Genomic DNA, 110,970 nt, shown 5'->3' on the forward strand with positions numbered 1-110,970 from the left:
GTACGCGGCCTGCTCGGCGATCTCCGGAGAGCGGATCGAGCCGTGCCAGACGAACGGCGCGACACCGTCCAGCGGGCGGGGCGTGGACGTGAAGCCCTGCAGCGGAGTGCGGAACTTGCCCTCCCAGTTCACCACGTCCTCACGCCACAACCGGTGCAGCAGCGCGTAGTTCTCCACGGCCAGGTTGATGCCCTCACGGATGTCCTTGCCGAACCACGGGTAGACCGGACCGGTGTTGCCGCGCCCCATCATCAGGTCCATCCGCCCGTCCGCCAGGTGCTGGAGCATCGCGAAGTCCTCGGCGATCTTCACCGGGTCGTTCGTGGTGATCAGGGTCGTGGAGGTCGACAGGATCAGCCGCTCGGTACGCGCCGCGATGTAACCGAGCATGGTCGTCGGCGACGAGGGCACGAACGGCGGGTTGTGGTGCTCACCGGTCGCGAAGACGTCGAGCCCCACCTCCTCCGCCTTCAGCGCGATGGCGACCATGGCCTTGATGCGCTCACGCTCGGTCGGCGTACGCCCGGTGGTCGGGTCCGGAGTGACGTCACCGACGGAGAAGACGCCGAACTGCATGGTCGGCGCCGATATTGTCCGAGGCATTGAGATCTCCTTTTTCGGCAAGGGATTCGTCAGAGAAGTCAGAACTACGGCCTACTGCTTCTCCCCATGAACGCAGTTATGGCGCCGTCGAGGTCCAGGTGATCACTTTCGGCCCCGCAAGGCACCAAGGTGAAGGTCTCCCGAACGAAGGAAGCCACCCCTGCGGCCGGGAGATCGACGAGTGCCGTGCCAGCAAAATTACTCAGGACGATGCGGATGGAATGTGGATTTCGTCCGTGTCCGGGAAGCACCAGCACATCACCGGAGCCTGTAGGACGCCTAAACCCTTCGGCGAGCAGTTCACGGGCAAACACCCAGGTGACGGGTGGTCCGGTCGACGGCCCGAAGGAAAGGCGAACGGTATAGGGGTCAGTGATCCCGTAGCGCAACTCCGCCGGCAACGGCAATGGCGGCCCCTTCAGAGCACTGACGCGTGCCGTCATTGGGCACGTGACCGTGCTGAGATGCTGTTCCATGATGAACCTCGAAAGATTACAGAAGCGCAATTCTTCCCGTCACCCTAGGACCCGGCGGCCGGGCCGCTTGTCGAGGAACGCACAGACTATTGCCCAGAAGGGCACGCCCACCCTGGAGGCGTCCGCATCGCGGTGATGCCCGGATTCACTGTTCCACGGGGAAGGTCGGTCACCAGTGGCCGCCTGCCGGTGACGCCGGTGCGGGACATCGGGTGGGAAGGCCCGCCCCTACGGAACACACCGGCACCACACGGTTGTTCATGAGGCTCGGACGTCCCCCTGCAGGCCGCGTCCCGGTGCGGTCTTGATGCACACTCACAAAAGGACAAAGGAAATGTTTCAACGCATTCTCGTCGCAGTCGATCCCAGCCCCGCGCGCCACTCCGTCATACGCCTGGCCGGGGACATGGCCCGACTGACCGGGGCCAGGGTCAGTGTTCTGCACGTCGCTCCTTCCACGGCGACGCTCGCCGCCGTGGTCTCTCTGGAGGACGATGTGGAGGCCAAGGCCGTCCTCGATGAGGCGCTCACCTCGCTGCGGGACGCGGGCGTCGAGGCCGAGGGCACCGTCGTCAACGCCCTGACGACTCAGATAGCCACCACCATCTCCTCCGCCGCCGAGGAGTGGCAGGCCGACCTCCTGATCCTCAGCCCTCATCACCGCGGGTCGCTCGAAGCGCTCGTCAACCCCCGGGTCAGCGACGCCGTCGCTCACCGGAGCCGGGCGGCCGTCCTCCTGGCGCCGCCCGAGGACGGTTCCGCTCTCCAGCACTGACTCCGGCACGGCCGGGTGTGGTGGATGCCGCAACCAGGGTGCGGCCCGCATCTGCGGGTCGCACCCTTTGCGTACACGCGAACCGCGAGCTCCTGGGCTTCCTCACCGAGTGGAGCGGCTGAGTCCCGTGTGAGCACGGACAGGCCAATAGCAGGACACAGACGGACAACTCTGCTTCCCCGGCAGCCCTAGTGTTGGTTGCGCACCGACCGCCGGCTCCCCGTTGACGTGGACCGCGTACAGCAGCCAGGCAAGGAATGGCCCGACTGAGGCGCCCGCCTCCCGGTCGACACCGATGGGGACCAGACAAGCGTCCCGGTCATGGCCGCGGGGCAGCGACCGATCACGCTCGCCGCGCTCCAGGAGCCGGCCACCGCCGCCGCGTGGAAGACGATTCCCAGCTGGTACCTCGTCGCCACCGAGGACCGCAACGTCCCACCGGCCGCCGAGCGGTGGATGGCCAAGCGTGCCCGCGCTCACACCGTCACCGTCCGCGCACCGCATGCCGTGTCCGTGAGCGATCCCGGGCCCGTCACCGACCTGATCCTCCGCGCCGCTCGCTCCCTCCGTTCCGGTCACTGACCTACGCCGGCCACTCGTGGCCGCATCGACGAGACCTGACCGGCGGCCCCCGCGGCCTGGTTCGACACCAAGAGAAGGAAGACAAAGCTCACATGGCCAAGCTCCTGACGAAGACGCGCACGGGCCTCCTGGCCTCCGCGGCGGTGGCCGCCCTCGCCGTAACCACGGCCGGCCCGGCTACCACGGCGACCGCCGGCCCTACGACAGGTGTCCGCTTCGTCGCACACCTGGACATGGCCGGCGGACAGCGACCGGAGAACATCACCCTTGAACCCGACGGCAGCGCCGTCGTCACCTTCGCCTACAGCCGCCAGGTCGCCCGCATCAGTCCCGACGGCAAGGTGCGCATCCTCGCCACCCTGCCCGAACAACCGGCCGGCGCCACCACTCCCGCCCTCTCGTCCCCCTTCCTCGGCGGCGTCGTCCGCACCCACGACGGAACCCTCTACTTCCTGTACGCCACCGGCAGCAGCGATCTGACCGGCGTGTGGCGCCTGCGCCCCGGCGGCAGCCCTGAGCGCATCGCCGCGCTCCCGGCCGAGGGTCTGCCCAACGGCCTGGCCATCGACCAGCACGAACGCCAGCTGTACGTTGCGGACTCGGTCCTCGGCACCGTCTGGCGGGTGCCCGTCAGCGGGGGCTCGTCCACTCGTTGGGCCACCGCCCCCGAACTGGCAGCCGCCGGATTCCTCGGAGCCAATGGCATCAAGGTTCACAAGGGCGCGGTATGGGTGTCCAACCTGGACAAGGGAACAGTCCTCCGCATCCCGGTCAACCGGCACCAGAAGGCCGGGTCCATCGAGACCCGGGCAACCGGTCTGGTCAACATCGACGATTTCGCGTTCACCGGCCACGGTGACACGCTCCTGGCCGCGATCAACGCGGACAACGAGATTGCCCTGGTCAAGCCCGGTGGCCGGCACAGGGTCGTGCTCACCGGTGCCGACGGACTCGAGAACCCGACCTCACTCGCCGTACGGGACACCACCGCCTATATCGCCAGCGGCGCCTACTTCACCAACAACGACCCGAACCTGCTCGCCGCTCGCACAGCCCCGGGCGAGTGAGCCCGCAGTCGGTAACCAGGGAAAGCGGCATGACACACCGAATACTTCTGCCAAGCGCTCTCCTCTGCTGCAGCGTATTGGTCGGGTGTACCGACCAGAGCACGGACGGAGCCGTGGGAGCCGGCCCGACTCCGCCCGGTTCTTCGTCACCGGCAGAGACCACCCCCGTTCCGGGGCCTGCCGGCACCGGCACCTCCACGCCGTCCCGCGAACCGTCCCCGACCGCCACCCTCGACGCGGGAGCGTCGTCACCCGGCTCCGCCGTACCGGCCATGAGACGCCGCTGCCGTACCTCCGAGTTGCGGGCGTCCGTCGGGGGCAACCACCCCGGAGCCGGCCAGTCGAACTTCGCCGTGGTTCTCACCAACGGTTCCCGCCGTACGTGCTGGGTCCGCGGTTTTCCCGGAGTGGCGTTCGTCGACGGCCGAGGCGACGCGGTCACCCCGGACCCTGAGCGGGCCCGCGGCGAGGAGCAACCGACCGTGACGCTCACTCCCGGGGCCAGCGCCTGGTCGGCCATGACGTTCGCCAATCCGGCGATCACCGGTGTCACCACAGTGACACCGGCGGCTCTGCTCATCACTCCGCCCGACGAGACGACCTCGATCTCGGTGCGCTGGACCGGTGGCGAGGTCTCCAACACGGGCAAGGCATCGGTACCTCAGGTGAGCCCTTTCCGAGCAGGCGACGCCCCCTGATCCAGTGACCACAGCGGCACGCCACCATGACGAAACAGCCGCCACCACCGGCCGGGCACGACCGGTGCATCGCAGATTCGATGGGGATGACGATTCCCTCCAGGCCGGAACGAGGACAAACACAACAGATGACTGCAGACCTGATGGGCGACGAGGTGTACCAGCCGGACGGGGCCGAGGTGCAGGACGACGCCGGTGTGCTGGATGCGTCCGACACCCTGGATCACCGGAGCGGTGACGAGGTCTTGGACGAGGGCTACTCACCCCCGGACAAGCCGTGGGGCGTGGAGCACACCGGTGTCACGGCGTCGGACCGGTGGCGGGGGGGGAGAGCCTGGATGAGCGCCTCTCGGAGGAGTTGCCCGACATCGGTGTCCCGGAGGGCGACGGAATCGGCGACGTCTGGGACACCGATGCGGAACTGGTCGACGACGAGGTCGGTCACGAGCGAGCGGGACGGCTCGTCGCGCCGGACGATGGCAGTCACACGAACACCGAGTCCGACCTGTTCGCGTCCGACGGGGGGCTGGACGGGGCCGGCGCGTCGGCGGAGGAGGCGGCGATGCACATGATTCCCCCCGCTGAGCCCGACAGCGGACCGGCCAACTGAAGTCACCTCCTTGCCCGGGAAGTTGCTCAAGAGGACAGATCGCGCATATGCGCGAGGGGGCCGCGGGCCAGACCGGACTCATCGCGCGTGGGCTTCGCTGGTTCATCTCTGATCAAGATGACTGACTTCACGAACCATCGCGCCGGCTGCGGAAGAGCGGAGCTCGGCCCAGCGCTTACGCCTGCGTGACGGCACCGAAGAAGCTGCCGTCACCGCATGACGCTTCCGTTGCGAGCCGTAGGTCCGGCTCACCTGTCAAGAAGGTGTACATGTCCGCATCAACCGACGCCCAGAGCCCGCGCCGCCCCCGGACCTCCGAGGCACCCCACGGCGTGCCGGACTGGCTGATCGCGCTTCTGGCGGTCGCCTCCGGCATGACGGTCGCCAACCTCTACTACGCCCAGCCCCTGCTGTCCACGCTGAGCGGTGTGTTCCACACCAGCACCGCCACGGCCGGCACGCTGATCACTCTCACCCAGGTCGGCTACGTAGTCGGCATGCTCTTCCTGGTTCCGCTCGGCGACCGGCTGGAGAAGCGCAACCTGATCACCGTCCTGCTGACGGTCACCACCCTCTCCCTCCTCGCAGCGGGGCTGGCCACCAGCTTCCCCATGCTGCTGATCGCCTCACTGGTCAGCGGCGCCACCTCGGTCGTCGCCCAGATCCTCGTGCCGTTCGCCGCAAGTCTCGCTCCCGACCATGCCCGGGGCCGTATCGTCGGCCGAGTGATGAGCGGCCTGCTCACCGGCATCCTGCTCTCCCGCACGCTGAGCAGCCTGGTCTCGGACCTCGCGGGCTGGCGCGTCGTCTTCCTCGGATCGGCCGCCCTGATGGCAGTGCTCGCCGTGGCCCTGCGCACGGCCCTGCCGCAGCATGCGCCCACCACGGCCCTGCCGTACCACCACGTGCTGCGCTCCACCTTCCGGCTGGTGCGCACGCACCCGGCGCTGGTGCGCCGCGGCCTCTACCAGGCGGCCATGTTCGGCGCGTTCAGCGCGTTCTGGACCACGGTCTCCTTCGTCCTGACCGGCCCGCGCTTCCACTATTCATCGGTCGGAGTCGGTGTGTTCGCCCTCGTCGGCGCGGCCGGCGCGGCCGTCGCCCCGTTCGCCGGTCACTGGGCCGACCGAGGGCGCGTACGCCCCATGACAGGCATCGCCTTCGTGGTGGCCACCCTGGCCTTCGCACTCGCCGGGTTCGGCGGACACAGCGTCATCCTGCTCGCCGTGGCCGCGATCTTCATCGACGTGGCGGTCCAGGCGAGCCTCATCCTCGGCCAGCACACCGTCTACCAACTGGACCCGGCTGCCCGTGCCCGCCTCAACAGCGCCTTCATCGCCATGTTCTTCGCCGGAGGCGCAGCCGGATCCCAGCTCGGCTCCCTCGTCTACCACGCTGGAGGCTGGACCGCCCTGACCCTCCTCGGCGGTGCCCTCCCGATCGTCGCTCTCCTCTACTGGAGCACCGAGCGCCGAGCACGGACGGCAGCGGAACAGGGCACCACACGTGCGTGACTCAGTCGCCCTGTGCGTCCGAAAGAAGGTCCTGTTCTTCATTCACATGGCTGGTGCCTTCGCCTCCCTCGCGCTGCTGCCCGAACGGCCGCCTGCCTGGCCGTCACGTCCGACGAGCTCACTCGCTGAAGCTCGCCATGGCCCAATCCGCGCAGAGAGCCGTCGCGGCGAGGGCAGCGACGCTCAGGGCAGGGGGATCAGACGGGTCCGGAAAGTTCGTCCGTTGGCGATGACTTTGCTCGGGAGCAACGGTCTTCTTCCGGAATGGCCCTGTCGGAGGTTCTCTCCGCGGGCCGGGCAACGCAGATCACGATGCACAGGAGTACAGCCCATATGAGTAATGCGGCATCGACAGCGGACCGCGGTCGTGGGGCCGGGATCTGGCCCTTGATCCGCGCTGAGCGAGCGGCGCTGGCGGCAGACCTGGCGGGCCTGACGGACGAGCGGTGGGCGACGCCGTCGCTCTGCGCCGGCCTGACAGTGCGTGAGGTGCTGGCGCATCTGACCGCGGGCGCGAGCCTCAATACGATGAGCTGGCTGGCGGGTGTGATCCGCTGCCGGTTCGACTTCGACAAACAAGTGGCCATGCGGCTGGCCCAGCAGCTCGGCGCGACCCCGGGCGAGACCCTTGAACGTTTCCGGCGCATCGTCCCGAGCACGACCAAGCCTCCCCTGCCTGCCATCGCCATGCTGGGCGAGACGATCGTGCACGGAGAAGACATCCGGCGTCCGCTGGGCATCCGCCGTGACTATCCGGTCGATGTCGTGGCGAAGACGGCCGAGTACTACCAGGGATCAGACCTCGTGGTCGTCGCCAAGGGACGCATCAGCGGCCTGCGACTAGTGGCCGATGACAGCCCGTTCACCAGCGGTTCGGGGCCCCTCGTGTCCGGCCGCACCGTGTCCTTGATCATGGCCATGACGGGGCGTGCGGCGTACGTGGACGATCTCGAAGGCGATGGGGTGGAACTGCTTCGCAGTCGCTGCGGGACAGCATGACATGAGGTCGTCACGTGCGTGGTGAGCGTGGTAGCGGCGGGCCTTGTTCCCTGGCGAGCGAGTGGGGGGGCGGAGCAGGACGACCGGCCGACCGGCCGTCACCAGCCTGTCGGCCATTTCGCAGGTCAGCGACGCCTTCCCCGTGGCTTCAGCGGTGTCGCCGGCAGCTCGGGGGCGACCAGCGGGGCGCCGTCGTACCCCTTCACCTCGCCGAACCGCGTCCCTTCCATCCAGTCCCGGCGGGCCTGTTCGATCTCGTCCTGCGACCGGCCGATCCAGTTCCAGAACATAGCGAGGCCTGCGCGTCTTTGCGCAGGTCAGCGGCGTTCCGGACCGCCGACGGTGAGCAAATTGTCGTCATCGGTCCTGGAGGGGGCAGCAACCGCGAGCGCCACTGGCTTGGTTCGTGGGATGGGTTCGTTCCTCGCCCCGTTCGTGGCGTGGGCCTAGCGCGCCCGGGCTCGCGTGACGACGTTGCCCTCCTCCTCGCCTGTCCTACGCCCGTGGGCGCAAGTGCGGCCTCCGGCTCAGGAAGCAACTGAAGCGCGCTCGTCCTCAAGACCGAGTTCGGGAGTGGGGCGGCGGAATCCTCTGGTGAGCCAGAGCAGGTAACCGCAGCCCGCCGCGAGCCACAGCAGGCCGATGGTGAGCGCGTCCGCACTCAGCCGGGTGATCAGGTAGACGGTGACACAGGCGCCGAGCGCCGGCGCGACGACGTACCCGAGGACACCACCGCCGCTGGTGTCGCGGTTGCGGAGGTGGAAGAGCACGACGCACACGTTGACCGCGGTGAAGGCCGTGAACGCGCCGAAGTTGATGAACGACGTTGCGGTCTGCAGACCGATGTCCAGTCCGGTCAGGCACATGGCCCCCGTGAGGAGGAGACTGAGCACCGGTGTCTGCGTCCGGGGGTGCAGCGTGCCGAAGATCCGCCGGGGCAGGACGCCGTCCCGGCCCATGCTGTACAGCAGGCGGCTGGAGCTGAGCTGCACGGCGAGGCCCGAGGCGAACCCTCCGACGATGGCGGCCGTGTTCGTCCAGTCGGCGAAGGCCTGACCGCCGACCTGCACGGACATCGTGTACCCGGCGATGTCCGGATTCGCGAACCGGCCGCCCGGGTGCACGAGTTGCATGATGTAGGCGACCGCGGCGAACAGCAGGCCGCCGATCGCGACGACGAGGACGACGGCGCGGGGAATGGTGCGTCGCGCGTCACGCGTCTCCTCGGAGAGCGTGGTGACGGCGTCGAAGCCGAGGTAGGAGTAGGCGGCGACGGCGGCGGCGGCCGATATCCCGGTCAGTCCGCTGTCCGCGTTCCACAGCGGTGCCGTGTACGACTGCGGTCCGTGGTCCGTGAGGTGGACCAGGCAGCAGGCGACGAACAGCATTACCACGAACAACGCGAGCGCGGTCAGGAGCTTGTTGACCTGGTCGGCCAGCGAGATGCCGACGATGTTGACCAGAGTGGTCAGCCCGGCGTTCAGGAGCATCCACGCCCAGACCGGGACGGCCGGGAACTGTGCGTTGAGGTACACGGACTGGACGAGCCAGGCGACCATCGGCAGGAACAGGTAGTCCAGCAGGACCAGCCAGCCGACGAGGAACCCGGCCCGCCCGCCCAGCACTTTGCGGGCGTAGCCGTACGCCGACCCGGACACCGGGAAGTGCCGGGCCATCTTGGCGTAGCTGAGGGCGGTGAGGCACATCGCCGCGGTGGCCACGAGGAACGCGGTCGGGGCGGTGCCCGCGCTGGCCGCGGCGATCACACCGAACAGCACCATCACGAGACTGGGCGCCATGTAGGCGAGCCCGAAGGTCACCACGGAGGCCAGTGACAGCTTGGGGGCGAGCCCCGCGGAGGTCCTACTCACGGCCGGCACCGCCCTCCGGGGCACTCCCGGCGGCGGGACGCAACGGGGCGGGCGTCCGAGGAGGAACGGCCGGACGCCAGGTGGCCGGGACGATGTAGCCGTTGTACAGCGGCAGTTCGAGACGGCTGTCACCCTCCTGGAAGTGCTCCCACGGCCAGGAGTCACCGCTCGTCCCGTGGGAGCGGGCCGCCCCGACCCGGTCGAAGTCGACGACGCCGACGAAGGTGGCGTCCTCCATGCCGGCGGCCGGGATCCGGAAGTGCCCCTCGGGGTCGACCAGCAGGGTCCCGCCGTGGGCCGTCGGGGACGCGCCGTTGACGCTGGCCACCCATATCTGGTTGACAATGGCGTTCGCCTGGTTGAGGGGGATCTCCTGGATCCGGCCCGTCGTCGGGGTCTGGACCAGATTGATCACCAGATCGGCGCCCATCCACGCCAGGTGCCGGGTGACTTCCGGGTACCAGCTGTCGTAGCAGATCGACAGGCCCACCCTGCCGTGACCGGGTATGTCGAACACGACGAACTCGCGTCCGGGACGGAACGGTTCATAGGGGCGCCACGTGAAGATCTTCCGGTAGTGGGCGACCCGCTCTCCGTCCGGGTCGTAGACCACCGCGGTGTTGTGGACCGAACCGTCCTCCGCCCGCTCCAGGACCGTTCCGGGAACGAGCCAGATGCCCAGTTCGCGGGCCAGCTCGCCGAGCATCCGGTCGCGCGGGCCGTCGAGCGGTTCCGCGTACAGGTCGACGGCCTCCTGCTCGGGCATCGAGTCCACGCCCAGCGAGCAGAGGTGCAGTTCCGGATAGACGACGAGCTGGGCGGCGTTGGGGGATCTCATGCGCCTGCGCAATCCGTCGGCGAAGTCGTCGAGGGATTCCGCGGGCGTCTGGACCAGGGCGATGCGTAGGCACCGGCTCATGAGGGCTCCTGAGTTGACGGACGGGCCGTGTCGGAAACGCACAGGTACGGCCATCCACGGCCGAGCCCGTCGGGCGGGGTCGGCGGCGGTGTGGCCTGCGACACGGAACCTGATCCGCCATACTGTTGTCAACGGCGTTGGCAACAGTGATTCCGTCCCGTTGGTAAGGTCGTCACCCGGCCCCCGACCGAGAAGACCGAACCTCATGGCGAAGAACACGGCACCCAAGGCCCCGGCGGACGCCAGGACGGGCGCCGCCCGCAGGACCGGCCCGCGCCAGCGAAGGAGCGTGCGGCGGGAAGCCGCCGTGAACGCCGCGTTCCAGCTCGCCGAGCGGGAGGGCACGGCCGGCCTGACCATGCGCAGGCTGGCCCAGGAGCTCGACGTGGACGTCTCCATCCTCTACCGGCTCTTCCGCGACAAGGACGAACTCGTCCTCGCGCTGTGCGAGCGGACGATCGAGATCGAACTCGACGAGATCGGCGACATCCCCGAGGGGGAAGCCTGGCAGGACACCCTGCGCCGCATCGCCGACGTCACCTGGTCCTGCCAGAACCGTTTTCCGGCCATCACCCTGCTCAGCTTCGCCCGCACCACCGGCGGGCCCGCCGAGCACCGCATGGTGGAGCTTCTACTCTCCGCCTTCGAACGCGCCGGCCTGCCCCCGGCCCGGGCCGTCCTGTTCTACCGCGCCTTCATCGACACCGCCCTCGGCCTCTGCGCCCACTCCGCCTCGCTCAGCTCACTCGCTCCCGAGGACCGCGAGAAGGACGACTCGGCCTGGACCCGCGTCTACTCCCACCTGCCCGAGCGCCAGTACCCGGCGACCGCGAAGCACATCGACGACCTGACCGCCGTGACCCAGAAGGCGATCTACAACTGCGCCGTCGAAGCGATCCTCTCGGCCGCCGAACGCACCGCGGCCGAGCACGCGGCGGTCGTCCGCTGACCACGCGCCGACGGACCGGCGCCCCTCCCCCGGGTTGCCGGCGGCTGCGAACGGTGCCCTGATGGAACGAGGGGGAAACCGTTGGTGTCGAGTGTGCCGACGGGCGGCCCACCGGCCCGTCGTGCGCCCTTCTGCCGAAAGGGTTGCCGATGACCACCCTGCTGACCGGCGCCACCGTATGGGACGGGCTGAGCGACGCACCCGCCGGAGTCCGCGACGTCCTGGTCGAGAAGGGCCGGATCACCGAGATCGCCGAGGAGATCCCCCGGCCCTTCGCCGCCGTGGTGATCGACCTGGCCGGGCACACGGTGACCCCCGGGTTCATGGACTGCCACACCCACGTCACCGTCACCCCGGCGATCTTCCCGGTCCTGACCCGCTCGGCCGCGGCGACCGCGCTGGCGACGATCCCGGTGCTGCGGGCGATGCTGCTCAACGGCTTCACCACGATCCGGGACCTGATGACCGCCGATGCCGGGTACAACACCGTCGATCTGCGCGACGCGATCGCCGCGGGGCTGATCGAGGGCCCGCGCATGCTGGTGGCCCCGCACCTGATCTCCGCACGCGGCGGGCACGGCGACTTCTCAGGGGTGCTGGCCGGCGAGTACCAGGGCCGGCACCGGCTCCTGGAACTGGCCTCGGCCGACGGCCGCGACGAGATCCGCAGCCGGGTCCGCACCGAGATCCGCGCCGGCGCCGACTGGATCAAGTTCGGCGCCACCGGCGGGTTCTCCAGCCCCTCCGACGACCCTGGGCAGACCACGTACAGCCAGGAGGAGATGGACGTCCTGGTGGCGACCGCGCGGGACCTGGGCCGCCACGCGACCCCGCACTGCTACGGCGACGAGGGGGTGCGCCGCGCGGTGCACGCCGGGGTGCGCAGCATCGAGCACGGCAACCTCGCCACCGCCGACACACTGCAACTCATGACCGACAAGGGTGTCTACCTGGTGCCGACCCAGTTCACCACCCTCGACGACGCCCGCCACGTCGACGACGACGCCTTCTGGGCGAACCAGCCCGCCGTCAAACGCCACAAGTACAGGATCCATCAGAAGGCCCTGCTGGACGGCGCGGACCACGTCGCGGACTCCGACGTCAAGATCGCCTTCGGCACCGACGCCGGCATGTTCCCCCACGCGGAGAACTGGAAGGAGTTCCCCACCATGGTCTCCACCGGCATCACACCGGCCCGCGCCCTCAAATCCGCGACCAGTGTCGCCGCCGAGTTGCTCGAACTCGACGACCTCGGCGTGCTCGCGCCGGGCCGGACCGCCGACATCGTCGCCATGCCCGGCGACCCGTTCACCGACATCGGGATCACCGGCAAGGTCGACTTCGTGATGAAAGAAGGCGCCGTCCACAAGCACCCATGAGCGGGAGGGGATGGGTCAGCGGTGGCGGGCGAGGGCGTCGTAGTGCTGCTGGAGGGCCGGGGAGAGGGCGACCCGGTCGTCCTCCAGCAGGTTGCGGGCCATCTTCCGGGCGGCGGGCTCGCCTCGGTCGAACGCCTGGGCGATGTGCTGGGCGTGGGAGGGCTGGAGGCTCTCGCCGAAGGGTGCCTCGTAGGGGTCGGTGACGCATTCGATCAGGCAGTGACCCTCGGTCGCCATGGCTTCGGCGAACACCTCGGCGGCCTGCGCGGGGTCGTCGACGCGGAAAGCCTTCAGGCCGCAGGCGCGGGCGACGGCGGCGAAGTCGACGGGGTGCAGTGCGCAGCCCGACTGGGGGTTGCCGAGCAGAGCGGTCTGTTCCCACACCTCCAGGGCCAGGGAGTCGTTGCGCAGGACGACGACCTTGACGGGCAGGTCGTACTGGGCGAGGGTGGCCAGCTCGCCCAAGCCCATGCTCATCGAGCCGTCACCGGTGAACGCGACGACCGGCCGGTCGGGGTGGGCGCACTGGGCTCCGATGGCGTAGGGCAGGGCGGAGCCCATGCTGCACAGGGTGCCGGAGAAGGAGTAGTGCATGCCCTTGCGCAGCCGCAGGCGGCCGCCCACGCGGTGACCGTGCCGGCGTCTCCGGTGACGATCGCCCGGTCGGGGAGCGCCTTGGACAGTTCCCAGGTCACCACCTGCGGCCGCATGGGGGTGCCGGAGCTTGCGGCCTGTTCGCCGATCAGCTCCCACCACCGCCGGTAGGTTTCCTGCGCGGTGTCGAGGAACGACCGGTCGGTCTTGCGTTCCAGCAGCGGCAGGAGGCGCTCCAGCACGCCCTGGGCGTGGCCGACGAGGCCGACCTCGACGGGGTAGCGCATGCCGATACGGTCCGCGTTGAGGTCGATCTGCACCCCGCGGGCCTGGCCCGGCTCGGGCCAGAACTCGTAGTAGGGGGTGGAGGAGCCGACGATGAGGAACCCGTCGCAGGTCTCGAACGCCTCGTGGGAGGCGGGGGTGCCGATGAGCCCCATGCCACCGGTCGTGTAGGCGCCGCGGACAGGACGGTGGTCCACAACACCAGCATCCTTCGCGACGGGAGCTGCGGAAGCACACCGACGACAGCCGGGACCCGGTGCTCGGCGTCCGTGCCGGCAAGACCTTTCGCTTCTCCCGCGCCCTGCCTCCCCCACTTCCTCGCCCAGCCGATCCTCATCAGCCACCACCGGCGATCGGTCAACAGCCGGGCCCCTGGTCCTGTTGGAGTTCCACCAGCATGAGGGCGGCCGAAACGCTCGTCGGGTCGTGGTCGAGGGGGCGCGGCAGCATGGTGCGGGCCTTGGCGAGGCGCCGGTCGATGGTGTTGCGGTGGGCGAACAGCCGGTCCGCGGTTCTGGAGACACTGTAGCCCTCGGCAACGTACGTGCGTACCGTGCGCTGCAGGATCGGGTCCGCGGTCGCCAGGTCGCCGAGCGTGCGGGCTACGAACTCATCGGCCTGGTTCAGGTCGGCTGTGAGCAGGTCGACGAGGTGCACATCCTCGTAACGGACGACCTGTCGCGGTGATCCGACTCGGGCAAGAAGGCGTTGTGCCGCGGCAGCGTCCAGGTGGCTCTGCCGGAAACCCGAGAGGCCTGATCCGGGGCGTCCGAGCGTCGCGCGTACGCCAGGGGTCTTCTCCAGGATGTGCAGAACATCAGCCGTCGGCGGCACCTCGGCAACGGGCAGCCACAGCCAGAGCGCGGACGTGTTCGGCGGCAGGGTCAGGCGGCGGGTTGCACCGCACGTCCACATGACGCACTCTGCGGCTCGCTCTAGCTCATGCGCATCGACCGGCGAATCGACCCACAGGACAGCCGCGACGTGATGCCCCGCCAGCGGATAACCGAGCTGCTCCTCCGCACGGGCGCGGCTGATACGCGCGCCCTGGAGCAGCAACTGGACCGTCGTGTGACGCTGTGCTTGGGCGCCGAAGCCCATTTCCGCGCGGATTTCGTCGGCGTAGGTCCCGACCGCGGCGATGGAGTCGTCGATGTAGGTCGTCAGCGAGTTGGCGGACACCTCTATCAGTTCGCGCAGCTCATCGCGGTCGTCGGTCACGGCGAAGCACTGGTCGACCCACAGCCCCCACCCGACCCTCTGGGCGGCACGCCAGGACCCGAGTTCGTTCAGGTCCATGCCGCGCAGCACCAGGTCCCTGGCGATGATCAGCATCTCGCGGTCCCTGGCCGGGGCCACCCGGCGGCCGGGTTCCCGCATGTTGGACACGAGCCAATGCGTCATGTTGGCCTTGCAGAGGCGCCGGTCCGCCTCCGACAGCACAGGATCGTCGACGTACGCGCGCTGCCGCGCCTCGCGCTGCGATGCCCGCCACACCTGGTCGACGACCTCGTCCGGCACCGGCAGCCGGCTCTCGGCGACTTGCCGGATCAGCTCGCACACCCGCTCGGACGGGTCGGGCCACAGCATCTTCATGCACCGCGATCGTAGGCGTGGAAGGGAAGGGGGCACAGTGCCCGGCCCCAACCGGATGCCGCAAGGTGCGAAATACACCACGTCCTCCTCGAACCTGCGCTGACGTGCCCTGGCCGGACGGCGGTCCCAGCCATCAAGGTCAAAGCAGAAGGAGCCGTCCCGACCGGTCGGTCTGCGTTTCCCCGGTGGTGCCGTAACCCGTCGCCGTCGGTATGCGCCTCGCATCGCGCCGGGTGGTCGCGCCGGTGTGCGGGACGCCGACGACGTGGGCCAGAGGTGCGCGCGCCCCGCCGACCGGAAGTGACGAGCGACTTGGCAGCCATCGAGAGGAACAGGTTCATGGGCAGCACGAAGAAGTACGACGTTCTGGTCATCGGCTGCGGGCTGATGGGCTCCGCACTCGCGCGCACCCTCGCCGGACGGGGCTATTCCGTAGCCGCGTGGAACCGCTCGCCACACCGGGCGCTCGCGCTCGCCGAGTCCGGCGTCTCGCCCGTGGATTCCCCCGTCGAAGCGGTGCCAGCGGCGAGAATCTGCATCGCCTGCACCAACACCTACGAGAGCACGCGCTCGGCGCTCCAGCCGGTCACCGACTGGGACACCACCACCTTGGTCAACCTCGGCAGCGGGTCGGCCGACGAGGCCGAGGAAATGGCGCGCTGGGCCGGCGAGCGAGGCGCCGCCTACCTCGACGGGTTCATCGGCTCCTACCCCAAGGACATCGGCTCTCCCCACGGAATGGTCGCCGTGTCCGGCCCTGCCGCGCTCTGGGAGGAGCACCAGGACGTCTTCATGAGCCTCGGGGGCGCCTCGCAGCACCTCTCCGACGAGGTGCGCGGCGCCGGAGTGCTGGAGGGGAGCATGGTCGGCACGTTCTTCATCGCGGCCCTGAGCGCCTACGTCGAGGCGGCGACCTACGCGATCGATCAGGGCCTGACCCCCAAGGCGTTGGCCTCGACGACGGCGCAGGTGATCTCCCTGCTGGAGGCGGTGGCGCCGGAGACGGCGGAGGCGATCGCGCACGACTCCCACGAGACCGACCAAGCGACGCTGAAGACCTTCGCCGAGGGTGCCCGCGCCACGCTGACCGCCATGCGTGCCGCGGGTTACAGCGCCCGGGTGGTCGGGGCGGTCGTCGAGAACCTCGAACTCGCCGAGCGGTCCGGGTTCGCCGGACTCGCGTTCTCCGCGCAGAGCAAGGTCCTCACCGACACCGGGCGGGCAGCCGGGTGAGGGCACGCCCGACGCAGTTCCTCCCCTGGCTGCTGGTGACGCGCTTACGCCCAGCGGCGGTGCCGCGGCGCACTGTGTACCACAGCCGCCCGCACCGGCAACGGCCCTGGCGTTGCCACGGCAGAGCCGTGCCCCGCACGTCGAGACCCACCCTCACACGCCGCCGGCACCGGGCTCTGCCCGAGGCGACGGTCCTCATCTCGCACGGGAGTGAATCACGATGGCAAGAGCGAACGAGGCCGTGCTCAGTACCGGAACGGGTGCCGCAGCCCCGTCTTCGAGCAAGCGGGTCCCGCTGATCGGCGTCTCCGCGCTGCTGTGCACGGTGACCATCGCCGTCAACTTCATGCTGGGGCCCCTTCTGCCCCTGATGCAGAGGCACTACTCCATCGACGTCTCGGCCGTGACCTGGGTCCTCACCGCGATGCTCCTGGGCAGCGGCGCCGGCTTCGTGCTCATCCCGCGCCTGCAGGACATCGTCGACGACCGCACGATGCTCCTTCGGTCCGGCATCGTTCTGACCGCGGGCGCGTTGATCCCCGCCGTCGTCGACACGTACCCTGCGCTGCTCGTCGGTTCGGCCATGCTCGGCTTCGGCAGCGCGGCGCAGATGCTCCCGGTCGGCTTCCTCCGCCGCCACCTCTCCGGCTCTTCGGTGGCCACCGCGGTCAGCGTCCTCATCATGGCCACCGGAACCGGGGTCGTCGTCGGCATGGTGGGCGGCGGACTGACGGTGAAGTACCTGTCGTTGTCGACGTTCTTCTACCTCCTGGCAGCGGCGTTCGCGGCGACCACAGCGGCGCTGCTGGCGGTGGTTCCGCACTCGCGCCCCGCATCCTCCGCGCGGATCGGCGTGGGGGGCACGGTGTGGATGATCGCCTGGGTGACGCTGGTGCTGCTCGCGATGGCACAGACCAGCGACTGGGGCAATGTGTGCTACCTGCTGCTCGCCCTCGGAGTCGTCGCCGGGGCCGCCTGGGTCCTTGCCCAGCGTCGGTCGGCCGCCCCGGTCTTCGACCTCGCCATGCTGAAGCGGCCGTACACCACGACGGCGTGCGTGGCGTCCTTCCTGTTCGGAGCCGTCGACACGGCCTTCGTCCTGCTGGTCAGCTACTACACCCAGACTCCGTCCGAGGTCGGCTACGGCTCCGGCACCGACGCGCTCGGGACCAGCCTGCTCATGCTGCCGTTCGCGCTGACCATGTTCATCAGCGGCAAGGCGGCGGAACGCGTGGTGCAGCAGGGACGCCCCGGCGCCGTGCTGGCCGCGGGCGCGGCGCTGTGCGGCCTCGGACTCGTGTGGCTGGCGTTCGCCCACGACCACACATGGCAGTACCTCGTCGGCTCTGCCCTCGTCGGTCTCGGCAGTCGCGCCGGCTACAGCGGCTCGTTCGCGATTCCGCAACTGGTGGTGGACGAGGACCAGGCCGGAATGGCCGCCGGAATCCCGGCCACGGCGATGATGATGGGCGCCGCTTTCGGCTCCGCCGTCACCACGACCGTCCTGTCCCTCGCGTACATCCCCGAGATCCCCGGCGTGCCGAAGCCCTACCTCTACACCGTCGGATACCTGGTCGCCGCCGCCTTCCCGGCCGGCGTTCTCGTCGCGACGGCGCTGTCCTCCACCCGCCACCCCGGCGCGTTCAAAGCCCTGCTGAAGCAGGGCGCGTAGGTCCTCCCGACCACCGCACCGGCTCTGGCCGGCCCCAACCTCCGCCGCTGGACGGCGAGGCGAGCGCCCCCCGGGAAGGGGCGCTCTCACCCCGAGGATCGGAGAACACACGATGAGTAGACGAGGCAGGACGACGGGCCTCGTTCTCGGTCTGGCGGCACTCGGTGTGGCCGGCCCCTCCGTCACCGCCGCGACGGACGGAGAGAACCGCGCGGCCACCGCAGTCGAGGCGCGCCCGGCCTGCAGAGGTCCTCTCGACGTGCTCCTGACCAACGACGACGGCTGGTCGGCACCGGGCATCCAGGCGGTCTACAGAGCGCTCGAGGCCGACGGCCACCGAGTGACGATGGTCGCCCCGCTGAAGAACCAGTCCGGCATGGGCGCCCGGATCGCGTACGGCGGGGTGCTGGAGGTGTCCCGACCGGTGGCACAGGACGACCACATCCTCGCCGTCGACGGCACTCCCGCCGACGCGGTGGCGTTCGCACTCCACACGCTCCCCGTCGACCGGTACCCGGATGTCGTGGTGTCCGGCGCCAACTACGGGCAGAACACTTCCCGCGTGACCAACCATTCGGGCACGGTCGGCGCGGTCACCACCGCCATGGACCGCGGTGTCTCCTCGATCGCCGTCAGCTCCGAGTCTCCTTGGGACTACGACGAAGGCGCCACGCGCGAACCGGACTTCGAGGGCACATCGGCCTTCGTGGTCAAGCTCCTGCGCAGCCTGCAGGAGTCGTCCGAGGACTGTCGGCGGCTTCTGCCCGAAGGTCTGGGTCTCAACGTCAACTACCCCTTCGACGGCCTCAAGGGGGCCAGGGCGGCGAAGTTCGACACCATCGACCCCTTCCCGACCACGTACACGCTCCGGGGGGACGGCGACTACGACGTCTCCGCCGTCAACGCCGGATCGGACCGGAGGGACGTCGACCACCGACTCCTGAGGGACGGTTACGCGACCGTCACCCCGCTCGACGGCGACCTCTCGGCCTCGCACACCGGCCAGGGCCTCTCCTTCGTCTCGAAGCTGGTGAAGGACATGAACTGACCCGACAGGCATGTCCTCCCGCCCGATCACGGCGCGGGCGCTCGCCCCCTGAAGTCTTCGGGGGGCGAGCGCCCGCGGCCGCCCTGCTCCGCCCTGCCCGACCGTCCTCGGGTCCGAGCAGCGATCCGTTCACCCGACGCCGGCTCCGCACCTGCCGCCACGTCGGGGCGGTGCGGTGCGGTGCGGAGCACGGTGCCCGCCCCGGCCGTTCGGCCGCAGAGCCCGCCGGCACACCCCGGGCAGACCCCTGCCAAAAGTCGTACGGATGACTTAGTCTCACGACCACGCCTTATGGGCAAGGTCATGCCACGGTCCCCGCACAAGGAGCGCCCCTGTGACTTCTCCTCCCGGCAAGCTCTCGGCATCGTCTCCCGCCGCGGACGGCAGTCCGGCCGGGCGAGGGCCCGTGAAGACCGGAGCGGACTCCCCACCTGGTTGGCGCGGGCTCCTCGACGCCGAATCGCTCCAGGCGGCCGATTTTCTGGCCGAGGTACTCCCCCGGCCGCTGCACACCCTCGGGGTCGAGGGAGTGCGGAGGTTCACGGCCCCCCAGCCTCCACCCCGGCTCACCCGAGTCGCCTCCGTAGCCGACGAGCAGGCGACCTGGACCGACCCGGCCGGGGTGAACCACTCGGTGCCGGTTCGGACTTACCGCCCGCGCACGCCCGGCACAGACGATGCCGGCCTGCCCTGCCTGCTCTACCTCCACGGGGGAGGCTTCACCGTCGGCAGCCTGGACGGAGTCGACGAGGTGTGCCGTCTCTTCAGCCTGCACGCCGAGTGCGTCGTGGTCTCCGTCGACTACCGGCTGGCCCCCGAGCACCCGTTCCCCGCCGCCGTCGACGACACCAGGGCGGCTCACGCCTGGCTCGTCGAGAACGCGGCGGCGCTCGGCATCGACAGACACCGCATCGCGGTCGGCGGCGATTCGGCCGGCGGCGGTCTGGCCGCGGCGCTCTGCCTGGACCTGCGCAGCCGCGGACTGCCCCAGCCCGCACTCCAGATCCTCGTCTACCCGGCGGTGGACGACTCCTACGAACGCCCCTCCTGGACCGAGTTCGCGGACGCCCCCTTGGTGGGGACCGCCGACGCGCGCTGGTTCCGGCGTCAGTACGTGGGCGACGAGGACGTTGCCCCCAACCCACTCCTGACACCCCTCCGGGCAGCGACCCTGGCCGGTCTCGCCCCCGCCCATCTCGTCACCGCGGAAGTGGATCCGTTGCGCGACGACGCAGAGGCGTACGCACGGCGGCTGGAGGAGGCAGGCGTCCCCGTGCTGTGCCGCCGCTACCCAGGGGTGTTCCACGGGTTCTTCACCGAGATCGGCACCTTCACCAAGGCCACCGACGCGGTCGTGGACGCGGCTGCCGGCCTCCGCGACGTCTTCACCGGAGGAGTTCTCCCGAAGTGAGCGAGCCCTCCGCGGGCTCGCGACAGTCCTCTGCCACTGCGGATACTCCCGCCCACACGTCGACGATCACCCAACTCGACCGCATCAGCGCCGGCTCGGGTGATCGCGCCGTCCCGGCCGGAGACGTCGGGCCCCGGCAGGGCCGAAGCCGGGGCGGGGCTTCAGTGGCCGGACACGCCGCCGTCGACGGCGAGCGTGCTTCCGGTGATGTACAAGGAGGCCGGCGACGCCAGAAGGAGGACCGCCGCGTCCGGTTCGTGCTGCCGGCCCGGCCTGTCGAGGGGGCTGCGTTCCGTGACGAAGCCCTTCAGCAGGTCCTCGGGCACGGGCGCTGTCATCTCGCTGGCGAAGTAGCCGGGCGCCACGGCGTTGACCCGGATACCCAAGCGGCCCGCCCACTGTGCGGACAGGTCCCGGGTCAGGCCCATCGGTCCGGCTTTGCCGGCCGAGTACGCGGCTTGCGGGGCATAGGACGTGATGAGGCCCAGACTGCTGGCGACATTGACGATGCTGGAGCCTGGCTTCATGACCCTCGCACAGGCCTGGGCCGACCGGTAGGCGCCGTTGAGATTGAGGTCGATGACCTTGCGGAAGTCCTCCGGGCGCTCGCGCAACGCGGGGACGGCCGTACCGACGCCCGCATTGTTGATCAATACGTCGGCCCTGTCGAACTCGTCGAGGCCGGCACCGACCATCGCCGCGCACTGCTCGGGGTCGGTGACGTCGGTGGCGACGGTGACCGCACGCCCAGCCTCTCAAGGCCGTCACCCGCCGAGTGCGGAGCAGGCCCCGGGGCCGTGTGCGGCCGTTCAGCCGCGTGCGCCCCCTCCCAGCTGACCCAGGACCTTCTCGAGGGCTTCGGCGGTGGCGTCGATGTCCCTCTGACCATGGGCGGTGCTGAGGAAGATCTTGCCGGAGGGCATGAACATCACGCCGCCTGCGAGCATCCCCTCCAGAATCCGCGGCCAGAGACCGCCGGCCCCGTGCAGGCTGGTGGCATCGCTGGCCTGGTCGAACTGCAGCAGGGAACCGACTCGCTTGAGGCGGGCGGCTTGAGGGGCGGAAGCCAGCAGGTCACCGATCACGAGCTCGAACCGGGAGGAGACGCTGTCCAGCGTGTGATAGACGGCGGGATCCGCGAGCACGCCCATGGTCGCCTGGACGGCGGCCAACGCGATGGGATTTCCGTTGAACGTGCCGGCGTGCACCACACCGTCCGTGACCTGGTCGATCAGGTCCGCTCGACCGACAACGGCGCTCTGGGTGAAGCCACCGGCCATGGCCTTGCCGAAGACGGAGAGGTCGGGCCGCACCCCGAAGAACTCTGCCGCGCCGCCACGAGCGATCCGGAAGCCGGCGATCACCTCGTCGTAGATGAGCACCACGCCCTGCTGGTCACAGCGGGAGCGCAAGGTCTGCAGGAAGTCCTGCGCGGGTGATGCGACACCGGCGTTGCTCATGATCGGGTCGATGAGCACCGCGGCGATGTCCCGTTCGACGGACTCCGCGAGGATCCGGTCGATCATCCCCACGTCGTTGAACCGCGCCACCACCAGGTCGTCGAGCACACTCGGGCTCTGGCCCCTGCTGGCAGGCGCCGCGACCCCGCTCCCGCTCCCGTCGGCGTCGCTCAAGCCCGCGTACACCGTGTCGTGCCAGCCGTGGTAGCTGTTGGCGAACTTCACGATCCGCCGGCGCCCCGTGGCCGCCCGCGCCAGGCGCAGCGCGACCTGGACCGCCTCGGTCCCGGTGTTGCTCCAGAGCAGGCGTTCGCCGTGCGGCACCGCCTCCAGCACGGCCTCGGCCGCCGTGTACTCGAGGACGTGGCTGGTGCCGACGACCTGCATGCGCGTGGCCACGTCGCGTACGGCGTCCACCACGCGGGGATCACCGTGCCCCAGGACGAGGGGGCCCCACGCCATGACGTAGTCGATGTAGCGATCGCCGTCCAGGTCCCAGACATGGGCTCCCAGCGATCTGCTCACGAAGAGAGGGTGCGGTCGCATCGCCGCGCGCAGGCCCGAGCCCACGCCTCCTCCCACGCTGCGCCGGGTTCGCTCGAAGGCGATACGCGATGACTCCAGGCCCATCCGACGTTCTTCCCTTCTCGGTCACCGGAAACGGCCGCCGAGGAGGGCACCGCTGTTCCGGTGGTGGTTCGGCGCCCAGTGCCACCGGGCGCCGCATGACGGGTCTCAGGCCGCGGCGCGCGCTCCCTTGCTGGCCAGGGCGCCCACCGGCAGGTCCTCGACGGTGCGGAAACCGGGCATCGCATCGACGACCGCGGTCACGGCGTTCGAAGCCATGGCAACGGTGGACAGGAAACTCTCGAACCCGCCGGGCACTGCGACTTCGATCGTCTGCTCACGGCCGACGACGAGGAGTCCGTCGCCCCGTTCGACGGGGTCGTCCGGGCCGAAGATGCCGAATCGGGTGGCCAGTTCGATGACGGGCTTGCCCTGCATCAGTCCCCGTGCCCGGTGCAGGACGCTCGCCACGGTTCCCGCGGCGATGACGGTGTGCTGCCCCCTGCGTTCCGTTTCCGTGATCAGGTCTCGCTCGACGGAGTCGACCTCGATCGCGTCGAGCTCCCACTCCAGTCCTCGGGCCAAGGCGCCGATGCTCTGCGCGAAGCCCACGTGCCCCATGACGCGGTCCGCATCGCGCTCCGTGTCGAACTCGGCCGGGGTGAGGCCGAGACCGAACTTCTTCAGGATCGCGCCGTATCGGCTCATGTCCGCCGTACGCCGCACGGACACCCGTTCCACGCCGAGTGTGAGGCCGCTCAGGACCAGCGGCAGTGTGTCCATCAGCATTCCCGGGTTGCAGCCGGTGCCGAGCACGGAGACACCGTGTTCGCGCGCGAGCCGGTCCAGGCGGGCCACCGCCTGAGCGTGACTCCGGGTCGGGTCCCGCAACTCCTCGCAGATCGACAGGACGTTCGTCCCACGCGCGATCAGGGCGGTGAGGGTCGGTTCGATCGCGTCGATCCAGGACGATGTGGCCACGACAGCCACTTCCGCGGACGGCAACTGCGCGACGGAGGAGACCACGGGGACGCGCGGCGCGCCGGCGACGAGGTCGGCGAGGGGTACCCCGGCCTTGTCCACCCCGATGTCCAGTGCGCCCAGCAGTTCGCAGTCGCGTCGGCTCACCAGTGACTCGGCGATGGCGATGCCTGTGGCGCCGAGTCCGACGACGACAACACCGGTTGCCTCGGTCATGTTCGAGTGCCTCCTTCGGCACACACGGGACAACGGGCGCCGTCTCCGGTGCCTCGTCGATCAACGAGCAGGGACAAGGGGCAGACCTCGCCGGCGTCCCGCAGAAGGCCCGTGCAAGGCCTTCCGCGGGACGTCTCGCCCTCAGGCGTCGGCGGCGAGGCCGCGGGAAGCGACCGGCCGGCTCTCAGAGCTTGAGGTAGTCGCCCAGGTCGGCGTAGTCGACCTGCCACAGGCCGGGCGAGCCCGTCGGGTACTGGGAACGGAATCCGAGCACGCGCTGGACACGCGGCGAGAGCGTCCTGGCGGTCTCCATGTCGACCAGGAATGGGTAGGCCTCCTCGCCGGTGAGGTAGCCCGCGTTGAACGTGAAGGCCACAGCCCGCCGGTACTGGTCGTCGGTCCGGTTCGCCCCGCCGCCGTGCACGGTCTTGCCGCTGATGAACAGGGCGTCTCCGGCGTTCATGACGGCGGGGATCGTCTGTTCCGGAGCGCCCCGGTCCTCGAAGTCGCTCCAGTGGTTGCTTCCGGGGATGACGCGGGTGGCGCCGTTCTCCTCGGTGAAGTCGGTCAGCGCGACCAGGAAGTTGATGGTGACCTCCGGGCCCTTGGGCCCCATGCCGATGAACGGGAACCAGTTCTCCAGGTCCCGGTGCAGCATCTGCGCCTTGTTGCCGGGGCCGATCTCGATGACCTGCGCGGTGGTCATCCAGTACGTGCCCGACTCCTCGAGGAAGACCTGGTCGCTGATCTCGTGGACCAGGGGGTGGTCGATGATCTCGTTGCGGAACGTGGGGCTGTGCGTGACCAGGTTCGTGAGTCGCTTGGTGTTGCGGCCGTGGAACTCGGCCACGAGCTCGTTCTCGTGGGTCGAGCCCGGGCGGAGCGCCTGCAGGGGCGGATCGATCTCGGCGTTGAAGCGGTCGATCTGGTCCCGCGTCAGGAGGCCCTTGATGATGACGCCGCCGTCGCGGGCCACGATCTTCAGGATCTCCTCGGCCGGCGTGTCGGCCGCCACCGACGTCAGGGCCTGGTCCTTCTTCTGTGCTGTCATGTGAATCCTCTCCCTCAACTCGAACCCCGGTTGCCCGACCGTGCGGTCAACCGCGGGCGTTCCGGCTCTCCCGCCGGCTGCACATCGGCTGCGCATCGGCTGCGCACCGACTGCGCGACCGGTCAGGCCAGTTCGATCCAGGTCGTCTTCAAGGTCGTGAACTTCTCCAGGCCGTGGAGGCTCCGGTCCGCCCCGTGGCCGGAGAGTTTCCGGCCGCCGAACGGCACCGAGCTGTCGCCCTCCTCGTAGCAGTTGACCCAGACCAGGCCGGCCTGGATCTCCCGTGACAGCCGGTGGGCCCGGGCGAGGTCGCCGGTCCAGATCGCGGATCCGAGCCCGAAGTCGGAGTTGTTGGCGATCGCGACGGCCTCCGCGTCGTCGCGGAACGTCGTGACCGCCAGGACGGGGCCGAAGATCTCGTGCTGGGCGAGGCGGCTGTCCTGGTCCACGTCCACGAAGACCACCGGATCCACGTACAGGCCGTCGGTCCTCTTCCGGTCCGACCCGAGGACGGGCCGGGCCTCCTCGGCGATGCCCTTGCGCACCTCGTCCAGGACGTCGTCACGGTGCCGCTCGTACGCCAGCGGCCCCATCGTGGTCTCCGGGTCCAGCGGGTCGCCGATCCTGTGCCGGCCGAGATGGTCCACGACCCTGGCGACCAGGTCGTCGTGGATGTCCTCGTGGACGAGCAGCCGCGAACCGGCCGTGCACATCTGCCCGCTGTTGAAGGAGACCGCCCAGGCGGCCATCCGCGCCGCCTCGTCGAGGTCCGGTGCGTCGGGGAACACGAGGTTGGGGGACTTGCCTCCCAGTTCCAGCCAGACCGGTTTCGCGTTGGACTGCCCGGCGTAGGTCAGCAGTTGCTTTCCGACCTCGGTGGAGCCGGTGAAGGTGACCGTGGCGACGTCGTCGTGCAGGGTCAGCGCCGAGCCGACCGTCGCGCCGCTGCCGGTGAGCACCTGGAGCACGCCGGCGGGCAGGCCCGCCTCGGCGGAGAGTTCCGCCGCGCGCAGGAGGGAGAGGGGCGTCTGTGTGGCGGGCTTGACGACGACGCTGTTCCCCGAGACCAGGGCGGCGGGGATCTTGAACATCGACAGCGTCATCGGGAAGTTCCACGGCGTGATCGCGCCGACCACTCCCAGCGGCTCCCGCGTCACCAGGGCGACGGAGTTGTTGCGGCCCCGCGGGGACTCGTCCATCAGCTTGTCCGCGAGTTCGCCGTACCAGCGGACCGTGTTGATGGCGGTGCGCAGTTCGACGGACCAGGCCACCGTGACCGGCTTGCCCATCTCCAGGGCGACCAGCAGGGCCAGTTCGTCGCGGTGCTGGTCGAGCAGGTCGGCCCAGCGGATCAGCACGGCTCCGCGTTCGCGTGGCTCGAGGCCCGCCCAGACCCGGGACGAGAACGCCTCCTTGGCACCTTGGACGGCCCGGTCCACGTCGTCGCTGTCCGCGCTGGGGACCTCCGCGAAGGGCAGTCCGTCGCGTGGACTGATGACCTCGGCCGTCCGGCCCGTCCGCGATGCGGTCCATTCGCCGTCGACCCACATGCCGCGGGGCAGGCTCAGCCGGCTCTTGAGCGCGAGCCAGTCGTCCAGCGACCGCGCGGTGCCTGTCCGTTCCGTGTTCACCACGTCGCGCCTCCCTTCAGTGCGGGGCTGGGGGCGCTCGTCGCCGATACGGCGACGAGCCAGTCGAAGAGGGGGTCCGACGAGGCCATCCACTCGGGGTGCCACTGCACCCCCACCACCGGGCTGTCGTCGAGCTTGATGGCCTCGACGACGCCGTCCGCGGTGGTGCCCATGACGCTGAGTCCTCGGCCCAGGCGGTCGACGGCCTGGTGGTGCCAGGAGTTGACGACGCGCTGGGGCCCGTAGAGCGTGTGGGCGAGGGTTCCCGGCGTGAAGCTGACGGTGTGCTCGGCCTCGCCGTCGTCCGGTGCGTGGTTCTGGGAAGCGTGGACGATCCGGCCCTCTTCCAGGTGTTCGACGAGGGTGCCGCCGAGCACGACGTTGAGCAGCTGGTGGCCTCGGCAGACGCCGAGGATCGGCACGTTCGCCCGGAGCGCGGCCGTGATCAGGGCCGCCTCGTACTCGTCTCGTGCGAGGTCCGGCACATCGTGGTCCCACCGCGGGTCGGCCGTGGGGTCGACCCGGGCGCTGCCTCCCCATCGGGAGGGGTGGACGTCCTGCCCGCCGGTGACGACGAGTCCGTCGAGGCGTTCGACGACGGCTTCGGCCTCGGCCCGGAAGGGCAGGTTGACCGGGATCCCTCCCGCGGCGGCCACGTTGTCGCCGAACGCGCTGAAGTGCGAGTCGATGAACTGGTGCTGGAAGCGACGGGACGTCCGTTTCACCATGCCCAGGCTCAGGCGGCGGCCCGTTATTCCGATCAGCGGCTTCATGGTCACATCTCTCCGACCCGGGCGACGACGCGAATCTCCTGTCCGGACGCCAAGGCCTTGAATCCGTCGTTGATGGTGGCCAGGTCGCACCGGGCGGTGACGAGGTCGTCGAGCTGGAGCAGACCCACGCGGTTGAAGTGCGCGTACAGCGGGATGTCGACCTTGAAGTGGTTGGAGCCCATGAACGAGCCCTGGATGCGCTTCTCCTCCAGGAACAGCTCCGCCCCTCGGATCTGTACCGGCTGCGAGTCGGGGATCATGCCCATCACGGTGGCGGTGCCGCCCGGCCGGAGCATGGCGAACGCCTGCCCGGCCGTGGCGCCCGAGCCGACCGCCTCGAACGCGTGGTGCACGCCGATGCCGGTGAGCTCCCGTACCGCCGCGACCGGGTCGCCTTCCTTCGCGTCGACGACGTGGGTCGCGCCGAACCGGACGGCCCGGTCCAGCTTGCCGGGAACGACGTCGATCCCGATGATCTGCGCCGCGCCGGCCAGTCGCGCGGCCTGGACGGCGGCGAAGCCGATCCCGCCGAGGCCGATCACGGCGACGGTCTGCCCGGTGTGCACCGAGGCGCTGTGCAGGACGGCGCCCATGCCCGTGGTGACGGCGCAGCCGAGCACGCTCGCCGTCTCCGGGCGGATGTCGTCCGGGACGGCGACCAGGGCGTTCTTGTGGACGAGGGCCATCTCCGCGAAGGCTCCGATGCCGGCGGTCGGCCGCACCGGCCGGCCGCCGGGCTTGGTCAACCGCGGCCGGTGCCGCTCCTGTTGGAGCCGTGCGCGGTTCACGCACAGGGTCTGCCGCCCGGTCACGCAGTACGCGCAGGTGCCGCAGTGCACGGACAGACACGTCACCACCGTGTCCCCCGCGGCGAACTCCCTGACGCCCGGTCCGACGGCCACGACCCGGCCGACCGCCTCATGGCCGAGGATGATCGGTGGCTGCGACTCGAAGGTCCCGTCGATCTCGTGCAGGTCCGAGTGGCACAGACCGGCGTACGCCACCTTCACCAGGACCTCGTCCGGTCCGGGGTCGTCGATCACGAGCTCCTCGATCTCGAGGAGGCCCGGCGCCGTGTTCAGGACGGCGGCTGTGATCCGGGTGCTCATGCCAGCTCGAAGTATCGGTTGCGCTCCCACGGCGTGATCCCGCAGTCCGGATCGCCCCCGCCCATGGTGTGGAAGGACATCCACTCCCAACGGCGCGTGCCGAGCCAGTAGTCGATGAACTCCTGGCCGAGCGCCTCGGGGAGGATCTTGTCGGCCTCCAGTGCGGCGGTGGCCTGGCTGATGCTCGCCGGAATCGTCTCCCCGTCGGGGAGGAACCAGGCCATGCCGGTGAAGGGGGCGGGCGGTTCGAGTTCGTTGCGGACCCCGAAGAGGCCGGCGCCGAGGACGGCCGCGCTGACCAGGTACATGTTGGCGTCCGAACCGGGCACGCGGTACTCGACCCGGGACTGCTTCGGGTGGCCCACGACGGCGCGCACCGCGGTCGTCTTGTTGCCGACTCCCCACGTGACGGTCGTGGGCGGCCCCTCGGCGGGGACGAGCCGGCGATAGGAGGTGATGAAGGGAAGGGCGATCGACGTCGTGCCCGCCATCGCCGGCATCAGGCCGCCGATGAACCGGCGCATGACCGCGGAGGCGCCGTCGGGACTGTAGAAGGCGTTGCCGTCCTGTGTCCCCAGGGAGATGTTCAGGTGCGACGCCTGGCCCCAGGCGTCCGACCACTTGGCCATGAACGTCACGGTCCGCCCGAGCTCGTGGGCCACCTCGCGCATCACCTGGCGGCACCGGGCCCACCGGTCCGCGACCGCGACGACGTCGCCCAGCGCGACGTTGATCTCGACCTGGCCCGCGGCGGCCTCGTCGTTCCAGGCCTCCCAGCCGATGCCGATGTCCCGCAGCCGCTCCTCCACCCGCTCCAGGTACGCGCGCCATTCCGCGTCCTTGGCGAGCACATAGGCGCTGCCGCTGGTGCCGCCGAGCGGGGTGAGGTTCTCGTAGCCCTTGGCGCGGGCTTCGCGTATCGGCTCCTCGAAGACGGTCGCCTCGATCTCGACGGCGGTGTCGACCGTGAAACCGAGTTCCCGGGCGTCGGCCGCGACGCGGCGCAGCAGGTTGCGTGGACAGCAGGAGACCGGGGTGCCGTCCTGGGTCCAGAAGTCGCCGATGACGGCCGCCTTGCCCGGCTTCCACACGCAGATCGTGTCGAGATCGGGGCGAAGGAAGATGTCCTCCATTTCGCCGCGCCAGGAAGGAAAGGCCATTCCGGCCGCCGGGACACTGTCCAGATCGTTGCCGAACACGACGTCCGCAAAGGCGAATCCCTGCTCGACGCCGTTCAGGAATTTCTCCCGCGACAGGGTCTTTCCGACGAATACGCCGTCGAGGTTGGTCGCCTGGATCTCGACCGAAGTGATGTGGTGTTCACTCAGCCAGCGGTCGAGCTCGTCCCTGGTTGTTTCAGCCACCGAATCTCACCTTCCAGTGCGCGCCGCACATCGCCGACAGTTGCCCCACCCCGCCGACGACCGTGACTCCGGTCGCGAGGGCGAAAAGAAAGGAATCACCGCGGCCGCTGAACGCCGCGGCCAGCGCCTCCGCGGGACCGTGCACCTCGTACGCCTCCGCCGAGTCCTTGCCGAAACGGGCTTCCTGCCCCTCCGTCTGGCAGACGACGCGGAGCGCCTCGGGGAACCCCTCCGAGCCCTGGTTCGCCGCCCAGAAGGACGACACGGCGTCACGCCACGTGGGAAGCGGCGGGTTCAGGAGCTGCTCGACCGCCGAGGCGAGCGGGCCGGGCGTCGCGGCGAGCGCGTACTCGGAGAAGGGCACGAGGGGGATCGCTTCGAGCCCTTCGGCCACGCCGTGGTGCACGTGCACGCCGCCGTCCGCGAAGGCCAGGGTCGCGGCCTGGGAGTCAAGCCCCGATTTCAGGGCCACGGCACCGGTCAGACCCGAAAGCAGATCACGGAGTTCGGGAATCGCCGCACTCTCGCGCAGAACCCTCGCCAACGAGAGAACGAGCGGAGTCGGATCCGCCTCGGTCTCGATTCTCACAGCGCCACTCATGGGCACTCACCTCAATCATTCACGGCCGGACACGAGGGCCGGCGCCGTTCACGAAATTACGCCCACATGACTGGCTCAACTGACTTAGTCATCTGACCTGAAGGTAGTGCTGGTAAAGCGTGGGTGTCAACCACATGGCCGCATGGAAAACGGGCCTTCCGCGGCGCTATGAGAAGCGCAGAACACCGTCCTCGAAAGGGGCGCTCAGGAGGTCCTTCAATTGCTCGTGGACCTGGGGATTGACCCACGGCTCGCGGTCACCCTGGGCCGGCATATCGTCCATGTGACGCACGAGGTAGCCCGAGGAGACGTCCCTGAGCCAGGGCCCCCTCTCCATGTCCTGGTCCTCGTCGCGCAGAACGGGCGTCACGACCGTGGCACTCAGCTCGTCCATCCTGCTGAGCAACGAGCTCCAGAACTGGTTGACCAGCTCGAGGCGGAGCGTCCAGGAGGAGTTGAGGTAGCCGAAGGCCATCAGGAGGTTCGGGACCCCGCTGAACGCGACCCCCTTGTACGTGAAGGTCTTCGAGAAGTCGATCGGCTCGCCGTCGATGCTGAACCGGATCTTCCCCAGGGTGACGAGTTGCAGGCCGGTCGCGGTCACGATCACGTCGGCCGACACCTCCTCGCCGGAGGTCATGCGAAGGCCGTCCTCGGTGAAGGTCTCGATGTGCCCCGTCACCACGTCGGCCCTGCCGTCCCGGATGGCGTCGAAGAGGTCCCCGTTGGGCACCAGGCAGAGTCGCTGGTCCCAGGGCTCGTAGGACGGGGTGAAGTGCCTCTCCCGGCAGTCGCGGCCGACGATCTGCTCTATGTCGTCGAAGAGGGGCTTCTTGAAGGCCTCGGGGTCCATGCGGGCGAACTGGTACCTCGCCTGCTGGTCCTGGAGGTTGCGCAGCCGGATCCGCTGGAACGCCTCCTGGCTCCCCACCTCCGCGCGCAGCCGGTTGGCCTGCTCGTCGACATCGGAGTCGATGGCCACGTAGGAAGGCGACCGCTGCACCATCGTGACCTTCGACGCGGTCTGCGCGAGGGCCGGAACGAGGGTGATCGCGGTGGCGCCGGAACCGATGACGCTGACGCGCTTTCCGGTGCAGTCCAGTTCGGCCGGCCACTCCTGCGGATGGACGATCAGTCCGCGGAACGTCTCCTGCCCCGGGAACTGCGGCGCATGGCCACGGTCGTGGTCGTAGTAGCCCGCGGCCATGTAGAGGAAGGAGCAGGAAACGGACGTACGGCCGGTGGGGCCCGCGACCTCCAGGGTCCAGGAGCGGTCGTCATGCGACCAGTCGGCGCCGAGGGCCCGGTGTTCGAGGCGGATGTGCGGTCTCAGGCCGTATTCGTCGGCGGCCTCGTTCAGGTAGTCGAGGATGGCCTCGCCGGAGGCGATCGACTTCTCGGCGGTCCACGGCTTGAAGCCGTACCCCAACGTGAACATGTCGCTGTCGGACCGGATCCCGGGGTACCGGAACAGGTCCCACGTGCCCCCGATGTCGGCGCGCGCCTCGAGCATCACGAACGACCGTCCGGGATGCTTCGCCTTCAGCTCGACCGCCGCCGCGATACCTGAGAGGCCGGCTCCGACGATCACTACGTCGACGTGCTCGATGGTGCGGTCCATACGTCACTTCCAACCTTGATCACACGATGCGTTTCAGCACGTCGGGCCAGCTCCGCAGCACATGGCCGGGCACCCCGGCCGCCCTTCGACAGGGCATTGCGACGGCCTCGCAAAGTTGAGTAGAGTCACATGACTAGATCTGTTGTCCAAATCATTCGCTCACATTTGGGCCAGCGTCAACCCCAGCCGCGTCGATCTCTTCCTCTCCTCTTCATCCGTGGCCGGGCAGGCCCAGCCGCTGCGCACCTCTCTCGTCGACACGGTGACCTCCCAGCCAAGGAGCAAGGAATGCTGAGCACGATGCAGGACGGGCCACTGTCACTCGCCAAACTGCTGCGCCACGCGGCCTCCGTGCACGCCGACGCCACCGTCACGACCTGGACGGGTTCAGCGGCGCGCCGCCGCACGTTCGGTGAACTCGGCGCACGCGCGACGCGGTTGGCGAACGCTCTGCGCGACCTCGGGGTCAGCGCGTCCGACCGGGTGGCCACGTTCATGTGGAACAACACCGAGCACATGGAGGCCTACGCCACGGTCCGGTCCCCGCCATGGGTGCGGTCCTTCACGCCCTGAACATCCGCCTCTCCCCGGAACAGCTCGTGTTCGTCGCCAACCACGCCGACGACCGTGTGGTGTTCGTGGACGGGTCACTCACGTCCGCTTTCGAGGAAGTGCTCCCCCGACTCCGCACCGTGCGCCACGTGGTAGTCGTGAAGGGTGACGCGGCCGGCCTCCGTGCGCCCCGCGGGGTCGAGGTGCACGGCTACGAGGCGTTCCTCGCGGCTCAGCCCGATGTGTACGACTTCCCGGTGCTCGACGAGCACTCAGCCGCGGCGATGTGCTACACCTCGGGCACGACGGGCGGCCCCAAAGGCGTGGTGTACTCCCACCGTTCGCTCTTCCTGCACGCGATGCACCTGACCACTCCGCCGCGATGGGGCTGTCGACGCGCGACAGGTGCCTGGCGGTCGTGCCGATGTTCCATGTCAACGCGTGGAGTCTGCCGTTCGCCTCCATGCTCTCCGGGGCGTCGCTCCTCATGCCCGACCGTTTTCTGCAGCCCGAGCCGCTGCTCGCCATGATGAAGGCGGAGCGGCCGACCCACGCCGCCGCCGTACCGACCATCTGGACGGGACTTGCCGCCAGGCTCGCCGCCCACCCACAGGACATCACCCACCTTCGCGAGGTCTTCGTGGGCGGCTCGGCCATGCCGCCCACGCTGATGAAGACCTTCGAGGAGGAGCACCGCATCAAGGTCGTCCACGCCTGGGGGATGACCGAGACGTCGTCCGTGGGCACGGTCGCCCGCCCGCCCGCCGACGCGACGGGGGAAGACCTGTGGCGCTACAGGATGAGCCAAGGCAGATTCGCGCCGCTGGTGGAGTTCCGCCTCAAGGGCGACGACGACGCTCCCGTGCCCCACGACGGGGAGTCGCTCGGAGAGCTGGAGGTGAAAGGCCCCTGGATCACGGGGTCCTACTACAGCCCGAGCGATGAACCGGTCGAAGCCGAATCGTTCGACGACGGATGGCTGCGCACCGGTGACGTCGGCCGGATCAGCCCCGACGGGTTCCTCACCCTCGTCGACCGCGCGAAGGACGTGATCAAGTCCGGCGGCGAATGGATCTCCTCCATCGACATGGAGAACGACATCATGGCGCACCCCTCCGTCGCCGAGGCGGCCGTCTTCGGCATCCCCGACGAGCGCTGGGACGAACGCCCCTGCGCCGCCGTCGTGTTGAGGAAAGGCGAGTCGGCCGACACCGCGGCCCTGAGAGAACACCTGGCCGGGAACTGGGCCAAGTGGCAGCTCCCGGAACGCTGGGCTGTCGTCGCCGAGATCCCCAGGACCAGCGTGGGGAAGATCGACAAGAAGGTCCTCCGCCGGCAGTACGCCGACGGCCGGCTCTCCTTCGTACAGCTGGATCAGGGCGGCATTCACACAGCAGTCACGCTCTTGACGGCGGCGTTTCCGGAACCGCTTCAGTGTCCGGAAACGCCGCGCCGTCAGACGGTGTTGCGCTCGCTTTCGTCCAGGAAGGCCTTGAGCATCGCGCAGGCGGTCGCCGTGTCCCGCAGAGCGCGCTCCTTGTCCCCGTTCGTGAGCATCTGCAGCGAGAGGCCGTCGACGATGGACATCCCGACCCTCATCACAGAGTGCAGCTCCTCGTCCGGGAGCGACGTGTCGGCCCTGCGCAGGTCCGCCTCCGACGACTTGAAGAAGCCCTCGTAGAAGGTGACGGAAAGCTCAGGGTCGTAGCGCTCGGCCCACAGGGTGACCTCGATCATGGCCCGCGCGCGGAGGGGGTTCTCCACGATCCACTGCATGGCGCTCGTCATGCGCCGCTCCATGATCTGCCCCAGGCTCACGTTCTCGTCCTCGGGCGGATCAGCCTCGACGGGCATCTCTCCGGAGAGCTGGGTGAAGACGGCGAGCAGGAGGTTCTCCTTGTTCTGGAAGCAGTAGTGGAGGGAAGCGAGAGGTGCCTTGGCCTCCTCGGCGATCTTCCGGGTGGTGGCCCTGTCGGCACCCTCACGAGCGATCACCCGCACAGCCGCCTCGATCAGCTGTTCCCGCCGCGTATCAGCTGACACGTACGCCATCCAACCCTCCCGGAATTGACTCAGTCATCTGTACTACTTGAACGCTATCATGGCCCTCCTGCACCAGTTCTGGCGAAAGTACGAGGTCAGAGAGCCCCCTGCGGACCCGGTGCGCACTCGCTCCCGCCGACCGGTCCGCAGCGTTCGGTGAGCTGGGCGTCCAGGAGCAGTCCGCGGCCTCCCTCGTCGGGGGTACGGGCACGGCGCAGATGCGGGTGGTGCTGCCGGCGTCGAAGACCTCGCAGGTAAGGGTGGACTGGAGGATCAGCCGCAGTTGCACGGAGGGCTTGCCGTAGCGGTTCGCGTCGGTCACGAGTCCGCTGACGATGAGTTCCGTGGTGAAGGACAGGTCCTCCAGGCCCCCGCCGGTAAGCACGTCCGACGCGAAGATACGGGCTCCGGCTACGGCGGCCGTGGGCGACTGGAGGTCCGTCGTGGCAACGTGGTCGGGGTCGAGCACGGCAGCCGCGATGAAGATCGAGACCCCTGGTTCCGGCACCGTCCCGTACACGCACCGCTGGAGCATCCTGCCCTGGCTCTCTCGGACGGCTCAGGTGCGCAGGGGGACGCGGTCGAGACTGCGACCGTCCTGACCACGAGGCAGGGAACAGGTACGCGAGCATCACAAGGACGCACACGTCCGTAACTGTCGTCGAGCCCGAGGAATAGCGTGGTGGTGCCCATGGCGATGAACGCACTCCTCGCCGACCGGCGGCGTTCCGAGAGTCGCTTGTCCTGACGTCGCTGGGCAGTTGACCGGTTCACTGCGGGGCGGCCCGTTCCGCGCGGCCGAGCGCCAGGTCCATAATGCGCTGCCAGTCGACGGGCGGCGGGATGTCCGCGACCCCCGGGCGGTCACGGGGCACGAGGACGCGCAGCGCGCCCGGGCGCAGGGTGCAGATCACCGGGGTGGGCATCCGCAGTGCTTCTCCGTCCACCGCGACGGGGATCTCTTCGGCGTCGGCGACGGTCACCTCGACTCGCCCTGCGCTCATCACGGTCAGGGCGGGTGACTGCGAGCCCCGCACAGCGAGGTCGGCGGCCTCCGCCGCGGCCTCCACCCGGATCCCGAGCACTCCCAACTGGTCCTCGTCGAGCCGGGGTCGGCGGCCGGCGCCGCTGAGCTCGTCGGGTGAGCCGTACGGATTGTTGCTGACGAGCAGGGCCTGCTGCGATGAGAGCGGCGTGCCGTCGATGCGCGCATGGAGCCGTTGCACGCCTTCTCCGAGCAGCAGGTCCGGCATGAGGTTGAACGCGGTGCCCGTCTTGTCGTCTCGGTATTCGGGCCGCTGTACGACGTCGGCGTAGACCCCGAAGGACACGGTGTTGACGAAGGGGCGGCCGGACACGTCGCCGAGGTCGATCCGCAGTTCCTCGCCGTCGGTCAGCGCGTCGAGACAGCGCGAGGGGTCGGATCGGTCGAGCCCCAGGTCCATGGCGAAGTGGTTGCGGGTGCCTGCGGAGACCACGAGGAAGGGCAGACCGTACTCGGCGGCGACCCCTGCGACCAGAGCCTGGGTACCGTCGCCGCCCGCGACGCCCAGCAGGTCCGCCCCTTCGGCCACGGCCTGCCGGGCGAGTGCCGCGACGTCGGCCGGGGCGGACGGGTCGAGCAGGATCACCTGCGCGCCCAGCTCCTGGGCCCGCTCGACCAGGCCGAAACGGCCGACCTTCCCTCCTCCCGACTTCGGGTTCATGATCAGAACAGGCCGCCGGGAGCGTACCGCCGGCACCGCCCGCATCGAACGCTCCGGGTTCGATCTCCGCAAAGCCGCCCGCGCGCACGCCAGCGTCACGGCCCAGCAAAGGAGCACTACCAGCGCGGTCAGCCACAGTCCGTCGTACGCGAAGAGCACCAGGACGGCTACGGGCGCCCCGGCCGCCAGGAGCGCGCCGACCAGTCGCACGACACCACGGTGCGCGACGAACCACCACATGCCCACGGCACAGACGGCAACCCCCAGGAACCCGGCCGCAAGCACCACCAGACCGGCTTCCCCCACGGCCAGTACGAGCACAACCAGCGATCCGATCGCCGCGAGCACCGCCAGACGCGCAAACAGCCGCGCGACCCAACCGTCGGAGCCCGTCCCACGCGTCCCGCCCATGGCTTCCTCTCCCTGCCCGCCCGACCACGAGCCAGGCCCCAGCCACCAGCCTGTCCGTACCAGCTTGCACACCCACGCGTGGGAGGGCATCCGGGCAGTGCCACGAGGATGAAACGGCCGGGGCCACCTGCAACACGCAGCGACCCTACCTGCGGCGGCCTTTCCGCCGAACCCGGGTACTCCGCGAAGGCTGTCGGCGGGCCGTCGTCGAGCCTGGTCCGGAATGGCCGGACCGGGCTGCATGTGCATGGAGACAAGGGCAGCTGCGAACAGCCCGTTGTCACTCGCCTCGATGAAGCGGTGGTGCACTTGTGCGGCGAAGCTCGGGCACCGCGACCCCGTTGAGGTGAGTTCAACTCGGATTGGTCGCCAAGATGTCAGGCGCGATGTCCAGTACCAGGAGCGCCGCCGCCACATGGGCCGGGTTGTCCTCCACCTTGACGGCCGAGAGTTCGTTGGCCATCCCACAAGATGGCGGTGCGAACAGCACTGCCCCTCCCCAACGCCACGAGGCCAGCGAGCAGTTCAGGAGCTCTCCGGCAGGCGAGCCGGATGCAGTGAGAGGCGCTGACTGCCCATGCCCAGAGGTCAGCGAAACCGACGCACCACCGCAGGTCAGCGCGTCCTCCCCCGCGGCTTCAACGGCACCGCCGGCAGCACCGGCGCGACCAGCGGAGCCCCGTCGTACCCCTTCACCTCGCCGAACCGCGTCCCTTCCATCCAGTCCCGGCGGGCCTGTTCGATCTCGTCCTGCGACCGGCCGATCCAGTTCCAGAACATGATCAGTTCCTCCTCGAACGGTTCGCCGCCCAGGAGCATCAGGCCCGCGTCCGACTCCGCCCGCAGCGGCAGTTCGCTGCGGCCGCAGCCCAGGTAGAGCATCGAGCCCGGCACCAGGGGCACGCCGTCGACGTGGGCCTCTCCTGACATGGCCAGGACCGCGTACTCGAAGTCCGGCTCCAGCGGCAGGCGTACGTCCGCTCCCCCCGTGAGGCTCAGGTCGGCGCCGACGATGGGGGTGTACGTCGTTCCGGGCGAGGTCGCGCCGTCGAGTGCGCCGAGGAGCACGGTGGCCGTCAGGCCGGGGGCCGTGACGTGCGGCAGGTCGCCGTGGAACTCGAAGTGCGGGTCGGTGTGGCGGTCGGTGTCCGGGAGGGCCACCCACAGCTGGGCGCCGTGCAGGTAGCGGGCGTGCGAGCGAGGGCTCTCCTCGGAGTGGCTGATCGCGCGGCCGGACGTCATCAGGCCCAACTGGCGCGGGCGGATGGTCTGCAGGCTGCCGGTGGAGTCGCGGTGCAGCACCTCGCCCTCGTGGAGCCAGCTCACCGTCTGCAGGCCCATGTGCGGATGCGGCGGCACCTGCATGCCGGGCTCGTCGGCGATGTCGTCGGGGCCGTAGTGATCGACGAAGCACCAGGCGCCGACCATGCGCCGGCCCAGGTTCGGCAGCAGCCGGCGGACCTCGGTGGACTCGCCGAGCCTGACCTGGCGGGGGCTGAGGAGTTCACGCACGGGCTCCGCCACCACGAAGCCGCGGCCGCCGCACACGGAGGGAACCGCCTCGCGATCAAGATTGCTCATGCCGCCCAACCTAGACCCGGACGGCCCGTCGCGTCAGTCCGTCCCCGGCCCCTTCACCCGCCAGACGGGCGCACCCCGGGGAGCCCGGAGAGCATGGTGGAATTTTCCATCAATGGGGGTGGTTGCAGAGTCCGCAGAAGGAGGTCACGAGTGGACACGACGTACTACGACCACGGAACGCCGGCGGAGCGCTGGGAGCGCGCGCAGATGTTCTTCGACGCCAAGGACTACGCCGCCGCCGCGCGCGTTCTGGGCGGGCTGGTCGAGGAGGTGCCGGAGCAGACCGGACCGCGGCTGCTGCTGGCGCGCGCCTACTACCACTCGGCCCAGCTGCGCCGCGCGGAGGCCGAGCTGCGGGTCATCGTCGAGCGCGATCCCGTGGAGCACTACGCCCGGCTGATGCTGGGCCGCGCCCTCGAACGGCAGGGGCGTCAGGAGGAGGCGGACTCGCACCTGCGGATCGCCTCCGCCTTCGCGGGCGACTTCGCGGAGAGCGTCTGAGCGGCACTCCCCGCCGGTGAAGCCCGCGGTGCCCGGTTCCCCACGGGGGGGCCGGGCACCGTCGTTCGCCCGGGGACCGGCGGTGCGCGGGCGCCGGGCGTGTCATGCTGGCGCGATGGGAGCCCTGAGTGAGCACGCGTCTCTTGCCGAGCGGGTCGAGGAACTGCTCGCCGTCGGCGGCCCGTTGCCGATCGTCGCGGCCGGCGACCCGGTGCTGCGGCGGGTCGCCGAGCCCTTCGACGGACAGCTGGAGCCCGCGCTGCTGACGCGGTTCGTGGAGGCGCTGCGCGTCACCATGCACGCGGCGCCGGGGGTCGGCCTGGCCGCGCCGCAGGTCGGGGTGGGGCTGAGGATCGCGGTGATCGAGGATCCGGCGCCGGTGCCGGACGAGGTGCGCGTGGCGCGCGGGCGGGTGCCGCAGCCGTTCCGGGTGCTGGTCAATCCGCGCTACGAGCCCCTCGGCGCGGGCCGGGCCGCGTTCTACGAGGGCTGTCTGAGCGTGCCGGGCTGGCAGGCGGTGGTGGCCCGGCACGCCGAGGTGCGGCTGGTCGCGCGGGACGAGCACGGGCGTGCGGTGGACGAGGCGTTCGCGGGCTGGCCGGCCCGGATCGTGCAGCACGAGACGGACCACCTCGACGGCACGCTGTACCTGGACCGGGCCGAGCTGCGGTCCCTGGCGTCCGGCGAGGCGATGGCGGGGCTGTGGGCCCAGCCGACGCCGGAGCGGGCCGCGGCCGCCCTGGGATTCGACCTGCCCTGACGTCACGTCGGAGTCGGCTGCCGGTCGCGGGCACGTTCGGGGCGGGCGCCTCCCGCTCGCCCCGAACGCCGCTACCTGACGGGTCAGTTGTCCCGGTAGGCCTCCAGCAGTCGCAACCACACCTCGCTGATCGTCGGGTAGGACGGCACCGCGTGCCACAGCCGGCTGACCGGCACCTGCCCGGCGACGGCGATGGTCGCGGAGTGGATCAGCTCGCCGACGCCGGGGCCGACGAAGGTGACACCGCGGACGATCTCGTCCTCCAGGTCGACGACCATGCGGGCGCGGCCCTTGTAGCCGTCGCGGTACAGCCCCGCGCCGGCCACGCTCGACAGGTCGACGTCGACCGCCCGGACGCGGTGGCCGGCCTCCTCGGCCTCCGCCAGGGAGAGGCCGACGGCGGCGGCCTCCGGATCGGTGAAGACCACCTGGGGCACGGCGTCGTGGTCGGCGGTCGCGGCGTGCGCGCCCCACGGTCCGGACTCCAGGGCGGCCTCGCCGGAGGCGCGGGCGGCGATGGCGGCGCCCGCGATCCGGGCCTGGTACTTGCCCTGGTGGGTGAGCAGCGCGCGGTGGTTGACGTCGCCGACGGCGTACAGCCAGTCGTGGCCGTCGACGCGGAGGCTGTCGTCGACCGGGAGCCAGGAGCCGGGCTGGAGGCCGACGGTCTCCAGGCCGATGTCGTCGGTGCGCGGGGCGCGGCCGGTGGCGAAGAGGATCTCGTCGGCCTCGATGCGGTCGCCGGTGCCGGTGACGGCGACGACGGTGCCGTTCTCGCGGGTGACGGACTCGACGGAGGTGCCGGTGCGGATGTCGGCGCCGGCCTCGGTGAGCGCTTCGGCGACCAGTTCGCCGGCGAACGGCTCCATGCGGGCGAGCAGGCCCTTGCCGCGGACGAGGAGGGTGACCCGGGAGCCGAGGGCCTGCCAGGCCGTGGCCATCTCGACGGCGACGACTCCGCCGCCGACCACGATCAGCCGTCCCGGCACGCTCTGGGCACTGGTGGCCTCGCGGCTGGTCCAGGGGCGTACGTCGCCGAGGCCGGGCAGGTCCGGCAGGGCGGCCCGGGTGCCGGTGCAGACGGCGACGGCGTGCCGGGCGGTCAGGGTGCGGCGGGCGCCGTCGGGGCCGGTCACCTCCACCGTGCGGGGTCCGGCGAGGCGTCCCTGTCCGCGGTACAGGTCGGCGCCGATGCTCTCGACCCACTGGACCTGGCCGTCGTCCTTCCAGTGCGAGGTGAAGTAGTCGCGGTGGGCGAGGACCGCGGCGGCGTCGAGGGGGGCCTGCGCCGCCCGGCCCAGTCCCGGGGTGCGGCGGGCGTCCGCTTGGGCGATGACCGGGCGCAGCAGGGCCTTGCTGGGCATGCACGCCCAGTAGGAGCACTCGCCGCCGACCAGCTCGCTCTCCACGATCGCGGTGGACAGTCCCGCCGCCCGGGTGCGGTCGGCGACGTTCTCCCCCACGGGGCCCGCGCCGATCACCACGACGTCGTACGCGTTGGATTCCGATTCCGTCATGGGGCCAGTCTGGTGGGTGGTGTGCGGCGAGGCCACATGGGTACGTGCGCGGAATAGCCGCCCCATCGGCCGCGTTTGTGCCAACGGCTTGTCGCCGACACCAGGAAGAGGGATCGCGTCATGAGCAGCACCGTGGAGCTCACCAAGGAGAACTTCGACCAGATGGTCACGGACAACGAGTTCGTCCTGATCGACTTCTGGGCGTCCTGGTGCGGGCCGTGCCGTCAGTTCGCGCCGGTCTACGAGAAGGCGGCGCAGGAGAATCCCGACCTGGTGTTCGGCAAGGTGGACACCGAGGCGCAGCCGGAGCTCGCGCAGGCCTTCGACATCCAGTCGATCCCGACGCTGATGATCGTCCGGGACCAGGTGGCCGTGTTCGCGCAGCCGGGTGCGCTGCCGGAGGCCGCGCTGACGGACGTCATCGGGCAGGCCCGCAACCTGGACATGGACGAGGTCCGCAAGGCGGTCGCCCAGCAGCAGGCACAGCAGCAGGGCGGCCAGGCCGGGCAGGACGTCCAGTAGGGGCCGGGCGGCTCAGCTGGATTCGCGGTGCACCACCCTCGCGCCGAGCACCGTGTGCAGCTCGGGCGCGGCGCCGGGGTCGTGGACCGCGCGGTCGACCAGCGCGGCCAGGTCGCGGCCGGACGGCAGTTCGAGGTGGACGGTGCTGAGCCGGGGCCGGAGCAGGCGGCCGAGCATGAGGTCGTCGGCGCCGATCACGGCCGCGTCCCGGGGGATGTCCAGGCCCGCGTCCTGCAGGGCCCGCATCAGCAGCATCGCGTACTCGTCGTTGTACGCGAACACCGCGTCGAGGCCGAGGGAGGGCCAGCGGGCGGCCAGTCGTGCGGCGTCCCGCTCGTCGTAGGCGAGCGGCAGTTCGGTGACGGTGGCGTCGGTGCCCGCGGCGGCGCGGCGCACTCCGTGCAGGCGGGGCGCCGAGAAGACCTCCAGGCCGCCTTCCGCGGGGACGACGACGCCGATCCGTCGGTGTCCGCGGTCGTAGAGGTGGCGTCCGGCGCAGTGGCCTACGGCCTCGTGGTCCATGAGCAGGGCGTGCGCGCCCTCGACGGCCTCGGGTGCGAGGGTGACGACGGCGCGGGCGCCGGAGCGTTTGAGCAGTTCCACGCCGCGCGGGCCGAGTCCCGAGCCGGGCACAAGGACGGCGACCGGGCGCAGTTCGGCCCAGGCGCGGGCCGCGTCGTCGTCGTGCGGGCCCGCGGTGCCGTACTGCACGACGGTGTAGTCGAGCCGGCCGAGCGCCCACTGGAGTTCGGTGAGGAAGCGGCTGTAGAGCGGGCCGACGGGGAAGGCCGGGGCGGGCATCAGGACCATGCGGCTGTGTCCGGCGCGCAGGGAGCGTGCCGCCGCGTGGGGGACGTAGCCGAGTTCCCGGGCGGCCTCGTGGACGCGGCGGCGGGTGGCTTCGCTGATGCGCACGGCGCCGGTGTTGTTCAGGACGTAGGAGACGGTCGCGCGCGAGACGCCGGCCAGGCGGGCCACATCGGCACTCGTGGGGACGGAGCGCGGTGCCAGGGACGCGGGGGCGGGCGTTTTCGGTATCTGCACCATGACGTACCGCATCTTGGCAGAGCCCCGGACACCGCCCACGGGCGGGGGACCGTCGTCCGGAACGGACGAAGAACGACGGCCGGTACAGGGCGCGGACACGGCCCGCAACGGGCAGGACGACGGTCGGTATCTGACCAGGCCACGGCCCGGGACGGGACCGGATCCGAGGCCCTGGACCGGAACGGCTCACAGGTCCGGAACGGAACCGCGGCCCACCAGGTCCGGAACGGAACCGGAGGCCGGACCCGGAACGGAACCGGCCCACCAGGTCCGGCACGGGATCGGCCCAGTGGGTCCGGCACGGGATCGGAGTACAGGCCCGGAACGGGACGGGACGACGGCTCGCGCCGACGGCACGACCGCACGGCCGGACGAACCCGCGCCCCGGACCGTACGAATCCACGCCTCGGCCCTGCCCGAAGCCCAGCCCGCGCCCGTGCCCGTGCCCGTGCCCGTGCCCGTGCTGGACGAGATCACGGCGCCGGCCGGACGGAACGCCGCCCGGACGGCGAGGCTCAGCGCGGCGGCTCGGTGCGGGTCACCCGTGCCACCAGGTCCAGCCAGCCCGCCTCCAGCCGTGCCACGGGCACCCCGCACTGCTCGGTGAGGTGGTGGATCAAAGCCGCGTCGAGGTAGGCCATCAGCGTGTGGGAGAGCAGCTCGCTGTCCGCGTCCGGCACGGCCTGGCGCAGCAGCAGCGCCACGTGGCCGCGCAGGAAGCGGCGCGGGGCGGCGGTGTAACGGCGTTCCGCGCTCGGCTCGGCGGCCAGTTGCAGGGCCAGTTCGTCGACGCTGCGGCCCAGCATCGCGCAGCCGAAGGCCCGCAGCCGCTCCACGGCCGGCGCACCGGGCCCCAGGGGCGGCGGTCCGCCGAGGAGGGCGGCCTGGAACTTCTTCTCGGAGTGGTCGAGCAGCGCCATCAGCAGGCCCGTGCGGTCGCCGAAACGCCGGAAGACCGTGCCCTTGCCCACTGAGGCCGCCGCGGCCACCGCCTCCATGGTGAGGCCGGCCGCGCCGTGCTCGGCCACCAGCCGCGCGGCGGCCTCCAGCAGCCGGGCCCGGTTACGGGCGGCGTCGGCTCGCAGGCAGGGTTCGTCCTCCTCGGCTCCCGTGCCGAGCTGGAGCAACTCGGGCGGACCGTCGGTCTCCTGGGGCTTGGGAAGGGGCGGCAGGGCGGCGGACATGAAAACAGCGTAAAGCATCGGGAACAGAACTGGACCGCGGTCCGCTTAGGATGTTAGAAATTAAACGGACCTCGGTCCGGATCGCTCCGGCGGTGTTTCGGCACCGGCCGTTTCACAGCAGCACCAGCAGTGGGAGTACTCATGTCTGTCCGCATCCTTGCCCTCGTCGGCAGCCTTCGCGCCGGTTCGCACAACCGTCAGCTCGCCGAGGCGGCCGTCAAGTTCGCCCCGGAGGGCGCCGAGGTGGAGCTCTTCGAGGGCCTGGCCGAGGTCCCGTTCTACAACGAGGACATCGACGTCGAGGGCAGCGTCCCGGCCGCCGCGGTCAAGCTGCGGGAGGCCGCGCAGGCCGCCGACGCCTTCCTGTTCTTCTCGCCGGAGTACAACGGCACCATGCCGGCCGTGCTGAAGAACGCCATCGACTGGCTGTCCCGCCCGTTCGGCGCCGGCGCCTTCAACGGCAAGCCCGTCGCCGTGATCGGCACCGCCTTCGGCCAGTACGGCGGCGTGTGGGCGCAGGACGACACCCGCAAGTCCGTGGGCATCGCCGGCGGCAAGGTGATCGAGGACATCAAGCTGTCCATCCCGGGCTCGGTCACCCGCTTCGCGGAGACCCACCCGGCCGACGACGCCGAGGTCGCCGCGCAGCTGACCGAGGTCGTCGCCCGCCTGCACGGCTACGCCGACGCCGCCGCCGCCTGACCGGCCCCGCACCGGCGCGCAGGACCGGAGCTCACCGAGCTCCGGTCCTGCCGTGCCTCGGGCCACCGCGCCCGACGCCAGAACACGCAGCTCCTCCAGCACGGCCGCGACCGCCGGGCGCCGCTGCCCGCCGCAGCGGTCGTCCAGCAGCGGCCGCTGGTCGAAGCGCGCGTCGGCCGACGGCGGGTCGTGCGGCGTCGACTCCACCCGGTTCCCTGAAGGCCCGGGTCGTCGACGACCACGGCACGCGCGTCGTCTCCCGCGGCGGGCCCTCGCCCGCGCCCTCGGGCCCGGCGGGCCGCTGAGGGGCCGCGGGCCGGCCGGCACCGGCACAGGTGAGGGCACCCGTGCCGGTGCCGGCCGCCGTTGACATCCGCCGGACGGGGGCCGTAGAAATCAGCGCACAAGGCCTGCCGGGCGTTCCGCCCGCGGGCGCCCGGTCCGGCGGCAGGAGACATCGGCGTGCAGCGGCTACCCCTGAGCGGGGTCACGGTGGTCAGCCTCGAGCAGGCCGTGGCGGCACCCTACGCCACCCGCCAGCTCGCCGACCTCGGCGCCCGGGTGATCAAGGTGGAGCGACCGGGCGACGGCGACTTCGCCCGCCGCTACGACACGACCGTGCACGGTCACTCCAGCTACTTCGTCTGGCTGAACCGGTCCAAGGAGTCGCTCACCCTCGACCTCAAGGACCCGAGGGGCCGCGAGATCCTGCACCGGCTCCTCGACGACGCCGACGTCTTCGTGCAGAACCTCGCGCCGGGCGCCGCCGGCCGCCTGGGCCTGGACGCCACGGACCTCGCGGAGCGCTGCCCTCGGCTGATCCCGTGCACCGTCTCCGGCTACGGAACCAGCGGCCCGTGGGCCGACCGCAAGGCCTACGACCTGCTGGTCCAGTGCCAGACCGGGCTGGTCTCGCTCACCGGAACCGCCGAGGAGACCGCGCGCGTCGGCATCTCCGTCGCGGACATCGCCGCCGGGATGTACGCGTACAGCGGCATCCTCACCGCCCTGTACACCCGCGCCACCACCGGCCGGGCCCACCCGGTGGAGGTCTCCCTCTTCGAGGCCCTGGCGGAGTGGATGGGCCAGCCCGCCTACTACACCGAGTACGGCGGCAGCCAGCCCCCGCGCCTGGGCACCCGGCACGCCACCATCGCGCCGTACGGCGCCTACCGGGCCGCCGACGGCAAGGAGGTGCTGTTCTCCGTCCAGAACGAGCGCGAGTGGGCCGCCCTGTGCGCCGACTTCCTCGGGCAGCCCGAGCTGGCGGAGGATCCCCGGTTCGCCACCGGCTCCGACCGGGTCGCCCACCGGGAGGAACTGGACGCCGTCGTCGCCGCCCGGATCGCCCGCTCGGACAGCGACGCCGTCCTGAAGGACCTGCGGGACATCGCCATCGCCTGCGCCGGGGTCAACGACATCGCCGCCTTCCTCGACCACCCGGTGCTGGACGCCCGCGACCGCTGGCGCCGGGTGCCGGTGCCGGGCGGCGCCACGGTACGGGCGCTGCTGCCGCCCGCCGACCTCGCGGGGCTGCCCGCGCGCATGGACCCCGTGCCGGCGGTGGGCGAGCACACCGACGCGATCCTCGCGGAGCTCGGCCGCTCCCCCGACGAGATCGCGGCGCTGCGCGCGGACGCCGTGATCTGAGGGACCGGACGCCCACCGGTGCAAGTCCAGACAGGACGGGACCAATGGGGTGTTTCCGGAGCGTGGGGCAGGCAACTCGGCACGGCATGCGGGCGACGACCGTCCGCGTGCCACGGCCGGCGGGCCGGCCGACTCCGACGTGACGGGAGCCCCCGGATGACCACTGCCCCCTCGCATCCGCACTCCGCCCGGCCGGGCCCGCGCATCGGCGTGCTCGGATCGTACGGAGGGTTCAACACCGGCGACGAGGCGATCCTGACCTGTGTACTGGCCTGTCTGCGCGCCCAGCGGCCCGACGCGCACCTCGTGGTGCTCAGCCGGAACGCCGAGCACACCCGCGGTCATCACCGGGACGCCGACGAGGTGGTGCCCTGGGAGGGCGTCAGCCGCAACCACGTCCTGGACGTGCTGCCCGGGCTGGACCTGCTGGTGCTCGGCGGCGGCGGCATCCTCTACAACGGCGAGGCCCGCCGCTATCTGCGACTGGTGCGCGCCGCGCAGACCCGGGGCGTGCCCACCTTCGCCTACGCCGTGGGCGCGGGCCCGCTGACGGACGCCGAGGACCGCGAGGCGGTGCGCACGGTCCTGTCGGACATGGACGACGTCGTGGTGCGGGACGAGGAGTCCCGGCTGGTCCTGGAGGAGGTCGGCCTGGAACGCGAGGTCACCGTCACCGCCGACCCGGCACTGCTGCTGCGTCCGGAGCCGTTCACCGAGGCGATGATGCGCGACGAGGGCATCCGCACGGATGCCCGGCTGGTGGGGATGTCGGTGCGGGAACCGGGCCGGGCCGCCGAGAAGCTCGACGAGGGCGACTACCACGCGCTGCTCGCCGACGTCGCGGACTTCCTGGTGCGCCGGCTGGACGCGCACGTGGTGTTCCTGCCGATGGAGCGGCACGACGTACGGCACGCGCACGCCGTGCTCTCCCACATGACCGCGCCGGACAAGGGGCGGATCCTGCACGGCGACTACAACCCCGGGGAGATCCTCGGCTTCATGCGCCATCTGGACCTGGCCGTCGGCATGCGGCTGCACTTCGTGATCTTCGCCGCGCTCACCGGGGTGCCGGTGCTGCCGCTGCCCTACTCCGGCAAGGTCTTCGACTTCGCGCGCCGGCTCGGCGCACCGGCCCTGGTGGGCGTGGCCCGGGAGCAGGCGGGGCTGCTGCTGGCGGAGGTCGACCGGCTGTGGGACGAGTACCCGCAGCGCCGTGAGGACCTGCTGGGCCGGATGCGGGAGCTGTCCTCGGCCGCCCGGGAGACCTGCGTGCGCTGCGGCTCGCTGCTCGACGAGATCGGCGCCGGCCCGGCGGCGGAGACGGCCCGGACCGGGCCGTACGTGTCCGAACCGCGACCGCTGCACGCCTGATCCCTGGGAGAGCGATGCCGATCCTGGAAGAACCCCGCGAGCCCCGCACGGTCACCCTGCCCCCGCGGCCCGCCCGGCACGGGGGCCGGTGCGACGTCCTGGTGGTGGGCGGTGGCCCCGCCGGGTTCGCCGCGGCGGTCGGCGCGGCCGACGCCGGGGCCGACGTGGTGCTGGTCGAGCGGTACGGGTTCCTCGGCGGCAACGCGACCGTGGCGCTGGTGATGCCGCTGATGTCCTTCCACAACGAGCACAAGCAGGCCGCGTTCACGGAGTCCGGGGACACCTCACGGCTGCTGCCCACCGACCACGGCGAGGGCGAGCCGGTGGTCGCGGGCGTGCTGTGGCAGCTGCTCGACCGGCTCATGGGCCGCGGCGGCTGTCTTCCGCCGTCCCCCAGGACCGGGTACACGGTCCCCTTCGACCCCGAGCTGTTCAAGCTGGCCCTGCTGGAGATGATGGACGAGTCGGGGGTGCGGATGCTGTTCCACTCCTTCGCCTCCGGCGCGCTGCCGCTGGACGACGGTTCCGGCTGGCGGGTGGTGTTCGAGACCAAGTCGGGGCCGGTGGTGATCGACGCCGGGGTGGTCGTGGACGCCACGGGGGACGGGGACGTCGCGACCGCCTGCGGGGCGCCGTACGAGATCGGCCGGCCCGAGGACGGGCTGGTGCAGCCGATGACGCTGATGTTCCGGGTCGCCGACTTCGCGCGGCCCGACTTCGCCGACTACGTGCGCGCGCATCCCGACCAGTGGCGCGGTGTGCACGGCCTGTGGGACCTGATCGAGGAGGCCAGGGCGGCCGGGGAGCTGCGGCTGCCGCGCGAGGACATCCTCTTCTTCGCGACCCCGCACCCGCGCGAGGTCGCCGTGAACAGCACCCGGGTGAACCGCGTCCTGGGCACCAGCGTGTGGGACCTCACCCGCGCCGAGTACACCGCGCGGCGCCAGCTCGCCTCGATCGACCGCTTCCTGCGCACCCGCGTGCCCGGGTTCGAGGAGTCGTACGTGGTGCAGAGCGGCACCCACATCGGCGTGCGGGAGACCCGCCGCGTCCTCGGCGACTACCAGCTGACCGGTCACGACATCCTCGCGGCACGCACCTTCCGGGACGTCGTCGCGCACGGCGCCTATCCGGTCGACATCCACAATCCGCGCGGCTCCGGAACCACTCTGAAGCGGGTGCCGCAGGGCAGCTTCTACGACATCCCGCTGCGCTGTCTGGTCCCCCGGGACACCGAGCGGCTGCTGGTGGCCGGGCGCTGCATCTCCGGTACGCACGTGGCGCACTCGTCGTACCGGGTCATGCCCATCGCCATGGCGACCGGCCACGCGGCCGGTGTGAGCGCGGCGCTGACCGTCCGGCACGGGCGCGGGCCGCGCGGGCTGCCGTACCGGCTGGTGCAGCGGGAGCTGCTGCGGCAGGGCGCCCGGCTGCGGGTGCCGGGGGACGGCGGCTGAGGCCGGACGGGCAGCCGGGGGCCTCAGCCCGCCCAGTCCAGCAGGCGGTCCCGGTTCTCGGGGGCGCGGAGGTGGGCGAGGGAGGCCTTCTCCAGCTGGCGGACGCGCTCGCGGGTCAGGCCCACGTGCTGGGCGACCTGCTGGAGGGTGCGGGGCCGGCCGTCGTGCAGGCCGTAGCGCAGGCTGAGGATGAGGGCGTCGCGGGGAGCCAGGGTGCCGACGGCCTCCCGCAGTTCCTCCGCCAGGGCCCGGAACTCGGCGACCTCCGGGGCCCGCAGCACCTCGGTGTCGGGGATGAGGTCGCCGACGACGGTCTCACCCGTCTCGTCCACCGGCGTGTCCAGGCTGACGGCGTCCCGTCCGACGCGGCGCAGCCAGACGACCTTCTCCGCGTCGATGCCGCTCTCGGCGGCCACCTCCTCGACGGTCGGCTCTCGGTCGAGGCTGCCGCGGAGTTTGCGCTCCACCTTGGCGAGCTTCTGCAGCTGCTCCACGACGTGCACGGGCAGCCGTACCGTTCGCGCGTGGGTCGCGAGGCCCCGCTCGATGGCCTGGCGAATCCACCAGGTGGCATAGGTGGAGAACTTGAAGCCCTTGGTGTGGTCGAACTTCTCCACGGCCCGGATCAGTCCGAGGTTGCCTTCCTGGATGACGTCCAGCAGGGGCAGGCCCCGGTGGGCGTGGCGCTTGGCCATCGACACGACGAGCCGCAGGTTGGCACGCACCATGTGGTCCTTGGCCGCCTGCCCGTCGTGGACGGTCTCCTCGAGCGCGCGGCGCCGCCCGGGCGCCGGGCCCGGTTCTCCGGCGTCGGCCGCGGCCAGTTCGTCGGCCGCCCGGACGCCGGCCTGCATGCGCTGGGCGAGCCGTACCTCGTCCTCGGCGGTCAGCAGGGGGGTGGCGCCGATCTGGGCCAGGTACTGGCCGAGGAGGTCGGGTTCCTCGTCGGGTTCGGGGATGCGGCTGCGCAGCCGTGCGGTGCGGCCGACGGCACGGCGGTCCTCCCGGGTGCCTGCCGCGGGGGTTCGTGCCAGGGGGGTCATGTCGCTTCCTCCGTCCGTCCCCTCCTCGGATTCTCGGTCGGCGCGGGGCGGGTACACCCCGGTCGCCCGTGCCGCCGCCCGGTCAGTGGCCGGGGGCGGCCGTGCTGATGTCCGCCAGGGCGGAGTGCGGGTCCTCGGTGCCGGCGAGGTCGCCGAGGCTGACCACCCCGACGGGGACACCGCCGTGCTCGACGACCGGGAGCCGCCGGACGGCGTGGCGCCGCATCAGGTCGACCGCGTGCTCGGTGGAGTCCTCCGGCGCGAGGGTCACGACGGGCGGCGGCGTGCACACCGAGCCGACCGTGGTGCGGTCCGGGTCGCGGCCGTCGGCGACGCTCCGGAGCACGATGTCGCGGTCGGTGAGCAGGCCGAACAGGTCGCAGTCGTAGGTCACCAGGACGTCGCCGACGTTCTCCTCGCGCATCAGCCGGGCCGCCCGCGTCACCGTGGTCATGGGCTCCACTGCCACCGTCGCGGGTGACATCACGTCTCGGACGCGCTGTGTCATGGTCGCGCCTCCCTGGGTGTCGGTGCGTGCTTGCGTGCGGGCCGCGTAGCCCGCACACGGGCCGGTAAACCGTCTCGGGGCGGCCGGGCTCACCCCGGGTCGATCAGGGCCAGGCCGATCTCCGGCCGGTGCGTCTTGGCCAGCTCCGCCGGGCTGTCGCGGACGACGACCTCCAGCGTCGGCCAGACCCTGCCCGAGAGCAGGTGGCCGCCGCGGGTCGAGCCGTCGGACAGGCCCAGTACGGCGTGCAGGTGCGGGGTGGGTCCGTCGTCGGCGACGGCGATGTCCCCGATCAGCGACAGCACCTCGCACTGCTCGCCGACGGGAATGCGCCGGTAGTCCTTGGCCGCCCGGTCGAACCAGCCGACGACCGCCTCCGCGAAGGCGCCCACGGCGGTCACCTGGGACGCCTTGAGGGAACGGTCGCGGGCGAAGGCGGTGAGCTCGGCGACCGCGTCGTCGCCGGGGTCGAGCACCACCACGTACACCGCCGACGGACCGTCCTGCACCTGTTGCCACTTCATGTGCTGCCGGGTACCCGGCGCGGCTCGGCACAACCAGCGCCGCGGGCGGGGCGCGGGCGGCCGGGAGACGCGCGGGGTCAGTCGTGAGGTGCCGAGGGAACGTCCGGCGGTGTGCCGGCCGGACCGAGCGCGCGGCGGATCGCGGCGAGCCAGTCGTCGACGGGCCCGAAGGTGAGCAACCCGCTGCCCGCGCCCGCGAGTTCACCGGAGGCGGGGAGTAGCCGGCGGTAGGTCCGGCGCAGTGCCGGCCGGTCGCCGAGGGTGAGGGCGAGCGCGGCCTCGGCGCAGCACAGGGCCTCGTGGAGGAGGTCGGGCGGCGGTTCGGAGAGGGCGCGCAGTGCCGACCGGGCCTCGGTGTCGCGGCCCTCGCGCAGGAGCGCGAACGGTTCGGCCCACGGGCGGTACGGGCCCCAGTCGGCCCGTGGGTCCACCTCCGCGGGCCGTCCGTGGGCCAGGCGCAGGCCGAGCAGTGCCAGGGGCAGCAGGCCGCGTTCCAGGCCGGGCATCCCCGCGCCGTCGAGCCGTGCGGCGGCGGCCCGGTAGCCGGCCTCGGCTCGGTCGTACGGGCTGCCGGTAGCGGCCTGCCGCAGGGCGCGGTACCAGGTGGTGAACACCGCCACCAGGGGCCGATCGTAGCGTTCGGCGAGGCGGTCCACGGCGTCGGCGTGCTCGTCGGCGGCGGTGAAGTCGGCGAGGGCGGACCGCGCCTGGACGCGGATCAGGTGGCCGAGCACTTCGTGGCTGTGCAGGCCGTGCCGGCGGGCGAGGGCGACGAGTTTGGCGCCGATCGCGTCCCGGCGCGGGGCGAGCCCGGCGGTGGTGCAGGACTGCATGAAGGCGCCGTTGAGGGCGAACGCCAGCAGCGCGGGGTCGTCCAGGCGGCGGGCGATCCGCTCGGCCTCGGCGGCGGCCTCGGGTCCGCGCGGGGAGCGGACGCCCCGGGACTCCAGGGCGACGGTGGCGAGCAGCCGGCAGCGGGCCGCATCGGCCGCGGCGTGGTCCGGCAGGGCCGCGAGGGTGTGTTCGGCGGCCGTGACGATCCGCCGTGCCGCTTCGGGGTCGTCGCTGCGGGTCCAGACGGCGGGGACGTCGTAGGCGCCGATCACCCGGGCCGCGAGTTCCTCGTCGCCGGTCTCCTCGGCCGCGACGACCGCCGCCGCGCGGTGCTCCCGGGCCGCCTCGAGACCGCCGCCGCCGGTGACCGCGAGGTCGCGCAGCAGGCCGACGGTCGACTCCAGGCGGGCGCGGGCCCCGGCGGCGACCGTGCGGTCGTACGCCTCGGTCGCGCGGGACCACAGGCGGGCCGCCGCGTCCGCGGGTTCGGCGGGCGGGTCGAGGGACGGGTCCTGCGAGAGGATGCCTGCCTCCAGCCGGCGCAGCCGGGGTCCGGGGTCGATGCCCAGTTCCCCGGCGAGCAGGACGCGGGCCCGGCGCAGTACCGCGAGGGCGTCGGCCTGGCGGCCGGTCCGGTACAGGGCCAGGGCGAGCAGTCGCCAGGCCTCCTCGCGCCAGGGGTGCTCGGCCAGGTGTGCGTCCAGGTCGGGGACCGCCTCGGCCGCCCGGCCGAGGCCGACGAGCAGGTCCGCCCGCCGCTCGACCGCGTGGAGTCTGAGTTCGGTCAGCCGGGCGCGCTCGCCCCGGGCCCAGCCCTCGCCGCCGAAGTCGGCGTAGGCGGGTCCCCGCCACTCCCCCAGGGCCGCGCCGAGCCGGGCCGGCGCCCGGTCGGGCGGCAGCCGTTCGGCGAGGGCCACGGCCTCCTCGAAACGCCAGGCGTCCACCGCGTCCGGTGCCGCGCGCAGCGCGTAGCCGGGGCCCTCGGTGACCAGCAGCCGGGCCGGTGCGCGGCGCGGGCGTTCGGGTTCCAGGGCCCGGCGCAGATCGCCGACGAAGGTGCGCACCGTGCCGACGGCCCGGGCGGGCGGCACGTCCCACAGGTCCTCGACCAGGCGCGCGACGGGGACCACGCGCCGCCGGGCCAGGAGCAGCCGGGCCAGCAGGGCCCGGTGCCGGGGTCCGCGCAGGTCGAGCGGGTCGCCGTCCCGTTCGGCCGTGACGGGCCCGAGCACCCCGAAGGTGACCGCTTCCATGTTCCGTCCGCCCTGCTCCGCGCCGTCGCGCCCGTGGTCCGTGATCACCACGGTACGCGTGCTGATCGGTTGCTGATTCGCGCCGGGCAGCCTGAGGAACGTCCTGGACCGGACGCGTCGAAGAACACCGAAAGGCACCGATCAGTCATGGCACCGACCATTCCCGGCTTCACCTACGACCGTGTCCCCGTCGCCGACGGCGTCGCGCTGAACGTGGCCGTCGGCGGCTCCGGCAGCCCGCTCGTGCTGCTGCACGGTTTCCCGCAGACCCACCTGATGTGGCGGCACGTCGCCGCCGACCTCACCGCCGAGCACACGGTGATCTGCCCGGACCTGCGCGGCTACGGCGACAGCGACAAGCCCGCCGACCCCGACGGCACCGCGTACGCCAAGCGGACCATGGCCGCCGACGTCGTCGCCCTGGCCCGGGCGCTGGGGCACGACAGGTTCGCGCTGGCCGGGCACGACCGGGGCGCCCTGGTCGGGGTCCGGGCCGGACTCGACCACCCGGACACGGTGACGCACCTGGCCGCGCTGGACGTGCTGCCGACCCTGGACATGTGGGACGTGCTGCACGGAACGACGGCGGCCGTGGGTTTCCATCTGTATCTGATGGCGCAGCCGCCCGGTCTGCCGGAGCAGCTGATCGGCGCCGCGCCGGACGCCTTCTTCGGCCACTTCCTCGACGTCTGGACCCGGGACGCGGGGGCCCTGCCCGCCGACGTCCGCGCCGCCTACCTGAAGGCGTCGCGCGAGGCGGTGCCGTCCATCGTGGCCGACTACCGGGCCTCGGCGGGCATCGACGTCGACCACGACCGGGCCGACCGCGAGCGCGGCAACCGGCTGCGGATGCCGGTGACCGTGCTCCAGCAGGACTGGGGCACGGTCCTCGGTTACGACGCCGTCGCGCTGTGGCGGGCCTGGGCCCCCGAGCTGCGGCACGTCACGGTCGGCTGCGGCCACTTCATGGCGGAGGAGGCGCCCGGGGAGGTCGCCGGGGCCCTGCGGGACCTGCTGGCCCGGTAGCCGTTCCGCCGGGGGTCCGGCCGCCGCCGGTCAGTGTGCTCCGGGCACGTCCTCCGTGACACCGTTCAGCGGTGAGGACGGGTCACTGCCGTAGGGGCGGGTGAAGGCCTCCATGCCGTGCCCGGACGGGTCGGTGAAGTACACGCCGCGTCCGCCGTCGTTGCGGTTGATCCGGCGCGGGTGCCGCCCGTGCGGGTCGGCCTGGATGGGGACCCGGCCCTCGACGAGCCGGGCGAGGATCGTGTCGAACTCGTCCTCGGAGACGAGGAACGCGTAGTGCTGGGCCGGGATGTCGATGCCGACGGTGGCGAAATCCAGGGTGACGCCGTTGGCGGTCGTCACGGGCAGGAACATTCCGGCGGGTTCCCCGACCTCGAGGCCGAGGATTCCGGCGAGGAAACGGGCGGACTTCTCCCGGTCGCGGGAGAGAACGATGGTGTGGTTGAACTCGACTGACACGGGTCAATGCCTCCACGGGCATCTTTGCGGCGCCTCCATGCCTCACCCGGCCGGTGACCGGCACGCGATGCCGCGCGCAAGATCCTAGGCGAGCGGACCGGCCGTGTCGATCGTGCCGGCCCGCTCGGCGGGGAAATGCCGTGGAAGGCCGGGTCCGCCCCGTGCTTGCATGGCGCCATGGTGTCCCCCGACCGTCTCCTCGCCTTCGCCGCCCTGTCGCTGCTGCTCATCGTGGTGCCGGGCCCCAGTGTGCTGTTCGTGATCGGCCGGGCGCTCGCGCAGGGGCGCCGGGCCGCGCTCACCACGGTCGTGGGGAACACCCTCGGCGCGTACGTGCTGGTCGTCGCCGTCGCCCTGGGGGTCGGGTCGGTCGTGGAACGCTCGCTCCTGGTCTTCACGGTGCTCAAACTGGCGGGCGCCGCCTACCTCGTGCACCTCGGGGTGAAGGCGTGGCGCGAACGCCGTTCCCTGCGGGCGGCGTTCACCGGCGACGGCGGGACGCCCGGAGCCCGGCGCACCTTCTGGGAGGGGTTCGCGGTCGGTGTGACCAACCCCAAGACCATCGTCTTCTTCGCCGCGGTGCTGCCGCAGTTCGTCGACCGTGAACAGGGCGGTGTCGCGGTGCAGATGCTGCTGCTCGGCCTGGTGTTCAACGTCATCGCGGTGGCCTGCGACAGCGCCTGGGGGCTGCTCGCGGCCACGGCGCGCGACTGGTTCGCCAACTCCCCGCGGCGGCTGTCCGCGGTCGGCGGGGCGGGCGGCCTGGCCATGATCGGCCTCGGCGTCACGGTGGCCGTGACCGGACGCAAGGACTAGCACGGCGGCCGGGGCACCGGCGCCCGGCAAGTTACCTGTGCGTTCCGCACGTCCGAGAGGTGACAGCGGTGACTGTCCCGGACGCGGTGGCGCGTGACAGCGTCTTCCTCGGCACCGACCGGTGGAGGGAGAAGGCGTGAACAAGGGCTACGCCGTGTACTGCGACGCAGACCCGCACTTCTACGACGCGCCGCACCGCACGGCCCCCGGCACCGCGGCGGCCGGCACCCGGTACGCGGCGGCCACCGAGCCGGTCCCGGCCGGATGGCAGCGCGGCGAGAGCGGCGACTGGCTGGCCCTGCGGCCGCTGGACGCCGAACTGCCCGCGCAGGGCTGGAAGATCCACGTCTCCGCCTGCCTGGACAACGCCGAATCCGTCCTGGAGCGCGTACGGCGACACTGCCTCGAGCACGGTGTCGCGTTCAAGTTCGTCCCGAGCCGCTACCTGCTCCACCAGCGCAACGCCAAGTACGCCGACCGGGCGGGCAGCGGCAAGTTCATCACCGTGTACCCGGCGGACGAGGAGCGGTTCGAGCAACTCGCGGGCGAGCTGAGCGCCCTGCTGGCCGGCGAGCCGGGACCGCACATCCTGAGCGATCTCAGACTCGGCGACGGCCCGGTGCACGTGCGCTACGGCAGCTTCACCCGCCGCAACTGCTACGACGAGGACGGCGAGCTGCGGCCGGCGGTCGCGGACCCCGACGGAGTGCTCGTTCCGGACCTGCGCGGCCCGGTGTTCCGGGTGCCCGACTGGGTGAGCGTGCCGGCGTTCCTGCGGCCCCACCTCGAGGCGCGGGCCACGGTGACCCTGGCGGACATCCCCTACACCGTCGAGTCGGCGCTCCACTTCTCCAACGGCGGCGGCGTCTACCGGGCGCGGGACACGCGCACCGGTGAGCTCGTGGTCCTCAAGGAGGGCCGCCCGCACGCGGGGCTGGCGGCCGACGGGGCGGACGCGGTGGCCCGGCTGGAGCGCGAACGCCGGGCCCTGGAGCGGCTGTCCGGTCTGGACTGCACGCCCGAGGTGCGGGACGCGTTCACCGTCGGGGAGCACCACTTCCTGGTCCTCGAACACCTCGACGGCAAGCCGCTCAACACCTTCTTCGCCCGGCGCCATCCGCTCATCGAGGCCGACCCGGACGAGGGGCGGCTCGCCGAGTACACCGAGTGGGCGCTGGACATCCACGCCCAGGTCGAGCGGGCCGTCACGCAGGTGCACGAGCGGGGCGTGGTCTTCAACGACCTGCACCTCTTCAACATCATGGTCCGCGACGACGGACGGGTGGCCCTGCTGGACTTCGAGGCCGCCCATCACGTCGACGAGCCGGGCCGGCAGACCGTCGCGCACCCCGGCTTCGTGGCGCCGCCCGGCCGGCGGGGACCGGCCGTGGACCGGTACGCCCTGGCCTGTCTGCGGCTGGCCCTGTTCCTGCCCCTGACCAGTCTGCTGGCGCTGGACCGGCGCAAGGCGGAGCACCTCGCCGACGTGGTGGCGCGGCAGTTCCCGGTCCCGAGGGCCTTCCTGGACGCGGCGGTCGCCGAGATCACCGGCACGCCGGTCCGTCCGCCGTCGGCGCGCCGGGACCGGAGCGGCTTCGTCCCGGTCGAGCCGGGCGACTGGCCCCGCAGCCGGGACTCGATGGCGGCGGCCGTCCGCGCGTCGGCGACCCCGTCCCGCGACGACCGTCTGTTCCCCGGCGACGTCGCCCAGTTCGCCACGGCGGGCGGCGGCCTCTCGTTCGGATACGGCGCGGCCGGCGTGCTGTACGCCCTCGCCGAGAGCGGTGCGGGACGCGACGAGGACGGGGAGCAGTGGCTGCTGGAGCGGACGAAGGAGCCGCCGTCGGGCATGCCGCTGGGCTTCCACGACGGGATCGCGGGGACCGCCTGGACGCTGGACCGCCTCGGGCACCGGGCCCGGGCGCTCGACCTGACCGCGACCCTCCTCGAGCATCCCCTCGACGGACTCTCCCCCGACCTGCACGGCGGCACGGCCGGCATCGGCCTGATGCTGGACTCCCTGGCCGCCTCCACCGGGGACACGGCCCTGCGCACGGCTGCCCTGCGGTGCGCCGAGCTGAGCGCCCGGAGCGCACCGGCCGGTCCGCCGGGCGGGGGGTCCGGCCGCCGGGCCCGCGCCGGTCTGCTGCACGGCGCGACGGGCAGCGCGCTGCTGTTCCTGCGCCTGTACGAACGCACCGGGGACACCGCCCTGCTGGACCTCGCCGGCGACGCGCTGCGCCAGGATCTCGCGCGCTGCGTCCGCGGCGCGGGCGGCGCCCTCCAGGTGGACGAGGGCTGGCGCACCATGCCGTACCTGGGGGCCGGCAGCGTGGGCATCGGCATGGTGCTCGACGACTACCTGGCGCACCGCGCCGACGAGGAGTTCGAGCGGGCGCGGAGCGAGATCGTGCGCGCGGCGCAGGCCATGTTCTACGCCCAGCCCGGGCTCTACCGGGGCGTCGCCGGCATGGTGCTGTACCTCGGCCGGACGACGGCGCCCGGCCCGGGCACCGGGCCGGCGGCCGTCCGGCGCCAGATCGACGCGCTGGCCTGGCACGCCATGTCCTACCGCGGCCGGCTCGCCTTTCCGGGCGAGCAGATGATGCGCCTGTCGATGGACCTGTCCACCGGGACGGCCGGCTGTCTGCTGGCCCTCGCGTCCGTACACGGCGACCGGTCCGCCGGTCTGCCGTTCCTCCCACCGCCGCGGCCCGAGCCGCGGCCCATGAGCCGGTCCCACGAGGGGCCGTGAACAAGCACCCGTTGTCCGTACGAAGGGATGAGCACATGAACCTGTTCGACCTGCAGTCGATGGAGACCCCGAAGGAAGAGGCCATGGGGGACGTCGAGACCGGCAGCCGCGCCAGCCTGCTGCTCTGCGGCGACAGCAGCCTCAGCATCACGACCTGTAACTGACGTCCGAGACGGCCCGCCGCGGTCACCGCGGCGGGCCGTGCGGTCCGGTACCGGCGTCCCGGCCTCACCGCCGGGGCGCCGGTGCCGTGTCTCGTCGCCGCCGTGTGCGGCGCCGACCACGAGGAGGGGCTGCCGGTGGACACGACCCCGGTCCGGCGACGACAACAGCGTGTGCCCGGCGCGGACCCCGGCCGTGGGCCCGAACTGCTGGTGCTGGTGTGCTCGGTGGCGGCGGCCGCCGCCGCGGTCGCGCAGCCCCTGGTCCTCGGCCGGGCGCTGGACCTGCTGCTGGACGACGGCGGCGCCGGGCCCTGGCTCGCGGCGAGCGTGGCGCTGCTCGCCGGCGAGGTGCTCCTCGACAGCCTGACCGCGCTGCTCACCGGCCGGTGCACCGCCGGCTGGACGGCGGCGGTCCGCTCCCGCGCCCTCACCGGCCTGCTGCACGCCGTACCGGAAGGGGCGCGTCCGTACTCCGCGGGAGACGTCGGGACACGGCTGACGCTCAACGCCTCCGACGCGGGCGGCGCCCCGGCTGCCCGGGCCGCGCTGGCCGCCTCGCTGATCACCCCGGCCGGCGCGCTCGTCGCGCTGGCCTTCGTCGACGTGTGGGTGGCCGGGTGCGTGCTGGCCGGACTGCCCGCCCTGGTACTGGTGCTGCGGGTCTTCGCGCGCGACACGGGGGCGTCGGTGCGTGCCTACCAGCAGGTGCAGTCGGACATCGCGGGCCGCCTGCTGGAGGCCATGGAGGGCGCGGAGACCATCGCCGCCGCCGGGACGGCGGGCCGTGAACGCGAGCGCGTGCTGCGGCCGTTGACCGAGCTCAGCGCGCTGGGCGAGCGCATGTGGGCACTGCACGGGCGGGCACTGGCAACCGGCGGTGTGCTCGTCCCGCTGCTGACGGTGGCGGCCACGGCCGTCGGCGGGCTCCGGCTCGGCGCGGGCGCCCTGAGCGTGGGCGAGCTGCTGGCGGTGTGCCGCTACGCGCAGCTGGCCGCCGGGTTCGGCAGCGCGGCCACGCTGCTCGGCGCGCTGGTCCGGGGCCGGACGGCGCGGGAGCGCACCGCCGCTCTGGAACGGCTGCCCGCCCTGCGCCACGGCAGCCGGACCCTGCCCCCGGGTGGCCCCGGCGTCCTCGAGATGCGCGGCGTACGTGTCCTGCGCGAGGGGGCGGAGGTCCTGCGGGCGGACGACGTGGTGGTGCCCGGCGGGGCGACGGCCGCGGTCGTGGGCCGCAGCGGCGCCGGCAAGTCCGTACTGGCCGCCGTGGCGGGCCGGCTGATCGACCCCGACGAGGGCGAGGTCCTCCTGGACGGCGCCCCTCTGGCCTCCCTGAGCCGTGCGAGCCTGCGCGCCGAGGTCGGTTTCGCCTTCGCGCGTCCGGTGCTGGGTGACGGCACGGTGGCCGAGGCGGTCGCGGCCGGGGCACCCCCCGCGACACCGCACCGGGTGCGGGAGGCGGTCCGTCTCGCGGGTGCCGACGCCTTCGTACGCCGCCTGCCGCGGACGTACGACACCCGGCTCGCCGACGTCCCGCTTTCCGGCGGCGAGTACCAGCGCCTGGGGCTGGCCCGGGCGTTCGCCCACGCGGGCCGGCTGCTCGTGATGGACGACGCGACCTCCAGTCTGGACACCGCCACCGAGCACGCCGTGGACCGGGCGGTGCGCCACTCCCTCGAAGGCACCACGCGCCTGGTCGTGGCGCACCGTCCATCGGTCGCGGCCCGGGCGGACCTGGTGATCTGGCTGGAGGACGGGCGGGTACGGGCGGTCGGCCCCCATCGGCGGCTGTGGGAACGGGCCGCCTACCGGGCGGTGTTCGCCACCGGCGTGGAATCCGGCGCCGAGGAGGCGGACGCCGGACCCGCGGGCGACCGGATCGCCTCCGTGCACGGCGAGGCGCGGCCGTGACCGCCGCCGACGGCAGCCGGACGGCGTGGTCCGGCCGGGAGCCCGGTCCGCTGCGCCGGGCCGTACCGCCCGCCCGGCGGTTCCTGGCCGGGCGCAAGGGCGTCCTCGCGCGGCTCGGGGCGTGGTCGGTGGCCGAGTCGGCGCAGACCTTCCTGGTCGGGTACGGCGTCGCCCAGTCCCTCGACCGTGGGTTCCTGGCCGGTGACACGGCCGCGGGGCTCGGCTGGCTCGCGCTCGCCGCCGTCGCCGTGGTGCTCGGGGCGCCCGTGATCAGGGGTGTCTTCGCCCAACTGGCCGGACTCACCGAGCCGTTGCGGGACGGTCTGGTGCGGCGGGCGGTCGAGCGGTCGATGGCGCGGGCGCAGGCCCGTCCGGGTGGTGGGGACCGTGCCGCCGTGTCGCGGCTCACCAACCAGGTGGAGATCGTGCGGGACAGCTTCGCCGGGCTCGTGCTGACCTTGCGCTCGTTCGTCTTCACCGCCGCGGGCGCGCTGCTCGGCCTGTTCTCGCTGGCCCCGGCGCTGCTGCTGGTCGTCGTGCCGCCCCTCGCCGGGGGCCTGGCCCTGTTCCTGGTGACGCTGCGGCCCATGGCGGCGGCGCAGCGCCGGGCCCTGGCAGCCGACGAGGCGCTGGGCGATCACGCGGCGCGGACCCGGGGGGCACTGCGCGACATCACCGCCTGCGGTACGCAGGAGGAGGTGGCACGCAGCGGCGAACGGCTCGTCGCGGACGCCGCGGCCACCGCCCGTGTCCTCGCCCGCTGGGCCGCGGTGCGCACGCTGGCCCTCGGTGTCGCGGGCCAGCTGCCGGTCCTGCTCCTGCTGGTGGCCGTACCGTGGCTGCGCGGCAAGGGGGTCGGCACCGGGGCGTTGCTGGGCGCCTTCACCTACCTCGCCCAGGCCCTGCTGCCCGCTCTGCACACCCTGATGACGGCGATCGGCGCCGCGGGCACGCGGCTGCTCGTGGTCCTGGACCGGATCACGGGACCGGAGCAGCATCCGCCCCTCACCGGCACGCCGCCGGCGGCGCCCACAGCGCCCGCCGGCCGGCGGGCGGGGTCTCCCGCACCCGTCGTGGAACTGCGGTCGGTGACGCTGACGTACGGCGCGCGGGCGGAGCCGGTCCTCGACGCGCTCGACCTGCGTGTGGAGGACGGCGAACACCTGGCCGTCGTCGGCCCCAGCGGCATCGGCAAGTCGACCCTCACCCGCCTGGTCGCCGGGACGCTGGCGCCGAGCGGCGGGGTGGTCGAGGTGGCCGGCCGTACGGTCACCGGCCGGGACCCGGCCGAACTCTCCGCCCTGCGCGTCCTGTTGCCCCAGCAGGCGTACGTCTTCTCCGCGACGGTGCGGGACAACCTCACGTATCTGCGGCCGGACGCCTCCGTGGCCGGCATCCGGGCCGCCGTGCGCGAGCTCGGTGCCGACGGTCTCGTCGAGCGCCTGGGCGGGCTGGACGCGCCGCTCAGCCCGGGCGATCTCTCGCAGGGCGAGCGCCAGCTGCTCGTGCTGGTGCGGGCGCACCTGTCCACGGCGCGCCTGCTCCTGCTCGACGAGGCGACCTGCCACCTCGACCCGGCCGCCGAGGCGCGGGCCGAGGAGGCCCTCGCCCGGCGTCCGGGTGCGCTGGTCGTGGTGGCCCACCGCATGTCGTCGGCGCTGCGGGCCGACCGGATCCTCGTACTGGACGGTGTCGGTGCGACCTGCGGGACGCACCGTGAACTCCTCGGTCGTTCACCGCTCTACCGCGATCTGGTGGGGCACTGGGGCGAGACCGGGAAGTGACCCGGGGCGCCCCGTGCCCCGCCTTCTCACACCCAGCCGGCGCTCTGGACTATGCGTATCGCGTCCACCCGGTTGCGCGCGCCGACCTTGCGTATCGCACTGGCCATGTAGTTGCGCACCGTCCCCCGCGACAGGTGGAGGGCGCCGGCGATCTCGGCGATGGAGGAGCCCTGCGCGGCCTGCGCCACCACGTTCAGCTCACGGGCCGTCAGCGGTGTCCTGGACGCCTCGAGGAGGGCGACGGTGAGTCTCTCGTCGAGGAACCGTTCCCCCTTGGCGACGGTGTGCACGGCGTCGATCAGACGGTGGGACGGGGCGTCCTTGGCGACGAAGCCGAGCGCTCCCGCGTCGAACGCCCTGCGCAGCACACCCGGCCGTTCCGGAGCCGCGAGGACGACCAGCCGGGACCCGCACCGGTCCCAGAAGGGTGCGCGGCAGAGTTCTGTGCCCTCCAGACAGTCCCCGTCCACGACACACACGTCCGCGGGTAAGTCGTCCTCGTCGGCGTCCTCGCCCTGGGAGGACATGGACGAGACCTCGAGTCCGTCGGCGGACAGGAGCAGTTGTGCCAGCGCCGAACGCAGCAGCAGCGCGTCGTGCACCACGAGAACACGGACCATGTACGACCCCCAAGGTCTCCCGGCCGTCCTCGCGGACCACCGGGCTCGTCCCCCAATGTCCCCAGCCGTCTGCCCCGGGGTCCCGCCGCAGAAGCACGGAAGGTGGCCGCGCCGGGCCGACAGCGACATCAATACGCCGTTCTCGACGGCGTCGCGGAGCGCGGCCGGGACGGGCGGTCAGGCCGGATCACGCCCTTGGCGCGGGGTGTTCCGCGTCGGTAGCGGGCAGGGTGTGAAGCAGGGGCACGGAAGTGGCGTCTCCGTGCGGACCTCACGGGCCGAAAACCGTCGAAGTGAATGTGGCCCGAAAGACCGCGTCCAACCTCCTCCGACTTGCCCCGCGCGGCTCCATCCGTATGGTCGGCGCCGGCGCCACGCCGCGCTACTCGGTGGCGTGTCCCCGTCGGCGCTCCCGGGCCCGCTCGCCCGCCCGCCGGGCCGTGCCCATCAGCCGTTCCCGCCCCGCGGACAGCAGCAGGGCCAGCGGCGTCACGATCAGGGCGATCAGCAGCGCCGGACCCCAGTCCATGCCGTCGCGCCGGTACCGCAGGATCAGCGCGGCACAGGCGTAGGTCAGCACGACGATCAACGCGTTCTTGAGCGGCTCGGGCAGCGTCATGCAGGCTCAAGTACCCCGGGCGCGGGCCCACATGGCGTGCCGGGCGGGACTGTCTTCACAGCGTCGGCGCCGTTGTCACACCCGTGTGAAATCCCACGGGCGGGAGCCGGGAACGGCCGGCTGTTCCTTGACGGCCGCGCGGGCCGACTGCGACGATCGCCGTCATGAAGCAGACGCGACCGGATCTCACGCGGCGACGCCACGTCGACCTCGCGCGTGTCTCCAGCGCCTGCTGTCGCCGCCCGGTCTGACGCTCCAGCCGGCAGGCCCGCTCTTTCCCGCAGCGGCGCGAAACCCCTCGGCCACCGCCGCCCTCCCGCGCGAGCCGTCCCCTCACCCGCGCACACGCACGGCGCGTTTGCGACGAGCCGGCTCCCCCGCTCGGGTCCGCGCCCGCCGGCCCTCCTGTCCCCTTCCCGCACCCCCGCGTGCTCCGGCACGCGCGGGCGTCCGGGCGTTTCTCGAAAGAGGTCCCCCATGGCCACCGTCCTGTCCGTCTCCGGCAGCCCTTCCGCCTCCTCCCGTACCAACCGTCTGCTGCGCCACCTCGACGAGCGGCTGGTCGCGCAGGGCCACCGGGTGATCCCGCTCGACGTCCGCACCATCCCCGCCGAGGCGCTGCTGGGCGCCGACTTCGCGCACCCGGCCATCGTCGAGGCCACCGAACTGTTCGCCGCCGCGGACGGCGTGGTCGTCGGCACCCCGGTCTACAAGGCCGCGTACTCCGGTGTGCTGAAGGCGCTGCTGGATCTGCTCCCGCAGTACGCGCTCACCGGCAAGACCGTGCTGCCGCTCGCGACGGGTGGCAGCGTCGCCCATGTGCTGGCCATCGACTACGCGCTGCGTCCGGTCCTCACCTCGATGGGCGCGCGGCACATCGTCCAGGGCTGGTTCACCCTCGACCGGGACATCACCCGCCACGACGACGGGACCCTGTCGGTCGCCCCGGCCGCCGCCGAGGCGCTCACCCAGGTGGTCGACCAGTTCTCGGCCGCGCTCGGGCACGCCCCGCTGCTCGCCGCGGCCAGCTGACCCCGGCGCCCCGACGACCTCCCCCCTGATCGGAGACGGCATGTCCCTGACCTTCCACTGGTTCCTGCCCACCAACGGCGACAGTCGCGACGTCGTCGGCGGAGGCCACGGCACCCCGGCCACCACGTCCGGCCGGGACCGGCCGCCGACGGTGGCCTACCTGAGCCAGATCGCCCGCGCCGCCGAGACCCTCGGTTTCGCCGGCGCGCTCACTCCCACCGGTGCCTGGTGCGAGGACGCCTGGCTGACCACCGCGATGGTCAGCCAGCACACCGAGCGGCTGAAGTTCCTGGTGGCCTTCCGGCCCGGGCTCCTGTCGCCGACGCTCGCCGCGCAGATGGCCTCCACCTTCCAGCGGCAGACCGGCGGGCGGCTGCTGCTGAACGTGGTCACCGGCGGGGAGAGCCGGGAGCAGCGGGCCTTCGGCGACTTCCTCGACAAGGACGCCCGCTACCGCCGTACCGGCGAATTCCTGAGCGTGGTCCGGCAGTTGTGGGACGGCGGGAGCGTCGATCTGCTCGGCGAGCACCTCCGGGTGGAGGACGCGAAGCTGGCCCGCGTGCCCGACCCGGTGCCCGAGGTCTACTTCGGCGGCTCGTCGCCCGCCGCGATCGAGGTCGCCGCGCGGCACGTCGACGTCTACCTCACCTGGGGCGAGCCGCCCGCGCAGGTCGCCGAGAAGATCGCCCGGGTCCGGGAGCTCGCCGCGCGGCAGGGCCGCACCCTTCGCTTCGGCATCCGGCTGCACGTCATCAGCCGCGACACCTCGGCGCAGGCCTGGGCCGAGGCGGAACGGCTGCTGTCCGGCTTCGACCCGGCCACGGTGAGGGCCGTGCAGGACGGCCTGGCCCGCAGCGAGTCGGAGGGGCAGCGGCGCATGCTCGCCCTGCACGGCGGCGCCCGCGACGGCCTGGAGATCCACCCCAACCTGTGGGCCGGCATCGGCCTGGTGCGCGGCGGCGCGGGCACCGCCCTGGTCGGCAGCCACGAGGAGGTCGCCGGGCGGATCGAGGAGTACGCGTCCCTGGGCATCGAGGAGTTCGTGCTCTCCGGCTACCCGCATCTGGAGGAGGCGTACTGGTTCGGCGAGGGCGTCCTGCCGCGGCTGGCCGCGCGGGGCCTGTGGCGGCACCCCTCCGACGGGCCGGCCCCGGCCCCTCCGGCGCGGACGGCACAGGCGGCACAGGCGGTCTTCGCGAGCTGAGCCCGGCCGGCGCGGAACCGGCCGGGCCGGCGCTCAGGTCGACGCCTGGTCGCTGTCCTTCATCGAGCCCCAGCCGTGCCAGCGCTCGACCTCGATCCACGCGCTGACCCGGGCGCGGACCCGGTCCGGGTACGCCTTGCCCGTGTAGTGCGTGGAGATCCGGTCGATGTCGGCCAGGCCCTCGTCGTCACGGGTCTCGGTGACGCGGCCGATGAGGGTGACGTGCGTGTACCAGTCGTCGCCGTCCAGCACGGTGAGGGTCACGCGCGGGTCGCGACGCAGGTGCTTGAGGCGTACGCGGCCCTCGTCGAGGCTGATCAGGACGCGGCCGTCGTCCTCCCACACGTACCAGGTGGGGGTGGAGACGGGGGCGCCGTCCGAGCGGAGCGTGGCCATCACGCACGGGTTGGGGCGGCGCAGCAGGTCGACGGCCTCGGGCGGCAGCGGGGGCTTGGACATCGGAACTCCTTCGTGTCTTGATCGTTTCGAGGCTGCTCGGCATTTCCGTTTCTTGCGCTCGTCCGGTACCCCGGACGCGCTCAGTCGGACGGCTTCTCGACGAAGCTGGCGAAGTAGGCCGCCGCCATGTCCTCGTCGCCGTGTCCCTGGGCCGCGGCACGCTCCAGGCGCTCCGCGCTCGCGGCGGCGACGTCCAGGCGTACGCCGTTGCGCTCGCCCGCCTCGACGATCAGGCGGGCGTCCTTCGCGGCGGTGGTGACGGCGAACTGGGGCGGGGTGAGGGCACCGTCGCGGATCAGGCCGGCCTTTGCGCGCAGATAGCCCATGTCGAGGGGTCCACCGGCGATGGCGTCGAAGAAGCCGTCGGGGTCCACGCCGAGCGCCTGTGCCAGGGCCAGGACCTCGCCGACCGCGTTGGTGGTGGCGAGGACCCAGCTGTTGGCCACGAGCTTGAGGCGGGTCGCGCTGCCGACGGCACCGTCCTCGCCGGTCCACACCGTACGGGAGCCCACCGCGTCGAAGACGGGCGTCACCGTGTCGCGCGCGTCGGCCGGGCCGGCGGCCAGGACGAGCAACTGGCCGGTCTCGGCGGGCTGCCGGGTGCCGAGCACCGGGGCGTCGAAGAAGACCAGGCCGTGTTCGCGGGCGAAGGCGGCGAGGTCCGCGACCGCGTCGAGACCGGCGGTGGTCGACTGCACCCACGCGGCGCCGGCGCGCAGGCCGGGGGCGGCGCGGCGCATGACGTCCAGGGCGGCCGGGCCGTCGTACAGCACGGTGAGGACGACGTCGGCGTCCCGCACCGCCTCCTCGGGGCCGTCGGCGATGTGCACGCCGTCGGCGGCCAGCGGCTCGGCCTTGTCCCGGCTGCGGTTCCAGGCGTGGACGGTGAGTCCGGCGCGGGCGAGGTTGCGGGCCATCGCGGCGCCCATGATGCCGGTTCCCAGGACGCTCACGGTGAGCTTGTCGGTCATGACGTCGGCTTCCTGTTCTCGTGCTCGTACGGAGGGTGGCCGAAGATCAGCCTGCCATCCGGCCGGGGGCCGCGCCGACCGGGTCGGGGAGCTGCTGTCCGGGAACTGCGGGACGCGTCGCGTACGGTACGGCCGTGAACGCCTTCACCCGCATGACCGATGACAGCGACGCGTACGTGCCCGGCCGGCACGGCCCCTTTGCGACCACCGAGGCGGACCCGCGGGAGGTGGGCCGGGTGCGTACCGAGTACGCACCCGCGCACGACGGGGACCCGGATCCGGGCGAGATCGTCTGGACGTGGGTGCCGTACGAGGAGAACGACGGGCGCGGCAAGGACCGTCCCGTGCTCGTCGTCGCCCGGGAGGCGGCGGGCACGCTCCTGGCCGTGCAGCTTTCCAGCAAGCGGCACGACGGGGACCGGGAGTGGGTGCCGATCGGCAGCGGGCCGTGGGACCGGTCGGGGCGGGACTCCTGGGTGGACGTGGACCGGGTGCTGCGGCTGCACGAGGCCGGTATGCGCCGCGAGGCGGCCGCGCTGGACCGGATGCGGTTCGACCTCGTGCGGCAGCGGCTGCGGGAGCGCTACGGCTGGAGCTGACGCCCGTCGGCGGCGGCCTCCGGGAAGGTCCGCGCGAACGCGGCGCGGACCGTGCCGCCGGGTGTGCGGTCCAGGATGCCGAACGTCACCCGTTCGAACGCCGAGGCGAACCGTCCGCCGGGTCCGAGCAGCGTCCGGAAGGCGCCCGCGACCTGGGCCGGGTCGTTGCGGAACACGCCGCAGCCCCAGGCGCCGAGCACCAGCCGCCGGTAGCCGTGGGCCGCGGCCGTCTCCAGCACCCGTTCGGCACGCACGGCCAGCGCCGTGCCCAGCTCGCCGGTGCGCTCCGGTGCGGTGCGCAGCACGACGCCCGCGTTCGGTGCGGCGGCGGTGAGGAATCCGGCCGTGTACGGCGCCTCCAGCAGCCGTCCGCGGTCGTCGCGGAAGACGGGCACGGCGGGCGAGTGGATGACGCGGTCCGTGTAGAACGGGTCGCGGTGGGCCCGGTGGTGGTCGTAGAACGCGCGGGCCCGCAGCAGACACGTGTACAGGGCGGAAGCCCGGCACAGGGCCTCCTCCTGGGCCTGGGCACCGTTGAGGTAGCCGCCGCCTGGGTTGCGGGCGGAGGCGAAGTTCAGTACCGCCACCTCGCCGCCGAGCCGGCGGGCGGCCTCCAGGCTGCTCTCGCCCGTGACCTCGAGGACCGTGGCCACCGGGGCGGACGGTGGCACCCCGACCGGCTCCGGACCGTGGATCCGGGTGCCCTCGCGGGCCGCCTCGACCGCCGCCGCGATCCGCACCTCGCGCCCGCCCGGCGTGCGATAGGCCCCCGCCATGACGATCTGCTCGGTCTGCTGCGCGATGCCACGCAGGCGCGCGCTCATGGCGCCACCCCCGTGGACGCCATGACCGCGCGCCGCGCGGCCTCCCCCGTCGTGCTCATGCGGGAATCCTGGGTGATGCTGGTGGTGCGGCGCAACGGCATTTCCCGGCCCGGGAAACGACGGGGGAAGTCCTCGGAAACGGTCGGGTCGTGGAGATTGCCGAACTGGAACGTCCCGATATGCACCCTTGTGCGGAGCGGCGTGAGGGTCTTGGGTGGGACGAGTGTGCCGACCCGGCCCACCACGAACAGGGTCGGCGACATGGTGGAATCTCAGGAGGATCCCGACATGTCCGAAGCGGTAGGTGGCTGTACGCGGCCACGCACCACCGTCACGGAAGCCGAGGTCGAGGCGCTGGTCCACGGCATCTGCTTCAAGACCGGTCCGCCCGCGCGCCTCGGCGTCGAGGTGGAGTGGCTGGTCCACGAGCTGGGCGCGCCGTGGCTCCCCGTGACAGACGAAAGACTCGAAGCGGTGTACACCGCACTGCGAACCGTGCCACTGAACTCGGCGCTGACCGTCGAGCCGGGCGGCCAGCTGGAACTGAGCTCCCTGCCCGCCGCCTCCCTGATGGGGTGCGTCGACGCCGTCCGGGCCGACCTGGACGCCGTCCGGGCGGTCCTGCGGGAGGACGGTCTCGCCCTCGTCGGCCTCGGCCACGAGCCCTGGCGCTCACCCCGCCGGTACCTGCGCCAGGCGCGGTACGACGCCATGGAGGCCTGCCTCGACCGCACCGGTCCCGCGGGCCGCTTCATGATGTGCACCACCGCCTCCGTGCAGGTGTGCCTGGACGCCGGGCACGAGGAGCCCGGTCAGCTCGGTCACGTACGCCGCTGGTGGCTCGCCCACCAGCTGGGCGCGGTCCTGGTGGCCGCGTTCGCCAATTCCCCGCTGTCCGGCGGCCGCCCCACCGGCTGGCGGTCCACGCGGCAGCTGCGGTGGGCCCAGATCGGCACCGGCCGGGCGGGCGGACCGCCGCTGGACGCCGACCCGCGCCGCGCCTGGGCCCGCCATGTGCTGGACGCCCCGGTGATGTGCGTACGCCGGGACCGCGGCCCCTGGGACGTGCCGGACGGCATGACCTTCCGGGAGTGGACCAGGTCCCGGTCGCCGAGACCGCCGACCAGGGAGGACCTCGACTACCACCTCACCACGCTGTTCCCGCCGGTCAGACCGCGCGGGCATCTGGAGCTGCGCATGATCGACGCGCAGCCCGGGGACGACGGCTGGATCGTGCCGCTCGCCGTCACGGCGGCGCTGTTCGACGACCAGGAGGCCTCCGAGACCGCCTACCGGGCCGTGAAGCCCCTCGCGGAGCGCACCCTCGGCCGGCCCGCCCCGCACAACCCGCTCTACCGGGACGCCGCCCGCGACGCCCTGACCGATCCGGAGCTGCGTGAAGCGGCCGGCGTCTGCTTCGCGGCGGCGCTCGACGCGCTGCCCCGGCTCGGTGCCACCACCGGGGTGACGGACGCGGTCGCGGCCTACCGGGACCGCTACGTCGCCCGGGGCCGCTGCCCCGCCGACGACCTGCTGGACACGCACGACGGCGCGGGCCCCGGCCCGCACGGGAGGGAGACCCGCCCATGACCGACTCCGTCACGGACACCGCCGGCGGCCCGGCCACGGGCCCCACCGCCGAACCGGCAGCCGACCCCCGTGTGGACCCCGAGACGCTCCGCGAACGGGCCCTGTCCACGCTCGTCACGGCGCGTGAGCGCACCACGCTGCTGACCAGCTGCGTGGAGGGGCCCGACCTGACCGCCCAGGTGTCGCCGCTGATGTCCCCGCTGGTGTGGGACCTCGCGCACATCGGCAACCAGGAGGAGCAGTGGCTGCTGCGTGCCGTGGGCGGGCACGAGGCGATACGGCCCGAGATCGACAGCCTGTACGACGCCTTCGAGCATCCGCGCGCCGCACGCCCCTCGCTGCCGCTGCTGCCGCCGGACGAGGCCCGCCGGTACGCGGCGGACGTGCGCGGCCGGGCCCTGGACGTGCTGGAGGGCGCCGCGTTCCACGGGACGCGGCTGACGGAGGCGGGCTTCGCCTTCGGGATGATCGCCCAGCACGAGCAGCAGCACGACGAGACCATGCTGATCACCCACCAGCTCCGCAAGGGGCCGCAGGCCCTGACGGCCCCGGACCCGGACCCCGTCCCGCTGTTCACCGGCCCGGCGGAGGTCCTGGTGCCCGGCGGCCCGTTCACGATGGGCACCTCGGCCGAGCCGTGGGCCCTGGACAACGAACGGCCCGCGCACCGGCGTGAGGTGGCCCCGTTCTTCCTCGACACCACGCCGGTGACGAACGCCGCGTACCAGGCGTTCATCGAGGACGGAGGCTACGACGACCCCCGCTGGTGGGCCCCGGAGGGCTGGGAGCACATCCGCCGCCACTCGGTCACGGCCCCGCTGTTCTGGCGCCGGGACGGCGGGCAGTGGCTGCGGCGCCGCTTCGGCGTCACCGAGGTGGTGCCGCCCGACGAGCCGGTGGTGCACGTGTGCTGGTACGAGGCCGACGCGTGGGCCCGCTGGGCCGGGCGGCGGCTGCCCACCGAGGCCGAGTGGGAGAAGGCCGCCCGGCACGATCCGGCCGGCGACCGCTCCATGCGCTATCCGTGGGGCGACGCCGACCCGGGCCCGGAGCACGCCAACCTCGGGCAGCGGCATCTGCGCCCGGCGCCCGCGGGCAGCTATCCGGCCGGTGAGTCCCCGCTCGGTGTACGGCAGTTGATCGGCGATGTCTGGGAGTGGACGTCGAGCGACTTCGCCCCGTACCCCGGTTTCCGGGCGTTCCCGTACCGGGAGTACTCGGAGGTGTTCTTCGGGCCGGACTACAAGGTGCTGCGCGGCGGTTCGTTCGCCGTGGACGCGGTGGCCTGCCGGGGCACGTTCCGCAACTGGGACTATCCGATCCGGCGGCAGATCTTCTCCGGGTTCCGCACCGCCCGTTCCGCGGAGGGCTCCTGATGTGCCGTCACCTGGCCTATGTGGGCCCCGCGGAGCCGCTGGGCCGGCTCCTGGTGGAACCGGCGCACGCCCTGTACCGCCAGTCCTGGGCGCCCCGGCGCCAGCGGTACGGCACGGTCAACGCCGACGGGTTCGGCGTCGGCTGGTACGCCGAGGGCGACCCGCTGCCGGCGCGCTACCGCCGGGCCGGGCCGATCTGGGCCGACCAGTCCTTCGCCGACCTGGCCCGGGTGGTGCGCACCGGCGCGCTGCTGGCCGCCGTGCGGGACGCGACGCTGGCGGGTGCCGACGCGGAGGCCGCGGCGGCGCCGTTCGCCGCGGGGCCCTGGCTGTTCAGCCACAACGGCGCCGTGGCGGGCTGGCCCGGCTCGCTGGAGCGGGTGGCCGGGACCCTGCCGGCCGGGGAGTTGCTGTCGCTGGAGGCCCGCAACGACTCGGCGCTCGTGTGGGCCCTGGTCCTGCACCGGCTGCGCGCCGTGGGCGCGGGTGAGCCGCGGCCGCGCGCCGACGCGCGGGCGCTGGCCGACACGGTGCTGGAGGTCGCCGCGGCCGCCCCCGCCTCCCGGCTCAACCTGCTGCTCACGGACGGCGAGACCATCGCGGCCACCGCCTGGGGCGACACCCTCTGGTACCTGGCCAGGCCCGGCGGCGGCACGGTCGTCGCCTCCGAGCCGTACGACGACGACCCGCACTGGCAGGAGGTCCCCGACCGCACCCTGCTCGCGGCGAGCGGCACGGACGTGCTGCTGACTCCGCTCGAGGACCCGCGCGAGAACGCCCTGGTGCCCGCGGCCACGACCGCTTCCGTATCTGTGAAGGAGCCCCGCACGTGAGCCCGTTCCGCCTCACCCGCACGCTGCCCGAGGACGCCACGGACGCCGCCCTGCGCGCCGACGTCCTGGCGGGCCTGTCGAGTACGCCCAAGTCGCTGCCGCCCAAGTGGTTCTACGACGCGCGGGGCAGCGAGCTGTTCGAGGAGATCACCGGGCTGCCCGAGTACTACCCCACCCGGGCGGAGCGGGAGATCCTCGTCGACCGGGCCGGGGAGATCGCCGCCGCGACGGGCGCCCGCACGCTGGTGGAGCTGGGCTCGGGTTCCTCGGAGAAGACACGGCATCTGCTCGACGCGCTGACCGGGCTGGACGCGTACGTGCCGGTCGACGTCAGCGAGAGCGCCCTCACCCGGGCGGGGCAGGCGATCGTCGCCGAGCGGCCGGGGCTGCGGGTGCACGCGCTGATCGCCGACTTCACCGCCGGGCTCACGCTCCCGGACACGCCGGGTCCCCGGCTGGTGGCGTTCCTCGGCGGCACGATCGGCAATCTGCTGCCCGCCGAACGGGCCGCGTTCCTGGCGTCCGTCCGTGCCCTGCTCGCCCCCGGCGACGGGCTGCTGCTGGGCACGGACCTGGTCAAGGACGAGCGGGTACTGGTGCGGGCGTACGACGACGCGGCCGGAGTGACGGCCGCGTTCGACAAGAACGTCCTGGCCGTGATCAACCGCGAACTGGGCGCCGACTTCGTGCCCGCCGCCTTCGACCACGTCGCGGTGTGGGACCCGCAGCGGGAGTGGATCGAGATGCGGCTGCGCTCGCGCACGGCGCAGACGGTGAAGGTCCAGGCGCTCGACCTGGCCGTGGACTTCGCCGCCGGGGAGGAACTGCGCACCGAGGTGTCCGCGAAGTTCCGCCGGGAGGGCGTGCGAGAGGAGTTGTCCGCGGCAGGCCTGGACCTCGCCCACTGGTGGACCGACGGCGAGGAACGCTTCGCGCTGTCGCTGAGCCGGGTGCGCTGAGCCGGCGCGCCGAGACGGGACCCGCGCCCGGTCAGCCGGCGTCGGGGTCCAGGAGTTCGGCGATGCGGTCGGAGGCCCGCTCGGCCTCCGGCCGCGCCTCGGCGCCCGTGAGGACCTTGGTCATGTACTCCTTGATCGGGTTGTCCGCCTCGACGGCACCCCACAGGGGCGTGCTGGGGGTCGCCCGGCCCTGCGCGGCGCCGGCGGCCATCGCCTCGACGCCTTCCTCGCCCGCGACGTCCGCGGCAAGGGACTTCTTGTTGGGGACGTAGTTCATGGTGCGGGCCAGGTCGGTGTTCCACTTGGCCCCGGTGAGGGCCTCGAGCACGGCGACGGCACCGTCCCGGTCGTCGGTGTTCTCGGGGACGACGAGGTCGGAACCGCCGGTGAAGACGGCCCCGGGCTTGCCCGCACTCTTGCCGGGCACGGGGAAGAAGCCCAGCTTGCCCTTGAGCCCGGGGTTCTCGCGCAGGATGGACTGGGCGAGCCCCGGCACGGCGATGATCTGCGCGACCCGGCCCTTCGCGAACACCCCGGCCTGCGGCGGGTGCTCCTCGTCGGCGTCGACGGGTCCCTTGCCCAGGGCCTGCAGTTCACGGTAGAAGTCCATGCCGCGCAGGGCGGCCGGACTGTCCAGCGCTCCCGTCCAGACGCCGCCGTTCTCCTTGGCGAGGTCGCCGCCCTCGTCCCAGATGAAGCCGGACAGCGTGTACCAGTCCTGCCCGGCCAGGTAGATGCCCTGGTCGTCGCCCCGGTCGAGTTTCTCGGTGGCGGCGAGCCACTCCTCGCGGGTCCGCGGCGGCCCGGTGATGCCGGCCTGCTCGAACAGGTCCTTGCGGTAGATGACGACGCGGTTGGCGGCGTACCAGGGGATGCCGAACTGCTGGGACAGGTACTCCCCCGGTTCGGCCAGGCCGGGCAGCCAGTCGCGGATCCCCCAGTCGCGCATCGACTCGAGGGTCAGGTCCTCCAGCCGGCCGCCCTCGGCGTACTGCGGGACCTGGGTGTTGCCGACCTCGATGACGTCCGGCTGCCCGTCACCGCCGTCGGACTTCAGCGCGGTCTGCACCTTCTCGCCGATGCCGGTCCACTCCTGGATGCGGACGTCAAGGTCCAGGTCGGGGTGCTCGCGTTCGAAGTCCTCGGTGAAGCGCTTCAGGAAGTCCTCCGAGGCGCTGCCCTTCATCAGCCACAGGGTGACGGCGCGCCGCCCGCTCCCGCCGTCCGAGGAGATCAGACCGCAGCCGCTGAGCAGGGAGGCGGACACGCAGACAAGGGCGAGGAGGCGACGTCTCACGAGGGGTCCTTCTGGTCGAACAGTGTCGGTGACGGACCGGTGGGTCCCGCGCACGCGAAGGGAGACCCGACGTGGGGGGACGAGCATGAGGCTCGTACGGGTGTCTGGGATTTTGGTATGGACCAATGCGTAGGTCAAGGGGGAGACCCAGCCGGGAGGCCGGCGAGGACGGCCGACGGGGACACCGACGCCTCGCGCTCCGCCGCCGCGTGGGGCACGGTGGAGTGACGCGTGCCACACGCGACACCGCCGCCCGCCCCGCAGGAGGGAGCACCCGCATGTCGAACCACACCTACCGGGTCACCGAGATCGTCGGCACCTCGCCCGACGGCGTCGACCAGGCCATCCGCAACGGCATCACCCGCGCCTCGCAGACCCTGCGCAACCTGGACTGGTTCGAGGTCACCCAGGTGCGCGGCCAGATCGAGGAGGGCGAGGTCGCCCACTGGCAGGTGGGCCTGAAGCTCGGTTTCCGCCTGGAGGGCTCGGACTGACGCCCCGCCGGGGGCGGACCGGGACCTGCGGAGGAACGGGGGCCGCCCGGGCGGTCAGGTACGCCCCTGCCGCTCCTGGGCGTCCTTCAGCTCGGCCGATCCGGCGGCCCAGTCCGCGCGGACGACGGTGAATCCGGCCCGTTCGGCGTCGGCGCACACCAACTCGTCGTCGTCCACCAGGACGCGGATCTCGCGGGCGCGGGCGAGCCGGCCCAGGATCTCCAGCTTGGTGCGCCGGGCGGGCCGGCGGTCGGTGTTGCCCCGCATGTACACCCGCCCCTCGGGGAGCCCCTGCGCGGCGAGCCAGTCGAGCGTGTCACGCCGGCAGCGCTCGGGCCGGCCGGTCAGGTAGACGATCTCGCACTCCCCTGCGCTCGCGTGCACCAGCGCGATGCCCTCCGGCAGCGGCGGATCCTGGGGCGCGGCGGCGAAGAAGGCGTCCCAGTCGCGCGGCCGGCGCTCCAGGAAGCACTGCCGGTGTGCGGTGCCGGCGAGGGTGTTGTCCAGGTCGAACACGGCCAGCGGAGGCCTGCTGCTGTCGGTCACGCCCCCCACCCTAGGGCGAGGGCCACGGCGACCGGCAACCCCTTGTTTGTTAATGGGATTCATTTTCAGGTAGCGTCCCGACGGTCACCGACCGAAGGGAAGTCCCATGGCCGTTCCGAAGCGGAAGATGTCCCGCAGCAACACCCGCCACCGCCGCGCCCGGTGGAAGGCAGCCGCGCCGGTCCTCGTGCCCGTCACCGTCAACGGCGTCCGCCACCTCGTCCCGCAGCACCTGGTGCGGGCCTACGAGCGCGGACTGCTGCGCCCCCAGGGCTGACCGGGGCCGGCCGGCCGCCCCGTCCCGGGAGTCGTCCCGGGAATCCTCGCGGCGCGCACGCGTTGAACCCCGTGTGAGCTCAGTGATCGCGACGACCCGCTTCTCCGTCCTCGACCGCTCCCGCATCCGCGAGGGCCGCACCGGCGCCGAGGCGCTGCGCGACACCGTGGCCCTGGCCCGGGAGGCGGAGCGGCTCGGCTACCACCGGTTCTGGGTGGCGGAGCACCACGGCGTGCCCGGGGTGGCCGGCTCCGCGCCGACCGTGCTGGCCGCCGCCGTCGCCGGCGCCACGCACCGCATCCGGGTCGGCACCGGCGGCGTGATGCTGCCCAACCACCGGCCCCTGGTCGTCGCCGAGCAGTTCGGCGTGCTGGAGTCGCTCTTCCCGGGCCGGATCGACATGGGTCTCGGCCGGTCGGTGGGCTTCACCGACGGCGTGCGCAAGGCGCTGGGCCGGGACAAGGACGACGCCGAGGACTTCGACGCGCAACTGGCCGAGCTGCTCGGCTGGTTCCGGGGCACCTCCCCCACGGGTGTGCACGCCCGCCCCGCCGAAGGGCTGACCGTGCCGCCGTTCGTGCTGGCCATGGGCGAGGGCGCGGCCGTCGCCGCCCGCGCGGGCCTGCCGATGGTCATCGGCGACCTGCGCGACCGCGACCGGATGCTGCGCGGCATCGACCGCTACCGCGCCGCCTTCCGCCCCTCCGCGTGGAGCCGGGAGCCGTACGTCGTCGTCTCGGGCACCGTCGCCGTGGCCGCCACCCCGCAGGCCGCCCGGCGCCTCCTGCTGCCGGAGGCCTGGTCCATGGCCCACGCGCGCACCCGCGGCGCCTTCCCGCCGCTGCCGCCGGCGGAGGACGTCGAGGCCCGCTCGATGACCGCCAAGGAGCGCGATCTGTACGAGTCCGGCCTGAGCGGCCACATCGCGGGCACCGAGGAGCAGGTCGCCGGCGAACTGGAGACGCTCCTGAAGGAGACCGGCGCCCAGGAGGTGCTCGTCACCACCAGCACGTACGACCGCGAGGCCCTGCTGGACTCCTACCGGCGGCTCGCCCGCGTCACCGGCGCGGGGACGGGGACCGCCCCAGCGTAGAATCGCGGGGTTTGTCCCGCCGGCCGTGACCCGAAGAGCGTACGGAGTTCCCCCCGATGCACAGCCCCCACGACCCGTACGTCCGCGTCCGCGGCGCGCGTGAGCACAACCTCAAGGGCGTGGACGTCGACGTCCCGCGGGACGTGGTGGCCGTGTTCACCGGCGTGTCCGGCTCCGGCAAGTCGTCGCTCGCCTTCGGCACCGTCTACGCGGAGGCGCAGCGGCGCTACTTCGAGTCGGTCGCGCCCTACGCCCGCCGGCTGATCCAGCAGGTCGGCGCGCCGAAGGTCGGCGAGATCACCGGGCTGCCGCCCGCCGTGTCGCTCCAGCAGCGCCGGGCGGCGCCGACGTCCCGTTCGTCGGTCGGCACCGTGACCAACCTGTCCAACTCCCTGCGGATGCTGTTCTCGCGCGCCGGCGACTACCCGCCGGGCGCCGCGCGGCTCGACTCCGACGCCTTCTCGCCCAACACGGCGGCCGGGGCGTGCCCCGAGTGCCACGGGCTCGGCCGGGTGCACCGTACGACCGAGGACCTGCTCGTCCCCGACCCGTCGCTGTCGATCCGGGACGGTGCGATCGCCGCGTGGCCCGGCGCCTGGCAGGGCAAGAACCTGCGGGACGTCCTCGACGCGCTCGGGTACGACGTGGACCGGCCGTGGCGCGAGCTGCCCGCCGAGCAGCGGGAGTGGATCCTGTTCACGGACGAACAGCCGGTGGTCACCGTGCACCCCGTGCGGGAGGCCGGCCGTATCCAGCGGCCGTACCAGGGCACGTACATGAGCGCACACCGGTATGTGATGAAGACGTTCTCGGACTCGAAGAGCGCGACGCTGCGGGCGAAGGCCGAGCGGTTCCTCACCAGCGCGCCCTGCCCGGTCTGCGGCGGCGGGCGGCTGCGGCCCGAGGCCCTCGCGGTGACCGTCGGCGGCCGGAGCATCGCCGAGCTGGCCGCTCTTCCGCTCACGGAGCTCGCCGGGCTGCTGCCGACGGGCGACGAGACGGCCCGGGTGCTCACCGCCGACCTGACCTCCCGCATCACGCCCGTCGTCGAGCTGGGCCTCGGCTATCTGAGCCTCGACCGCCCCGCGCCCACGCTCTCGGCGGGCGAGCTGCAACGGCTACGGCTGGCCACGCAGCTGCGCTCCGGGCTGTTCGGCGTCGTGTACGTCCTCGACGAGCCGTCCGCGGGGCTGCACCCGGCGGACACCGAGGCCCTGTTGGCGGTGCTGGAGCGGCTGAAGTCGGCGGGGAACTCGGTGTTCGTGGTGGAGCACCACCTCGGGGTGATGCGCGGCGCCGACTGGATCGTGGACGTCGGTCCGCGGGCGGGCGAGCACGGCGGGCGGGTGCTGTACAGCGGCCCGGTGGCCGGGCTGGCCGAGGTCGGGGAGTCGGCGACGGCGCGTCACCTCTTCGACCGCTCTCCCGCGCCGGCCCGCGAGGTGCGCACGCCGCGCGGCACCCTGACCGTCGGCCCGGTCACCCGGCACAACCTGCACGGGGTGAGCGCCGATTTCCCGCTGGGCGTCCTCACGGCGGTGACCGGCGTGTCCGGGTCCGGGAAGTCGACGCTCATCGGCGCGATCACCCAGGAATCGCCGGGCGTGGAGCGGCTGGTCTCCGTGGACCAGAAGCCCATCGGCCGCACCCCGCGGTCCAACCTGGCGACGTACACGGGCCTGTTCGACGTCGTACGGAAGGTCTTCGCGGCCACCGACGCGGCACGCGAGCGGGGCTACGGCGTCGGCCGCTTCTCGTTCAACGTGGCCGGAGGGCGCTGCGAGACCTGCCAGGGCGAGGGGTTCGTCAGCGTCGAGCTGCTGTTCCTGCCGAGCACCTACGCGCCGTGCCCGGACTGCGGCGGGGCGCGCTACAACCCCGAGACGCTCGAAGTGGCCTACCGGGGGCGGAACATCGCCGAGGTGCTGGACCTGACCGTGGAGGGCGCGGCGGAGTTCTTCGCGGACACGCCCGCGGTCGCGCGCAGCCTGGCGGCGCTGCTCGACGTCGGTCTGGGCTATCTGCGGCTCGGCCAGCCCGCGACGGAGCTGTCCGGCGGGGAGGCCCAGCGCATCAAGCTGGCGAGCGAGCTGCAGCGGGGCCGGCGCGGCCACACCCTGTACCTCCTGGACGAGCCGACGACCGGTCTGCACCCCGCCGATGTCGAGGTGCTGATGCGGCAGTTGCACGGCCTCGTCGACGCCGGGCACACGGTGATCGTGGTGGAGCACGACATGACCGTGGTGGCGGGCGCCGACTGGGTCATCGACCTGGGGCCGGGCGGCGGCGACGCGGGCGGGCGGATCGTCGCGGCGGGTCCTCCGGCCGAGGTGGCACGGACGGAGGGCAGCGCCACCGCGCCGTACCTGGCCGCCGTCGTGCACGGCGGGACGCGCCGGTGAAGCCGCTTCACCGGCGCGCGCCTGCCGGACGGTGACGGACCGCTACTCGCGGCCCCGCCGGATGTCGTCCTCGGTCATGCCTTCCGTCTCGGCCTCGATGCGCTCCTTGCGGATCTGACCGCGCACGGTCTCGTTCTCTATGTGCTCCTCCGTGGTCAGCCGGACGCGTTCGACCGGCACCGTCTCGGTCTCCACGACGGCGCGTTCCTCGTGCAGGGTGACCTCGTGCTCGGCCTCGCCGAGTTCGGGACCGGAGAGCGCCTCGTCACGGTTGGCGTCCGTGATCGGCTCGCGCTCCACGCGCACCTCCTCGTGGCGCACCGGAACGGTCTGCTCGACCTCCTCGGTGACCACGTACTTGCGCAGCCTGGCCCGGCCGACCTCGTGCTGCTCGACGCCGACGTGCATCCGCTCCTCCGAGCGGGTCATGGCGTCGTCGCCGCGCATGCCCCGCCGGCCCGACGCGTCCTCGCGTCCGGTGGTGCCTGCCGTGCCCGCCATGCCGGCGGTGCCCGCCATACCGGCCGCGCCCGCCTCGCCGGGGCCGGCGGCCCAGCGGCCGTCGTCGGTGCGCTCGGCCTCGGACAGCACGCTGTCCCAGTTGATGCCGTAGTAGTCGTAGAGCCGGTGCTCCTCGGCCTCCGACAGATGGCCGCCCGCGTCGACGTCCACATTGGGTGCGTCCTTGACCTTGTCCTTGCGGTACGGGACCTCGAGGTGATCCTGCACCAGCGAGGCGTCGCGGATCGGCACGAACGACTCGTTGGAACCGAACATGCCGGTCTTGACGCTCACCCACTCGGGGCGCCCCGTCATGTCGTCGAAGAAGACGTGCTTGGCGTCGCCGATCTTGTTGCCGTCCCCGTCGTAGACCGGATGGTCCAGGACGTTGGCGATCTCTTCACGGGTGATCATCTGGCATCACCCTCCTTCCGGAGTGCCTGTACTCCGACTGTCCGCATCAGCAGCCCGAAAACGGCACATCCATCACAAAGGGCACATACTTTTCGAAGGTGCTTTCCCCTGGTGACCGTGGCCGCCGGTCCCCGCCGCCGCGTACGCCGACTGGGCCGCGCCCGCGAGGGAGCGGCGGTCGCGATGAGAGCCGGGCGGGACGGCCGGGCACACCTCCACCTCGGCCGTCAGCCCGCGCGCCGAGACCACCCGCCACAGCGAGGCGAGCAGGATGTCCTCGCCGACGAACGCGGGCACCGTGCTCGGTGTCCGTGCCCCGGTCCGGTAGCGGATGCGGACCGGCTGGACCGGCACCCCGGCGTCGAGCGCGGCCTGGAACACGGCCCGGCGGAAGCGGCCGTGCGCGCGTCCGCACCAGGTGCTGCCCTCGGGGAAGGCGGCGACCGCGGCGCCCTCGCGCAGTGCCCTCGCGACCAGGGCGACCGTGTCCGGCAGCGCCCGCAGGCGGTCCCGTTCGATGAACAGGACTCCCCCACGAGCGGCGAGCGGCCCGGCCACCGGCCACCGCCGTATCTCGCTCTTGGCGAGCATCCGGGCCGGGCGCACGGCGGCGAGCAGCGGGACGTCCAGCCAGGAGACGTGGTTGGCCACCAGCAGCAGGCCGCCGGTGGGCGCGGCGGCACCCGTGACGCGGACCCTGACACCGGCGGCGCGCACGATCCACCGGCACCAGCGCCTCACCAGGCCGGCCGGCATCCGTCCCCGCAGCGGCGACAGCGCGACCGCGCACCCGGCGAGGAGGAGGACGGCGACCGCGGTCAGCCGTAGCACGGCACGCGGTACGCCGCCCGCGGTCCTGGAGGGCTCCACGCAGGCCCCGGGAGTGCAGGGGGCGGCGGGCAGCCAGGCGTTCATCGGGCCGGCAGCAGCGAGCGGAAGTGGCGCAGGTAGCGCGGGTCGACGCGGCTCATCGGCAGCAGCACGTACAGGTCGGCGACGCCGAAGTCCACGTCGTGCGCGGGCTCCCCGCAGACCCAGGCGCCGAGGCGGAGATAGCCCCGCAGCAGGGCGGGCAGTCCGGTGCGGGCGGCGGGTGCCGCCGCGCGCGGCGTCCAGGGCAGCAGCGGGCGTACGCGGTACTCCTCGGGTGCCAGGTGCTTGGCGCGGACCCGGTCCCAGGTGGCGGCGGCGAGGGCTCCGCCGTCGGCGAGCGGGATCGAGCAGCAGCCCGCGAGCCATGCGTGGCCCCGGTCGCTCATGTAGCGGGCCATGCCGGCCCAGATCAGCCCGATCACGGCGCCGTCGCGGTGGTCGGGGTGTACGCAGGAACGGCCGACCTCGACCAGGGAGGACCGGATCGGGTCCAGTGCCGCGAGGTCGAACTCGCCCTGCGCGTAGAGCCGTCCGGCGATCACGGCGCGTTCCGGCGGCAGCAGCCGGTAGGTGCCGACGACCTGCCCGGTCGTCTCCTCGCGCACCAGCAGGTGGTCGCAGTACGCGTCGAAGGGGTCGATGTCGTACCCGGGCTGCGGGCTCGCCAGCAGGGCGCCCATCTCGCCGGCGAAGACGTCGTGCCGCAACCGCTGGGCCGCGCGCACCTCGTCCTCGTCTCGGGCGAGGGTGACGGTGTAGCGCGGGGGTGCGGCGGGCGCCGGGGGGCGGTCCGCGGTCAGTACGCCGGTCATGGGTGCTCTCCTGGTGACGGGGCCGGGTCCGCCACAGTTCTTCCGATGCCGGCTGTACTGCGCGTGACCAGTGCCGGGAGAGCGGATGTGCGCTTGCTGAATGCCGGGCACGCGCAAGCGAGACGGGGCCGGGGGGAGCACCTCCCCCGACCCCGTCCGTCCGCACCCTTTCGGCGAACGTTCAGCGCACCCACCAAGGGGCGCGGGGCTGTGACACCGTGCGACTCCGCCGCGTGGGCGCCACCAGCCACGACGAACCCGCAGCCGTCGGTGACAGCACCTCCACGGCGCTACCGCCGCACCTTCCGCGCAGCCCGCAGCCACTCCTTGTTCATGCTGGTGATGGACACCAGCGGGATGCCCTTCGGGCAGGCCGTCGCGCACTCGCCCGCGAGCGTGCAGCCGCCGAAGCCCTCGTCGTCCATCTGCGCGACCATGTCCAGCACCCGCGTCTCCCGCTCGGGCGCGCCCTGCGGCAGGACGTTCAGGTGGTTGATCTTCGCGGAGGTGAACAGCATCGCCGCGCCGTTCGGGCACGCGGCGACGCAGGCGCCGCAGCCGATGCACTCGGCGTGCTCGAAGGCGAGGTCGGCGTCCGGCTTGGGCACCGGTGTGGCGTGCGCCTCCGGCGCGGCACCGGTCGGCGCGGTGATGTAGCCGCCGGCCTGGATGATGCGGTCGAAGGCCGAGCGGTCGACGACCAGGTCCTTCACGACCGGGAACGCGGCGGCCCGCCACGGCTCGACGTCGATGGTGTCGCCGTCCTTGAAGGACCGCATGTGCAGCTGGCAGGTGGTGGTGCGCTCGGGGCCGTGGGCGTCGCCGTTGATGACGAGCGAGCAGGCGCCGCAGATGCCCTCGCGGCAGTCGTGGTCGAAGGCGACCGGGTCCTCGCCCTTGAGGATGAGTTCCTCGTTGAGGGTGTCGAGCATCTCCAGGAACGACATGTCCTGCGAGATCCCGTCCACCTCGTACGTGGACATGGCGCCGTCGGCGTCGGCGTTCTTCTGGCGCCAGACGCGCAGGGTGAGCTTCATGCGTAGCTCCGCTGGGTGGGGTGGACGTACTCGAAGACCAGGTCTTCCTTGTGCAGGGTGGGAGCCTCGCCGGTGCCGGTGAACTCCCAGGCGGCGGCGTACGCGAACTCGTCGTCCTTGCGGGCGGCCTCGCCGTCCGGGGTCTGGGACTCCTCGCGGAAGTGACCGCCGCAGGACTCGGACCGGTGCAGCGCGTCGAGACACATCAGCTCGGCGAGCTCCAGGTAGTCGACGATGCGGTTGGCCTTCTCCAGCGACTGGTTGAACTCCTCGCCGGTGCCGGGGACCTTGATGCGCCGCCAGAACTCCTCGCGGATCTGCGGGATGCGCTCCAGGGCCTTGCGCAGTCCGGAGTCGGTGCGGGCCATGCCGCAGAACTCCCACATCAGCTCGCCGAGTTCGCGGTGGAAGGAGTCCGGGGTGCGGTCGCCGTCGACGGACAGCAGCAGGTTGAGCCGGTCCTCGGTCTCGGCCAGCACCTCCTGCACCACCGGGTGTCCGTCGTCGACCTCGTCCTTGTGCGGGTTGCGGGCGAGGTAGTCGTTGATGGTGGCCGGCAGGACGAAGTAGCCGTCCGCCAGGCCCTGCATCAGCGCGGAGGCACCGAGCCGGTTGGCGCCGTGGTCGGAGAAGTTGGCCTCGCCGATCGCGAAGAGGCCCGGGACGGTGGTCTGGAGGTCGTAGTCGACCCACAGGCCGCCCATCGTGTAGTGCACGGCCGGGTAGATCCGCATGGGCACCCGGTACGGATCCTCGTCGGTGATCCGCTGGTACATGTCGAAGAGGTTGCCGTACTTCGCCTCCACGGCCTTGCGGCCCATGCGCTTGATCGCATCGGCGAAGTCCAGGTACACGCCCTGCCCGCCGGGGCCCACTCCCCTGCCCTCGTCGCAGACGTTCTTCGCGGCTCGGGAGGCGATGTCACGGGGCACGAGGTTGCCGAAGGAGGGGTAGATGCGCTCCAGGTAGTAGTCGCGCTCGTCCTCGGGGATCTTGTTCGGCGGCCGGTCGTCGCCCTTGGCCTTCGGCACCCAGATCCGGCCGTCGTTGCGCAGCGACTCGCTCATCAGCGTCAGCTTGGACTGGTGGTCGCCGGTGCGCGGGATGCAGGTGGGGTGGATCTGCGTGAAGCAGGGGTTGGCGAAGTAGGCGCCGCGCCGGTGCGCGCGCCACACGGCGGTGGCGTTGGAGTTCATGGCGTTGGTCGACAGGTAGAAGACGTTGCCGTACCCGCCGCTCGCCAGGACCACGGCGTCCGCGAAGTAGGTGTCGATCTTCCCGGTGATCAGGTCCCGGGCGACGATGCCGCGCGCCCGGCCGTCCACGACGATCAGGTCGAGCATCTCGGTGCGCGGGTGCATCTCGATGTTGCCGGCCGCGATCTGCCGGCTGAGCGCCTGGTAGGCGCCGAGCAGCAGCTGCTGGCCCGTCTGGCCGCGGGCGTAGAAGGTACGGGAGACCTGGACGCCGCCGAAGGAGCGGGTGTCGAGCAGACCGCCGTACTCGCGGGCGAAGGGCACGCCCTGGGCCACGCACTGGTCGATGATCTCTACGGAGATCTGCGCGAGCCGGTGCACGTTGGACTCGCGGGAGCGGAAGTCGCCGCCCTTGACGGTGTCGTAGAACAGCCGGTGCACGGAGTCGCCGTCGTTGCGGTAGTTCTTCGCCGCGTTGATGCCACCCTGTGCGGCGATGGAGTGGGCGCGGCGCGGCGAGTCCTGGTAGCAGAACTGGACGACGCGGTAGCCCTGTTCGGCGAGGGTCGCGCCGGCCGAGCCGCCCGCGAGGCCGGTGCCGACGACGATGACGGTCTGCTTGCGCCGGTTGGCGGGGTTGACCAGCTTCGCCTCGAAACGGCGCGTGTCCCAGCGCTCGTTGACCGGCCCGGCGGGGGCCTTGGTGTCGGCGACCGGCTCTCCGGTCGTGTAGTCGGCGTAGGTTGTCATGTCAGCTCACCACTCCGGTCATGACGCCCACGGGTACGGCGACGAAGCCGATCGTGAGCAGCAGCGCGAGGACGTTCGCGGTCGTCTTCAGGGCGCGGTCGCGGGTACGGCTTCCGGCGCCGAGGGTCTGGGCGGCGGACCAGAAGCCGTGCCGGATGTGCAGGCCGAGGGCGAGCATCGCGACGATGTAGACGACGTTGCCGTACCAGGTGGAGAAGGTGTCCACGACGTTCTGGTAGGGCTTGCCGCTCTCGAAGCCGCCGGAGTGCACGGTGCCGGTGGTCAGGTCCAGGATGTGCCAGACGATGAACAGGCCGAGGATGATCCCGCCCCAGCGCATGGTGCGGGTGGCGTAGCTCGCCCGGGCCTTCTTGTGCACGTACTTGCTGGGCCGCGCCTTGATGTCGCGGCGGCTGAGCTGGTACGCGGACGTGGCGTGGGCGACGACGGCGACGACCAGCACGACGCGGATCAGCCACAGCGTCCACTCGTAGTGCATGAACGGCTCGCCGACCGTGCGCAGCCAGTGGGCGTAGTGGTTGAACTCGCTCGTCCCGAAGAAGATCTTCAGGTTACCGATCATGTGGGCGACCAGGTAGAGCAGCATGACGAGACCACTGATCGCCATCACTGTCTTCTTGCCGACGGACGAGTCCCACACGGTGCGCGCCATGGACGGCCGTCGGTCCGTCCGCGTTGCCAGAGCCATGTCACAGGACGCTACGCGGGCCAGGGGCCATCGGTCCAAGACATGGTCCGCCTCGTTTCCATAGGGTCTGCCTATCGAAGACCTATGCTTGCGGTATGCAGTTCCAGCAGCTCCAGTACTTCGTGGCGGTCGCCGAGACCCGGCACTTCACCCGGGCCGCCGAGGCCGTCCACGTGGCGCAGCCGTCGCTGTCGCAGCAGATCAAGGCGCTGGAGCGGGAGCTCGGCGCGGACCTGTTCCTGCGGGCTCGGGGCAACATCACGCTGACCGACGCCGGGGAGGCGCTGCTGCCGCTGGCCCGGCGCATCCTGGCCGACGCGGACACCGCGCGGCACGAGGTGCTGGAGCTGGTGCAGCTGCGCAGCGGGCGGGTCCGGCTGGGCGCCACGCCGAGCCTGTGCACCGGACTGCTCCCCGACGTGCTGCGCGCGTTCCACGACCGCTACCCCGGTGTCCGGCTGCTGATCGAGGAGGGCGGCTCGCACGACCTGGTCCGGGGGCTGGCCCGTGGCGCGCTCGACCTGGCGCTGGTGGTCCTGCCGCTGCCCACCGCGTCGCCGGCGCTGACCACGGTGGAGCTGCTGCGGGAGGACCTGGTGGTGGTGTCGTCCCCGGAGGCGCCCCGCCCTGGTGGCGGGCGGCGGGCGGTGCGGATCTCCGACCTGGAGGGCGAGCGGCTGGTGATGTTCCGGCACGGGTACGACCTGCGGGAACTGACGGTGGCCGCGTGCCGCTCGGCGGGGTTCGAGCCGGACTTCGCGGTGGAGGGCGGGGAGATGGACGCGGTGCTGGGGTTCGTGCGGGCGGGGCTGGGCATGGCGGTCGTCCCCCGGATGGTGGCGGCCCGCTCCGGCCGCGGGCTGCGGGTGACGCCCCTGTCCCGCCCGGGCCTGCACCGGACCATCGCCCTGGCCCACCGCAGTGACGTGGCTCCGCCGCGGGCCGCACGGGAGCTGCAGCGGATGCTGCTGGAGCGGTGAGGACTCGCGCGGCGGCGCCCCGGGGGCCGGCCGGAGGCGAGGTGCGGCTTCTCGGGACGGTCGGGCCTGCGCGGCGGGCGCCGCCGACAGGCGTCGGCGCCGGGTTCCGTCCGTCCGGCACGCCGTGAGGGCACCCCTGGGCACGGCGGACAGCGCTGCCGGGCCGGTCGCCGTCAGGGGCGTCTCAGGTGCGGGGCTCCAGCACCTCCAGGACGCCGGTCTCGGTGTCGTAGCTGCGCAGGGTGATGAGCCGGGCCGACAGGGGTGGCGCCGGCAGCAGTTCGGGGACCCGCCGGCCGGCGAAGGCACCTGCCCGCCGGGTGCGGCCGAGGGTGACGTGCGGGCTCCAGCGCCCAGGTTCGTGAAACGGGCTGAGGGCCTGGGGCGGGCTGTCCGAGGCCACCGCCTCCCAGACCCGTCGGTGCACGCCGGCCAGCGCGGAGTCGCAGTCCAGCGCCCAGGCCAGCACGGAGGTGGGCCGCTCGAAGCGGACCACGCCGGTGAACCGCACCGGCAGCGGCAGGGCGGCGGCCACCTCGGCCAGCTCCCAGCGGATCGGGGCGGTCAGCTCCGGGCAGGCGGCCAGGGTGAGGTGCGGACTGTTGGTCGGTGAACGGTGACGCGCCTGACTGGGCAGCCCCGCGTCCGCGAGCCGCCGCCAGGCCTCCCGAACCGCCAGCTCCGCCGCCTCGTCCAACAGAAGCTCGACCGTGCGCACCACCGCAGCCTACCGGCGGTCGGGTCCGGACGGGTTCGCCGGACAGCCCCCGGTGCCTCCCCGAAGGGTCCGCTGCGTCAGGCGACCAGCCCGACGATGCTCCGGACCGTCAGCCACAGGCCGATCACCAGGGAGAGCGTGACGACCAGCTGTTCCTGGTGCTGCTCCAGCCGGCGCCCGCAGGGCGTTCAGGCGGGCGTTCGCGACCGCGGGCGCCCGGACCGCGTAGCTCTCCATGACGATGAGGCTGAGGGTGGCCAGCAGACAGTAGCCGCTCAGTGCGATCCAGTCGGCGAGGGTGGAGAGGCTCGCGTCGATGACGGTCGCGGCGCCGGCCGCGACCAGTCCCCAGGACTGCAGCAGCCATGCGAGCCCCGCTGCCGTGACCAGGGACGCGTCGTCGATCCGGGCGGCCCAGCGCGGCGGGCCGTGCGGGCGGGGCGGCCGGCGGTGCCGGTAGGCGCCGAACAGCACCAGTGCCAGACCGAGGGCGAGTTTCACGCCGAGCACGGCGGTCGAGTGCGCGGTGTGACGGGCCGGGGGCCGGCCGCCGGTCAGCAGCATGACGCAGGCGATCACCGCGACGAGGTTGACCAGCCACGACACCAGGAAGGCCAGGCCCTGACGAACGCCGCGCCGCGAGGACAGCAGCAGGATGAAGGCGCTGTTGTGCACAGGCCCCAGGGAGATGGCCGCACCGATGACGATCAGGTCGAGGACCATGGATCAGTCGCTCCTGGGTCTGGGACTGTCCGCCACCCGGCGTCGTGCGACCGGCCGGTAGGGGAAGGAGGCGTTGCTGCGGGCGCCGCGACCCGACTCTGCAAGCGGTGGACCCGGCCGGTCAAGCGGGCCACGCCCGTGAGCCTCGTCGGACCGTTCGGAAGGCGCATCGCCGGCGCTCACGCCCGCAACGGTCGCGGCGAAGCCACCGAGGCTCCCTCGGCCCGGCCGCTTCGGGGCGTCGGGCTCAGGCGAGCACGGCCGGCCTGAGTGTCTCCTCGCACCAGCGGCGGAAGCCCGTGGGCGCCGTGTCCGGTGTGCTGGGTGCGGACGAGCCGTAGAAGCCCTGGGTGTCCATCGCGGCGGCCATGTCGGCCAGGCCCCGGGCGCCGTCCTGGCTCGCCCCGAAGCGCAGGGCCGTCGCCCCGTACTCCGCCGGGGTGGTCTCCCGCACCCGCACCGGGCGGTCCAGTACGTCGCACATGACCCGCGCCATGCCCTCGGGTGTGAGGTCGTCGGGACCGACCAGCGGCACGTCGGCCCGGCCGGTCCAGGTGTCGTCGAGCAGCAGCCGGGCCGCCGTCGCGGCGATGTCTCCGGTGGCACAGGTCCGCAGGACCCGGTCCGCGGCGTACGCCACCCGGAACTCGCCCGTGGAGCGGAGGGCCGCCGCCTGACCGAGCAGGTTCTCCATCAGGAAGGGCGGGCACAGCGCCCGGTAGTGCACGCCGGTGGCCGCGATGCGGTCGTCCATGGCGAGCGACGCGGAGATCGGCCCGGCGTTCTTCGCGACGCCGCGCCCCAGGCTGGAGACGGCGACGACCCGTCGGACACCGTGCCGCCCGATCACCTCGCACAGCGGCAGCGTGAAGTCGCGGAAGTGGCCCTCGACACTGTCGGCGCCCGGCGCGGGCGGCACCAGCCAGAACACCCGGTCGGCTCCGTCGCAGGCCGCGCCGAGGATCTCGGGGTCGGCGTGCGAGCCCTGGAACACCTCGGCCCTCTCGCGTGCCCGGGGGGTGAGACGGCCGGGGTCGCGGGCGATCACCCGGACCGCGGCCCCCTCGTCCACGGCGTCGAGAACGGTGTCGAGGACCTGTCGGCCGATACCGCCGGTCGGGGTGGTGATGACGATCACGGGAAACAACTCCGGTTCAAGGAAGGGAGGATGGAGAAACGCACCGGGTCACGGACCCGCCCCGTACGGGGCTCCGGCGCCTGTTCATCCTGTTCCGCGGCCGGGCGGAACTGAAGGACCGTTAGGATCCCGGTTGTTACCCTGAGGGCAATACCGAAGGGAGGCGGAGAACATGGAGTCCCGTTCCCTGCGCTATTTCGTCGCGGTCGCCGAGGAACTCAACTTCGCCCGTGCCGCCGAGCGGCTGGGCATCTCGCCGCCGCCCCTGTCCCGGGCGATCCGCCGGCTGGAGGCCGAGCTGGGCGTCGCCCTGTTCGAGCGGACCACGCACCACGTGACCAGGACCCCGGCCGGGGACGTCCTGCTCACCGAGGCCCGCGTCGCGCTGGACGCACTGGAGGCGGCCGGGCGCCGAGCGCGGCGCGCGGCGGCGGGTCCGCAGCTGGTGCTGGCCGTGAAGGCCGACGGGGACGCGGGACTGCTCGAGCCGATCCTGACGCGCTACGCGTCCGAACCGGGTTCCGTGCCGGTCGCCGTCCGGCTGTGCGGCTGGCAGGAACAGCCGGAGCTGCTGCGCGGCGGCGAGGCGGACGTCGCCCTGGTGCACGCGCCGTTCGACGGCACCGGCCTCGACAGCGAGACGCTGGTCGTCGAACCGCGCGTCGCCGTCCTCGCCTCGGACCACCCGCTGGCCGCACGCGACCGGTTGGAGCTGGCCGATCTCGGCTGGAGCCCCGGCACCGTGGAGCGGCACATCGACGAGGCCAGGCGCGGCCGGGGCGATCTGGCCCAGGTGCTCACGGCCGTCTCGCTCGGGGAGGCCGTCACCCTGCTGCCCGCCTCGGTCGCCGTGCGCTACCCGCGCCCGGGCGTCGCCTACCGCCCGGTGTCCGACGCGCCGCCGGTCGCCCTCGCCCTCGCCTGGCCCCAGGAGTCCCGGTCGACGGCCACCGCCGCACTCGTACGCGTGGCGGCCGAGGTCGCCGAGAGCGCCCGCGCCGGAGCGTAGGCGAACCGGACAGCAGACCCCCGGGCTGCCGCGCCCCTCAGCCCGTGGCGTCCACCAGGGCCAGTTCGTGCAGGCGATCCGGCGGGCCCGGACGGGCGTAGTACCAGCCCTGGGCCGTGTCGCAGCCCAGGATGCGCAGTTGCTCGGCCTGCGCGCCAGTCTCCACCCCCTCCACGGTCACCGTGAGGTCCAGGCTGTGGGCCAGGGCGACGATGCCCTCGACGATCTTGAGGTCGACGGGGTCCGCCGGGAACCGCTGCATGCTCTGGGTGAAGGAACGGTCCAGTTTGAGGACGCTCACCGGCAGCCGGCGCAGGTTGGCGAGGTTGGAGTAGCCGGTGCCGAAGTCGTCCAGGGCGATGTCCACGCCCATCTCGGCCAGCCGGCGCAGCGGCTTCAGCAGGTCGTCGTCCGCGCCGATGAGCGCGGACTCCGTCACCTCCAGGCAGAGCGCGTCGGGTGCGACGCCGGTGCGTTCCAGGATCTCTATGGTGTCCTGGACCAGCCCGGGGTGGGTGAGCTGGCAGGGCGAGAGGTTGACGTTGATCCGCAGCGGCCCCGCCGCGGTCGTCTCGCCGTACCGCTCCCGCCACGCGCGGGCCTGCCGCACGGACTGCTCGAGCACCCAGCGGCCCAGCGGAACGATCAGCCCGGTGTGCTCGGCGAGCGGGATGAAGCGGTCCGGGCCGAGCACGCCGTGCTGCGGGTGCAGCCAGCGCACCAGGGCCTCGGCGCCGTGCACGCTGCCGTCGCCGAGGTGCACCAGCGGCTGGTACTCGATGAAGAACTCGCCCCGCTCCAGGGCCGCCGGCAGCGCGGTCGTCAGCCCGTGCCGGGTGATGACCCGGGCGTCGGCCTCCGGGTCGGCGAGCTCGAAGCGGTTGCCGCCCGCCGACTTGGCCCGGTACATGGTGATGTCGGCGCTGCGCAGCACCTCCGCCGGGCTGCGTTCGCCCGCCGGGCCCTCGACGATGCCGATGCTGCCGCGCACGGTCAGTTCACGGCCGTCGATGCTGATGGGCGCGAGCAGCGCGTTCATGATGCGCCCGGCGAGTTCGTCCACCTCGTGCCGGGTGTCCGGGCCGGTGGTCAGCGCCACGAACTCGTCGCCGCCGAGCCGGGCGACCATCTCGCCGGGTGCGGTGGCGCAGGCCTGGAGCCGGTCGGCGACCTCCACGAGCAGCCGGTCTCCTGCCGCGTGGCCGAGGCTGTCGTTGACGGTCTTGAAGCCGTCGAGGTCGAGGTAGCACAGGCCGAACCGCTGGCCGGGGCCCGCGCCGAGGGCCTTCTCCAGGCGCTCGAAGAAGAAGCTGCGGTTGGGCAGGCCGGTGAGGGCGTCGTGGGTGGCCTCGTAGCGCAGCCGCAGATTGAGCAGCCGGCGCTCGGTGGTGTCCTCCATCAGCGCGAGCTGGTACTGCGGGCTGCCGTCGGGGTCGCGCAGCAGGGAGACGGTCAGGTTGGTCCACAGGACCGTACCGTCGGGGCGGTAGAAGGCCTTCTCGCAGTGATAGGCCTCGCGTTCGCCGCGCACCAGTTCCTGGTAGAGCCGCCAGGTCTGGGGCGCGTCGTCGGGGTGGGTCCACTCCCTGACGTTGCGGCCGCGCAGCGAGGGGTCGGTCAGGCCGAACATGCGGGTCAGGGCGCCGTTGACCTGGAGGATGTTGCCGTCGAGGTCCGCGATGCCGATGCCTATGGCCGCGCCCTCGAAGACCGCGCGGAAGCGGGCCTCACTGGCGTGCAGCGCCTCGGCCACCACGCCCTGCGCCTTCAGGGCGGCCTGCGCGATGGCCTCCTGCTCGGCGAGCGTCCGGCCGCGCAGCGCCCCGGCGAACCCGGCCGCCATGGCGTGCTGGATCCGTGCCGACCGCGCCCGCAGGGCCTCGGCGTCGCCGTCCTCGCCGCAGTACAGCACCAGGTAGGCGTCCACGCAGTCCAGCGTGCGGGTGAGCGCGTCGGGGTCGGTGCAGTGCACGTCGACGAGGGCCGCGCCGACCGCCTTCGCCTCCTCGGTGTCGAGGCTCCGGGCCCGCAGCAGCTCGCTCAGCCGGCGGGCCAGCGGCATCAGTTCTTCCTCGAACTCGGGCCGGGTCGACGACGTCGAGGTCACCGGGTACACCGCGCGGCTCCAGATCGTCGCGAACCGTCGGAGTCTGTCCTCCGGCCCGCCCGGCTCCGCGGTCACGCCGTACGCCCCACGCCCGCGAAGCCGGAGAAGGCATACGGGTCCTCGTCCTCCGGCGCCGTCTCGGGCCGCCAGCGCGGCATAGGAACCAGTCCGGGTTCCACCATGTCGTACCCCTCGAAGAACCGGGCGATCTCGTCGCGCGAACGCATGATCAGCGGATTGCGGATGTCCTTGTACACGTCCACCGCGCCCCCGGCCCGCTCGGCGGGCAGCGGGATCCCCTCGTACGAGGCGTGCGTGAGGACGAGCAGGCTGCCGGGTGCGAGCGCGTCGCTCAGCTCGGCCACCGCCGCGTAGGGGTCGTCCGCGTCTTCCACGAAGTGCAGTATGGCAACGAGCAGGAGGGCCACCGGCCGATTCAGGTCGATCAGCCGCTCCACCTGGGGGCTGGTGAGGATGTCCTGCGGCTTGAGCAGGTCGGCGGCCACGACGTCCGCGTCCTCGGCGCCCTCCAGGACCGCCTGGCTGTGCGCCACCGCGACCGGGTCGTGGTCGACGTACACCACGCGGGCGCCGGGCCGGGCCGCCCGGGCCACCTCGTGGACGTTGCCGTGGGTGGGGATGCCGGAGCCGATGTCCAGGAACTGGTCGATGCCCTCCCGGGCCGCGAAGCGCACGGCGCGGCGCATGAACGCCCGGTTCGCCTGCATGATCTTGGGGAGCCCCGGCAGGAACTCCATGGCCCTGCGGGCCGCTTCGCGGTCGACCTCGAAGTTGTGCGAACCGCCCAGGTAGAAGTCGTAGATGCGGGACACGCTCGGCACCGAGATGTCGATGCTCCGTGGGGCCCAGGCGGGACGCTCCATCTATCTCTCCAAGGCTCGGGCGATCCGGTGTTCGAGCTGAGGCTACTGATCGCCCGCCGAACGGGCGAGCCCGAGCGGAGATTGACCGTCCGTTCCCGGTCACTGCCTGCGGCACGTGCCGGGCGCCAAGGCACGCCAAAGCACGCGAATGGGGCCGTCCCCTCCGCCTGGACACGGAGGGGACGGCCCTGGGGAGGGTGCCGTCACTTCTTCGGCGCGCCGACCGGCTTTCCGTCGGGTGCGACGGCGTACCAGGTGCCGCCGACACCCTGGCCGTTGGTGTCGCCGGCCTTCTTGTCACCCGCGAAGGTGTAGATCGGCCAGCAGTCGACCGTCTGCTGCGCGGCGCCGTCGGGCCGGGTGAAGCTCATCAGGCCCTTCTTCACGACGCCCTTGGTGTCGTTGGCCTCCACCGGGGCCACGACCGGCCACTTCTCCAGGCAGGCTCCGGTGCACGCGGAGACCGGCTTCGGCCACGCCTCGTCCTTCATGAAGCGGTAGACGGTCATGCCGTTCTTGTCGACGACGATCTCGCCGAGTTCGGGATCGTTGCGGGTGGAGAGTCCCGCCAGGTCGGCGGCCTTGGCCTTCTTGCCGTCGGGGGCGAGGGCGTACCACTTGCCGCCGACGCCCTGGCCCTTGACCTCCCCGACGGCGTCCTTGGCGTAGCGGTACGCCGGCCAGCCGCCGATGGTCAGCTGCTTGGTGCCGTCGGCGCGGGTGACCTCGCCGAGCAGCGACTCGTCGATGCCCTCGCCGGCGATGGCGTCGTCCGCGGCCACCGGCGGCCAGGCCGTGGCGCAGTCGGCCTCGCACGTCGTCTTGGGCGGCTGGGCGGTGTCCTGGTCGAACCGGTAGAGGGTGCGGCCGCTGCCGTCGGTCACGAGCTCGCCCAGTTCGGCGTTCGCGGAGACGGACAGCTTGCCGGCGGAGACCGGCGGAGCCGCGGAGGCCTGGCCGCCCTTCGCGCCGAGGCCGTCGCCGCTACCGGCTCCGGCGCCGATGGTGCTGACGTCACCGGGGACGGCCGTCGCACCCACGTTCTGGCTGCCCGTGGCGCTGCCGCCGTCCTGACCGCACGCCGTCGTCAGCGCCAGCACCGCCGCAGCGCTCGCCACGAGTGAGGCGCTCCGCCAGGAGGTCTTCATCGTCAATCCCCGATCATCGCAAAGGTGTTGCGGCGCCCTGCTGCGCCGCGGCACGACACTGGGTACGCGCGAGGACGCGGGTTGTGTTCAACCGGGGAGCGGAATTCTTTCCGGCCAGGGCCCGGCCGCCTCGGGCCGTCGCGGGAGAGGACGGTCCGCCCGCTTCTCCCCGTACTCGCGTACGGATCCGCGCGTGGGCGACCGGCCGCTGGTCAAACCGTCCGCCGGCCCATATCCCTCGTTCGGGGCAATCGCCGGCTTCTCCCGCGTGGCACCGCGCGCCAAGCCCGATGATCTCGTCGTGCATGGACCCGAACCGACCCGATCCGCCGTCGCCGGACGGGTGTTGGCCCTGGTGACGCTGACGTTCACCCTCGTCGGCACACCGGTGGGCACGGCACAGGCCGACGCCTGTGCGTATGCCTCGACCGGCCCGGGCGGCACCGAGGCGGTGGTGGTCGCCGGGAGTGTCTCCTGGCCCGACTTCCCACCGTGCCCGGAGCCCACACCCCCGCCTCCGCCGCCGCCCACTCCCACGCCGACGCCACCGCCCACTCCCACGCCGACGCCACCGCCGCCTCCGCCGCCGCCTCCGAAGCCCACGCCGCCACCGCCGCCCGCGCCGAAACCCCCGCCACCACCCGCCCCGAAACCCGAGCCGCCCCCGCGCCCGGCGCCGGCACGTCCGACGCCCGCACCGACACCGACGCCCTCACCGACGCCACCGCCGGTCCGGCCCGCCGCTCCCGCGCCCGCACCGTCGGCCACTCCGGCACCCCGCCCGTCGCTGACCCCGGTGCACTACCCGCGGTACCGCACCGCCCGGGTGCAGCAGCGGTCCTCCGGCGGGGCCACCTCACCCCTCGTCTTCGTCCTGCTCATCACGGTGCCCGCGCTGGTAGCCGTCGCCGCGCTGCGCGCGCGCTGATCCCTGGAGGCTTCTCTTGCCGGAATGGCTTGTTCTGATCCTCGCGATGCTGGCCGCCTGCGCCGTCGTCGTCATCGTCACGATCCTGCGGCACCGCACAGCGTCCGACGACGAGGACCCCACCGAGACACCGGACGTCATCGAGTACATGACGATGTGGATCGGTGTGGTGTACGCCATCGTCCTGGGCCTGGCCATCGCCGGTGTCTGGGAGGCGCGCAGCGCCGCCGAGGACCACGTGCAGGCGGAGGCCGTCGCCCTGCACGAGATCTCCGAGCGCGTCCGGGTCTATCCACCCGATGTCCGTGACCGCATCCGGGAGGATGTCAACGCCTATGTCGGACACGTCGTCACGACCGAGTGGAAGTCCATGGCCGACGACGGCCAGGTCACCGAGCGCGGCACCGAACTCCTCGACAAGGTCCGTGCGGACGTCACCGACTACGAGCCGAGGTCGGACTTCGAGGCCCAGGCCTACCAGCCGCTCGTCGACCAGGTGGCCGCCGCGGACCAGGCCCGCATCTCCCGGTCGGAGTCGACGGGGGCCACGATGCCGGGCGTGGTGTGGTTCGGGCTCATCGCCGGTGCCGTCGTCACCATCGGCATGGTCTTCGCCCTGCAGATCCGGCGCACCACACGGGAACTGGTCCTCGCCGGGCTGTTCTCCGCGCTGATCGCCTTCCTGCTCTTCCTGATCTGGGACTTCGACGCGCCCTACAGCCGCGGGGTCGCGGCATCGACGGAGCCGTTCCTGAACCTCTTCCCGGGCGTCAAGGGCTGACCTGCCCCGCACGGGCCGCCCCCGCCGCCCGTACACGGGGGCGGCCCTCAGCCCTGCCGACACGCCGTCCCCGTCCTCCGGCCGCCGCGGCGCCGTCCCCCGACCGGCCCACACCCTTGCCCCATTCGCGCGACTGGGATCGCGCCCACGAGCAGGGCTTCCTAGCGTTTCGGGCATCGAGGTGCATTCCTGGCGCGAGCGGAACAGGTCCGCCGCTGCTCCTCGGGGACCCGGAGGATCCACCATGCGCGCGATACCCGTCGCCTCGGCCGCGCTGCTCGGCGTCGCCGCTCTCTCTTCCTGCGTGCCGGCCGGCGCGGCCGTCGGCGGCAGCACCACGCCGTTCGGCTTCAGTGTCCGGCCCTCCACCGTCGCGGCGGGCGGCGAGGTCACCCTGCGGGTGGACCGGAACGACGGTGCCTGCCGCGGCCGTGTGCGGGTCACGTCCCCGGTGTTCGACACGGTCGTCATCCCGCGCACGCACGTGTCGGCGCAGGCACGGGTCGACCGGGACGCCAGGCCCGGCGCGGTGTACCAGGTGTCGTTCACCTGTGACGGGACGACCGGCACCACGAACCTGACCATCGCCGGCGGCCACTCGTACCGCCCCGACCCCGTACCGTCCAGGGGCGTCCACGCCGGCTCGGGCGGCAGCATCGCGGGCTTCGACCTCAAGGAGATCGGGCTCGGCGTCGCGCTCATCGCGGGATCCGTCGGCGCGGCGTACCACCTGTCCCGGCGCCGCTCCGGCGAGGAGGGCGCCTGACCTCTCCGCCCCGCGCGCACAGGGCGTCACCCCGGATCCCGTGAGGGCCCGGGGCGACGCCCTGCCGACGTGCGCGGTCCTGGGCGCGGTGCCAGGCGGGCCCGTTCCCCGACGGCCGAGCCCGCACGGCCCTGGTGGCGGCGGGTCAGATCCGGCGCTCGGACCGGCGGCGCATCCAGAACAGGCCTCCGCCGGCGACGGCCGCGGCCACGAGCCCGCCGCCGATCGCGATGTCCGTCGGCGTGGCCCCGCTCGAGCTGCTGCCGCCGAGACCGCCGCGGACACCGCCGATGACGGTGAAGGCGGCCGGGCGGGTCAGCGTCCGGCCCGAGCAGTTGACCGTGATGTCGTAGGACCCGGGCCGGGCGTCGTTCCTGATGGTGGCGGTGCCCCTGGAGGTCTCGTTGGCCCCCCGCACCGGGGTCAGGTGGGCCCTGCCGAACGCGTCCGAGGTCATCGTCCCGCCCTGCGGGCAGCCGTCGACCGTGACGGTCATCTGACCGCCGCGCGCGATGACGCTGGGCAGGGCGACGATGTTGCTCGGCGTGTTGTGGTCGCCGCCGGCGGTGGCCGTGGGGGCGGCCATCCCGAGAACGGCGACCGCGGCACCCGCGGCCGCCAGGGCACGAAAGTTGCGCATGTCATCCTCCGCGGAAGACGCCCCGGGACCCGTCCCCGGTCGATCGGCGAGAAAGCGCCTCCCAGAAAGACCCTCAGTTGCCCTGCCCGCAAGCGCATTTCGGGAATGGTCCGTCCTGGTGAGAGGGCATACCGGGCCGGAACCGGCGAGTGGATATCGCCGCAGGTCACGGACCGTCAGGAAATTCGGCCGGGCGTGTCCCGGATGGCTCACCGCCGGGTGCGCCGCGCCACCCGTTCGCATGCGCCCCGTCGCCGCTCGGGTGCACCGCGCTTAGCGTGCTCGTATGCACGAATGACACGGCGACGGCCGGGTCGAGAGGGGAAGGCGAATGGACGGGTCCGAGGAACTGGCCGAAGAGGAGGAGCGGCGGAGGAAGCGCGCTCCCTGGGGCGTGATAGCGCTGGTTCTGCTGACCGGGCTCGCCCTCATTCGCAACGGGTCGGGGGAGTTCGACGTGGGCCCGCCGCAACCCGCTTCGGCGGCCGCCTCGGACACCCGCGTCGCCGGTGGGGAGAACGCCGTCCCGGGCCTCGCCCCGCTGGCGTACGCGGTCCCCGACCGGGTCGCGATCCCCGCGATCCAGGTCGACGCGCCGATCATGCCGGTCGGTCTGGACGCGGAAGGCTGGGTCGGCGCGCCGCCGCCCGAGGACCCGAATCTGGCCGGCTGGTTCACCGGCGCGGTGTCCCCCGGGGAAAAGGGCACCGCGGTGGTCGTCGGCCATGTCGACAACAAGCAGGGCCCGGCCGTCTTCTACGGGCTCGGGGCGCTGAAAAAGGGAAACAGGGTCGAGGTGTCCCGCCAGGACGGAAAGACCGCGGTGTTCGAGATCTACGGCGTCGAGGTGTTCGAGAAGGACGACTTCCCCGGCGACCGGGTCTACGCCTCCAAGGGAACTCCCGAATTGCGGGTCATCACCTGCGGCGGCGGCTTCACCAAGCAGAACGGCTACGACGGGAACGTCGTCGCCTTCGCCCGCCTGGTCGAGGTCCGCTGAGAGGACCCGGCCGGGCGGGCGCGGCGCGCGTCACACCTGCTGCCGCCGGGGGACGGTGAGGTGGTAGCCGGAGTCCAGCAGCTGCGGCAGATAGGAACGCAGGGCGCGCACGGTCTGCGAGCGGTTGCCCCCGGCGTCGTGCGAGAGCACCACGACGCCGGGGGCGGCGCCGTCCTCGACCCGGTCGATGATGGTGGCGGTGCCGGGGGTGGTCCAGTCGAGGGTGTCGACGGTCCAGGCGAGGGGTTCCATGCCGAGTTCGGCGCCGAGCTGGAAGGCCGCGCGGTTCCACGCCCCGTACGGCGCGCGGAACCAGCGGGGCGCCTCGCCGTAGGCCTTCTCGACGACCTCGCAGGTGCGTTCCATCTCGGTGCGGATGCGGCGCCGGGTGAGCTTGGTCAGCAGGGGGTGGGACCAGGTGTGGTTGCCGACCACGTGCCCCTCGTCGGCCATCCGGGACAGCAGGTCCTTGCTGTAGTCGGCCATCTCGCCGCACACGAAGAACGTCGCGCGCACGTCGTACTCCGCCAGCGTGTCCAGGATGCTGGGCGTGTAGCGGGGGTCGGGTCCGTCGTCGAAGGTGAGCATCATGGTGCGGCCCCGGCCGGACATGCGCAGGATCGGCTCGCTGCGCACCGCGGGCTGGTGGGGTCCGGCCACGGGCGTGCCGTATCCGGTCAGGGGCTGGAGCCGGTAGGCGGAGGGCTCGAGCGGGCGCCGCGCCTGGGCGCCCGCGGCGGGAGCGGCCGGCCGGGCCGGTTGGTGGTCCCGGCCCACCGCGAGCACGCCGGCGGTACCGGCCGCTCCGACCGCCGCGGCACCGGCGAGCAGGGCGCGGCGCCGCGTGAGCAACTGATCCTTCTTCATGACTCATCACTCGCCCGGACAAGGGCCGACGCCCCTGAACGACACCGGTGCGGCGGCACGGAACCACCCGACCGGCCCAGTGCGGGCGCCTGTCCGCGGCTCGCGCCCCGGGACGGGGGGCAAGCGGCCCGGGGGCCGGACGGATCCGGGGGTTCCGATAACCTCGCCGCGTGACGCAACAGCACTCCCATCAGTTCGAACGGGGCACGGACGGACCGAAGGTCATCGTGGTCGGGGTGGACGGCTCCGACTCCTCGCTCCGCGCGGCGGCCTACGCCGGCGGTCTGGCCCGGCGGCAGCGTGCGCTGCTCGCCGTGGTGTACGTGCAGCCGGTGCTGGCGGCGGGGGCGGCGCTGGGCGCCCCGGTGGCGGACGCGACCGACGAGATCGCCGAGGACCTGGTGGCCCAGATCCGGGCGGCGACGGAGCGGACCAAGGGGATATTCGACGTGCGCTGGGAGTTCCACACCTTCCGCGGCGATCCCTACAACGGCCTGGTGAAGGCGGCCGACGAGCTGCGGGCGGACGCCGTGGTCGTGGGGGCGTCCGAGCAGGCCGGGCACCGGATCGTCGGCTCGGTGGCGGTGCGGCTGGTGAAGGCGGGGCGCTGGCCGGTGACCGTGGTGCCGTGACACAGGTCGGCCCGGTGCGTGCGTCGTGCCTTCCGTCGGGGACGCGAGTGAGTCATCATGATCCACCGTCAGCCGTTTGCCGATCACAAAGAGGTGAGGCGCATGGCCGGATTCCGCATGGGCGAGGGCGTTCTCCGTCGCAAACCCATCGAACACATCGAGGACACCGAGGCCGAGCAGGGCGCCGGTCTGGTGCGGTCGCTGGGGTTGTGGCAGCTGACGGCCATCGGCGTGGGCGGCATCATCGGTGCCGGCATCTTCACGCTGGCCGGCACGGTGGCCAACGGCACCGCGGGCCCTGCGGTCCTGATCTCGTTCCTCATCGCGGGCGTCGCGAGCGCGGCGGCGGCACTGTCGTACGCGGAGTTCGCCGGGCTGATCCCGAAGGCGGGCTCGGCCTACACCTACGGCTACGCGGTGCTCGGTGAGCTGGTCGGCTGGTTCATCGGCTGGGACCTGCTGCTGGAGTACACGGCCATCGTGGCGGTCGTCGCGATCGGCATCTCCGGCTACTTCAGCTTCCTGGTCGGCGAGATGGGGGCCGACCTGCCGAACTGGATGCTGGGTGCGCCGGGCACCGGCGACGGGCACAAGGTGGACCTGTTCGCGGCGGTGCTGTGCCTGCTGATCGCCTACCTGCTGACGCTCGGCATCAAGAACGCGGCCCGCTTCGAGATGGTCGTGGTCGTGCTGAAGGTGCTGGTGGTCCTGCTGGTCATCGGCGTCGGCGTCTTCCACATCAGCACCTCGAACTACCACCCGTTCTTCCCGTTCGGGGTCGGCGGGGCCTTCACGGGCGCGGCGACGGTGTTCTTCGCGGTCTTCGGGTACGACGCCATGTCGACGGCGGCCGAGGAGTCGAAGGACGCCCAGCGGCACATGCCGAAGGCGATCATCTATTCGCTGGTCATCTCGATGGTGCTGTACGTGGCGGCCTGTCTGGTGCTGACCGGCATGCAGAACTACACCGACATCGACCCCGAGAGCGGCTTCTCGACGGCGTTCAAGTCGGTGGGGCTCAGTGGTCTGGCCGACGTCATCGCGGTGGGCGCGATCATCGGCATCCTCACCGTCATGTTCACGTTCATGCTGGGTGTCACCCGCGTGTGGTTCAGCATGAGCCGGGACGGGCTGCTGCCCAAGTGGTTCGCCAAGACGCACCCGACGCGGCACGTGCCGACCCGGGTCACCTGGATCGTCGGGGTCGCGTCGGCCTTGATCGCCGGGTTCCTGCCGATCGGCGAGGCGGCCGAGCTGACCAACATCGGCATCCTGCTGGCGTTCGTGGTCGTGTGCGCGGCGGTGATCGTGCTGCGCTACCGGCAGCCGGACCTGCCGCGCACCTTCCGCACGCCCTGGATGCCGTTCGTGCCGGCGCTGGGCATCGTCTTCTCGATCTGGCTGATCACGTTCCTGCAGTGGCAGACCTGGGCGCGCTTCGCCGTGTGGTTCCTGATCGGCCTGGTGATCTACTTCAGCTATTCGTACCGGAAGTCGGAGCTGGCGGGCCGTTAGAGCCCGCGCAGGAAGTCGAGCAGGATCCGGTTGAACTCCTCGGGGCGTTCCATGTTCGGGTAGTGCGCGGTGCCCTCGACGGTGACGGAGCGGCCGTCCCGGACCGTACGGGCGAACCGCTCAGCCTCCGCGATCAGGTCCGGGGCGTCGAGGGCGCCGTTGACGGTGAGGACCGGGACGTCGACCTTCGGGACGCGGGCCCAGGTGCCGGTCAGGGGCACGTGCCGGTTCTCCTCGTCGGGCGTGTGCTTGGAGAGGGTGCCGAGGGCCATCTCCCGGACCCGGCGCAGGATGTCCGGGTCGACGTCCTCGACGGCTCGGTGCTCACCCGGCACGAAGCGCAGGAAGGCCGTGAGCCAGCCCTCGACGTCACCGGCGGCCAGGGCCCTGCCCTGCTCGGCCTGGACCGCGCGGACCCAGGGGTCGGTGTACGCGAACTCGCTGGTGGCCGCTCCGCACGCGACGACCGCGCGGACCAGCTCCGGGTACTCCAGCACGGTGTCGGTGGCGATGGCCCCGCCCATCGAGACGCCGACGAGCACCGCGGGGCCCGTGTCGAGGTGGCGGAGCAGGGCGGCGAGGTCGTCGGCCCAGCGGAACGGCTCGGTGGCGTTGGCCGAGGAGCCGTGTCCGCGGACGTCGGGCGCGATCACGCGGTGGGTGGCGGCCAGGGCCGGGATCTGGGCGTCGAAGACCCGGTGGTCGGCGAATCCGGAGTGCAGCAGGACGACCGGGTCGCCCGTGCCGGTGTCACGATAGGCGAGGTCGCCGTCGGTGGAGGTGAAGAAGCGCAGATCCGAAGCACCAGTCATGACAACCAAGGTGTCATTTCCACGGAGATTTGGCAACCAGGGTGTCATCATGGCGGGATGGACGACACCGCCGCTCCCCTCCCCCCGGACGACCTCGGCCACCGCCTGACCGAGGTCTACGACCTGGTCGGCCCCCTCTACCGGCGCGCCCAGCGCAGCGTCGAACAGGGCCTGGCCCACGACGGCGTGTCCGTGGGCGTCCGCGCCGTGCTGACCCTGCTGCACCGCGGCGGGCCGATGACCGTGCCGCAGATGGGCCGGGCGCAGGCCATCAGCCGCCAGTTCGTGCAGCGCATGGTGAACGACGCGGCGGCCCGCGGCCTGGTGGAGAGCGTCCCGAACCCCGCCCACCGCCGGTCGTCACTGATCCGGCTCACCGAGGCGGGCCGGAGCACGATCACCGACGTCCTCGACCGCGAGCACTCCGTGCTCCGCGCGGTCGGCGGCGGCCTCACGGGGGCCGATGTGGCGGCCTGCCTGCGCGTACTCGGCGAGATGCTGCACGCCCTCGACCACGTCGACGTCGGCTGACCCCCGGGCGACCGGCCGGAGCTACTCCCCCATCACCAGCCCGTCCTCGCCGGCGCCCCGGCTGAGCACGACGTCCCGGATGCGGTCGCGCACGGCACGCACCTCGGCGCCCTCCTCCAGGGCCCGGTTGAGGTTCACCACCCGGCCGGCGTCGACGTCGAAGAGCTGGGGGACGAACTCGGCCTTCGTCACCCGCCAGCGCTCGCCGGGGCGGGCGGGCGGGGCGAAGGTGAAGCGGCCGATGCTCGACTGGTTGCCGCGCGGATCGCGCTCGCCGTCGTCGTTGATCATCTCGCCGGCGATCTGGTCGCCCATCCCGTAGACCACCCAGGTGCCGTTGACCTTCTCGTACGCCTGCGGGACATGGGCGTGGGTGCCGAGGATCAGGTCGACGGCGGGACGGTCGCCGCTGCGGGCGGCGGTCAGGCCGTCCGCCAGGGCCAACTGCTCGTCGTCGGGCTCGTCCTGCCACTCCGTGCCCCAGTGCAGGGACACGACGACGACGTCGGCGCCGGCCTTCCGGGCGGCCCGCGCGTCGGCGACGATCCGGTCCTCGTCGATCAGCTGGACCGCCCACGGCTGCCCCTGTGGCGCCGGGCGGCCGTTGGTGTCGAAGGTGTAGGCGAGGTGGGCGACCTGGGCCGCGCCCGCGCGCAGGATCGTCGTGGTGCGCGCCTCGCCCTCGGTGCGGGCGGACCCGGCGTGCCGTACGCCGGCGCGGTCGAGGGCGTCCAGGGTGTGACGGATGCCCTCCGCGCCGTCGTCGAAGGTGTGGTTGGAGGCGGTGGAGCAGCCGTCGTAGCCGGTGGCGGCCAGGCCCGCCGCCACCTCGGGCGGGGACTTGAACAGGGGGTAGCCGCTGTAGTCGCCGTTCGCGCCGTACACCGTCTCCATGTGGCACAGGGCGAGATCGGCCCGCGCGACGACGGGCTTCGCGCCGGCGAGCATGGGGCGGAAATCGTAGCCGGTGCCGCCCGCGTCGAAGCGCGCCCGCTCGATGATCGAGTCGTGCGGCAGAACGTCGCCGGAGGCGACGAGCGTGAAGGAACCGGCGGGGGCGGCGGACGGGGCGGGGGCCGGACGCGCCGGGGGCTCGTGATCGCGGGCCTGGCAGGCCGCGCCCGCGGTGAGGAGGACGGTCAGGGCCAGGGCCACCTGCCGACTGCGTGTGATCATCCGTTCACTCCGCTGTGGTCGCATGCACGAGGAAAATCACATTTACACACAAATAGGTAAAGAGATGGACGCTGTCACAGCGGGCTCCGACACGCCCATTAGCCCGTCCGGCGGGCGCGAAAGGGCGCGCGAACGCGGTGCGCCGACCGTTCGTCGGACCGTTCACCGACGCGATCGACCGTCCGTCGCAGACCCGTGCGCGCGCCCTGTCCCCGCACGGGGCCCTGCGGTGCCATACGGCCATGACGGCCGGAATCACCCTCCCCGACGCGACGACCGCCGAGCACGAGCTCGCCGCACTCCAGCGCGAGCACGGCCGGCCGCTCTTCGCGCTGCTGCTGCGCCTGAGCGACGGCGACCGCCAGCGCGCCGAGGACCTGGTGCAGGAGACGCTGGTGCGCGCCTGGCAGCACCCCGAGGCACTGCGCGCCGACGCCTTCGACTCGGTACGGCCCTGGCTGCTCACCGTGGCCCGGCGGCTGGCGATCGACGCGCGCCGGGCCCGGCAGGCGCGGCCGGCCGAGGTCGGCGACGCGGTGCTGGAGAACGCGCCGGTCTGCGCCGACCACGCCGAGCGGGCCGCCGCCGCCCTCGATGTGCGCGAGGCTGTGAAGACACTCACTCCCGAGCACCGTGAAGTCCTGGTGCTGGTGTACTTCCAGGGGGCGAGTGTGGCGGAAGCCGCGGCAACCCTCGGCATCCCGCCCGGTACCGTGAAGTCCCGCGCGTACTACGCGCTGCGCGCCCTGCGCAGGGTGCTTCCGGGATACGCCGCCGACCTGCGGTGAAACCGGCCCTATGGTCAAGCCTCCGTAAAGCGCCTTGCCGTGGACCCCGGTTGAGTAATCGGCTGTCCTCATCCGTGTTCCGGACGGGGGCCCACAACCCGGGTCGGGCGACGCGCACGCACCGGAGGAAGGCAGGAAGGGATGCTGCACAGAGGTCAAGAGAGCACGGACGGCACGGGCGGCGGCGAACTGACCGTCCCGATGGCTTGGTTCTACGCCGAGTACATCGCCGACGAGCTGCTGCGGACCGGCGACCTGATGCCGCCGACGTCCTTCGAGTTCCGCGCCGGACGCGACGCGCTGGCGCTGACCGTCTTCCTGTCCGACACCGAGAACGAGCTGAGCGGCATCCGGGTCGTCACCCGGCTGGAGACCTGGCTGTCCCTGACGGCGTACGACCAGCCGTGGCACCAATGGGTGCGCGAGCGGCTGGCCGAGGTCACGGCCGACGCCGTCGCCGCCGGCCGGCACTCGCCGGACCTGGAGCTGGCCCGGGCGGCCTGGCGCTGGCTCCAGGAGACCGAACTGCTCGCCCCGGACCTGAACGCGGTGCCCGGCGGCGCCGCGGGCGCCGGGGAGGACGAGGGGCCGAAGGTGTGGACTCCGGCCTGGCAACTGGGCCTGCCGCTCGGCCATCTCGCCATCCATCTCTTCTAGGCGCCACCTCGGCCGGAGTTTCTTCGCGCACGGACCAATCCACGGGCTCGGCCGCTCCGAACCCGTTGGTGGCGATTCCGTGTGTGTCTTGAGTGATTCGGCTGCCCGGTGCGTACCGGTGGGAGCACGGAGTAACCCCACCCGCACCCGACGGCACGAGGATTCGGCATGAGGTCCCTGGAAAGGCATCGCGACGTCGGCGCCTACGCGCTCGGCGTGCTGGACGAGGCGGACGCGTTCCGCTTCGAGGACCACCTCATGGAATGCCCCCGATGCGCGACACAGGTGACGGAATTCGGCCCCGCCGCCCGTCAGTTGATGCTGTACCGGCAGGCGACGCCCCGCCTCGTCCACCCCCTGAGCCGGCCCGGACCGAAGCTGCTGGACCGGCTGCTGTCGGAGGTCGCGGCGCGCCACCGGGCGGGCCGCCGGCGACTGCTGTACGCCGTGGCCGCGGCCGTGGTGTGTGCCGTGGCCGGCCCCGCCCTCGCGCTCCACGCGCAGCAGGACGCGCCGGGTGTGCGCGTCACCGCGACCGACGAGCGGACGGGGGTGTGGGCGCAGGTCACAGCCGAGGCCGAGGCCTGGGGCAGCGACGTGGAGCTGGAGGTCAAGGACGGGGCGGGACCGCGCTCCTGCCGGCTCGTCGCCGTCGGCCGCGACGGGACCGAGGAGACGGTCACCACCTGGAGCGTCCCCGATCACGACGCCCGGCCGAACACCATGCGGGGCGGCGCGGCACTGCGTCCCGGCCAGACCGCCCGCTACGAGGTGCGGACCGTGGACGGGGAGCGCCTGGTGACCCTCCCCGTCGGATGAGCGCTCACCGCGCGGCGAGGGTCTCGTGCCGGATCCGGGCGCAGGTCCGGGTGAGCAGCCGGGAGACGTGCATCTGGGAGATGCCCATCCGCCGGGCGATGCGGCTCTGCGACCAGTCCTCGAAGAAGCGCAGGTAGAGAATGGCCCGCTCGCGCGACGGCAGCCGGCGCACCGCCTCCTTGACGCTCTCGCGGTCGACCACGAGCTGGAAGCCCCGGTCGGGCTCCCCCAGTGCGTCCGCGAGGCTCGGCCCGCCGCCGGCCTCGCCCGTGTCGCCGTTCGACGCGTCCAGGGAGAGGGCCCGGTAGCTCTCCAGGGCCTCCAGCCCCTCGCCGACCTCGTCCTCGCTGAGCAGGGTGTGCCGGGCCAGTTCGGCCACGGTGGGGCGCGGGCTGCCGGGGGTGAGGGCCAGCTCGACGCAGGCGGTCCGGACCCGGTTGCGCAGCTCCTGGACGCGGCGCGGCACCCGCACGTCCCAGGTGCGGTCGCGGAAGTGCCGCCGCAGCTCGCCCCGGATCGTGGGTATCGCGAACGGCTCGAACGGTCCCCGGGCCGGGTCGTACCGGCCGATCGCCTTGAGCAGGCCCAGGGCGGCGACCTGACGCAGGTCCTCGGGGCTCTCGCCCTTGTCCCGGAAGCGGGCGGCGAGGCGGTGGGCCATCGGCAGCCAGGCCCGCGTCAGCTCCTCCCGCAGCCGTTCCTTGCCGGGGCCGTCGTCCAGGGTGGCGAGGCGGACGAACGCGGCGGCGACGGCGTCCGGGGTGTCGAGTTCGAGTGCGGCGGTCCGGACGGAGGGTGCGGTCGGGTACGGGCGGGCTGCGACATCGGTCTGCATACGGCGGGCGTCCTCGCTGTGGGCTCGGTCACGTTCTCTCCGCCCCTTTGTGCCCATGCCCCCCGTGGCCCCATGCAGGACTTTCGTCCCTTTCTGTCGCGAATATCGCCATGCGTCTGCTCCGGACGTGCCGGGCCCGGCTACTTGAGCAGTCGCGACAGCCTCCGGTCCGCGAGCGGTTTGCCGCCGGTCTGGCAGGTCGGGCAGTACTGGAGGGAGGAGTCGCTGAACGAGACCTCCCGGACGGTGTCGCCGCAGACCGGGCAGGGCTCGCCGGTGCGGCCGTGGACGCGCAGACCGCTCTTCTTCTCGGCCTTGAGCCGGCCGGCCGCCAGCCCCCGGGAGCGTTCGACCGCCTCGGTCAGCGTCGTGCGCAGCGCCGTGTACAGCCGTGCGGTCTCCTCGTCGGTGAGCGACGCCGCCAGTTTGAAGGGCGACATCTTCGCGGCGTGCAGGATCTCGTCGCTGTACGCGTTGCCCACGCCCGCGATCAGGCTCTGGTCGCGCAGGGCGCCCTTGAGCTGCCGTCGCTCGCCGGCGAGGAGGGCGGCGAAGCGCGCCTCGTCGAAGTCGTCGGCGAGCGGGTCCGGGCCGAGCCGGGCCACGCCGGGCACCTGCTGCGGGTCGGACACGACGTACACCGCGAGCCGCTTCTGCGTGCCCGCCTCGGTCAGGTCGAAGCCCGCGCCGGTGTCCAGCGCGACGCGCAGGGCCAGGGGGCCCTTGCCGGGCCGGGGCATGCCGTCGGGGAGGCTGTCCTTCCAGTGCAGCCAGCCCGCCCGGGCCAGATGGGTCACCAGGTGGAGGCCGCCGGCGGTCTCGATGCCGAGGAACTTGCCGTACCGGTGCACGGCGGCCACCCGGTGGCCCTCCAGTGCGGTGGGCGCGGGGTCGTACGTCTTCAGGACGCTGATCGCCACGGGCAGCACCCGGACGATCTCGCGGCCGTCGAGGTGCTCGGTCAGGAAGTCCCTGAGCGCCTCGACCTCGGGCAGTTCGGGCATGTGTCCAGAGTGCCACCCGGGACCGACAACGCCGGTCGTGGCACGCGCCCCGGACCGTGCGGCATCAGTCGTGGTCACCCGTCGCCGGTCGTCGGCCGTGGGGCATCACGAACTCCGACCACACGACCTTGCCGCTGCCGCGCGCCTCCACGCCCCACGCGTCCGCGAGCGTGTCGACCAGGCGCAGCCCCCGTCCGGAGACCCCGGAGTCCCCGGGGTCGCGGCGGCGCGGCAGGGCGCTGGAGGTGTCCTCGACCTCGACGCGCAGCCGGCGGTCGGTGCCGGAGAGGAACCGCAGGGTGACGATCGCGGAGCCCTCGGTGTGCATGAGGGCGTTGGTCATCAGCTCGTCGGCGACCAGTTCGATCGAGTCGGCGTGGTCCTCGTCGCCCCAGGCGCGGACCGCGGCGCGGATCATGTGCCGGGCCTCGGTGAGGGCCTCGGGGTCGCCCGGGGCGACGTGCTGACGGACCCGGCCGCCGATGCGGGGCGTGTCCGGGGTGCGGCGGCGCAGCACGAGCAGGGCCACGTCGTCGTCGCCGCGGCGCTGCTCGGCCGCCTCGATCAGCCGGTCGGCGAGGTTCCGTACGTCCTGCGGGCCGGAGGTGACCAGCTCGGTGAGGGCGCGCATCCCGTCGTCGAGGTCGGCGCCGGGCTCCTCGACCAGGCCGTCGGTGCACAGCAGCAGCGTGTTGCCCGGATCCAGCTCGATGGTGCCGACCGGGTAGGCGAGGCGCCCGAACTCGGCGGACAGGCCGAGCGGCAGCCCGCCCTCCACGGGCACGCGGCGGCACTTGCCGTCGCGGTGCCGCAGCAGCGGGTCGAGGTGCCCGGCGCGGACCACCTGGACCACTCCGGTGGTCAGGTCGACCTCCGCGTACAGGCAGGTGGCGAAGCGGTCGGTGTCGAGCTCGTGGAGGAAGACGGAGGCCCGCGCCATCACGGTGGCCGGGGGGTGGCCCTCGGCGGCGTAGGCGCGCAGCACGATGCGCAGCTGGCCCATGACGGCGGCGGCGTGCGTGTCGTGGCCCTGGACGTCGCCGATGACGGCGCCGACGCGTCCGCCGGGCAGCGGGATCAGGTCGTACCAGTCGCCGCCGATGTCGCGGCCGAAGGCGCCGCCGATGGTGGCGGCGCGGTAGCGGACGGCGACGTCGCAGCCGGGGACGCTGGGGATGGTGCGCGGCAGCAGGGCCTGCTGCAGGCTCTCCGCGAGGTCCATCTCCTGCTCGTAGAGCATGGCCCGCTGGAGGCTCTGCGCGATGCTGCTGCCGAGGGCGACGAGCACGTTGCGGTCCTCGGGCGAGAAGCCGTACCGGTCGCTGTAGAGCAGGCCGATGGCGCCGATCGGCCGGGCCTGTGCGATCAGCGGCAGGTAGGCCGCCGAGGTGACGTGCAGGCCGGTGAGGTGCGGCCACAGGATCGGATAGCGCTCCGCGAACTCCTGCGGTGACTCGATGAAGCGCGGGCTGAGCGTCCGGACGGCCTCGCTCATCGGGTAGTCCTCGTCGACGCCGGTGACGCGGGTGCCGTGGACGAAGCTGCCGTCCGGCCCCTCGGCGACCAGCAGGATGCGGTCGGCCTCCACCAGGCCCATGACGACACTGGTGGCGCCCAGATGGGTGAGGCCCTGGGTGTCCTTGAGGGCGTCGATGACGTCGTCCACGGTGCGCGCGTGCGCGAGGGCGGCCGTGGCGAGCTGCACGACGTTGGTCTGCTGCCGGCGGGCCTCGTCCAGGGCGGCCCGCTCGCTGCGGGCCTCGATGTCGCCGAGCTCCTGGGTGGCGTCGCGGACGATGCCGATGATGCGGCGGGGCCGGCCGGTCTCGTCGCGGCGGATGTAGCCCTGGGTGTGGGTCCAGCGCAGGGTGCCGTCGCGGCAGCGCATGCGGAAGTAGGTGCCGTAGTTCTCGCTGCCGTCCTTCATCGCCTGGGCGACCAGGGCGTCCAGGCGATGGCCCTCGGCCGTCGGTACGCGGACCGACAGGGACTCGGGGCGGCCGTCGTACTCGTCCGGGCGCAGGTCGAACACCTCGTGCGCCTGGGCGTCCATGTGGAACATGCCGGAGTCCAGGTCCCAGTCGAAGCTCCCCATGCGGTTGAGCGCCAGGATCGGGTCCGGTTGGGCGGGCCAGTCGTCCGGGAGTGACAGGGCGCTCGCTCCCCGATCAACCATGCGCCCCACCTTGCCAGGATTTGCCCGATTATTCGACTCCGGATCCGCTGCCCGGAGGCCGGAAGGGACACCGGGTGGCCGGGGTACCCGGAGCGGGGCACGAGAGGAGCGCGAGCCGTGGAGTGGTTCACCGCACCCGACTACTGGCTGACCCGGCTGGTCTTCCAGCGGGCCCTGGCCGTCATGTACCTGGTCGCCTTCGTGACGGCGGCCCTGCAGTTCCGCGCGCTGATCGGCGAGCGCGGCATGCTGCCGGTGCCCCGGTTCGTCGAGCGGGTGCCGTTCAAACGGGCGCCGAGCCTGTTCCAGCTGCGCTACTCGGACCGCTTCTTCGCGGGCTGCGTCTGGGCGGGCTGCGCGGTGTCGGCGGCGCTGGTGGCGGGTCTGGACTCGCTGCTGCCGCTGTGGGGGGCCATGCTGCTGTGGCTGGTGCCGTGGGCGCTGTACCTGTCGGTCGTGAACGTCGGGCAGACCTGGTACTCGTTCGGCTGGGAGTCCCTGCTGCTGGAGACGGGGTTCCTCGCCGTCTTCCTCGGCAACGAGGAGGTGGCCCCGCCGGTGGTGGTGCTGTTCCTGCTGCGCTGGCTGCTGTTCCGCGTCGAGTTCGGGGCGGGGCTGATCAAGATGCGCGGTGACGAGTGCTGGCGGAAGCTGACGTGTCTGGACCACCACCACGAGACCCAGCCGATGCCGGGCCCGCTGAGCTGGTTCTTCCACCACCTGCCCAGGCCGCTGCACCGCGTGGAGGTGGCCGCGAACCACGTCACTCAGTTGCTGGTGCCGTTCCTGCTGTTCACACCGCAGCCCGTCGCGACGGCCGCCGCGGCACTCATGATCGTCACCCAGCTGTGGCTGGTGCTGTCGGGCAACTTCGCGTGGCTGAACTGGATCACCATCGTGCTGGCCCTGTCAGCGATCCGGTTCCCGGCGCGTCCGCCGTCCGTGCCGGACGCTCCGCTGTGGTACGTGGTCGTGGTCCTCGCGGTGGCGGCGCTGCTGGTCTTCCTCAGCCACCGGCCGGTGCTCAACATGATCTCCCGCCGGCAGGTGATGAACCGGTCCTTCGACCCGCTCCACCTGGTCAACACCTACGGCGCCTTCGGCAGCGTCAGCCGG

104 protein-coding genes and 5 pseudogenes (1 of these 109 only partly in view) are annotated in these 110,970 nt (G+C 72.2%); 52 read left to right on the plus strand and 57 right to left on the minus strand.

The features are described from left to right. A partial coding sequence (locus IEZ05_RS31130; RefSeq protein WP_189233749.1) for an LLM class flavin-dependent oxidoreductase occupies positions 1-576 on the minus strand: 576 nt, incomplete at its 3' end. A gap of 71 nt (positions 577-647) precedes the next feature. Further along, positions 648-1,079, minus strand: a complete 432-nt coding sequence (locus tag IEZ05_RS31135; protein ID WP_229869941.1) for an SsgA family sporulation/cell division regulator — start codon at positions 1,077-1,079, stop codon at positions 648-650. 334 nt (positions 1,080-1,413) lie between these two features. Between IEZ05_RS31135 and IEZ05_RS31140 the strand changes: the two genes are divergently transcribed. The 7 genes and pseudogenes from IEZ05_RS31140 to IEZ05_RS31170 all read left to right on the plus strand — a co-directional run bounded on the left by IEZ05_RS31140 (position 1,414) and on the right by IEZ05_RS31170 (position 7,324). After that, a complete protein-coding gene (locus tag IEZ05_RS31140; RefSeq protein WP_189233644.1) occupies positions 1,414-1,854 on the plus strand; it encodes a universal stress protein in 441 nt (146 codons plus the stop codon). 318 nt (positions 1,855-2,172) lie between these two features. Next, positions 2,173-2,436 (plus strand): annotated as a pseudogene (locus tag IEZ05_RS31145) (alpha/beta fold hydrolase); the annotation flags it as partial. Positions 2,437-2,528: 92 nt separating this feature from the next. Continuing rightward, positions 2,529-3,503: an SMP-30/gluconolactonase/LRE family protein gene (locus tag IEZ05_RS31150; RefSeq protein WP_189233645.1), complete on the plus strand. Its 975-nt coding sequence runs from the start codon at positions 2,529-2,531 to the stop codon at positions 3,501-3,503. Between the two features lie 272 nt (positions 3,504-3,775). Continuing rightward, positions 3,776-4,201 (plus strand): DUF4232 domain-containing protein, encoded by a 426-nt coding sequence (locus IEZ05_RS36605; RefSeq protein WP_229869942.1) that lies wholly within the window; start codon positions 3,776-3,778, stop codon positions 4,199-4,201. Positions 4,202-4,329: 128 nt separating this feature from the next. Continuing rightward, positions 4,330-4,811, plus strand: a pseudogene (locus IEZ05_RS31160) (DUF5709 domain-containing protein). Between the two features lie 269 nt (positions 4,812-5,080). Beyond that, entirely contained in the window at positions 5,081-6,325 is a 1,245-nt protein-coding gene (locus tag IEZ05_RS31165; RefSeq protein WP_189233647.1) for an MFS transporter, read from the plus strand. Positions 6,326-6,658: 333 nt separating this feature from the next. Beyond that, on the plus strand, positions 6,659-7,324 hold the full coding sequence (locus IEZ05_RS31170) for a maleylpyruvate isomerase family mycothiol-dependent enzyme (protein WP_189233648.1): 666 nt from the start codon (positions 6,659-6,661) through the stop codon (positions 7,322-7,324). A 125-nt stretch (positions 7,325-7,449) separates the two neighbouring features. On the opposite strand, the pseudogene IEZ05_RS31175 reads toward IEZ05_RS31170, so the two are convergent. The 3 genes and pseudogenes from IEZ05_RS31175 to IEZ05_RS31185 form a co-directional block, all read right to left on the minus strand. Next, positions 7,450-7,620: pseudogene (locus IEZ05_RS31175) on the minus strand (pirin family protein); the annotation flags it as partial. A 231-nt stretch (positions 7,621-7,851) separates the two neighbouring features. Then, complete coding sequence (locus IEZ05_RS31180) at positions 7,852-9,195, minus strand: APC family permease (RefSeq protein ID WP_229869943.1); 1,344 nt, start codon at positions 9,193-9,195, stop codon at positions 7,852-7,854. Next, positions 9,188-10,114, minus strand: coding sequence for a carbon-nitrogen hydrolase family protein (locus IEZ05_RS31185; protein ID WP_189233650.1), 927 nt, complete (start codon positions 10,112-10,114; stop codon positions 9,188-9,190). The genes IEZ05_RS31180 and IEZ05_RS31185 overlap by 8 nt, the downstream gene beginning before the upstream one ends. A gap of 205 nt (positions 10,115-10,319) precedes the next feature. On the opposite strand from IEZ05_RS31185, the gene IEZ05_RS31190 reads away from it, so the two are divergent. Together IEZ05_RS31190 and IEZ05_RS31195 are read left to right on the plus strand one after the other, a co-directional pair. Continuing rightward, entirely contained in the window at positions 10,320-11,063 is a 744-nt protein-coding gene (locus tag IEZ05_RS31190) for a TetR/AcrR family transcriptional regulator (RefSeq protein ID WP_189233651.1), read from the plus strand. Between the two features lie 149 nt (positions 11,064-11,212). Continuing rightward, positions 11,213-12,442, plus strand: coding sequence for a metal-dependent hydrolase family protein (locus IEZ05_RS31195; protein WP_189233652.1), 1,230 nt, complete (start codon positions 11,213-11,215; stop codon positions 12,440-12,442). Between the two features lie 15 nt (positions 12,443-12,457). Here the strand turns inward: IEZ05_RS31195 and IEZ05_RS36875 are convergent, their stop codons facing one another. From IEZ05_RS36875 to IEZ05_RS31205, 3 genes are all read right to left on the minus strand, one after another. Further along, positions 12,458-13,003: a thiamine pyrophosphate-dependent enzyme gene (locus IEZ05_RS36875; protein WP_268255241.1), complete on the minus strand. Its 546-nt coding sequence runs from the start codon at positions 13,001-13,003 to the stop codon at positions 12,458-12,460. After that, the gene (locus IEZ05_RS36615; protein ID WP_229869944.1) at positions 12,916-13,518 is read right to left on the minus strand and encodes a hypothetical protein; all 603 of its coding nucleotides are present in this window, start codon (positions 13,516-13,518) and stop codon (positions 12,916-12,918) included. Before IEZ05_RS36615 ends, IEZ05_RS36875 begins: the two co-directional genes overlap by 88 nt. Positions 13,519-13,678: 160 nt before the next feature. Next, entirely contained in the window at positions 13,679-14,917 is a 1,239-nt protein-coding gene (locus IEZ05_RS31205; RefSeq protein WP_189233653.1) for a PucR family transcriptional regulator, read from the minus strand. A 339-nt stretch (positions 14,918-15,256) separates the two neighbouring features. Here IEZ05_RS31205 and IEZ05_RS31210 point away from each other — a divergent pair, with 339 nt between their 5' ends. The 4 genes from IEZ05_RS31210 (at position 15,257) to IEZ05_RS31225 (ending at position 20,281) form a co-directional block, all read left to right on the plus strand. After that, entirely contained in the window at positions 15,257-16,150 is an 894-nt protein-coding gene (locus IEZ05_RS31210; protein ID WP_189233654.1) for an NAD(P)-binding domain-containing protein, read from the plus strand. A gap of 220 nt (positions 16,151-16,370) precedes the next feature. Then, positions 16,371-17,822: an MFS transporter gene (locus tag IEZ05_RS31215; RefSeq protein WP_189233655.1), complete on the plus strand. Its 1,452-nt coding sequence runs from the start codon at positions 16,371-16,373 to the stop codon at positions 17,820-17,822. A gap of 112 nt (positions 17,823-17,934) precedes the next feature. Then, complete coding sequence (gene surE, locus IEZ05_RS31220; RefSeq protein ID WP_189233656.1) at positions 17,935-18,870, plus strand: 5'/3'-nucleotidase SurE; 936 nt, start codon at positions 17,935-17,937, stop codon at positions 18,868-18,870. A 406-nt stretch (positions 18,871-19,276) separates the two neighbouring features. Then, a complete protein-coding gene (locus IEZ05_RS31225; RefSeq protein ID WP_189233657.1) occupies positions 19,277-20,281 on the plus strand; it encodes an alpha/beta hydrolase in 1,005 nt (334 codons plus the stop codon). Between the two features lie 161 nt (positions 20,282-20,442). Here the strand turns inward: IEZ05_RS31225 and IEZ05_RS31230 are convergent. From IEZ05_RS31230 to IEZ05_RS31275, 10 genes and pseudogenes are all read right to left on the minus strand, one after another. Beyond that, a pseudogene (locus IEZ05_RS31230) lies at positions 20,443-21,018 on the minus strand (SDR family NAD(P)-dependent oxidoreductase); the annotation flags it as partial. 72 nt (positions 21,019-21,090) lie between these two features. Next, positions 21,091-22,371, minus strand: coding sequence for an aspartate aminotransferase family protein (locus tag IEZ05_RS31235; RefSeq protein WP_189233658.1), 1,281 nt, complete (start codon positions 22,369-22,371; stop codon positions 21,091-21,093). 105 nt (positions 22,372-22,476) lie between these two features. Then, on the minus strand, positions 22,477-23,505 hold the full coding sequence (locus IEZ05_RS31240) for a dihydrodipicolinate reductase (RefSeq protein WP_189233659.1): 1,029 nt from the start codon (positions 23,503-23,505) through the stop codon (positions 22,477-22,479). A gap of 184 nt (positions 23,506-23,689) precedes the next feature. Beyond that, entirely contained in the window at positions 23,690-24,556 is an 867-nt protein-coding gene (locus IEZ05_RS31245) for a phytanoyl-CoA dioxygenase family protein (protein WP_189233660.1), read from the minus strand. Positions 24,557-24,678: 122 nt separating this feature from the next. After that, a complete protein-coding gene (locus tag IEZ05_RS31250; protein ID WP_189233752.1) occupies positions 24,679-26,106 on the minus strand; it encodes an aldehyde dehydrogenase family protein in 1,428 nt (475 codons plus the stop codon). Between the two features lie 77 nt (positions 26,107-26,183). After that, positions 26,184-26,960, minus strand: a complete 777-nt coding sequence (locus tag IEZ05_RS31255) for a gamma-glutamyl-gamma-aminobutyrate hydrolase family protein (RefSeq protein ID WP_189233661.1) — start codon at positions 26,958-26,960, stop codon at positions 26,184-26,186. Positions 26,961-26,962: 2 nt separating this feature from the next. Then, positions 26,963-28,069 (minus strand): Zn-dependent alcohol dehydrogenase, encoded by a 1,107-nt coding sequence (locus IEZ05_RS31260; RefSeq protein ID WP_189233662.1) that lies wholly within the window; start codon positions 28,067-28,069, stop codon positions 26,963-26,965. Beyond that, positions 28,066-29,433: a glutamine synthetase family protein gene (locus tag IEZ05_RS31265; RefSeq protein ID WP_189233663.1), complete on the minus strand. Its 1,368-nt coding sequence runs from the start codon at positions 29,431-29,433 to the stop codon at positions 28,066-28,068. The genes IEZ05_RS31260 and IEZ05_RS31265 overlap by 4 nt, the downstream gene beginning before the upstream one ends. Beyond that, entirely contained in the window at positions 29,426-30,040 is a 615-nt protein-coding gene (locus IEZ05_RS31270) for a hypothetical protein (protein WP_189233664.1), read from the minus strand. The genes IEZ05_RS31265 and IEZ05_RS31270 overlap by 8 nt, the downstream gene beginning before the upstream one ends. Positions 30,041-30,200: 160 nt before the next feature. Continuing rightward, entirely contained in the window at positions 30,201-31,655 is a 1,455-nt protein-coding gene (locus tag IEZ05_RS31275; protein WP_189233665.1) for a flavin-containing monooxygenase, read from the minus strand. Positions 31,656-31,943: 288 nt separating this feature from the next. On the opposite strand from IEZ05_RS31275, the pseudogene IEZ05_RS31280 reads away from it, so the two are divergent. Beyond that, positions 31,944-33,579 (plus strand): annotated as a pseudogene (locus tag IEZ05_RS31280) (long-chain fatty acid--CoA ligase); the annotation flags it as partial. Between the two features lie 83 nt (positions 33,580-33,662). On the opposite strand, the gene IEZ05_RS36620 reads toward IEZ05_RS31280, so the two are convergent. The 4 genes from IEZ05_RS36620 to IEZ05_RS31295 form a co-directional block, all read right to left on the minus strand. Continuing rightward, the gene (locus IEZ05_RS36620; RefSeq protein WP_229869948.1) at positions 33,663-34,259 is read right to left on the minus strand and encodes a TetR/AcrR family transcriptional regulator; all 597 of its coding nucleotides are present in this window, start codon (positions 34,257-34,259) and stop codon (positions 33,663-33,665) included. Then, entirely contained in the window at positions 34,240-34,758 is a 519-nt protein-coding gene (locus IEZ05_RS31285; RefSeq protein ID WP_373298879.1) for a hypothetical protein, read from the minus strand. The genes IEZ05_RS36620 and IEZ05_RS31285 overlap by 20 nt, the downstream gene beginning before the upstream one ends. Positions 34,759-35,020: 262 nt before the next feature. Beyond that, on the minus strand, positions 35,021-36,367 hold the full coding sequence (locus IEZ05_RS31290) for a diacylglycerol kinase family protein (protein ID WP_189233753.1): 1,347 nt from the start codon (positions 36,365-36,367) through the stop codon (positions 35,021-35,023). A 615-nt stretch (positions 36,368-36,982) separates the two neighbouring features. Further along, on the minus strand, positions 36,983-37,948 hold the full coding sequence (locus IEZ05_RS31295) for a pirin family protein (protein WP_189233667.1): 966 nt from the start codon (positions 37,946-37,948) through the stop codon (positions 36,983-36,985). Positions 37,949-38,098: 150 nt separating this feature from the next. On the opposite strand from IEZ05_RS31295, the gene IEZ05_RS31300 reads away from it, so the two are divergent. Then, the gene (locus tag IEZ05_RS31300) at positions 38,099-38,449 is read left to right on the plus strand and encodes a tetratricopeptide repeat protein (protein WP_189233668.1); all 351 of its coding nucleotides are present in this window, start codon (positions 38,099-38,101) and stop codon (positions 38,447-38,449) included. A 115-nt stretch (positions 38,450-38,564) separates the two neighbouring features. Further along, positions 38,565-39,209, plus strand: a complete 645-nt coding sequence (locus IEZ05_RS31305) for a peptide deformylase (protein WP_189233669.1) — start codon at positions 38,565-38,567, stop codon at positions 39,207-39,209. Positions 39,210-39,292: 83 nt separating this feature from the next. Here IEZ05_RS31305 and IEZ05_RS31310 read toward each other — a convergent pair whose 3' ends face one another. Continuing rightward, positions 39,293-40,726: a dihydrolipoyl dehydrogenase family protein gene (locus tag IEZ05_RS31310; RefSeq protein WP_189233670.1), complete on the minus strand. Its 1,434-nt coding sequence runs from the start codon at positions 40,724-40,726 to the stop codon at positions 39,293-39,295. Positions 40,727-40,846: 120 nt separating this feature from the next. Here IEZ05_RS31310 and trxA point away from each other — a divergent pair, with 120 nt between their 5' ends. Next, on the plus strand, positions 40,847-41,248 hold the full coding sequence (trxA, locus tag IEZ05_RS31315) for a thioredoxin (RefSeq protein WP_189233671.1): 402 nt from the start codon (positions 40,847-40,849) through the stop codon (positions 41,246-41,248). A gap of 12 nt (positions 41,249-41,260) precedes the next feature. Here the strand turns inward: trxA and IEZ05_RS31320 are convergent, their stop codons facing one another. Together IEZ05_RS31320 and IEZ05_RS31325 are read right to left on the minus strand one after the other, a co-directional pair. Continuing rightward, the gene (locus tag IEZ05_RS31320) at positions 41,261-42,295 is read right to left on the minus strand and encodes a LacI family DNA-binding transcriptional regulator (RefSeq protein WP_372462640.1); all 1,035 of its coding nucleotides are present in this window, start codon (positions 42,293-42,295) and stop codon (positions 41,261-41,263) included. A 515-nt stretch (positions 42,296-42,810) separates the two neighbouring features. Continuing rightward, on the minus strand, positions 42,811-43,479 hold the full coding sequence (locus IEZ05_RS31325; protein WP_189233673.1) for a TetR/AcrR family transcriptional regulator: 669 nt from the start codon (positions 43,477-43,479) through the stop codon (positions 42,811-42,813). Between the two features lie 141 nt (positions 43,480-43,620). Between IEZ05_RS31325 and IEZ05_RS31330 the strand changes: the two genes are divergently transcribed. From IEZ05_RS31330 to IEZ05_RS31345, 4 genes are all read left to right on the plus strand, one after another. Next, the gene (locus IEZ05_RS31330) at positions 43,621-44,181 is read left to right on the plus strand and encodes an NAD(P)H-dependent oxidoreductase (RefSeq protein ID WP_189233674.1); all 561 of its coding nucleotides are present in this window, start codon (positions 43,621-43,623) and stop codon (positions 44,179-44,181) included. A 456-nt stretch (positions 44,182-44,637) separates the two neighbouring features. Further along, positions 44,638-45,831: a CaiB/BaiF CoA transferase family protein gene (locus tag IEZ05_RS31335; protein WP_189233754.1), complete on the plus strand. Its 1,194-nt coding sequence runs from the start codon at positions 44,638-44,640 to the stop codon at positions 45,829-45,831. Positions 45,832-45,987: 156 nt separating this feature from the next. After that, a complete protein-coding gene (locus IEZ05_RS31340; RefSeq protein ID WP_189233675.1) occupies positions 45,988-47,202 on the plus strand; it encodes a polysaccharide pyruvyl transferase family protein in 1,215 nt (404 codons plus the stop codon). 14 nt (positions 47,203-47,216) lie between these two features. After that, entirely contained in the window at positions 47,217-48,659 is a 1,443-nt protein-coding gene (locus IEZ05_RS31345; protein WP_189233676.1) for an FAD-dependent oxidoreductase, read from the plus strand. Positions 48,660-48,682: 23 nt separating this feature from the next. On the opposite strand, the gene IEZ05_RS31350 is transcribed toward IEZ05_RS31345, so the two are convergent. The 4 genes from IEZ05_RS31350 to IEZ05_RS31365 all read right to left on the minus strand — a co-directional run bounded on the left by IEZ05_RS31350 (position 48,683) and on the right by IEZ05_RS31365 (position 52,821). Next, positions 48,683-49,702 carry a sigma-70 family RNA polymerase sigma factor gene (locus IEZ05_RS31350; protein WP_189233677.1) on the minus strand — a complete coding sequence of 340 codons (1,020 nt, stop codon included), beginning with the start codon at positions 49,700-49,702 and terminating at the stop codon, positions 48,683-48,685. An 82-nt stretch (positions 49,703-49,784) separates the two neighbouring features. After that, positions 49,785-50,210, minus strand: coding sequence for a CBS domain-containing protein (locus IEZ05_RS31355; protein WP_189233678.1), 426 nt, complete (start codon positions 50,208-50,210; stop codon positions 49,785-49,787). A gap of 89 nt (positions 50,211-50,299) precedes the next feature. After that, complete coding sequence (locus IEZ05_RS31360; RefSeq protein WP_189233679.1) at positions 50,300-50,734, minus strand: PPC domain-containing DNA-binding protein; 435 nt, start codon at positions 50,732-50,734, stop codon at positions 50,300-50,302. Positions 50,735-50,811: 77 nt separating this feature from the next. After that, positions 50,812-52,821 (minus strand): BTAD domain-containing putative transcriptional regulator, encoded by a 2,010-nt coding sequence (locus IEZ05_RS31365; RefSeq protein ID WP_189233755.1) that lies wholly within the window; start codon positions 52,819-52,821, stop codon positions 50,812-50,814. 147 nt (positions 52,822-52,968) lie between these two features. Between IEZ05_RS31365 and IEZ05_RS31370 the strand changes: the two genes are divergently transcribed. After that, positions 52,969-53,847 carry an alpha/beta fold hydrolase gene (locus IEZ05_RS31370; protein WP_189233680.1) on the plus strand — a complete coding sequence of 293 codons (879 nt, stop codon included), beginning with the start codon at positions 52,969-52,971 and terminating at the stop codon, positions 53,845-53,847. A gap of 30 nt (positions 53,848-53,877) precedes the next feature. Here IEZ05_RS31370 and IEZ05_RS31375 read toward each other — a convergent pair whose 3' ends face one another. Then, entirely contained in the window at positions 53,878-54,306 is a 429-nt protein-coding gene (locus IEZ05_RS31375) for a VOC family protein (RefSeq protein ID WP_189233681.1), read from the minus strand. 177 nt (positions 54,307-54,483) lie between these two features. On the opposite strand from IEZ05_RS31375, the gene IEZ05_RS31380 reads away from it, so the two are divergent. The 5 genes from IEZ05_RS31380 to IEZ05_RS31400 all read left to right on the plus strand — a co-directional run bounded on the left by IEZ05_RS31380 (position 54,484) and on the right by IEZ05_RS31400 (position 61,733). Then, positions 54,484-55,122 carry a LysE family translocator gene (locus IEZ05_RS31380; RefSeq protein ID WP_189233682.1) on the plus strand — a complete coding sequence of 213 codons (639 nt, stop codon included), beginning with the start codon at positions 54,484-54,486 and terminating at the stop codon, positions 55,120-55,122. A 136-nt stretch (positions 55,123-55,258) separates the two neighbouring features. Then, the gene (gene lanKC / locus IEZ05_RS31385; RefSeq protein ID WP_189233683.1) at positions 55,259-57,877 is read left to right on the plus strand and encodes a class III lanthionine synthetase LanKC; all 2,619 of its coding nucleotides are present in this window, start codon (positions 55,259-55,261) and stop codon (positions 57,875-57,877) included. A 35-nt stretch (positions 57,878-57,912) separates the two neighbouring features. Then, a complete protein-coding gene (ramS, locus tag IEZ05_RS31390; protein ID WP_003972313.1) occupies positions 57,913-58,041 on the plus strand; it encodes a mycelium formation morphogenetic lantipeptide SapB in 129 nt (42 codons plus the stop codon). A gap of 135 nt (positions 58,042-58,176) precedes the next feature. After that, positions 58,177-59,949, plus strand: coding sequence for an ABC transporter ATP-binding protein (locus IEZ05_RS31395; protein ID WP_229869949.1), 1,773 nt, complete (start codon positions 58,177-58,179; stop codon positions 59,947-59,949). Further along, the gene (locus tag IEZ05_RS31400; protein ID WP_189233684.1) at positions 59,946-61,733 is read left to right on the plus strand and encodes an ATP-binding cassette domain-containing protein; all 1,788 of its coding nucleotides are present in this window, start codon (positions 59,946-59,948) and stop codon (positions 61,731-61,733) included. Before IEZ05_RS31395 ends, IEZ05_RS31400 begins: the two co-directional genes overlap by 4 nt. A gap of 26 nt (positions 61,734-61,759) precedes the next feature. Here the strand turns inward: IEZ05_RS31400 and IEZ05_RS31405 are convergent, their stop codons facing one another. Then, on the minus strand, positions 61,760-62,353 hold the full coding sequence (locus IEZ05_RS31405) for a response regulator transcription factor (RefSeq protein ID WP_189233685.1): 594 nt from the start codon (positions 62,351-62,353) through the stop codon (positions 61,760-61,762). Positions 62,354-62,735: 382 nt separating this feature from the next. Further along, positions 62,736-62,972, minus strand: coding sequence for a hypothetical protein (locus tag IEZ05_RS31410; RefSeq protein WP_189233686.1), 237 nt, complete (start codon positions 62,970-62,972; stop codon positions 62,736-62,738). A gap of 164 nt (positions 62,973-63,136) precedes the next feature. On the opposite strand from IEZ05_RS31410, the gene IEZ05_RS37140 reads away from it, so the two are divergent. The 3 genes from IEZ05_RS37140 (at position 63,137) to IEZ05_RS31420 (ending at position 65,208) form a co-directional block, all read left to right on the plus strand. Further along, positions 63,137-63,223, plus strand: coding sequence for a putative leader peptide (locus tag IEZ05_RS37140; protein ID WP_350721800.1), 87 nt, complete (start codon positions 63,137-63,139; stop codon positions 63,221-63,223). A gap of 226 nt (positions 63,224-63,449) precedes the next feature. Next, complete coding sequence (gene ssuE / locus IEZ05_RS31415; RefSeq protein ID WP_189233687.1) at positions 63,450-64,004, plus strand: NADPH-dependent FMN reductase; 555 nt, start codon at positions 63,450-63,452, stop codon at positions 64,002-64,004. 40 nt (positions 64,005-64,044) lie between these two features. Then, on the plus strand, positions 64,045-65,208 hold the full coding sequence (locus tag IEZ05_RS31420) for an LLM class flavin-dependent oxidoreductase (protein WP_189233688.1): 1,164 nt from the start codon (positions 64,045-64,047) through the stop codon (positions 65,206-65,208). A 33-nt stretch (positions 65,209-65,241) separates the two neighbouring features. On the opposite strand, the gene IEZ05_RS31425 is transcribed toward IEZ05_RS31420, so the two are convergent. Further along, positions 65,242-65,667, minus strand: a complete 426-nt coding sequence (locus tag IEZ05_RS31425) for a PPOX class F420-dependent oxidoreductase (RefSeq protein WP_189233689.1) — start codon at positions 65,665-65,667, stop codon at positions 65,242-65,244. An 80-nt stretch (positions 65,668-65,747) separates the two neighbouring features. Further along, complete coding sequence (locus tag IEZ05_RS31430; RefSeq protein ID WP_189233690.1) at positions 65,748-66,638, minus strand: NAD(P)-dependent oxidoreductase; 891 nt, start codon at positions 66,636-66,638, stop codon at positions 65,748-65,750. Positions 66,639-66,790: 152 nt separating this feature from the next. Here IEZ05_RS31430 and IEZ05_RS31435 point away from each other — a divergent pair, with 152 nt between their 5' ends. After that, a complete protein-coding gene (locus IEZ05_RS31435) occupies positions 66,791-67,237 on the plus strand; it encodes a type II toxin-antitoxin system PemK/MazF family toxin (protein WP_189233757.1) in 447 nt (148 codons plus the stop codon). Here IEZ05_RS31435 and IEZ05_RS31440 read toward each other — a convergent pair. Further along, on the minus strand, positions 67,222-68,061 hold the full coding sequence (locus IEZ05_RS31440) for a TIGR02452 family protein (RefSeq protein WP_189233691.1): 840 nt from the start codon (positions 68,059-68,061) through the stop codon (positions 67,222-67,224). The two genes, IEZ05_RS31435 and IEZ05_RS31440, sit on opposite strands and share 16 nt — an antisense overlap. Further along, the gene (locus tag IEZ05_RS31445) at positions 68,058-68,324 is read right to left on the minus strand and encodes a hypothetical protein (protein ID WP_189233692.1); all 267 of its coding nucleotides are present in this window, start codon (positions 68,322-68,324) and stop codon (positions 68,058-68,060) included. Before IEZ05_RS31445 ends, IEZ05_RS31440 begins: the two co-directional genes overlap by 4 nt. A gap of 25 nt (positions 68,325-68,349) precedes the next feature. Here IEZ05_RS31445 and egtA point away from each other — a divergent pair, with 25 nt between their 5' ends. From egtA to egtD, 4 genes are read left to right on the plus strand one after another with little or no spacing between them, the layout of a single operon-like run. Continuing rightward, entirely contained in the window at positions 68,350-69,651 is a 1,302-nt protein-coding gene (gene egtA, locus IEZ05_RS31450) for an ergothioneine biosynthesis glutamate--cysteine ligase EgtA (protein ID WP_189233693.1), read from the plus strand. Continuing rightward, entirely contained in the window at positions 69,648-71,027 is a 1,380-nt protein-coding gene (gene egtB / locus IEZ05_RS31455; RefSeq protein WP_229869950.1) for an ergothioneine biosynthesis protein EgtB, read from the plus strand. The genes egtA and egtB overlap by 4 nt, the downstream gene beginning before the upstream one ends. Continuing rightward, the gene (gene egtC, locus IEZ05_RS31460) at positions 71,027-71,860 is read left to right on the plus strand and encodes an ergothioneine biosynthesis protein EgtC (RefSeq protein ID WP_189233694.1); all 834 of its coding nucleotides are present in this window, start codon (positions 71,027-71,029) and stop codon (positions 71,858-71,860) included. Before egtB ends, egtC begins: the two co-directional genes overlap by 1 nt. Then, a complete protein-coding gene (egtD, locus tag IEZ05_RS31465) occupies positions 71,857-72,819 on the plus strand; it encodes an L-histidine N(alpha)-methyltransferase (protein ID WP_189233695.1) in 963 nt (320 codons plus the stop codon). Before egtC ends, egtD begins: the two co-directional genes overlap by 4 nt. A 31-nt stretch (positions 72,820-72,850) precedes the next feature. Here egtD and IEZ05_RS31470 read toward each other — a convergent pair whose 3' ends face one another. Beyond that, the gene (locus IEZ05_RS31470) at positions 72,851-74,116 is read right to left on the minus strand and encodes an extracellular solute-binding protein (RefSeq protein WP_189233696.1); all 1,266 of its coding nucleotides are present in this window, start codon (positions 74,114-74,116) and stop codon (positions 72,851-72,853) included. Positions 74,117-74,394: 278 nt separating this feature from the next. On the opposite strand from IEZ05_RS31470, the gene IEZ05_RS31475 reads away from it, so the two are divergent. Then, positions 74,395-74,610, plus strand: a complete 216-nt coding sequence (locus IEZ05_RS31475) for a dodecin (RefSeq protein ID WP_189233697.1) — start codon at positions 74,395-74,397, stop codon at positions 74,608-74,610. A 54-nt stretch (positions 74,611-74,664) separates the two neighbouring features. On the opposite strand, the gene IEZ05_RS31480 is transcribed toward IEZ05_RS31475, so the two are convergent. Beyond that, complete coding sequence (locus IEZ05_RS31480) at positions 74,665-75,156, minus strand: phosphatase domain-containing protein (RefSeq protein WP_189233698.1); 492 nt, start codon at positions 75,154-75,156, stop codon at positions 74,665-74,667. 106 nt (positions 75,157-75,262) lie between these two features. Between IEZ05_RS31480 and rpmF the strand changes: the two genes are divergently transcribed. The 3 genes from rpmF (at position 75,263) to IEZ05_RS31495 (ending at position 78,928) form a co-directional block, all read left to right on the plus strand. Then, positions 75,263-75,433: a 50S ribosomal protein L32 gene (gene rpmF, locus IEZ05_RS31485; protein WP_189233699.1), complete on the plus strand. Its 171-nt coding sequence runs from the start codon at positions 75,263-75,265 to the stop codon at positions 75,431-75,433. A gap of 73 nt (positions 75,434-75,506) precedes the next feature. Continuing rightward, positions 75,507-76,526, plus strand: coding sequence for an LLM class flavin-dependent oxidoreductase (locus tag IEZ05_RS31490; protein ID WP_189233700.1), 1,020 nt, complete (start codon positions 75,507-75,509; stop codon positions 76,524-76,526). A gap of 56 nt (positions 76,527-76,582) precedes the next feature. Continuing rightward, complete coding sequence (locus tag IEZ05_RS31495) at positions 76,583-78,928, plus strand: ATP-binding cassette domain-containing protein (protein WP_189233701.1); 2,346 nt, start codon at positions 76,583-76,585, stop codon at positions 78,926-78,928. A 42-nt stretch (positions 78,929-78,970) separates the two neighbouring features. Here the strand turns inward: IEZ05_RS31495 and IEZ05_RS31500 are convergent, their stop codons facing one another. The 6 genes from IEZ05_RS31500 to IEZ05_RS31525 all read right to left on the minus strand — a co-directional run bounded on the left by IEZ05_RS31500 (position 78,971) and on the right by IEZ05_RS31525 (position 85,184). After that, entirely contained in the window at positions 78,971-79,843 is an 873-nt protein-coding gene (locus IEZ05_RS31500; RefSeq protein ID WP_189233702.1) for a DUF2382 domain-containing protein, read from the minus strand. A 72-nt stretch (positions 79,844-79,915) separates the two neighbouring features. After that, positions 79,916-80,758 (minus strand): lysophospholipid acyltransferase family protein, encoded by an 843-nt coding sequence (locus IEZ05_RS31505; protein ID WP_189233703.1) that lies wholly within the window; start codon positions 80,756-80,758, stop codon positions 79,916-79,918. Beyond that, positions 80,755-81,528 carry a GNAT family N-acetyltransferase gene (locus IEZ05_RS31510; protein WP_189233704.1) on the minus strand — a complete coding sequence of 258 codons (774 nt, stop codon included), beginning with the start codon at positions 81,526-81,528 and terminating at the stop codon, positions 80,755-80,757. The genes IEZ05_RS31505 and IEZ05_RS31510 overlap by 4 nt, the downstream gene beginning before the upstream one ends. A gap of 290 nt (positions 81,529-81,818) precedes the next feature. Beyond that, complete coding sequence (locus IEZ05_RS31515) at positions 81,819-82,565, minus strand: succinate dehydrogenase/fumarate reductase iron-sulfur subunit (protein ID WP_189233705.1); 747 nt, start codon at positions 82,563-82,565, stop codon at positions 81,819-81,821. Continuing rightward, positions 82,562-84,511, minus strand: coding sequence for a fumarate reductase/succinate dehydrogenase flavoprotein subunit (locus IEZ05_RS31520; RefSeq protein WP_189233706.1), 1,950 nt, complete (start codon positions 84,509-84,511; stop codon positions 82,562-82,564). The genes IEZ05_RS31515 and IEZ05_RS31520 overlap by 4 nt, the downstream gene beginning before the upstream one ends. Before the next feature lies 1 nt (position 84,512). Then, positions 84,513-85,184, minus strand: coding sequence for a succinate dehydrogenase (locus tag IEZ05_RS31525; protein WP_189233759.1), 672 nt, complete (start codon positions 85,182-85,184; stop codon positions 84,513-84,515). 131 nt (positions 85,185-85,315) lie between these two features. Here IEZ05_RS31525 and IEZ05_RS31530 point away from each other — a divergent pair, with 131 nt between their 5' ends. Then, positions 85,316-86,200 carry a LysR family transcriptional regulator gene (locus IEZ05_RS31530; protein WP_189233707.1) on the plus strand — a complete coding sequence of 295 codons (885 nt, stop codon included), beginning with the start codon at positions 85,316-85,318 and terminating at the stop codon, positions 86,198-86,200. 184 nt (positions 86,201-86,384) lie between these two features. On the opposite strand, the gene IEZ05_RS31535 is transcribed toward IEZ05_RS31530, so the two are convergent. The 3 genes from IEZ05_RS31535 to IEZ05_RS31545 all read right to left on the minus strand — a co-directional run bounded on the left by IEZ05_RS31535 (position 86,385) and on the right by IEZ05_RS31545 (position 88,779). Further along, a complete protein-coding gene (locus IEZ05_RS31535; RefSeq protein WP_189233708.1) occupies positions 86,385-86,918 on the minus strand; it encodes a 2'-5' RNA ligase family protein in 534 nt (177 codons plus the stop codon). Between the two features lie 9 nt (positions 86,919-86,927). Next, positions 86,928-87,641 (minus strand): GAP family protein, encoded by a 714-nt coding sequence (locus IEZ05_RS31540; RefSeq protein WP_308426972.1) that lies wholly within the window; start codon positions 87,639-87,641, stop codon positions 86,928-86,930. A gap of 247 nt (positions 87,642-87,888) precedes the next feature. After that, the gene (locus tag IEZ05_RS31545) at positions 87,889-88,779 is read right to left on the minus strand and encodes an NAD(P)H-binding protein (protein ID WP_189233709.1); all 891 of its coding nucleotides are present in this window, start codon (positions 88,777-88,779) and stop codon (positions 87,889-87,891) included. Positions 88,780-88,951: 172 nt separating this feature from the next. Here IEZ05_RS31545 and IEZ05_RS31550 point away from each other — a divergent pair, with 172 nt between their 5' ends. Next, entirely contained in the window at positions 88,952-89,788 is an 837-nt protein-coding gene (locus IEZ05_RS31550; protein WP_189233710.1) for a LysR family transcriptional regulator, read from the plus strand. 37 nt (positions 89,789-89,825) lie between these two features. Here the strand turns inward: IEZ05_RS31550 and IEZ05_RS31555 are convergent, their stop codons facing one another. The 3 genes from IEZ05_RS31555 to IEZ05_RS31565 all read right to left on the minus strand — a co-directional run bounded on the left by IEZ05_RS31555 (position 89,826) and on the right by IEZ05_RS31565 (position 93,927). Continuing rightward, the gene (locus IEZ05_RS31555; protein WP_189233711.1) at positions 89,826-91,970 is read right to left on the minus strand and encodes a putative bifunctional diguanylate cyclase/phosphodiesterase; all 2,145 of its coding nucleotides are present in this window, start codon (positions 91,968-91,970) and stop codon (positions 89,826-89,828) included. Further along, positions 91,967-92,779, minus strand: coding sequence for an SAM-dependent methyltransferase (locus IEZ05_RS31560; RefSeq protein ID WP_189233712.1), 813 nt, complete (start codon positions 92,777-92,779; stop codon positions 91,967-91,969). The genes IEZ05_RS31555 and IEZ05_RS31560 overlap by 4 nt, the downstream gene beginning before the upstream one ends. Positions 92,780-92,982: 203 nt before the next feature. After that, on the minus strand, positions 92,983-93,927 hold the full coding sequence (locus IEZ05_RS31565) for an SCO0930 family lipoprotein (protein ID WP_189233760.1): 945 nt from the start codon (positions 93,925-93,927) through the stop codon (positions 92,983-92,985). Positions 93,928-94,723: 796 nt separating this feature from the next. On the opposite strand from IEZ05_RS31565, the gene IEZ05_RS36880 reads away from it, so the two are divergent. The 3 genes from IEZ05_RS36880 (at position 94,724) to IEZ05_RS31580 (ending at position 96,402) form a co-directional block, all read left to right on the plus strand. After that, positions 94,724-94,855: a hypothetical protein gene (locus IEZ05_RS36880; RefSeq protein WP_267461927.1), complete on the plus strand. Its 132-nt coding sequence runs from the start codon at positions 94,724-94,726 to the stop codon at positions 94,853-94,855. Positions 94,856-94,871: 16 nt separating this feature from the next. Next, complete coding sequence (locus tag IEZ05_RS31575) at positions 94,872-95,636, plus strand: bestrophin-like domain (protein WP_189233714.1); 765 nt, start codon at positions 94,872-94,874, stop codon at positions 95,634-95,636. A gap of 244 nt (positions 95,637-95,880) precedes the next feature. After that, positions 95,881-96,402: a hypothetical protein gene (locus tag IEZ05_RS31580; RefSeq protein ID WP_189233715.1), complete on the plus strand. Its 522-nt coding sequence runs from the start codon at positions 95,881-95,883 to the stop codon at positions 96,400-96,402. Positions 96,403-96,547: 145 nt separating this feature from the next. Here the strand turns inward: IEZ05_RS31580 and IEZ05_RS31585 are convergent, their stop codons facing one another. Further along, a complete protein-coding gene (locus IEZ05_RS31585) occupies positions 96,548-97,042 on the minus strand; it encodes a hypothetical protein (protein ID WP_189233716.1) in 495 nt (164 codons plus the stop codon). A 331-nt stretch (positions 97,043-97,373) separates the two neighbouring features. On the opposite strand from IEZ05_RS31585, the gene IEZ05_RS31590 reads away from it, so the two are divergent. Next, positions 97,374-98,042: a class F sortase gene (locus IEZ05_RS31590; RefSeq protein ID WP_189233717.1), complete on the plus strand. Its 669-nt coding sequence runs from the start codon at positions 97,374-97,376 to the stop codon at positions 98,040-98,042. A gap of 30 nt (positions 98,043-98,072) precedes the next feature. On the opposite strand, the gene IEZ05_RS31595 is transcribed toward IEZ05_RS31590, so the two are convergent. After that, positions 98,073-98,909: a polysaccharide deacetylase family protein gene (locus IEZ05_RS31595; protein WP_189233718.1), complete on the minus strand. Its 837-nt coding sequence runs from the start codon at positions 98,907-98,909 to the stop codon at positions 98,073-98,075. Between the two features lie 170 nt (positions 98,910-99,079). On the opposite strand from IEZ05_RS31595, the gene IEZ05_RS31600 reads away from it, so the two are divergent. Both IEZ05_RS31600 and IEZ05_RS31605 read left to right on the plus strand, forming a co-directional pair. Continuing rightward, positions 99,080-99,541: a universal stress protein gene (locus tag IEZ05_RS31600; protein ID WP_189233719.1), complete on the plus strand. Its 462-nt coding sequence runs from the start codon at positions 99,080-99,082 to the stop codon at positions 99,539-99,541. Between the two features lie 102 nt (positions 99,542-99,643). Continuing rightward, positions 99,644-101,056, plus strand: a complete 1,413-nt coding sequence (locus IEZ05_RS31605) for an amino acid permease (RefSeq protein WP_189233720.1) — start codon at positions 99,644-99,646, stop codon at positions 101,054-101,056. Here IEZ05_RS31605 and IEZ05_RS31610 read toward each other — a convergent pair. Then, on the minus strand, positions 101,053-101,868 hold the full coding sequence (locus IEZ05_RS31610; RefSeq protein WP_189233721.1) for an alpha/beta fold hydrolase: 816 nt from the start codon (positions 101,866-101,868) through the stop codon (positions 101,053-101,055). The genes IEZ05_RS31605 and IEZ05_RS31610 overlap by 4 nt on opposite strands. A gap of 57 nt (positions 101,869-101,925) precedes the next feature. Here IEZ05_RS31610 and IEZ05_RS31615 point away from each other — a divergent pair, with 57 nt between their 5' ends. Further along, entirely contained in the window at positions 101,926-102,399 is a 474-nt protein-coding gene (locus tag IEZ05_RS31615; protein WP_189233722.1) for a MarR family winged helix-turn-helix transcriptional regulator, read from the plus strand. A gap of 21 nt (positions 102,400-102,420) precedes the next feature. Here IEZ05_RS31615 and IEZ05_RS31620 read toward each other — a convergent pair whose 3' ends face one another. Beyond that, positions 102,421-103,575 (minus strand): CapA family protein, encoded by a 1,155-nt coding sequence (locus tag IEZ05_RS31620; protein ID WP_189233723.1) that lies wholly within the window; start codon positions 103,573-103,575, stop codon positions 102,421-102,423. 242 nt (positions 103,576-103,817) lie between these two features. Here IEZ05_RS31620 and IEZ05_RS31625 point away from each other — a divergent pair, with 242 nt between their 5' ends. From IEZ05_RS31625 to IEZ05_RS31635, 3 genes are all read left to right on the plus strand, one after another. Then, positions 103,818-104,363: a sigma-70 family RNA polymerase sigma factor gene (locus IEZ05_RS31625; RefSeq protein ID WP_189233724.1), complete on the plus strand. Its 546-nt coding sequence runs from the start codon at positions 103,818-103,820 to the stop codon at positions 104,361-104,363. Positions 104,364-104,504: 141 nt separating this feature from the next. Then, entirely contained in the window at positions 104,505-105,020 is a 516-nt protein-coding gene (locus IEZ05_RS31630) for a hypothetical protein (RefSeq protein ID WP_189233725.1), read from the plus strand. 168 nt (positions 105,021-105,188) lie between these two features. Further along, on the plus strand, positions 105,189-105,839 hold the full coding sequence (locus tag IEZ05_RS31635; protein ID WP_189233726.1) for a zf-HC2 domain-containing protein: 651 nt from the start codon (positions 105,189-105,191) through the stop codon (positions 105,837-105,839). 4 nt (positions 105,840-105,843) lie between these two features. Here IEZ05_RS31635 and IEZ05_RS31640 read toward each other — a convergent pair whose 3' ends face one another. The 3 genes from IEZ05_RS31640 to IEZ05_RS31650 all read right to left on the minus strand — a co-directional run bounded on the left by IEZ05_RS31640 (position 105,844) and on the right by IEZ05_RS31650 (position 109,854). After that, entirely contained in the window at positions 105,844-106,674 is an 831-nt protein-coding gene (locus tag IEZ05_RS31640; protein ID WP_189233727.1) for a SigB/SigF/SigG family RNA polymerase sigma factor, read from the minus strand. Between the two features lie 140 nt (positions 106,675-106,814). Next, the gene (locus IEZ05_RS31645; RefSeq protein ID WP_189233728.1) at positions 106,815-107,678 is read right to left on the minus strand and encodes an Fpg/Nei family DNA glycosylase; all 864 of its coding nucleotides are present in this window, start codon (positions 107,676-107,678) and stop codon (positions 106,815-106,817) included. A gap of 64 nt (positions 107,679-107,742) precedes the next feature. Beyond that, on the minus strand, positions 107,743-109,854 hold the full coding sequence (locus IEZ05_RS31650) for a SpoIIE family protein phosphatase (protein ID WP_189233729.1): 2,112 nt from the start codon (positions 109,852-109,854) through the stop codon (positions 107,743-107,745). Between the two features lie 117 nt (positions 109,855-109,971). On the opposite strand from IEZ05_RS31650, the gene IEZ05_RS31655 reads away from it, so the two are divergent. Then, on the plus strand, positions 109,972-110,970 hold the 5' portion of the coding sequence (locus tag IEZ05_RS31655; protein WP_189233730.1) for a lipase maturation factor family protein. Its footprint extends 423 nt past the window's final position; the window shows 999 of its 1,422 coding nt (coding positions 1-999); the start codon lies at positions 109,972-109,974; its stop codon lies off the right edge, out of view.

The organism is Streptomyces flaveolus, from assembly GCF_014648815.1.
GTDB lineage: Bacteria > Actinomycetota > Actinomycetes > Streptomycetales > Streptomycetaceae > Streptomyces > Streptomyces flaveolus.

Excerpts from the sequence above, each read along its gene's own strand:
- egtB (WP_229869950.1), top strand. The coding sequence starts at position 69,648 with ATGACCGACTCCGTCACGGACACCGCCGGCGGCCCGGCCACGGGCCCC.
- IEZ05_RS31255 (WP_189233661.1), bottom strand. The coding sequence starts at position 26,960 with ATGAAGCCGCTGATCGGAATAACGGGCCGCCGCCTGAGCCTGGGCATG.
- egtA (WP_189233693.1), top strand. The coding sequence starts at position 68,350 with ATGTCCGAAGCGGTAGGTGGCTGTACGCGGCCACGCACCACCGTCACG.
- IEZ05_RS31495 (WP_189233701.1), top strand. The coding sequence starts at position 76,583 with ATGCACAGCCCCCACGACCCGTACGTCCGCGTCCGCGGCGCGCGTGAG.
- IEZ05_RS31645 (WP_189233728.1), bottom strand. The coding sequence starts at position 107,678 with ATGCCCGAACTGCCCGAGGTCGAGGCGCTCAGGGACTTCCTGACCGAG.
- IEZ05_RS31620 (WP_189233723.1), bottom strand. The coding sequence starts at position 103,575 with ATGATCACACGCAGTCGGCAGGTGGCCCTGGCCCTGACCGTCCTCCTC.
- IEZ05_RS31370 (WP_189233680.1), top strand. The coding sequence starts at position 52,969 with ATGGCACCGACCATTCCCGGCTTCACCTACGACCGTGTCCCCGTCGCC.
- IEZ05_RS31190 (WP_189233651.1), top strand. The coding sequence starts at position 10,320 with ATGGCGAAGAACACGGCACCCAAGGCCCCGGCGGACGCCAGGACGGGC.
- trxA (WP_189233671.1), top strand. The coding sequence starts at position 40,847 with ATGAGCAGCACCGTGGAGCTCACCAAGGAGAACTTCGACCAGATGGTC.
- IEZ05_RS31320 (WP_372462640.1), bottom strand. The coding sequence starts at position 42,295 with ATGGTGCAGATACCGAAAACGCCCGCCCCCGCGTCCCTGGCACCGCGC.
- IEZ05_RS31240 (WP_189233659.1), bottom strand. The coding sequence starts at position 23,505 with ATGACCGAGGCAACCGGTGTTGTCGTCGTCGGACTCGGCGCCACAGGC.
- IEZ05_RS31235 (WP_189233658.1), bottom strand. The coding sequence starts at position 22,371 with ATGGGCCTGGAGTCATCGCGTATCGCCTTCGAGCGAACCCGGCGCAGC.
- IEZ05_RS31260 (WP_189233662.1), bottom strand. The coding sequence starts at position 28,069 with ATGAGCACCCGGATCACAGCCGCCGTCCTGAACACGGCGCCGGGCCTC.
- IEZ05_RS31560 (WP_189233712.1), bottom strand. The coding sequence starts at position 92,779 with ATGGAGCGTCCCGCCTGGGCCCCACGGAGCATCGACATCTCGGTGCCG.
- IEZ05_RS31430 (WP_189233690.1), bottom strand. The coding sequence starts at position 66,638 with ATGACCGACAAGCTCACCGTGAGCGTCCTGGGAACCGGCATCATGGGC.
- IEZ05_RS31410 (WP_189233686.1), bottom strand. The coding sequence starts at position 62,972 with ATGACGCTGCCCGAGCCGCTCAAGAACGCGTTGATCGTCGTGCTGACC.
- IEZ05_RS31215 (WP_189233655.1), top strand. The coding sequence starts at position 16,371 with ATGGCAAGAGCGAACGAGGCCGTGCTCAGTACCGGAACGGGTGCCGCA.
- IEZ05_RS31630 (WP_189233725.1), top strand. The coding sequence starts at position 104,505 with ATGCTGCACAGAGGTCAAGAGAGCACGGACGGCACGGGCGGCGGCGAA.
- IEZ05_RS31140 (WP_189233644.1), top strand. The coding sequence starts at position 1,414 with ATGTTTCAACGCATTCTCGTCGCAGTCGATCCCAGCCCCGCGCGCCAC.
- ssuE (WP_189233687.1), top strand. The coding sequence starts at position 63,450 with ATGGCCACCGTCCTGTCCGTCTCCGGCAGCCCTTCCGCCTCCTCCCGT.
- IEZ05_RS31625 (WP_189233724.1), top strand. The coding sequence starts at position 103,818 with ATGACGGCCGGAATCACCCTCCCCGACGCGACGACCGCCGAGCACGAG.
- IEZ05_RS31610 (WP_189233721.1), bottom strand. The coding sequence starts at position 101,868 with ATGACTGGTGCTTCGGATCTGCGCTTCTTCACCTCCACCGACGGCGAC.
- IEZ05_RS31635 (WP_189233726.1), top strand. The coding sequence starts at position 105,189 with ATGAGGTCCCTGGAAAGGCATCGCGACGTCGGCGCCTACGCGCTCGGC.
- ramS (WP_003972313.1), top strand. The coding sequence starts at position 57,913 with ATGAACCTGTTCGACCTGCAGTCGATGGAGACCCCGAAGGAAGAGGCC.
- IEZ05_RS31650 (WP_189233729.1), bottom strand. The coding sequence starts at position 109,854 with ATGGTTGATCGGGGAGCGAGCGCCCTGTCACTCCCGGACGACTGGCCC.
- IEZ05_RS37140 (WP_350721800.1), top strand. The coding sequence starts at position 63,137 with ATGAAGCAGACGCGACCGGATCTCACGCGGCGACGCCACGTCGACCTC.
- IEZ05_RS31515 (WP_189233705.1), bottom strand. The coding sequence starts at position 82,565 with ATGAAGCTCACCCTGCGCGTCTGGCGCCAGAAGAACGCCGACGCCGAC.
- IEZ05_RS31365 (WP_189233755.1), bottom strand. The coding sequence starts at position 52,821 with ATGGAAGCGGTCACCTTCGGGGTGCTCGGGCCCGTCACGGCCGAACGG.
- IEZ05_RS31350 (WP_189233677.1), bottom strand. The coding sequence starts at position 49,702 with ATGACCCCCCTGGCACGAACCCCCGCGGCAGGCACCCGGGAGGACCGC.
- IEZ05_RS31185 (WP_189233650.1), bottom strand. The coding sequence starts at position 10,114 with ATGAGCCGGTGCCTACGCATCGCCCTGGTCCAGACGCCCGCGGAATCC.
- IEZ05_RS31150 (WP_189233645.1), top strand. The coding sequence starts at position 2,529 with ATGGCCAAGCTCCTGACGAAGACGCGCACGGGCCTCCTGGCCTCCGCG.
- IEZ05_RS31250 (WP_189233752.1), bottom strand. The coding sequence starts at position 26,106 with ATGTGGGTCGACGGCGAATGGACCGCATCGCGGACGGGCCGGACGGCC.
- IEZ05_RS31310 (WP_189233670.1), bottom strand. The coding sequence starts at position 40,726 with ATGACGGAATCGGAATCCAACGCGTACGACGTCGTGGTGATCGGCGCG.
- egtC (WP_189233694.1), top strand. The coding sequence starts at position 71,027 with ATGTGCCGTCACCTGGCCTATGTGGGCCCCGCGGAGCCGCTGGGCCGG.
- IEZ05_RS31295 (WP_189233667.1), bottom strand. The coding sequence starts at position 37,948 with ATGAGCAATCTTGATCGCGAGGCGGTTCCCTCCGTGTGCGGCGGCCGC.
- IEZ05_RS31360 (WP_189233679.1), bottom strand. The coding sequence starts at position 50,734 with ATGAAGTGGCAACAGGTGCAGGACGGTCCGTCGGCGGTGTACGTGGTG.
- IEZ05_RS31440 (WP_189233691.1), bottom strand. The coding sequence starts at position 68,061 with ATGAGCGCGCGCCTGCGTGGCATCGCGCAGCAGACCGAGCAGATCGTC.
- IEZ05_RS31510 (WP_189233704.1), bottom strand. The coding sequence starts at position 81,528 with ATGACCGGCGTACTGACCGCGGACCGCCCCCCGGCGCCCGCCGCACCC.
- IEZ05_RS31585 (WP_189233716.1), bottom strand. The coding sequence starts at position 97,042 with ATGCGCAACTTTCGTGCCCTGGCGGCCGCGGGTGCCGCGGTCGCCGTT.
- IEZ05_RS31355 (WP_189233678.1), bottom strand. The coding sequence starts at position 50,210 with ATGACACAGCGCGTCCGAGACGTGATGTCACCCGCGACGGTGGCAGTG.
- IEZ05_RS31380 (WP_189233682.1), top strand. The coding sequence starts at position 54,484 with ATGGTGTCCCCCGACCGTCTCCTCGCCTTCGCCGCCCTGTCGCTGCTG.
- IEZ05_RS36605 (WP_229869942.1), top strand. The coding sequence starts at position 3,776 with ATGAGACGCCGCTGCCGTACCTCCGAGTTGCGGGCGTCCGTCGGGGGC.
- IEZ05_RS31565 (WP_189233760.1), bottom strand. The coding sequence starts at position 93,927 with ATGAAGACCTCCTGGCGGAGCGCCTCACTCGTGGCGAGCGCTGCGGCG.
- IEZ05_RS31210 (WP_189233654.1), top strand. The coding sequence starts at position 15,257 with ATGGGCAGCACGAAGAAGTACGACGTTCTGGTCATCGGCTGCGGGCTG.
- IEZ05_RS31205 (WP_189233653.1), bottom strand. The coding sequence starts at position 14,917 with ATGAAGATGCTGTGGCCCGACCCGTCCGAGCGGGTGTGCGAGCTGATC.
- IEZ05_RS31540 (WP_308426972.1), bottom strand. The coding sequence starts at position 87,641 with ATGGTCCTCGACCTGATCGTCATCGGTGCGGCCATCTCCCTGGGGCCT.
- IEZ05_RS31595 (WP_189233718.1), bottom strand. The coding sequence starts at position 98,909 with ATGAAGAAGGATCAGTTGCTCACGCGGCGCCGCGCCCTGCTCGCCGGT.
- IEZ05_RS31195 (WP_189233652.1), top strand. The coding sequence starts at position 11,213 with ATGACCACCCTGCTGACCGGCGCCACCGTATGGGACGGGCTGAGCGAC.
- IEZ05_RS31330 (WP_189233674.1), top strand. The coding sequence starts at position 43,621 with ATGTCTGTCCGCATCCTTGCCCTCGTCGGCAGCCTTCGCGCCGGTTCG.
- IEZ05_RS31275 (WP_189233665.1), bottom strand. The coding sequence starts at position 31,655 with ATGGACCGCACCATCGAGCACGTCGACGTAGTGATCGTCGGAGCCGGC.
- IEZ05_RS31135 (WP_229869941.1), bottom strand. The coding sequence starts at position 1,079 with ATGGAACAGCATCTCAGCACGGTCACGTGCCCAATGACGGCACGCGTC.
- IEZ05_RS36875 (WP_268255241.1), bottom strand. The coding sequence starts at position 13,003 with ATGGGCTCCGCCCTGCCCTACGCCATCGGAGCCCAGTGCGCCCACCCC.
- rpmF (WP_189233699.1), top strand. The coding sequence starts at position 75,263 with ATGGCCGTTCCGAAGCGGAAGATGTCCCGCAGCAACACCCGCCACCGC.
- IEZ05_RS31325 (WP_189233673.1), bottom strand. The coding sequence starts at position 43,479 with ATGTCCGCCGCCCTGCCGCCCCTTCCCAAGCCCCAGGAGACCGACGGT.
- IEZ05_RS31305 (WP_189233669.1), top strand. The coding sequence starts at position 38,565 with ATGGGAGCCCTGAGTGAGCACGCGTCTCTTGCCGAGCGGGTCGAGGAA.
- IEZ05_RS31405 (WP_189233685.1), bottom strand. The coding sequence starts at position 62,353 with ATGGTCCGTGTTCTCGTGGTGCACGACGCGCTGCTGCTGCGTTCGGCG.
- IEZ05_RS31500 (WP_189233702.1), bottom strand. The coding sequence starts at position 79,843 with ATGATCACCCGTGAAGAGATCGCCAACGTCCTGGACCATCCGGTCTAC.
- IEZ05_RS31340 (WP_189233675.1), top strand. The coding sequence starts at position 45,988 with ATGACCACTGCCCCCTCGCATCCGCACTCCGCCCGGCCGGGCCCGCGC.
- IEZ05_RS31420 (WP_189233688.1), top strand. The coding sequence starts at position 64,045 with ATGTCCCTGACCTTCCACTGGTTCCTGCCCACCAACGGCGACAGTCGC.
- IEZ05_RS31605 (WP_189233720.1), top strand. The coding sequence starts at position 99,644 with ATGGCCGGATTCCGCATGGGCGAGGGCGTTCTCCGTCGCAAACCCATC.
- IEZ05_RS36620 (WP_229869948.1), bottom strand. The coding sequence starts at position 34,259 with ATGGCGTACGTGTCAGCTGATACGCGGCGGGAACAGCTGATCGAGGCG.
- IEZ05_RS31580 (WP_189233715.1), top strand. The coding sequence starts at position 95,881 with ATGCGCGCGATACCCGTCGCCTCGGCCGCGCTGCTCGGCGTCGCCGCT.
- IEZ05_RS31425 (WP_189233689.1), bottom strand. The coding sequence starts at position 65,667 with ATGTCCAAGCCCCCGCTGCCGCCCGAGGCCGTCGACCTGCTGCGCCGC.
- IEZ05_RS31445 (WP_189233692.1), bottom strand. The coding sequence starts at position 68,324 with ATGTCGCCGACCCTGTTCGTGGTGGGCCGGGTCGGCACACTCGTCCCA.
- IEZ05_RS31590 (WP_189233717.1), top strand. The coding sequence starts at position 97,374 with ATGGACGGGTCCGAGGAACTGGCCGAAGAGGAGGAGCGGCGGAGGAAG.
- IEZ05_RS31170 (WP_189233648.1), top strand. The coding sequence starts at position 6,659 with ATGAGTAATGCGGCATCGACAGCGGACCGCGGTCGTGGGGCCGGGATC.
- IEZ05_RS31525 (WP_189233759.1), bottom strand. The coding sequence starts at position 85,184 with ATGGCGCGCACCGTGTGGGACTCGTCCGTCGGCAAGAAGACAGTGATG.
- IEZ05_RS31550 (WP_189233710.1), top strand. The coding sequence starts at position 88,952 with ATGGAGTCCCGTTCCCTGCGCTATTTCGTCGCGGTCGCCGAGGAACTC.
- IEZ05_RS31475 (WP_189233697.1), top strand. The coding sequence starts at position 74,395 with ATGTCGAACCACACCTACCGGGTCACCGAGATCGTCGGCACCTCGCCC.
- IEZ05_RS31640 (WP_189233727.1), bottom strand. The coding sequence starts at position 106,674 with ATGCAGACCGATGTCGCAGCCCGCCCGTACCCGACCGCACCCTCCGTC.
- IEZ05_RS31530 (WP_189233707.1), top strand. The coding sequence starts at position 85,316 with ATGCAGTTCCAGCAGCTCCAGTACTTCGTGGCGGTCGCCGAGACCCGG.
- IEZ05_RS31615 (WP_189233722.1), top strand. The coding sequence starts at position 101,926 with ATGGACGACACCGCCGCTCCCCTCCCCCCGGACGACCTCGGCCACCGC.
- IEZ05_RS31290 (WP_189233753.1), bottom strand. The coding sequence starts at position 36,367 with ATGGGCGGGACGCGTGGGACGGGCTCCGACGGTTGGGTCGCGCGGCTG.
- surE (WP_189233656.1), top strand. The coding sequence starts at position 17,935 with ATGAGTAGACGAGGCAGGACGACGGGCCTCGTTCTCGGTCTGGCGGCA.
- IEZ05_RS31435 (WP_189233757.1), top strand. The coding sequence starts at position 66,791 with ATGACCGATGACAGCGACGCGTACGTGCCCGGCCGGCACGGCCCCTTT.
- IEZ05_RS31505 (WP_189233703.1), bottom strand. The coding sequence starts at position 80,758 with ATGAACGCCTGGCTGCCCGCCGCCCCCTGCACTCCCGGGGCCTGCGTG.
- IEZ05_RS31345 (WP_189233676.1), top strand. The coding sequence starts at position 47,217 with ATGCCGATCCTGGAAGAACCCCGCGAGCCCCGCACGGTCACCCTGCCC.
- IEZ05_RS31165 (WP_189233647.1), top strand. The coding sequence starts at position 5,081 with ATGTCCGCATCAACCGACGCCCAGAGCCCGCGCCGCCCCCGGACCTCC.
- IEZ05_RS31245 (WP_189233660.1), bottom strand. The coding sequence starts at position 24,556 with ATGACAGCACAGAAGAAGGACCAGGCCCTGACGTCGGTGGCGGCCGAC.
- IEZ05_RS31520 (WP_189233706.1), bottom strand. The coding sequence starts at position 84,511 with ATGACAACCTACGCCGACTACACGACCGGAGAGCCGGTCGCCGACACC.